Source organism: Anaerolactibacter massiliensis (genome assembly GCF_900290205.1).
Taxonomy (GTDB): domain Bacteria; phylum Bacillota_I; class Bacilli_A; order Erysipelotrichales; family Erysipelotrichaceae; genus Bulleidia; species Bulleidia intestinalis.
Window position 1 is genome coordinate 1,914,368 of sequence record NZ_OLMH01000002.1, and the last position, 115,343, is coordinate 2,029,710.

The following is a 115,343-nucleotide window of genomic DNA, read 5'->3' on the forward strand; positions in this document are numbered from 1 at the left end:
GGGCACCTTATATGGCACGATCAGTTTTACTTCCCCATGGATAATCATATTGTCCAGCGGATTTACGGCTGCTGCCATAATGCGTACAAGAATTTCGTCATCCTCCGGGACAGGCACCGGAATGTCTTGAATTTCCAGATCTGTGCCTTTTTTGTCATAATGAGTTAAAATTGCTGCTTTCACTGAATGGCCTCCTTGTTATTCTTTCTGATATATTCCTGCATGTTGCCAATACAGTCTGCGAGCGTCATACCCTGTAATCTTTTTTCCACACTTTTCTCCATATCCCGAAACATCCCTCCGAGAACCGGCCGGATATTATGACCGACAATACAAGCATCATTCGGGTTCTGATGGAGATCAAACAGATGCACGCTATCTGTCTCCATGACGGCTTTATAGATATCAAGCAAAGAAATATCTTCCGGCTTCATGCCAAGCCGGAAACCGCTGACCCCTCGGCGCCCCTCGATCATTCCGGCTTTACTTAGCCTCGTAGTGAGTTTCCGAATATAGCTTGCGTTTGTACCGACGCTTTCCGCGATCTGATCGGAATTCATTGGAGTCTCTGATTCAGAAATCAGAATCAGCGTATGGATAGCCGAAGAAAATTTAGTATCCACAATTATCCCTCCAGTCTATATGTCGCAATATACTCTGTGTCTTCTGCTGTCATGATACCGGGATCCGACTGGATAAATCTGCCCTTCAATCCACTTTCTTCAGCAGCGATTTCAAAATGGCAGAGTGCAATTCCCAGATCTACCTTTTGAATATCACCAGTAGCTTCTTTGGCATACCCCTTCGTCTTCCTTTCATAAAAATGGACCTGATCCTTTTCTGCAGCAACTCTCCATGGCTGCTTGTTCGTAGCAGAAGGAGCGAGACGAACCATTTCAAGTGGCATTTTCCATATACCTGCATCGTTCTCATTCAAGGGATTCTGAAAATTGTCATGGAAAAACAATTCTTCAAATGGAATCCGGCTGTCCGATTTCATTCCTTTTCGCATCATACTCTCTCGTATGGAATGTTTTTCAGCCGCATATCCTATTGGGGTGACTGCCGGCATCACCTCATCTTCCTTTAACTGAACAGCCTTTTCGAATGCTTTACGGTCAATCGTCGCTGCCAGCCATACTGTCCCAAGTCCAAGCGAAGTAGCATAAAGGATAAACTTTTCAAAAGCATACCCGAATGAAATTTCAGCATTCTTCTGCTTCTTGTATTTTCCAGCTACATAGGTATCCGCGCCAAGAATCACAGGACTGCTGACCCTAGTTTCTCGTGCATTGAGAACGAAAAAGGCAACTGGGACATTAAACAATCCTGTGTCATGCTCCAGATAATCTCTCACCCGATTCAGAGTCTCTTCCGGAATTGGCTGTTCTTTATATGTCCGTACGCTCTTTCTATTTCTAACAATTTCTGTGTACATTCTTTCCTCATTTCTTATATTGTATTTGTATCTGGTACTGATACATTAATGTGCATAGTTCTATCTGTCAAGGTTTTTTCGGCAAGAATAAAGAAGCAACCTTTCTCAGATTGATTCTGAAGAGTAAAAAGTGTTAGGCACCAACATATCTTTACGATAAACGGAACCTGGTACGTCCTGATTTTCTGCTTGATCATTTATCTGAACTTTGCACCAGTCCTGGCTGAATGCGGTACCCCTAACATGCTTTTAAAACCTTAACACGCGCAAACTCCTGGCTGCAGCAAGCTATTCATCGCTGCAATAGACGTATGAGCCAGGGGCTAAGGATCTGCCATATTCCTTACCGTGAACCCAGCCACGCAAAGTCAAAAAGAGGCACCTTCCTAGAATCTATTCTAGGAAAATGCCACGCACTACACAAATCAGGATCTTTTTAGTACAGCTTTGCACCGGCCGGGATGTGGTTGTCCACCATCAGAAGATGGAGCTCTTCTTCTCCATTGCGATCATTCACTGCGCTCAGAAGCATGCCGCAGGAATCGATGCCCATCATGGACCTCGGCGGCAGGTTCACAATTGCGATCAGGGTCTTGCCAACCAGCTCTTCCGGCTCATAATACGCGTGAATACCGCTTAAAATCACGCGATCCGTGCCCGTACCGTCATCCAGGACGAACTTCAAGAGTTTCTTTGACTTAGGAACTGCTGAGCATTCCTTGACTTTCACTGCCCGGAAATCAGACTTGCTGAACGTATCGAAATCCACCTAATCTGCAAACAGCGGTTCAATCTTCACTCCGGTAAAATCAATCTTATCATTCGGGGCAAAGAAGCTCTGATCCTGAGACTCCTCTGGCTCAGTCTTTTCTTCAGATGGTCTGCTGTCTCCTTCTCTTGGCTTCATCGTCGGGAGTCGTACAACAATGAAACCATAAATTGGTAAGAATGTTTATAGCTGGTTATTTGGCAAGATTCATCATTTATAACCCTCCGTCTACCAAACTATTTGTCGTAAGAATTTGGTACGTTTGTGGTAAGCTTCTGAAGTTCCTTTTGGCTAAAGGAGGCTTGGATGTGAGTGTAAATATTGTCTGTAATTTCTAAAGACTTATGACCAAGTACAGTCCGTCTTACAAGATCATCCACACCAGCTTCCTTCATTCGAGTTGACATCGTATGTCGGAGAGAGTGGCAGGAAAAATTTGGCAATAGGATCAACCCTTCTGTAACACCACCTGCTTTATCAATCTCAGCCAGATTACAATCGCGGACAATTCTTCTGATAGCTTTATTAACGGTTCCCTGATGCTGCGCATCTCCATACCGATTAACAAAAATGAAGTTTGTATATGAACCTATAATCTGTCTGCACTCGATCCCAGCATCGATTTGATACTGTTTTTCCATGTATAACGCTTCTTTAACTATTGGCAGCATTGGTATCAATCTCTTGCCGGCTTCTGTTTTAGGAGTGTTTGCTCCCCATTTCTGATGGCCATGCTTCGCCCTTTCATCCCTGCTGCAGTAATAAACAATGTCATGGTTAATACTTATGAAATCATTCTCAAAATCAACGTCTTGCCACCGTAAACCCGCAACCTCACCAATTCGCATACCTGTATATATCATTGTCACCAAAAGAGGATACCAATGATTATATTTGCTGCCAGGTTTCTTCAAATAATTCAATAGAAGATCTTGTTCTTCAACAGTGAGACTCTTTTTTGTTTCCTTTTCATACGCATAAGCGCGTTTAAGCTCCGATATCGCATTGTTCGATGGGTTGTTGTGCAAGTATTCATCCTCAACGCCTATTTCTAGGACTTGATGAAGAACGGTATGTACATTATCGATAGTATTAACTTTCAAACCACGTACATCATGCAAAGTATTGTAGAATCCTCTGATATCTGATTTTTTTAAGTTGTTAAGAGGAAGGCTTCCAATCATATCCCGCACAAACATTTCGTATAAATACTTGTAATTTTCGAATGTATTTGGCTTTAATCCTTTTTTTAGTAGCTTCCATTTCTCAAACAGATCATTAATAGTCAATGTATTAGCTTCTATTTTTAGCCCATTATACTGATCGCGTAAGAGATGCTGCTCCTTTTCACGCAATTCTGGCAGAGTATCAGCATAGATAGAATGTCTCTTTTTCATACTGTCAGTCCATCTATATTCATATTTATGATTTGCACGCTCATACTCGCCATTTTTTAAAACTCGATTTTTGCTGTCTTTTCTTCTTATGGTCCCCATTTTTTCAAAGAAAGGATTATTGCAAACGATTTACTTGTTTAGATGTATTAAATGGAATACTGCTTTGCTATATATTCATCAAACTGCTTTCTTTTTATTAGGCGTTTACTTCCAACCCACAAAACAAATTTACAGTTCTCATCGTCACTGATCATCCGGAGCTTGTTTCTCCCAATGCCAGAATATATAGCAGCCTCTTCTAGTGTTAGATTTGATTTTTGCCAAAGTGGAACAAAATCATCTCCTTTTAATGCAGCTATCAAATAATCTATCTGATGGCTTAGATCCTTTGCCGTTCCCTTCTTTCCTCCTTTTTGCTCCATTAAACTGTCTTGATAATACGTATTCATATATTCATTTCCTTTCCAGCATTATTCCAATCACATAAGTTTGTTTTCGAAGAATAATAATCATATATACTGCCATTCAAAGCATCTATACTCTCAATCTCATGGTCCGTGGTATTTCATAGCGGCGTCCTTCCTATATACCTTTTATTTCTCTGTAGATTGGTTCTATGAACACATATGAATACTTACAGCAAAATCGTATTTTAATTACAGATATTGCAACGGCCATTAAAAGCAACCTATTACATGTAGATAACATGACTATTATTCATGTCATATTCATCATCCCGGTATTTTGAATATGCTTCATCACCAATAAGAATGTAATCTGTTGTCACTCCCAATCTTTCCGCAATCGCTTCTAGCAAATCTATTGATAAACCTCTATCGCCTCTTTCAATATGGCTTAAGTGTTCTTTTGAGCAGAACACATCATCGGCCAATCTTGATAAAGATAAATTGTTTTCTAACCTGGCCTCCCGGATCCGTCTTCCAATATCATCATTCGACAGCATTACACTCTCTCCGGTCAGAATCTTTTATGTCTTCAATGATTTCATTTAAAAGCTTTGAGGCATTTATAAGTTTCTCTCTGTATATCTTTGTTTTTATTTCTGAATCATCATTGATCGGGCAATTGGTCAAATAATTCATAGACACGCCAAGAGTCAGAGAAATAGAAAAAATCAGATCTATCGACATACCTCGTGATCCCTGTTCAGTTTTATACAAATGATCTGGAGAACATGCCAAAAGAGCAGCCAGTTCTTGTACAGAAAGGCCTCGTATTTCTCTTGCGTATCGTATCCTTTTACCTGTTTCTTTAAAACTGAACTCCATAACTATCCTTACACGATAATTGTAGGTTTATGTAGCTTTTCTGAATTTGGCGCAGTTTGCCGATAATGGGCGAGTTTAGACCATTGCTGCAACTTCAGGATACATAAAGACCTGTCATCGTATGGTGACAGGTTCCGATCATACGAAACTACCCCAGTTATGGGGGATTCCTCAACTTACGGGTGCCCTTTTACGATATTTATGAAGGAATACCCGATGATTACTTACGACAGACTATGGGAAACTCTTAAAGCTAAAAATCTGTCTGTCAATCAGCTGAACAAGCAGCTTGGCGTCAGCAAAGGACAGATTTCACGCTTAAAAAACAATATGAATGTCAGCACCAATACGCTTAACCGATTATGTGCTCTCCTTCATTGTGACCTTCCGGACATTATGGAATATCACTATGATCCATCCGACTTATCCAACATCCAAAGAAAAAAATAAATTCGAATCACAACACGAAAATCGCGAGTAAAGACTGTGTTTTGCCTAAACTCGCGCTTTTTTGTTTTTCATCTCACATTTTGAGGAGGATTTGATGATGGAAAAAGGTATTGGATTAATTACCATTCTCCAGACTCTTGCCACTCAATCAGACAAGAGTCACCCAATTAAGCGCACCGATATTATCAAAAGAATGGAAGAGGATCATGAAGTCACGATGGAACGAAGATCTTTCTACAAGGCAAGGTGTCTTCTGGATTGCATCGGTTTCTCATCACGATATGATGATTCTAAAAAAGGTTATTATCTGGATCCACCCATTCTTGAGCGTAGCGAAGAATTGATGCTCTGGAATGCCATTCATAGTGCCCGGTTTCTTTCAAAATCGGAGTCCGAAAGGCTATTCCAGAAAGTAAATAGATTCTGTTCACAGCCTCATTATCAAGAATTCCTGGAAGAAGTATATATGCCCAATCCTAAGAAGACCACAAATAGCGAAACTATGCATAATATTGAAATTGCAGAGCAGGCTATCTTACATAAGATAAAAATGTCATTCAACTATCTCCATTTCAACGACGATCTAAAGCTTGTAAATAAAGATGATGATATCCGAATCATCGAACCCCGTTACATTGTTTATGCTGATGCTCGTCCTTATTTAATCGCTACTGGCAGAAAGGATCAACAATTCACTCATTATCGCCTTGACCGAATAAGTAAGGCCCGCCTCTTGAATGAGCCTTCAAATCCAGATTTCAAAATGGATGACGCTTACGTTTATGCAAACAACAAATTATTCATGTTCAGCGGAGAAATGATTAAAGCAACAATCAAATGCGAAAGGCGGATCCTGGACTCCATGGTTGATATCTTTGGGACGGATCTTATTCTACGTACACCTGATCCCGATCATTACGAATTTTCCGTTAAAGTCAATCGAAACGGTATACTCTTTCTCGGTCAACAATTCCTAGATGCCATCGAAATCATGTATCCCGATGATATACGGAAGGAACTGCATAAGCGTTTGGAAATTGCAGTACAGAATTATACATAAAGTTTGGGGCAATTTGCCCCAAGTGCTAATCCATGGTTTTCTTTATCAGTTTTGCATATTCTTCAACACCTAGAATTACCATCTCCTGCTTACCCTTGTTCTTTAAAAATACCGGTTCTCCAAGTTTTGTGAATTGCCAGATGTCCATGGAGTATCTTTCAAAATCGTTTATCTCGATCTGCACGCCATTATTCATTACACCGGGAGTTATACCCAATAAAGTGTTAAGTATTGTATCTAAAGAATAATCAATCAGTTCATAAAGCTCATCATCAAAACCGTCAATACTAACAATGGCGTCGGTCAGCACCTCTGACAATTGAGCGATAAATGCTGAGGATTCAAATTCCTGCTTCAGGTCTGATTTCAGGTTTCGTATTTGGAGCAACTTATGAAACTGTTTCTCATTCAGCTCCATTTTAAAAGCTACCGGAATCGAATAAAATGTTTCCCCATTTCGTACCGCAAACGGCGGGTTTGCGGACGCGGAGCGTCGGCACTTTTGGAACCGCCTCGACGGAGACCGCGACGGTACCAAAGCGGCGTGGCTGAAAATTCAATGGGTAATCTAGTGAGAAGTTGTATGAAAGAGCAATGATCCGGCTTTCCATTCATGAAAAGGTAGTATCAAGTGTCGAAGGTGCCAGAAATAGGATGAAAGATTCTGAAGGCTTCACGGTACATTGAGAAAGGACAACTGCCGCAGGGAAAAAATCGCTGCAGCTGAGTATATCTCAAAGAACTACGTATCCCTCACCGTAAGAAATATCCAAAGACGGATTAGGGACTGAAAGAAGAACACATGAGTCAGAGATACAGCACTAGGAAAGATCCCCGAGCCTGACAGACAGCACCATCAACAGACTGTTTTAAAAAGCTCAAGACATAGAAATACAGGGAAACGTCATGCAACTGATGGACTTTACTGCCGGACTCAAATCGCATGTGCAACCAGTGCAATAAAATTGATAAGCTTATTCTTTTCTTCTGGTTCCAAACCGCCGTCGCTCCGGTACCAATTTCCCGCCGGAGTGGTTCCACTGAGTTCCGTCGAAGTCTCCCCAAATGTCCGCTGTTTGCGCGTACTGCTTTCTCCGTTTTTTGATTGACTTTCATGGCAATTCTCCACAATCTGCGTTTCCAAAAATCATGTCTCTATAAACTGTACGATCCCACCTACTCATCTTTCTATAAAGCTTGTGTAGCAAATGGTTCTTTTGATCAGTATTGATGTCACCCGCCAGATTAATTAGTCGACTTATAAACAGTATTTCCTCAACAGTCAGGTCACCATTTTCAAGATAATATCCCTTGCCTGGAACATAGTGCGATATACAGCCTATATATTGAAGTTTTTCAAAAGTGGCATACAGTGTCGGTCGACTAATAGACATGCCATATTTTTCATGTAGCAATTCTCGCAGTTTACCAGACGACAGAGGATGTTTCTGGTTTGCGTATTCCTTCAATAGTGCAGCAACCATGTACAGGCATAAATTCTTTTGCATATCTTGTCCTTGCAAATCCTCACACAAAAAATAGCAGATACCGTTCTGTTTTAGTATCCGCTCTAAATACCTGTGGTTTCTGAAGGAAAAGTATAACTACTTTAGCAAACCATCATGCCTGCCCATAGCCCTTTGAGATCTCCTTTACAGGCAGACTTGTCGTTTCTTCTCTGGCAGGGAAGGAAATATCAACAACTTTGGTCAATAATACTGTTTCGACAAACAGCCCATTCACTAGAGTAACTTGAACTTCTTCAGTTGTAGCTTCTTTAATTTCCTTTGTGTTAGAAATATAACCGGAATGATTAGATCCATCGTTCAAAGTAACAGTTATAAATCGATTCAGATGTGGTAGTATATCTTCTTTTTTCATTTCCTATAGTTAGTGTTATGAGCCTTGCACCATATTCTTATAAAACACCTTTTGGAAGAATTCTTCCTTTTTAAGCAGTAATGGTACAGAGTCTATAAGTACACTTAGCAGGTCGTGGGAATATCCAGCATATCTTCTATACTTATCCGGATTTCCACTTAAATCGGATTCCCCAGAGTATATAGTTGCTATTTCTTTTTTTAATTTTTCTAACTCTGTTTTTAAATTCCCGTATACTCTGCTATCCTTTTGATCTGCAAATAGTATTTCAAAACAATCCTCAAATTCCTCTATAAGTCCAAACTGATTGTTTACTTTAATCAAAGGAATCATTCTGTGATTCGAATAAGCAAAATCCTTCTGATATATTTCTTCATAATCACCCAGGATATGAACGTAATAAAGCAAACGAGAAAACGCAATACATTTATCTGCATATCCAAAAAACAGTTTACCGGACAAAAGTCCAAAATCAAAAGTCTGATTAACCGTAGTCAGCAATATCTTTTTTCTTAAATCAAAATTCGACTTTTTTACAAGATCATCATCCAGATATCGATCTTCAGTGTACTTATAATCCCATCCTTGATGCGTATACCATCTATGGCTTGTTGAGTTTGCAGTAAAATCAAACTCTGAAACTGTTTTGGGTAATCCGGTGATTTTGAAAGTGTCTCGTAATTCTGTAAGATAATTATCTCCCGATTTATTAAACTGATCTACTGACAATGCTACAGCATCATTCAATGCATCAAAAGCATCTGTATTGGAAACATATCCAGTTTCTCCAAACAGAATTCGCCTTGTAATATCATTATGACCACCTTTTTCTCCGGCATTATATGCAAACACTGAAAAGCTAAAACTTTGCCCTAAGAGAAATATACAGATTAATGTATACAGTAGTTTTCTAAATTTCATTATTTCACCAAATTAAATTTAATATCATCAAGTACTTTTAATTTTTTGGTTACAGCCACGTTATATTTGATAGTAAACGGCTCTGCATTGCTTCCTGGGACGGAGTCAATAATCACTTCCACAACATCATTATTTTTAAACTTGTATTTTTTATATGTTGAACTTACAAACTCCACTTCAAATTCTTGAATACTCACTTTCTTTTTTCGATCAACTTTCTTTACTGTCCAATCCTCAAAAGTCGAAGTAGTACCATCAGCGGAATGTATCACAATTTTGATCGTAGTAGCATTAGACACAAGATTTGCAGGAACAGTAAGGGACTCTGTATCTAGAGTGCAAACGTAATCTATCTCTACTTCATTTGTTTTATTGAACCAATAGCAATTATCTAAAATGGCATCTAAGAATAATGCTTCTCCCTTTGCTCCATGAAGAATCTTATCCACTTTACTCTTTTCAACGGATGAAAGATTCAATATGTCAGCAAGTGAAAACAGAAGATCACAATTTAAATATAACGGTTCATATACAGGAGGCAATTCAATCTTTCTGGCTTCTTGCAGAAGTTTATTGTAATTATTGATATCCTTCTTTTCTTCTTTCGTTGCATCTTTAGGAACATCAACTTTTTTGACATCTTGCATATATGCTGTGTTCATGCTCTTTTGCTCTTTTATTAAATATGTCACATTATTTAGAACAAGATCATAGGCTTTTCTTAAATCATCCTTGTCATTATTAACAGAATATAAATACACGTATGTCTGAGCGGCAAAGTATCTTAATGCCCAATCGTCCGTATCAATATTGTTATCCAAATCTTCTAAATACCCTCTAACTGTTTTTTCTAAAGTATTCTTGTTTTTAATTGTTTCTTTTGCAGAATAAATTGCCAGAGGTAAAACATTGGCGTAATCATGATCTTTTCTGAAGATACGAGTTTGGACTGTCACATACTTATCCACCGCTTCTAAGCATTTTGTATAATTTTCGTTTTCATAATAGCTTTGTGCCAAAAGAATCCAATATCCACCGAAATGTTCATATTTTGCTTTGTTTGATTCGAGGGACTGTATCCTCAAAGTCGGATTAGTTTCATTTCGATATTCAACAAAGTCATTTACGCTTTTTTCACTAAGTGTATAATCACCTGGAAGATTGTTTTCTTGAACAATATCAACCATGTAATCAAAGAGTTGTTTTCTGCTTTGATGTAAAGCTGCAGATGCAGCATCATCAAGCGCCCAGTTATCCTGAAGATACTGCATATCCGCTTGAGCCATTGCTGAATCGTAACTCGCTTTAGAATCTATGGCCATATATACTACAGAAGCTATTACCCTTTTCCAGTCGAAAGACATTGTAGCGCTCAATAAACCAACCGGATTAGGAATTGCAGACCGCAAAGCTTGAGCTTTATTCTGGTCATAAATATACTGAAGTCTTTCTCTTTTCACATCGATCATTCGATAATCTTCAATGGTATCAAGCATATAGTCTAATTGGATCTGTGTTCGATTATCGATTGCTGATGGAAACGTATTACTTATCAAAGAATCATATGCTTCTTCCAAGAAAAGTCGACTGTTTTTTGACGCATTGATTTCCTGATTCAGTACAGTCAAATAATTAAGCATTGCTATTGAGTTTAACTGTTTATCACTCAATGAGTCTTCTTTGTTGTCACTCACTTTAGTCTCATCTTGCGACTCTCCATCTTCAGCAAATACCGTAGGGCACAAACAAGTAAATCCAATGAGAAATGCAGCAAATATTTGAACTAATAACTGTTATGTAATGGCCGATGTCAAGTGATAAATTAAGGTGCTCTGAAAAAACTTCTGTTGGTATGCTTGATCATCAACGATCCTCTTCTGTTAATTCTTCTTTTGCGGCTGGAGTGATAATCAACCGGATCAAGGGCACGGGGAAAGAGCTCCGAATGTAACAGTTCGCGGTACTTAGCCATTCTGTTATACGTGTATCAGGGATCAGCTGCTCATCCCACCCCACAGGCCAATGGTTTCGCCGCCAGCTCTGCTGTCTTAAATCGTGGTTCACAAGGAGTATCTGTGCCGTAAAAGTTAGATCGCAGATAGCTGAACCGTCCAGTTGCTCCGGCGGCTCTTTCCCGATACCCTCGATGCCCGTCTGTATCTGGTTATTTCCTGTTCCTGAAATCAATATACTGTGCTTCTCAAATCCTTATCCATGCAGGCAGGTAATCATGCGAGTGCTGTGTGAATGTTCCCGGTCATCATTCCCCAGATAAAACACGCAAGTTCCCGCGCTACCGCAGTGACTGCCTTATTGTGAGATTTCTTATTGGTGAGGACAAGCTTGTAATATCTCTTTCTCAGCCGCTCGTTGGCTTTATCTGCGTAGGCAATCACGGCTTCTTCACATCCTTCCTGGCGTTTCTTCAGTGCTGCGGATTTGCTTTGCCGTGCCCTTGAGAATGATTGCGACGCTTCGACCAGAAGCCGCCGCAGAAAGGTATTTCCCTGCCTGGTGATCAGAAGAGCAGTGTTGTGATCGCCACTGTCCAGCCGGCCGGAAACCAGTCCAAGGAATGACGCAAATCCCTTTGCTTTAATGAATCTGCTGAAGTCTCCAATCTCAACGATCAGCGCCAGTGCCGTGATTTCTTTGATCCCTTTGAAGCAGATGAGCTTATGTACTTTCTCGCGGTACTTATCTGTTTCTGCAATTTCGACGATCCTCGCATCCAGCTGGGTAAGCTTTTCTACAGCGTGCTCATAAGACAGCAGATATTCATCCAGCGTCTCCTTCAGCACGCCTGTGAGCGGCAGCGAATTCAGCCAATTCAGATGTTTCTGCGTCCAGTAATTTCTGCCTTCCGTATAGTGATATCCATGCCTGTGGCAGAGGGCACAGATCTGCTGCTTGATTCTCTTCAATGCCTGTTTGTGATCTGTTCTCATGCGGATGAAATCACGGACGGCTTCATCCTCTTCATCAGGAACGTATACTGCTTTGTATTGATTGTTCTTAAGGCTCTCAGCGATCGCAATGGCGTCACGCTTATCCGTCTTTACTTTCCTGCGGCGATTGACCTCGGTACCTACAATTGTTGAAGGAGCCATGACTACACACTCGATCCCACGATCCTTCAGCTGCCTGTAGAGTTGGAATCCCAGGCATCCGGCTTCATATCCAACAATGATTTTGGCATCATCCCCATGCTGTTTAGTGATCGCATTGCAGTATTTGATGATGCTTTCAACGGATGGGGAATAAGTGTTAACGTTAGTGGCCCGGAGATCATCCTTCCCCCAGGTAGCCAGTGTGAAATTGGTGGTGTGTGCGTCGATTCCTACGTTGTATACTGTCATTGTAATGGCCTTCCTTTCTTGTATGAGTGCAACTTCCCTCTGCTTTGTAGACCAACATAAGTATATTGGGATGATCCTCGGTGCTACAAGTTGAGGGAGGCCATTACATATTGTCTTAACTTTACGATTCATATAAATAACCTCGCTCACAAACTATGATTGCTGGGTAACATTAGGAAATAATGCCTTCAAGAATTCAGATAAGGTCACTTTTCCATCAGATTCTTTAGAGATTTTTTCAAGAATTTCGATTGTCTTAGGCAAGTATTGCTTAAACAGTTTTGCAATTTCGCTTTCCCAATCAATTCCGTCAATCTGAATATCACCAGTGTACATTCTTTCGAATACAGCAACCGATATTTCACCTGCGGCAAAAGTAATTGATCCAGCTACAAATGCATTTAAAACGGTGGCAGCAACATTTAATCCAGGCACCGCTTTAATAGCATTTAGTAAAGCTTTACCTGCTATTGTAGTTCCTCCAACTTTTAATATTTGATTGATTACCTCATTAGTATCCGATTTATCTGATACTCCATATGTCTTCGCAATTGAAGTCATCATTCCAGTTTGAAGAGGAACTAATATGGTTGCATCCGGAATAGGAATCGGCACAGCACCGACGGTTGTTGCTGCAACAGTAGATCCTGCAACAACTGAATTTGCCATATCTCTTTTTAACTTAAGATCCAAATTCTTAATTGTATCTTCCGCAAGCTTTTTAGCTTCTGGTGCCAATTCGTTGGTACGCTTAACAAGAACATCTAATCCTTTTTGCGGAACACTGACTTCTGAATTGATTTGATACGTTTTTGCAACAACCGGAATAATATCTCTTACATCTAGTTTCTTCCTATGTTTTATGTTGTATTCACTAATCGCTTCTTTTGCCATTGCAATATTGTCATTGATTTCAACATCTGAATATGACTTAGTAAACACCACTATTATCGGCACATTTTTCCAGTCATTCGTCACACTCTTTATATATTCTAGGACAACATGATCAATTCTTTTTACTGTGCCATCTACACAAAACCAGATCATGTGAATGAGCTTATCTACTTCACTCTTCTTTACCCCTTGTTTGCAGAATTTTGCCAAATCGCCTTTTATACGATTCTGCCTAAAAAACCCGTATTCATAACCCACAGAATCAATCATTCGGAATGGCAGTTCATCCTTTTGATATACAGAGATATTTTTCGTTACCGCATGGCCATTTCCTGTTTTTGCAACTTCCTCATCAAAGATTGCATTTATCAAAGTGCTTTTTCCGCATCCGGAAGTTCCTAAAATCAGCACATTGATTTTGTTATCATCCATATCAATAATCTGCTGATACCTCGGCTGTTTTTTGCTTCCCGCTTTTGCATTTGCCATTTTTTATCACTCCCCCATCAATTATTGGACTGTTCCCCATGGGAACGGTCAATCAATCCATTTCTCCGACGGTTTCTCTCCACTCAGATAAATTCATATTTGTCTGCTTCTGAATCCATCTGGAGAGATCGTCCTTTGCAATCAAGTTATACTTCCCGACTTTGGAATAAGGGAGATTGTCCTGATGCAAATATGTATGTACAGTTCTGGTTGTTACCCGCAGGATCTTAGCTACTTCAGCCACTGTGTAATATCCTGAAGGTGTTTTCTGACGGTGAACTATCATTTTCTTCATTCTTCTTTTCACCCACCCCTGTTTTTCTATTCCTGGTTCTTAGTCCGATCTTTTAAAATCAGAAAGTATATCAGACGCTATGCCATAGTCTTTCATCAGTTTTTTCTTGATACGCGAATATTCATTCTCAGCGATCTGTTTTTCAGACAGCAACGTTTTAAGATATGCCAACTGCATCGAATATCTAACCAGTCTGTCATCTGCCGTCGAATTGATGACAGTAGCTTTCTACTCATCCGGCTGCTGTTTCGCTTTTTCAGCGTCATCAAGTTCTTTCAGCCGGCGAATCCACTTCGCAAAGCTTCCGTTTTCCAGAAACTGTTTATATGTCCCATCAGAGAAACGCTCAGCTCGGATAATTCCAACCATAAGGGCAAGCACACCTTGGCCATCCCAATCAGACGCATCGGCTGCTTCCATCTCTTTACCGTTCCAGTCCACACCGCGTTCCTTCAGGACGTCATAGTAATGATTAAGATTTAGTTCAGGATGCTCTTGAACGATTCTGTATATTTCTTCCTCCAGTTCCCGAGCCACCCTTCCGTACACAACAAACGGTAATACATATGGATGTTCTTCAGATCCATCTGCCTCCGGATCCGAATGCCAAAGACCTGACTGGACCTTACCGCTTTCCAGTTCGGGCAGAAAAGAAATCAGTTTTTCATACATGATCTCATCCTCCAGTTTCATTATCACTGCCGGAGATGACATTTTTCATGACACCGGCGGAGAAAGTGCTGAAAGTATTCTACAAACATTATATTTCAACGATGATTTCAATGATAGTTTCAATCATCTTCAAGCGATGGTTTCCTTTGTGAAATCAATCCTGGAATGAAGAAAACCGCTTCCCTATCGCAGGAAGCGGCATTTCAGACCGGTATTCGGCGTATAACTGACGTTATGCGAAGTAGCAACAAATCACAAAGTGATTAATCCTTTTCTATCTCTGTGGTTCTCATATATATATGCTTTTTACATATCCGCAAACATAAATAGGGTATAATAACTTAAAAATCCTCATTTGCACCAGGGTGGTGGAAGAACGGGTTACAGTGCTGATCCAAGGCTATAATGATCGTGTCCTGGAAAGGGGACAGATCAGGAAGTCTCCAGGAGTTGATTAGCGCTGACTTGGCGGTTTCGTTAGTCAACTCCTGGAAACTTCAAACCGCCAAACAAATGAATAATTACAAGAAGAACCGTCACTTCTGGGGACGGTCCTTGAGAAAGCTTGAATGGGACAAGTACCATGACCTTTCAGATTCTCAAAAGCTCATTTCTCATACCATTCACGAATGGTATGATGCCAAACACCCAGAGTTTTCGGCAGATGAAATCAAATTTCTGAATAACAGAAATATTGAATCCTGCGCGCATTGCGGCAGCACGAATTTCATCAAGTATGGTTTTTATAAGAATGGCATGCACTGTTACCTCTGCCATGATTGTGGGCATAAGTTTTCACCTATTACCAACACAATATTTGATGATCGGAAGATTCCTATCTCCGAATGGATTGAGTATCTTCTGTATCTGCTTGAATTTCATTCTATTAATTCATCTGCCAGGGATAATCGAAACGCCGAAAGCACAGGCAGATACTGGCTGAAAAAGGTATTTTTCGTTCTGAATGGAATTCAGGATAACATTGTGCTCAAAGGGAAAATATACCTTGATGAAATGTTCTTCCCTGTCATAAAGAGAAGAACGATTACGAAAGACGGAAAGAAACTTCGCGGCATATCAAAGAATAAGATTTGTGTTGTCGCAGCACACGACGAGCACGGGACAAACCTCATCATAGTTGAACATGTCTCCAAGCCCTCCCGTAAAAGCACATGGGCAGCGCTCGGGAATCATATACAGCCAGGCTCTAAACTGATCCACGATGGTGACAATTCGCATTCTGTTCTGATCGAGAAACTGGGTTTGTCAGAAGAGATCCATCTCACAAAAGAAACGAAGGGGTTGCCTGACGAAAAGAATCCGTTAGACAAGATCAACAGCCTTCATGCTCTGGTAAAGCAATACATGCGCATGCATGGAGGATACAACAGAGAAGATTTACAAGACTGGATGAATCTAATCTGGTTCATTCTTTCCAAGCCGGACAACAGGTATGAAAAGATCGATTTATTTCTCAACATGGCACTAAACGCACCAGGAAAAGTGCGATATCGGGACCGGATGGTTAAAAACGTCAATAAATAAGCCTATGACTACCACCCTGGTGCAAATGAGGATTTTTAACTTAATTTAATTATAATACTCTTCAAGTCATCTTTTTTGGAATCGTGGAAATGGTCAATTTTATTAAAATACAGCAATAGCTTTTCCACAAAACTATCATAGATTGGGTAGTCCAACGGATAATGATGACTACAGTATTTCGTGGCAAAGGAATAGAAGTATTTTTGCTTTCCGCTGATCACAACATTGGCAATGTCATCCACTAATAGCGTATCTCCAGATTTCAACCTATCATCAATATCCAATGACAAAATATGCTTTGCTACCGGAAATACAGAAAAGATGTTTGTACTGTAAAAATCATTTAATGTACTGACCTTAATGAGAATATCGCTAATGTCCTTGTTTTCGGGGCATATCTTGAAAAACAATTTGTCCAGTGCATCTTCCTGTAATCTATAGTTTTCCAAATTATCCCAATATTCCAAGTACTTTAACACTTCTTCTCTACACGGTTTTGGTACATTCACTCTTTCATTTCTCATTTTTCTCTAATACCGCAGATTGATTTTTCTTTTGGTATTCATTAATGCCGGTGCAAATGAATCTTTCAACCGCTACAGTTTTTGATAGTCCTGTATCCTGACAATACTTTTCCAACTTTTCGACTATTTCATTTTGGAGATAAAACGTTGCGTTTCTACCATCTTTTTTTGGCTTTGGCATATTCATTACCTCTTACTGTAAGGCAACTGAGTTTTCATTACGGAATGATCTATATATCTCACTAGCAAATACACCCAGCACCTCTTTTTTAATCTCGTCGTTGTTCAGTAATAATGTGAAGAAATCTTGATTCTGCGACAGTCCTTCAACAAGTGCATCATCAATGTTGTCGAAATATGTAAATTCGAAGTTGTTCTGATCATTTACAAGTGCAGAAGCTTTCAATTCTTCTGAATCCATCAGGATATCTTTGATCTGCAGCATTGCTTTGACGGCTACATCAGTATTCAGATTCTTTCCTGCCCGGGCATTAATATCAGCAATAATATCGGAAAGCCTTCTTTCTTCATCTTCAGTCAGATTGATCTCTGCCATAGGAAGACGAACATCCGGCTTGGATTCAACCTTCTTTTTATGAGTACCTGTATTCTTTTGTACAAAGCCATCAGCCTTAATCTTATCGTCAAGATTAAATCCGTTGCCATCACTCTTCACTCTCAGATAAGACACAAGATAATTTACATAGTTGTACTTTTTATGCAGGTCTACATCTTCAAAGCTGGAAATCAACAGCAGGAATTCATAGAAGCGAACAAACTTTCTTAAGGTCAGATAGCATTCACGCTGCTTGATCTCATCAAATTGATCAAACAGCTTTTTACTCTTCAGAAGATATGCATTTACCTTTGCTTTGATATCCGTTGTTTTCTCTCCTGAATAAAGAACATCATTAAAGATAATCACATCATCCGGATCAATGATGTTATAGTCATCAACCTTATTCTCAAGATCATAAACTGTAGCAGGAGTAACTGTGTTACAAAGCATTGTCGTGGTGTAATACGGTTCAAAAGCTTTGATTATATCTTCGTATTCGTTTATGAAATCCAATATGAATACTTTTTTATCATATGGATCACATGTGCGGTTCAGACGACTAAGTGTCTGTACCGCATTCACTCCTCGAAGCTTTTTAAGGACATACATTGCGCACAATTTGGGCTGATCAAAACCAGTTTGATATTTATTGGCAACAATTAAGACCTGATAGTCGCCACTATCAAATACTTTTGCAGTTTTATCCTCGCTGAAGCCATTTATAGATCCTTCGGAGAATTCGGCACCTTCAAACGATTTGTCGACACTCTTTCCAGCGACCTTGCCAGAGAATGCTACAAGTGCGTGAATATCCTTATATCCTTTTCGATTAACATAGTCCTCAAATGCCTGGCGGTACTTAACGGCTTCTGCCCGGGATGATGTAACGACCATGGCTTTAGCCTGACCGCCAAGTTCGTTCATCACATTGAGGCGGAAGTGTTCAATTATTATTTCAATCCGCTGAGAAATATTCGTCTCGTGTAAGGCAATAAAACGGGCAATCTTCTTTTTTGCTGCGTTATTCTTGTATTTCGGGTCGTCCTCAATTGCTTTGTTGATTTGGAAGAAAGTCTTATATGTTGTATACGACTGCAACACGTCCAAAATGAAGCCTTCTTCAATCGCCTGTTTCATGGAATACACATGGAATGCTTCTCTTTTGCCGTATTTATTGGCACGTCCAAACAACTGCAATGTAGTAGCTTTTGGCGTTGCAGTGAACGCAAACATTGAAACATTCTCCTGTTTGCCGGTTTTAGAAATCTCATCCATGATGAGGTCTTCTGTATCCATATTGAACTCATCGGATTCATAATCGATATTGTTACCCAGTGCTTTAGTTACAGCAGCCATGTCTTTGCCGGAAGTTGAAGAATGTGCCTCATCGATGATTACCGCAAAATGCTTGGCAGATAGTTTTTTGACTTGGTCCGTAATATATGGGAATTTTTGAATTGTCGTAACAATAATTTTAGCTTAATTAGCGACTTGGTGATTTTCTTGAGCACTGTACCTGATGAGGTACAGTGATTATGGGATATCAGCTTAGACTACCTGTATAAAGAGGTAGAAAACCATGTCAGATATCGAAGATCTTCAGAAAATTACCAGTATGTTTTCCAGTCTGTACCAGTATCAGAAGGATAAGCTCCTGTCTGATCTGGAGAATTGTGCCATCCTGAATAAGACTTCTCAGAGTTACTGCATCAAGGTATGCCCTAAGTGCGGTTCTGAGACTCCGAACTGGACCAGAGGAGGCAGAGCCAACTCTGGAAAGCAGATGCTTCTATGTCATTCCTGCAATCACAGAACTGTGGTCGACTATGGACAGCTTACCTACTATTCCCAGCAAGATCGTTCCAAATGGGATCAGCTGATCAAGGATACTCTTCAGCAGGTTCCGATTCATACGACCGCTCAGAATCTTGGCATCAGTACCTATACTGTCTGGAGAATGCGGATGAAGTTCTTGCACGCTCTGGAATCTATTGCCAGCGAAACTGTGGTTTCAAACGAGATAGAGATGGACGAGAAGTATATTCTGAACAGCCATAAGGGCGAGAAACGAGAAGATGTTAAGCCGCGCCACAGAGGAGAGAAAGCCTCAAAGCGTGGCCTTTCCGATGAACAGGTATGCCTCGTCACTGCAGTCCAGAGAGAAGGAGACGCAGTACTGAGAGCTACCAACATGGCTACTCCGAAAGCAGAGGACATTGCTAAGATTGGTCCGAACTTTGCAGAGCATAGCTTTGTATGGATTGATGGCAAGACTGCCTATCAGAAAGTCCTTGCTTGGAAGAACTGCGAATTCCGAGTTCTCGGTGATCACAAGTCCTATACTTCCATCGACCACCTGAACAATGTTAACTCCTTCCATTCCAAGATTGATGAATGGAACCGTGGGTACAGAGGAGTGGCAACGAAGTACATCAACAGATATGCTGCACTGCTGGTAATGGTAAGAAAGTATGCAGGAATGCATGCCGATGAGGTACTGCTGAAGGTCAAAACAGTGCTCAACGGCGTTTCAGACTTCTTCAGGATCTGCGATATGAAGGCTACTGACCTATTTGCCTATTAGGCTAGATCACCAACCTGCAAATTAAGCCATAATTTTTGTATTGCCGTTTAAAGCCCTGGCCAGATCGGCAGAAGAACATTTATCATCCATTACTTTAATCAGTCCAGGCTGGTGATCCAGCTTACGAATAGCATCTTGCAACTGCCTGTCAACAACAATACGGTCAGTAACGATGATGATATTATCAAAAATGTTCTCATTGTCATCTGTATGCAATGATGACAAACGGTGTGCCAACCAGGCAATCTCGTTTGTTTTACCGGATCCGGCACTATGCTGGATTAAATAATTCTGTGTTGTCTTGTTCTCTTTAACATCTTCCAACAACCGGCGTACACAATCTAACTGATGATACCTGGGGAATATAATCGTTTCTTTCCTGTCCTTTTTACCTGTTAAAGGATTCTCTTTTTCACTTATCTCAATGAAGATGAACTTGCTAATCAGTTCCAGGATCATATCCTTCTTCAGGATATCTTCCCACATATAGTAAACAGAAAACTTATCTTCAAATACAGGATTACCTTTTCCCTGATTGATCCCGGTACCGTTACCCATATTGAACGGAAGGAAATATGTACCCATTCCGTTTAATCTGGTCGTCATGTATACCTCATTCAAATCCATGGCAAAATTTACCAAGGTTCCAGCCTTAAACAGGAATAAACGGTTCTTAGGGTCTCGATCGGTACGATATTGGGTTATTGCATTGCTATAATCTTGTCCGGCCATATTGCATTTCAATTCAAAAGACATGATCGCAAGGCCATTCAGAAATAGCACAACATCAATCCGTTCTTTATCTGAGATCCAAACTTCTTCCATTGCGGAGAATATGTTTTTCTCATATTTCTGCATCAATTCTTTATTGAAAGAAGTTGCCGGCTTTGTATACATCAGTTCCAACCGTACATTAGACAGTTCAATTCCATGCTTCAAAGTATTGATTAAAGAACCGTTCTTTTGAGTAACAGCTGTATTAATGCAGGCTATGATCGTATCCTCAGTATCTGCTTTATAGATCTTCCTTAACTTTTCCATCTGTTTTGGCTGTGTTTCATCCAGGAACTGTATCAGGAGATCCTTATCTACAGCATGTAACCGATCATAATTTCTAGCATCCCGTATCAAATACCCATTTTCATTTTTCAATTTGTTTAGAAGAAAAGTCTGGTACTCTTTCTCCGATAATATAGTATTCATCGTGCTACGCCTCTCTATCTGAACATCTCATCGTTCCATACCAACTGTTATGTAATGGCCGATGTCAAGTGATAAATTAAGGTGCTCTGAAAAAACTTCTGTTGGTATGCTTGATCATCAACGATCCTCTTCTGTTAATTCTTCTTTTGCGGCTGGAGTGATAATCAACCGGATCAAGGGCACGGGGAAAGAGCTCCGAATGTAACAGTTCGCGGTACTTAGCCATTCTGTTATACGTGTATCAGGGATCAGCTGCTCATCCCACCCCACAGGCCAATGGTTTCGCCGCCAGCTCTGCTGTCTTAAATCGTGGTTCACAAGGAGTATCTGTGCCGTAAAAGTTAGATCGCAGATAGCTGAACCGTCCAGTTGCTCCGGCGGCTCTTTCCCGATACCCTCGATGCCCGTCTGTATCTGGTTATTTCCTGTTCCTGAAATCAATATACTGTGCTTCTCAAATCCTTATCCATGCAGGCAGGTAATCATGCGAGTGCTGTGTGAATGTTCCCGGTCATCATTCCCCAGATAAAACACGCAAGTTCCCGCGCTACCGCAGTGACTGCCTTATTGTGAGATTTCTTATTGGTGAGGACAAGCTTGTAATATCTCTTTCTCAGCCGCTCGTTGGCTTTATCTGCGTAGGCAATCACGGCTTCTTCACATCCTTCCTGGCGTTTCTTCAGTGCTGCGGATTTGCTTTGCCGTGCCCTTGAGAATGATTGCGACGCTTCGACCAGAAGCCGCCGCAGAAAGGTATTTCCCTGCCTGGTGATCGGAAGAGCAGTGTTGTGATCGCCACTGTCCAGCCGGCCGGAAACCAGTCCAAGGAATGACGCAAATCCCTTTGCTTTAATGAATCTGCTGAAGTCTCCAATCTCAACGATCAGCGCCAGTGCCGTGATTTCTTTGATCCCTTTGAAGCAGATGAGCTTATGTACTTTCTCGCGGTACTTATCTGTTTCTGCAATTTCGACGATCCTCGCATCCAGCTGGGTAAGCTTTTCTACAGCGTGCTCATAAGACAGCAGATATTCATCCAGCGTCTCCTTCAGCACGCCTGTGAGCGGCAGCGAATTCAGCCAATTCAGATGTTTCTGCGTCCAGTAATTTCTGCCTTCCGTATAGTGATATCCATGCCTGTGGCAGAGGGCACAGATCTGCTGCTTGATTCTCTTCAATGCCTGTTTGTGATCTGTTCTCATGCGGATGAAATCACGGACGGCTTCATCCTCTTCATCAGGAACGTATACTGCTTTGTATTGATTGTTCTTAAGGCTCTCAGCGATCGCAATGGCGTCACGCTTATCCGTCTTTACTTTCCTGCGGCGATTGACCTCGGTACCTACAATTGTTGAAGGAGCCATGACTACACACTCGATCCCACGATCCTTCAGCTGCCTGTAGAGTTGGAATCCCAGGCATCCGGCTTCATATCCAACAATGATTTTGGCATCATCCCCATGCTGTTTAGTGATCGCATTGCAGTATTTGATGATGCTTTCAACGGATGGGGAATAAGTGTTAACGTTAGTGGCCCGGAGATCATCCTTCCCCCAGGTAGCCAGTGTGAAATTGGTGGTGTGTGCGTCGATTCCTACGTTGTATACTGTCATTGTAATGGCCTTCCTTTCTTGTATGAGTGCAACTTCCCTCTGCTTTGTAGACCAACATAAGTATATTGGGATGATCCTCGGTGCTACAAGTTGAGGGAGGCCATTACATATTGTCTTAATTAATGTTGATATCAGCTTGTTTCTCTCTGCTATTTCTTTTTTTCCAAATGTTTCATATGGCTTGAAATCAAGATGATTGTTATTGATGAATTTAATGAATTGTGGATTATTGATATATGCTGCCGGCCCTAACGATTCAGTAAAGATATTTCCTTCAGTAGAACAATACTTCTGAAGCTTATAACCATATCGTTCATCACTCAGGCTGGAATTAATACTTTTACGGAGAAGTAATAACGCACCAATATCATTTCTCCAACGACGGAAATCCAATTGATCGGTATATTCGTCAGTGAACCATTCATAATGATTCGTGATAATATGTTCAACCTCAAAAGGATTCCGGGTTTTTGTATCCATGTAATTGATATAGTTTGAAGAAACACCTGTTTGTTCTTCAATGTATCCGGTTATTCTGGCAATAATGTTCTTGATATATTTTTTTGTGAAATTGTTCAAGCCAAATGAAGGGATTACTTCATCAGGGTTATAATTCAGTTTCGAATTGAGTTCTAACAACTTACTCTTTAGTTCAGATACATCCAGGTTCCTTAGTTCTTTAACATAATTGAAAACTGCATTTTTGATAGTACTGTAATCTACAGACCAATACCGTGTTACACGAGAGGTAATATAAAGATCAATAAACCTTGCTGTGAGATTGATCTTTTCTTTGATAATGTCCAACTTATCCTCGTATTTGATTGGCGCAAGTAAAAGCATCGGCTGCAATGTAAAATTCAGCTGCGCATTATAGAATACATATTTCAATTCTTCCGTATAAGTGTTTTCAGCATTTTTGATAAGTGTATATACTTCAGCAAACTTAGAAAACTCATCGATGAAATGTTCATAATCCTCAGAGTTATTTAATCTAAGTTTACTTCTCTCGTCACGAACCCATTTATGGAAAGGACCACCGATAATATCAAAATCCTGGTTTACCGCGCCGGCTTTTGTTTCACGAATAGTTATTGCATATTTGGCACGCAACCAAGCTTTGATGAATGTGTCGTCCCCTTGATCATCATCTTTTCTAAGCATCAGGACTTTTTCTTTCCACAGATTATTCTTGTTTTCCCTGTTAGTATCATTACTAATTTCAGAAAGAATATATCCTTTCAGCATTTCGGTAGGAGTCAAACTAAGTCCGCGGTCATTCATTGTCACAAAAACTTTATGGGCATCTTGTTCAGTATTTGCAACGATTTCAATGAAGAAAACTTTATCGCAAAGCCAGTCACAGAAATGCTGCAAGTTATCATTTGTAATAACTTCTCCCAAGGATGATTCCAGTAATTCGGTATATCTGTCATAAAGATTCTTTACTGATTCGCCATAGTTTGTCGGATCAAAATCTTTCCCCTCAAATAAAGCCTTAATACACTCTTCTCGATCTTCAACGGATATATTAAATGAAGCTGTTCCGTGTGACTCGGAATAGATCATACCTTCGATTGTTGTATTCTTTTCCCCTATTGCTTTTAACCGGTTATTCAGATATATCAGAAGCAATGTTAAGGACGAGAGACGCTGCTGGCCATCGATTATTGCATTTTCTCGGCCAGCAAGAACAATGGATCCCATGAAATAAACACCATAATCATCTACGTCATGTCTTGTGTGATCGGGTCTATAAAAATCTAAGAATTCTGATGTTAAATCATCGATCAATTCTTCCATATGCTTCTTTTGCCACATATATTCACGCTGATAATAATGAATTGAATACTTTGTGTTCAGAAGAAGCTGTTTTAAACTCTTCGGGGATCCATCTATTTTCTTCATTTTCTTCTCCTTACAATATCTTTCCAAATATCACGCCAATGATTGCGCTAATTACTCCTACAATCAGCGTTCTCCAGAACTCACGTTTTTTTTCAGTTCGCTTATCATTTTCTTGCTTTTTGATATCTGCCCCATACGCCCAACCATTGTTCAGGATCTGCATTTCAGCAGGAACATTATCTGCCCAGAAAACTGTAATCATTCGTCGATCTTTGAGTTCTTGAAACTGACTTCTAATAACAGCATCAACATCAGGACTCATGTTTTCAAACCGTGTTCTCCAGTAATTGGTATCCGGATTATTATTCTCATTTCGATGGGAAATGATCTCGTCCAACAAATTTTCAGCACCTATTGATAATTTTTCCATTAGCTATCCTTATAAACTGTAGACATTTATTTTTTCCATTTGCCTGTATTCAGGTCAATAAACTGTTCAAGTTTTATTTCTGCGGTAAAACCACCGCCATATTCTCCGGCACGGGTCTGATCATCATACTTGAAGCCGATGTTATAGAGTTTTCCGGTCTTTGTTCTGCGGATAAGATCGTTATCCAGAAAGAACCGGATCACTCTCTTATGATTTGCTGTATCGTCGCCGTTCAGATAGAAACAGGCAACGCCTTCGTCAGCATCGGAATGCTTGCATTCATAGACGATTCCATCCTCAATGGCTTTCTGGCAGATACCTTCCACAAACTCACGGTTTCCGAAGAAATACATCCACTTACCGCACTTATGACGGTCAAGCAGTTCTTCCTTGCCGCTGAGGTAAAAGACCCAGCCACCATAATTAAGCGTCTGCATTCTTGTCTTCGTCCTTTAGAAAATCGCTTAGGCTTCCTTTATAATTTTCTGTCACACCCTTGACGATGATCAGCTTGTCTTCCGGAATTGCAGCCCTCATACGCTTTTGTAACTGACCGGTCACAAGAGAGTATCGGCTGTTATTCAGAATGTATTTATCTCCATAGCGTTCAAGGATCGGTGTCCAGTAATGGATATACTGATTGTTACGGACGTGTCCGTTACCTGCATTACCTTCCTGAAGATCTTCTTCCAGAAACTGCCGCAACAATTCAATTTGTGTCATCTGCGCCATTACGCCACCTCTTTCTTGCCGGTCACATACTCATAGATCAGAGATTTCTTGTATTCTTCAATCACTTCTAACTGGCTTTTCTTTGCATCAATAGAAGCAGTTATCCGCGAAGTTTTGTCGTCTAAATAATCAGCAATCTTCTGCTGTTCATTCTTCGGTGGATATGGAATATACGTGTTTCCAAAATCAGCAAACGCTATATTCTTACCATCACGCAAACTCATCGTGTAGGAATTCATCTTATCGATGAATATCTGCGTTTTGAAGAAGTATTTATAATATCGATCATCAATACTGATGACTGGATAGAACACTTGGTAGGCTGGAGATACGACACCCTCATACTCGCTGTATTCAAATCCACCTTGAAAACTTCTCAAACTAATAACGTATGCACCTTTGTGAACAGTTTTCAGTTGATTGAAGTCAGTTTTGTCATTTAGCTTCACGGCATTGAATCCAGAGAGTTCCTCATATAAACTTTGTGGGATTACACCGTAATTCTGTGTTGGCGACAGAAGCTGTAAATTGATAGTATTGCCTCTATCATTCTTCTGAACAAACAGATATTTTCCTTTTTGCAGCGCCCACTGAACAGGCATTATTCCTAACCATTCGTATCCGCTATCCTTCATCTCAACATTCGGATCCAATCCCTTTGTCACAGCTTCCGTGATAACAGACTTCTTGTATTCTTCCAACGTATCGATCTCTTCCTGGATCTTCTTGGAAATCTCATCAATCTGAGAACACTTGCTGTCGAGGAAATCGGCGATGCGATGCTGTTCGGAGAGAGGAGGGATCAAAACAAAGCTTTCTCTCAACCAAGGCACGAAAATATTCCGTTGGATTGTTCCGACACCACGAGATGACAGTTCGTACTGCTGAACCATCGACTTATCTCGAAGCAAATACCCCATATAAGACGGATCACAATCCTTGCCCATTGTATAAATCACATACGCCGGACTAATAATTCCGTCATATTTCGATACTCCAACGGAACCTCTCCAAGCCTGTTGGTTGTTCAGTACAAAATCGCCGTTATTTACAACTTGGTAATTTGAAAGATCTTGACTTGGCTTATGCACCTGCATACCTGTTGAATCAGAATAAGAAATGACACCTCTATCAAGATAAACAGATAACAGTTCGCCAACACCACCTGATTTCACACTTTTTAAAGTGAAGACACTCTTTATTTTCTTTACATCCCAGTTGCTTGGTATTGCACCAAAACAAGCATATTCACTATTCATTTCTCTACTCATCCCAGCAACTCCTTGATCTTCTGATCTACTTCCTTGTCAAGTTCAATGAACCTTGCAAGCAGTTCTTCACTCGGAGTCGGCTGCTGATACTTGTAGAAATACCTTGTGAACGGGATCTCCGCGCCGATCTTTACAGTCTTCTGGCCTCTGTCATCCATAAAGGACGCTTTTTCATCTTTGCCTTCAAAGAACCACTTTGCATCCGGAACGTGCGGCAGGACTTCCTTTGCCATATAATCATCGATATTCTGCTTCCAAGGAACGATCTCTGTATCCTTGGTTTCTTTGTCGTAAATGATGCCTTTCTTATCCCTCTGGATCTCGGCGTTCTTGTCCATTACAGACAGTCCATCAACGACTTTTTTGATCAGCTTCTTATCGATTACACCCGTCAGGAGATCCTCCAGGACGGCCTCAAAATCGCTGACATTCAGCCAAATCTTGTCGGAGGCATTGTTCCTCAATATGCCAAGAACATCCTCGTAAACGTCTTTATTCACGTTGTAGGCATCGAGTTTCTTCTGTTCTTTATCCGTCAACGCTTCTTCCTTGTTTTCGAGTTCGTATACCTTGGATTCGTCATAGAGAGAGGACAGTGATCCCTTGGAAATCATTGCTTCAATGCGTTCTTCGTTGACCGCATAGGACCTCTGTAGTGGCTGCATAACCATATATTCACGGTAAATGAAGTCTGTGTTGTCATAGATCTTGGACAGTTCATTCTCCTCAAACGCGGTATAGAGGTTGGTGATCTTCACGCGATCATCCGGAGACAGTTCATTCTTCTTATTACCGACAGCCTTACGCAGCTTATGGCAGATACCAGAAGCGTCAATCAGCTGAACCTTTCCTTTGCGTTCCGGGCGCTTGTTCTTAGAGATGATCCAGATATATGTTGCAATGCCCGTGTTATAGAAAAGATCTGTCGGCAGCGCGATGATTGCTTCGATTAAGTCACTCTCCAGCATCCAACGCCGTATCTGTGACTCACCGGATGCTGTACCTCCGGTAAACAACGGGGAACCGTTCTCGATAATGGCAAGACGTCCGTTATCCGCCAGCTTTGCAATGGCAGATTGCATAAACAGCAGCTGGCCATCTCCGCCACTGGGAAGACCTGCGCCCCAACGACCATTCATGCCCTTCAGATACTCTTTACGTACAGCCTCTTCCTGTCCTTCTTTCGCATCTGCACCTGACCAAGGTGTCCCGAACGGCGGATTTTCAAATCCAAGGCGCATTTTGATACCCTCAAAGCAATCTTCCTTGAACGTGTCTGCCTGGCGGAAGTTTTCGCCAGTCTGATCCTTTATCAACATTTCAGCAAGTCCGATAGCATGTGTTACAGGGTTGTATTCCTGTCCGAACAAACGAACATTGCAGTTCGGATTGTAATGTTTCAGATAAGAGTAGGCTGTCGTAAGCATGCCTCCGGTCCCGCAAGCCTGATCAAATACGGTAATTTCCTTACCTTCTTCAAAAATGTCATCACAGCCTTCGGAAATCAGAATGGATACCATTGTCTTGATGATGTCACGACCGGTGTAGAACTGTCCGGCTTCGATATTCTGGAAGAAACGTCCGATCAGGTTTTCAAAGATGTATCCCATTTTGATGGAATCATATGTCTTCGGTGACAGATCCAGTTCAGAGAAAGCTTTAACTGTAGAGTAAAGGCAGCCACCTTTGGCCATTTTGTCGATTTGTGCATTAAATTCCAGTTCAGAGAAAATGTCTCTTACATTTGCGGAGAAGCCGTCGATATACGCCTTCAGATTTGCTGCAATATGATCTGCATCGTTACACAGTTCCTTCAGATCATAATGACTGGTGTTATAAAACTGATATCCGGAAACACGATACATTGCCTTTGCCGGATATGCCGGATTCGTTTCGAACGTTTCTATAACTTTCTGCTTTGTAGGTTCAAGAGTGCATTCAAAACGACGAAGTACTGTCATCGGAATGATGACATCTCCGTATTTGTCCGGCATAAAGGTGCCGCGAAGTTTGTTGGCAATTGACCAAATGAAATTAGCTTCACTAGTTATATCAACTGGATTATCATCCCATAGAATATCAAATTTATTCATATTCCCTCCGTTATTCTGTTTTCAATAATATTGCATAACTCTTAGTACAAAAAACATTCCTGTAACAATTATACATTTTACATTTTTGCATTTAAATAACATTGAATAATATTATGTGATATTAATTATCGACTGTTTTGGCGCATAATACTTCATCTACACAAAACCAGGCCAAATTTGACTTGATCATATGGATTATCGTGATCTTTCTTGAGTATCAGCTTCATTCCAACCCGTAAACTGTTTGCTAACATATAATCATTCAAATGATTAATCGTCATGTATTTACTATCGTCCATATTACATCTCCAGTCGCTTGTATTTCTTTCCGATGAAATAATACTCCGCAAGCCATGGCAAAAAACGTGCCATGGAAAAACAAAAAATGGGCATATCACCAAACGATGACATGCCCTATCACATTTTCGGGGCAATTTGCCCCAAGACTATTCATTTGTCTTTTTGACAAGTGTGTTTTCCAGGTTCAGATATCCTGTTGACACTATTTCCTGATCAGTCTCTTTTTCTTTCTGATGCTGATCTGATTTCTTTGAAAAACTGCTGGTAGATGATGCTGATTGTTGCTTGTTTTCTCTGGAATTGTATGCCTGCTTCAGATCGAAATACGGTACATGCCTCAACTGCTGACGGATTTCGATATCCCCTTTAGGCATCTTGTCATAAAAGCAGTATTCCCGGTATCCAAGCAGCCTGGTCAGTACAGGATTCTTCCGCAGCTGAATAATCAGCGCCTCGCCCATGGAGAGCTTTGACAGCCGCTCTGTGGAGACAACTGCACGCTCATCATAATGCCCCTGTTCTTCATTCCAGATCAACCGTTTTCCTGCCTTCTCTGAGACAGTTTTGAGTGTTTCCGGATCTCCGCCCATTAGATAGGCAAAGTTCTGCATGTTATTCATCAGAGTATGCGCAACTTCTTTGCCGTATCTGCGTTCCAACTGTGATGTATCCTGGACCGCAAGAGTTAGTCGAAACCCAGCAGATGCACCAAAACTGACCATGTTATCAATACTCTTAAGTGAAGGCATAATACCTGCTTCATCAAAAATACAGTTTACCGGATATGGCATTCGTCCATGGTTTTCTCTTGCCACAACCATTACCTCCTCATACATCTGTTCGATAAACATTGAGACAAATGGATAGTAAGTCGATTTATCGCCGTGGACGATGATGAATACAGCAGCTTTCTTCCTGGCGATATCCTTTAAATCAAAACTGGATCGAGAAGTCATTCGCATTACCGATTCACTCATGGTCATCATCCTGCTCTTATCAGAGAATACAGAGTCAATAGATCCCTTTGTTGGTCCAGGCGCCACGGCATACTGGGCCAGACTCGTAACTGATTTATCCGTACTGTTCCGGTATTTCTTCAGATAGTCACTTAGCAGCGTTGTCCCTCTTTTGTCGATTGCTTCAGCGCCAGCCATAGCAACCTGCTTAATTGACTTGAAATGGATTAGGTCATCTGACAGAGGAATCTGTTCACCTGTTTCTGGATCCACTGTTGTTTCCTCCAGAAGCAAATTCGCATATCCCACAATCAGTTCTCCTGCCTGTGAGTTCCAGAACCGGCCATTCGTATCCTTTTCATCAAACGTCATGATATTTGCGATATCTTGCAACGCTTCCTGAGCAGCTGAGGTATCCAGTTGTGGCGCATCATTCAGGATCTCATTGATCCTTTCAATGATCATGTTTCTCTCTGATTCATCTTCCGTATTCTCAAGTTGCCTGTTCAGATCTTTCAGAACCGGGTCAAACTCATCGAAATACAACTGTTTATCCTTTTTCTCTTTCTGCTGTGCTTCACGGTACTTCTGTATAGCAATACCCAATGGATTCCAGCAGTCACCTCTTTTCGGTTCAATGAAATCCAGAAAATAGACATCGTAACCATCATCGATCAGTTTCTGTACCTGAGTATCCCGCAGTTCTCCCTTCGGATCATTGATCACCATCGATTCTCCATTCATCCGGAGAAGATCAATCATGATGCTGATAATACTGTATGATTTGCCGGCACGCGTTGTCGCAACGATCATGCTGTGACAGTTTGCAGCGTTCACATATACCCGATTCCGGTATGTAAGAACAGGGAATCCTCCGCGTCTTGTTACCTGTTTCCCGCCTATCCGATAGTTTTGCTTGGTATTCATCTTGTGCACATCAGACAGTTTCAGTTTTGCAATCAGCTTGTTCCAGTACTGTTTTGGCGCATCAAATACATCGTCACAATAATCGCGAAGATGCAGCTTCATAAGCCGATCCACCATCGTTCTGGAATCAAACTGCGTCCAGTCCTGATGCAGCAATGCAAACACATACCCGCAAAGCACAAACAATCCTGCGGATAGAAGGATACTCATGGCAGTCTTCCCGGAAACCGCCAAATACATATTACTTTGTGTGCCTGCGGCCCCATTCTCTATATAAGCCGTAACCGCTGACTTGGCTGCCAGAAACAAATGATGAATTACCCGGATAGTCTGACGGAGTATATACAGAGAGATAATCTGACCAATCAGTATTTCAGGCTTGGCATAGTCAATGTTGCAGAGGTGCCCGCTTGCATCAAACTCCAGCCTCGTCAGTCCTTTCTTTGCCTCATGCAGATGCGCAAGATGCTTGTAATTATTCCTCTCATAGCGTGTCAGTCCACGCTTCCGATTTTTACCTTTTTTGCTTCTTCGGATGAACTGGTTGTAGAAGATATCCAGAATGAAATACAGAGCTATTCCATTCAGAAGAAGGAAGTAATCCCATTTCCCCGTAAAAAAAAGAAGGCCTGTATCGAAACTGATTGCCAGTGTCCGATACAGGTATAAATATGCCACTTCTATTCCCAGCCAGTACACTACTGCAAGCACAGACAGTGACAATAGCACAAACACAATCAACTTTTTCATGAAGCTGTCACCTCACTCTTCTTGCCGGTGTTTTCTGATTGTTAAGATATGCTTCGATCTCGGTTTCAATTCGATCCTGAAGATGGTGAACTCTGTCATCATTATGAAGATACCCGGAGACTTCATTCCCGACTGACCGGCTGTGGAAATGACCCCAAACGGTATTGTTCAGCCTTCCCTGCATGGATTCATTAAATCCTTTGGGGTGATGCTCGCGTAAATAATCTATTGCCGGTGAGAAACCTCTCATCGCCGCAGAAACCATATACTGATATCCCGAGTCACGGTCCTTATCGATCTTCTTTCCTCTCAGCATTTCTATGGCAAGCAGATATTCTGAGACCGCATCATCATGCAGACAGCCGTTATAAAGGGAGTTCATGCCGGCACTGATTTCCTGGCGGGCAAAACAGATCTTCGCCATCAGTCCATACGAATGATTGGATCCCTCTGTCATGGCCTTCATACAATGCATCTTGGCGAGATTCAGATTCCTGGGAACACCTTCTCCATAGAATTCCATCTGTGCCATTCTGTGCTGGATAGAGCCCGCTATAAGGCCTCTCTCATTGCTGACCAGTAAATCCTCATACCGCTTATAGATTTCTTTCAGATCAGCCTGATTTGGGCTTCTGCGGCCATTCAGCAGTTCCTTATGCCTCTCAACAGTCATCCGGTATTCTTCAGCCCGTGAGTCTGTCAGACCATCCAGCTCCGTTGCTTCTTCATCGCCCATCCAGCTGATCAGTTCTTCCTTTGAGACTGTCGCTTTAAACGGTCTCTGATTCGAGAACTGCTTAATCTCCTGCAGGATAATATTCCCGATTTCCTTGTACAGTTTCTTCAGCTCAGTGGTTTTGATCGTGCTGTCTCCGGCATCATTTTTCATTGCCTGATCCAACGGTTCCAGAGCTTTCAGGTATTCTTCATATAACGGACTCAGCCGGTCTGTCTTAAGCAGATCATCGGTTATGCGATCGATCGTATCGCGATACGGAATCATAGCGGATGACCCATACTGAAGCCGGCCTATTTTCGGAAGAATTCCGGCAAGGGCCTGTATGCTGTCGATCTTCGACATATCCACTTCATGCAGCACTTCCATTATTTCCGCTTTTTCCTGATCCTTCAGATTAAACTGCGTTTCATAATCGTTCCCTGTCAGATCACGAATCGTCTGCCTCACTGTCATTTCCTTGGCGATGATCTGTTTCAAGGACTTCATCTGCTTTTCCGTGAAGGCTCCGCGATCTCTTGTATGAACCTTTTCCATGAAGATCACATGCATATGAGGATGCTGTTTGTTATTGTGATAATCCATCCACCAAAGCATATTCTTCGGGTCAAACCCGACCTTCTTAAAGAACTGCGGCAGTATCTTTTCGATCACCGCCGCATAATCTGCCGCATGGTACAGAAGGTTCTTATGCGCCTCATCATAGGACTCCAGGGAAATCACCATATCCCAGATCAGATCACCCGGTTTACTGAAGGCTTCGGTCCCCTGCCGGCGGAGTTCTTTTCTTTTTTCCGCTGTCAGCACCCCGAGAGAGGAAACCGTTGCGCCAGTCGAAGCCTCCTCCCTGGATGTATATCCGAGAAAGCCATCATCAAAGAATGTCAGCTGATCTCTCACATTCTCCTCTACGGCATCCTTTCTTCCGGTATAGTCCATATAGCCATTTGAACCGAAGATCATTTTCGCATTCATGGTTCCCTTAAAGCGCGAGTTCTTTGGCGCAGGTTTCCCCCATTCAAAAAAGCGGACGGTATCAATGATCTTCGGCATTGCCGGTATCCTTTTCCCCCGTTCCGCTGATCGCCCGGTTCAGCTCATTTTCCAGTGCACTCATTCTTCTTTCAAAATCCTCTTCCAGCTTTACCGCCTGGCGCAGGCTTCTCTCCATAATCAGGCGCTGTTTCTTCAGAGAATCCAGTTCCTGCCTATCTAGGTCGATTTCCGCAGTCAGTTCCTGTTCCCTTTGCCGGATCCTGTCCAGATTCTTTCTGATCTCGCTGCTGTTCATAAGCACCACCCTTCATAACTGAGTTCATTTTCATCCAGATACTCTATTTCCACCGGCTGTTTCTCACCCAGCTGCATCGGCACCAGTTCTTTTAACAGATCTTTCCGGATATACGAGTCCACTCTGTCCAGAAATCCTCCGGTAAATGATTTTGCAATCATATTGTCCAGACCATCTGTTATGACCGTGTCATGTTGTCGGTTGATCATAATGAAAGAGGCGATGTTCTCCATCGTCCCCTCAAAGTACTGTCCGCCGGTATGATAACCCTTATTATCAAACACATATCCGATTACTGTTTCTGCCATTTTCATCCTCCCATAACATACGCATTCCTGCCTGCAACATAGTCTTCCACACAGTGCCTCATCGCCTCATCCAGCTGTGGATAGTCTTTCCGGTAATCTTCCATCCATTCTGCAATCAGTTCATAATCACTGCCGTCAAGCAGATAATCATATTCCAGTTCTTCTGCTTTCTTCTGAAGTCCCAGGATCAGATTCACTTCTTCCTGCGGCTGATCTGCAGACTGTGCTTCCTCTTTGGGGCAATTTGCCCCAAGCATCTCCTGGATGCTGTGGAAATGCTGTTTCTTCTTTTCCTGAACCAGTCCCATCCATCGCTCCAGAAACTCATTCTGCTTCTTATCCGTTACCGGCTGATTGAAAGCCAGGAACTTCTGACGGATCCGGTCACATTCCGGATTGATCTCCACTGTGATCAGGGATCTGTTCGGGCGAGCTGTCTCACGCATGACATAGATCAGGGACTGATGATTGATGATTCTCTGTCCGTAAGAGCCTACACAGTTTCGCTGCTGTTTGGCTTCATCGATCAGATCCGAATGATTCCGGATCCCGCGGATAAAGAAAACATCTTCCGAATAATCATTCTCCGAAAGATATTCACAGGCATTCTCCATTTTCTTCTCCAGAATCTCATCACGCTTTTCCCGTATTGTCCTGGCTGTCACGTCGTGCTCCCGTTTCAGACTGTCCGAGTCGATCCGGGGTTGGATCTCCAACTGCTCGCACATGCTCAGGTAATCGTTCAGCAGAGGGAATGCTTCTCTTGCGCTGATTGCCTGGAAGGTATCCAGCCGCTGCAGATAGTTCATCAGCGTATGCCAGGTAAATACCGGCTTACCGCTGTGCCTGCGGTTCAGGATGGAATTGACGGTCTTCAGATCATCCGCGTCAAAATGCATCCAGTATGCCTGTTCTATGGTTTCCTTCGTAAGCTTCCCGGTCTTTGCCATCTTCCGATACACATCCCAGATCTCGAGGTCTGTTTCACCGCGGAGCGTAGTATAGACATCCTTGGAAGTCTTGAATATGTTTTTGAGTTTCGTCCCCGGCTGCGTCAGCCGGTTGAATGCATCGATCTCTTTTGTCTGCCGCCAGAATCCCCGGATCCCGTTCTCTACGAAGTCATATCCTGCTTTGATCAGCTGTTCCAGCTGCGGACACGTAAAGAACAGAAGCGGATTCGTACAGTCATACTGTCTTGCCGTTTCCATCCCATATGGATTGGTTCTCTCCAGAATATCCCACAGATCAAGTTCACTGTTCAGCAGCATATAACTACCCGGCTCCGGGTATTTGGCAAACACTTTCCATTTGCTGAACTCCATCTTTTCCAGCATGACGGGATGTTCGAAATCTACAGATCGGCCATCCGCATAATCTCTGGCCGACTGGTAAGAAATATACAGCGGCTTGTTGAAGTACATTGTTATCCTGTTTGACCACGGAACACCGTTCTGATCCACATAGATCAATGTCGTATTCAGATCCTTCTGGGAAGATGGCAGTTCCAGGCAGCTTGCTGAATTCCGCGGTCGCCGGTCAGAAACAATCAGGCGATTCCGTACTGCAGCAGCATACACATTTGATCTCCAGCCGGCAGGTATTCGAAACAACGGCTCTTCATCCTTTATTCCTTTTAGCTTTGCGGCAGACACTATGAACTGTTCCAATGTGCCTGTACCGCTTAATTCCATCAGCACATCTGGCGGATTTACATTACCGACTTCAACCACGCCTTTCACGACGCTCTTTCCAAGCTTATTGGTTACTACCGGCATCTCGTCCAGGATATCGAACAATGTCATTTGCCTGTTTATTTCAGTCATTCACTCACCATAAAAGGGAATGCACATTCATATCACTGAAGTACATTCCCTTCCCTTTGGTCATCATTGCAGATCATCCTTCCTGTCTCAGACGGTTTCATCCATCTCCGACCGGCACCTGCAACCATGCCATCTTATTCCCCGGGGCAATTTGCCCCAAGGCTACATCAGTTCTTCATCTTCAGCTTCCGGATTCTTCACCCGCATCTCTCTTGCCACCTTCTCTGGTATCAGGATGTCCCACGGCAGCGTCATGTACAGCAGCCGCTCAACACCATCCTTTGCCCGGTCGATATTCAGTCCCTTGCACAGAAGCCTCATATATTCCTTTGATTCTCGCGCAAGGATATTCGTTGCGTTGAGTGACCGGATGAAACCGGACATATACTTCCTGAAGACTCTTTCAAATACGATCTCCAGTCTCTGCATATACGGATCATTGCAGTTATCCGCAAGTACGGAAAGATAATAGCTTTCGATTGCATCCGTTATGATCTCGGATTTCCCTTTCGGTTTGCGGTTCAGCTTTACTGCTGTTTCCTGATCAAGCTGCATCAGATGGGTCAGTTTACTCTGTATTTCATCAGAGACCCGGAATGTCATCACTTCTTTTGTCACAAATATACCGTTCCTCCCGGGGCAATTTGCCCCAAAAACATGTAATACGCCCGTATCACAGCACCAGTGCATTCTGTATCACGGCAGTAATACCTGCGTAATACGTCATTATCCGCTTTGTTATCACCAAACTGCCCGTTGGGCTGTTCTGCTCAGGAGGATTTTGTAATACAAAATCCCTTATCCTGCTATATATATAAAATCTACCTTTTCACGCCTGTATGACGGCAGCAGATGAGCTGCCATAGACTGCTTCAGTTCAGACTCTTTCTTCGCAGCTGGGCAAACGTGAGGAAGGTATTCATCTGACTTTTCAGGATCAGCGCCGGCAGTTTCTGTTCCGGATTCAGCGCGATCCCGAAGCAGTCTTCATCCTGAAAGACCATTTTGTTCAGTTCAAATACGGAGATGCGGACGGTCCGGATGCCTTCAGGAACCATCTCCGGATCCGAATAAGCCACGTAATATCGGTTGCCTTTCTCATCATTCACACAAAGGATCCGGTCCTCATCCGGCTCAAGCGCTGCCAGGATCTCCTCCTCATCTTCGTTCATATCCATGAAACGCACGAAGACCCTGGCAAAAGATTTCCTTGAAGGATAGGCATAAAAGTGCTGAAGCAGAAGATGTAGTTCATCCATTGTTGTTTTCCTCTTTCGTTCCACCGATCATAAATCAGGAATTCCAGAATGAAAACAGGCTGTGGATAAACTCCATGAATCATGGAGAAACCGGTTGAACACGGCAACCGGTATGGCATGATCCATGGAGTTACGGACCATACATTCCTTCGAGAACCGCACCGTACGAATTCAGAAACGCCTGGAAACTACTGAACTTTCTGACCCGGAAGCCATAGGAATTGGCCGTCGTCGCGTTGCATTCGCTGATCAGAACCGAGCCATCCGCCCCTACGCCTTCAATGAAAACAGCGTGCCGAACCGAGCCAAAGCGGATCGAAGCTATGGACTGCGGGATCGGACTGTTCGGATCCCTGGAGTACGTTCCCGGTCCGGGAGAGACATGGTCGATGGCCACGAGCTGGTTCCAGTTGTTCGGCAGCGGGAAGTTTCCGTCGTGATTGTTCACATCCCAGAAGCGTCCGGCAGCGTAACTTGAGCAGATCATCTTGTTCCATCTGCCGGTGATCGAGGCGGTCAGACAGCGGTCATACGGCCAGGCGATGTGGTTGTTGGCATCGCAGACACATGGATTGCCATGGATCCCGTCCGGATCGAAGCAGTAATACTTGCTGTCGAAGTCGATCACAACGCCTTCCATCTCCATGATTCCGCCCGGCTGGATATCTCCGGGATCCTGTCCCTCTTCACCGCCACCATGAGGATGGTCGTATGTATCGACATATTTCCAGGGCTGTGAAGCCGCAAACAGAAGCATCGGATTGAAGTACCGTTCGGTACCTTCATCAAGGAAATATGTCTTCACTGAAACTTCATCAGAGAAGCCGAGGATCTCATTCTGTTCCAGTTCATCACCTATACCGGCCGCGGAATCATAAACTCCGACATACTTTGCGTATAATTCCGTGCCGTTGTTTTCGATCCTCTGCGTGATATACGGAACGCCAAATGATTCACCGGCATCTACGATCTCACCTGTCGATACAGCAAGAACATAACCGGAGTAATACTGCTCCTTTGTGTTCAGCTCGATACTGACATTGGAGTCCTCGTTGATCAGTTTATATCCATAGCGCTCGGAAGGCTCTCCGGCTGCTGGAGGGATGTATGGAAATGTCCAGAATCCTTCTCTTGTCTTGCGGCATTTCACCGACGGTTCGAACGCTGTACAGGCATCTTTATAGATTTCTTCTTCGGTGTAATCAAAGACCCACTCGTATTGGGGATTGCCTTCTTCATCGGTTTCTGGTTCACCGGTTTCTTCATTGATCACTTCCTCCCGTCTGTAATGATCTCTTTCATAAAGTGTCGGGATCCAGATATCTTCGTAAGCTGCATCAGGGATCGTGCCCTGAAACTCATCGATATCCGAGCTGTACAAAAGAAAAGATCCCGAAGGATCTGTGTCAATTTCATCATCGAAGGTGCCGTCCGGGTTAACGTGGGCAATGCAGCCTTTGATGTTATGGGTATATTTCTCGTCCATACTGCAGGCAAGCATCTCAGAATATTTGAAGCCAATGTGATAGTCTTCAGCCAGTTTATCGAGGTCTTCCCTGTAATCTATGATCTTTTCCTCCCAACCCGGATCCACATCTTCTATCTCATCAATACGTCCCAGCATATTTGCCAGCCACATGATCGGCAGAAGTACCGTAAATACGAGGATGAAACCGACCATGAGCAGTACAACACCTGAAAATATCAGCGAGACGGCCTTTCGAAACAGAGCATTCAAACCCGCCTGATCATGCAATTGGATCACCTCTTTTCATTTGTTTATGATTCTTTCTGCGACAAATATACGGGCTCATGTAGCTAATCTTTCTTCATTCCCATATCTATCAGTTCGTTATCTCTTGCCAGTACAGTGATTGGTATCCTCCTGTTTCCGCAGACAAATAACGCATTACCCTGCGTAAAACGCTGGATCAGTTCTGTTTCATTGGTGTTCAACCGGACAAGTTTACTTATATCGGAAATGTCATCCTTATCCAGATGCATGATCATCTTATACACCGCATTGTTAAAAATAGCCTTGCCATGAGTGATGACTTTCTCATCCGCAAAGTCTCCCGGCTGCTGTGTTCCGGCAATCATGACTGTATGATACTTGCGAGCACGGCGATAGAACTGTGCAACCATCTCTGCAGTTTTTCCTTCCAGGATCAGCATATGCGCTTCATCGATGATAAATGCGGATTCCTGCTCGTTATCCAGACAAAGATCCCAGGAGAACTTGAACATCATGTGATTCAGTGCTGTTCTCAGGTTTACCGGCGCATTGAACAGCATCTTTGTCCCAAAGGAAATGATCTGTCCTTCACCATGATTCAGTTTTACAGTCGTATGACCGTTAAAATAGATCCCCCACTCATTAATGATCCGCTTCGTCTTGATAGAAAGATCCATCAGAAGATCAAGTTCTTTCCGTTCGGATGGATCGTTCTTGATCTCCAAGATCCTCTCCTGAAGACACTCATTGAATGTGGAGAATGTCGGCATGTCTTCATATGTCAGATCACGGAATGACGGATAGGAGCCATTCTCATCTTTTCTGATTCCCACCTTCTCATAAGCCCGAATAACGATATCGCCGGTAACAGTCAGAGTATCCTCAGAGATTCCGGGATAGAGATACTGTAGTACTTGGTTGACATCTGATGTGACATTGTTTATCGCCAGTTCGGTATCGTACATGATGTTTTCATCATCTTCGTCCTCATCTGTACTGATCTTCTTGAGATCGAAGACATTAATTACATTGTTTGGTCTTCCCCAGACAATGTACGTACCGCCATAATTCCGGGTCAGGACCTGATTCTTGTTTTCCGGATCAATCCATACGATCCGTGTTCTGTTCATGATCATGGATCGGATGATCAGGTTCATCGTGGTCGATTTACCGGATCCGGATTTGCCGACAACAATCACATTGCCATTCAAACGCTGCATCTGAACTGCCTCTTCATGATTGTGCAGCCAGTAGAATGGATCAAAGCAGATGATCCCGCCGTTGTAGTATTCATGGCCAAGAAGGAACCCAGATGGATCCTTCATTGTTTCAAAAACAAACGGATATAACCCTGCGACTCCTCTGGATGGAAGAAGAACACCGACGTTGGTTTCCGGTTCGCTTGGCATATCCCCTGCACCGATAAACAGCGGACTTGTGTATTTGAAAACCATGTCCTGCATCAGTTTGACATCAGCTGTCATAAACATGTGAGTTGACAGCGATGACTTCAGATTCTTCTTGATCCGCAGCATCTCTTCCTTTGTCTCCGCATAGATACTGAAGACAATCGCCACATTGAATGTCAGATCATTATCTCGGATCAGCTGATTGATATATGTCTTATCTGATTCAAGATCCGCCTGCAGACGGGATCTCCTGAACGCATCACGGCTGGTCTCCATCTCCTGTTCTTTTGCCAGGAATTCCTTGCGGACAGCCTTTGCGATTTCAATACTGCTCTTCTCTGTCGTCAGAAACACCTTGATCTTAGGATCATTGATATGTTCCAGAAGAACACCAAGCTCATAAACACTCGGCAACTGCGTAACCAAAAGATTGGTCACATAGTAATCCCCCAGGATGTAATAACTGTCCCTGAGAGAAAACCCTGTTGGCGCAAGTCTTGATCGTAATGCCAGGTTCTCATTCTGACGCGGATTTGGAACATATACGCCATAATCCTCAAAGGTTTCCGTTCGGTCCACAACATCGTATGTATCATTGTCTGCGGAATACTCGATAGACCTGTTCAGCGGTGAGAATGCCCCTCGGGAGAACAGAAAATTATTTGCCAGCGGATTTTCAAACACATAGGCAATCAGATTGTAGTAGTCATATTTGTCCAGTGTCCTCGGCAGGAATCCGGCATAGGCAAATTCCCGCTTCATCTCCTCGAAGTTTTTATACAGTTTCTCCTCGGAAGACTCCTGGATCATGACAAAGAACTCCAGTTCACTGAAGGCATATTTGAAGTAGAACAGCTTTTCAAAATCAGCTTCAATCATCCGCTTCAGCACACGGTCTGTTTCCGCCCTGTTCTTTTCCCGCAGATAGGTCTCATACTCATCCGCGTTTACCGGGGAATAAACAAACTGGAAGTACATTTTGAACGGCATCTTGTTCAGCGCCATTCTCAGATTCTCTATGATCCGTTCCTGTTCTTCGGCATCATCAATAAAAATGTCATGAGGGCTGAGCTTTACCCCCATGACAGTAGCTCTGTATTTACCGTGTTTCAGGATAACTGAATTGTTGGTGATATCGTGGATGTGCATCCAGTCCAGGGTAGTTGCGACCTTTTTCTTCAGTTTCTCCGCTTTCTTCTTTTCTTTTCTGACTGTCTTCGCCAAATTGCGTTCTCCAGCAGTCATCTTTCTCTGTTTTCTGTTAGAATCCAATAATTCCATGATCCTCCTGCCGGGACAATCCATCCCTTCTGCTATCTTTCGCTGTCATCATAGTGGACACCCTCCCAGATGTATTTCTTCTGTTTCTTCTGATAGACCATATACAGTTTGATCATCTCAATCGGGTTGTGATAGATCTCAAACGGAATCAGAAGGCATACACCGATCAGTGCCGGTATGCAAAGCATCGCCAGAACAGCAATATGCTTGCCGTTCATCAGAAGAAGATAAATCATCTCTGAAGAAAGTGTCATAGCAATCGCGATGCCAGCAATCAAGAGATCGATAGGACGATATCGGTTGGCAATCAGCCGGCCCTTCTTGAAATTCTTCGGACTGTTAAACTGCATTGTTCGTATGACTCCTCTGCGGTTTAGATCCTCTCATATCTTTTGAAACCGCCCTACCGACTTCCCGTGCACCGTATACTACGGATCTTCCTTTCATAAACGCATTCCTTCTTTGAACAGTTCCTCCTCCCGGAGTTCTTTTTACGATTGGTCTTGAAAGGCTTTCTGCTGATCTTCTGTACAAACCAGAAATGCCTTTACTCATGATCTGACCAACATTACTTTCGTCCATTCTATCCGCAGCATATCTTGCGACTGTCATATGCTCAGCACCTGTCATTGGATTCTCCCACTTTTCCCGCGTTAATCGATCACCGGAATTTACACCGCCGGATCCAGCCGGCATTGTGCCGCCAGCTGCAACAGGACGTACAGAAGGCATTGACGCGCCAGTACCTCCTTGAGGAGCAGATCCTGAGTCGCCTCCCGGCGAGGAATTCTGACCTGTCGATCCGGATCCTCCGGAAAGAAGCGAACGTCCTCCCAATGATCTGCCCCCCAGATACATGCCTGCTGCACCGGCTGTCTGTAATGCCTGTCCTGCCATGGAAGCACCCTGTGACAGCATCATCAGTGACTGCATCTGCTGGAACGCCGTTCCGACTCCGACATCACCGCCGAGCAGCTGCGCCACACCTGCAGGTGCATTCATCACTGCAAGCAGAGCGCCTATAAAGAAGATGCATTTGGCAATCGCACCGACCGGAACCAGCGAAGCACTGGTCATTACGATCATCACCAGGACGATCTGGAAGAAATTCGTCAGGAAATCTGCCTCCACTAATCTTCTCCAGATGGAGAAGGTATTGTCTTCCGGATTGATCAGACCGGACAAAGCAAACGGAGCGATGACGATCTTCAAAAGCAGGCCGATCATCCTCTGTGCGATCTGAATGCCGATAAAAACAAACACCAGGCAGGCAATGATTGAAGTAAATGTCAGGAAGACGATATCCGAATTACTAGAAAACTGGATATAGTGTCCATCTTCCTTCTTGTTGATCTCGATTGTTTCATAGTCGAATGTGCTGATATCTCCGTTGTATCCGGCGGCCGCAACAATATGGGACGGTACAGTTTCCGCTTCATTGACCCCTGCCAGTGAGCTGATGGATCCTACCGCATTTGCGGACAGTCCGGCAAAACCGTTCAGCATAGTCGGCAGCATCACCAGAATGACCGAGATATACAGAATACGCTGTAGGAAATCCAGCGGTTCGATCTTCTGCAGCGTATCCTCTTCCATTGTGGCTTTCACAAAATAAATGAACATCCGGATCAGGATGAAGAAATACAGCAATGCGCTTACTCCCCTGAACCAGGACCAGATGAACTGGAAATCACCCAGGTTCAGAGTCGCCAGATCGTTGATGATCCCATAGCAGAGATCCATCAGCCACATGGCAAACTGGCAGAACAGCCATAAGACCGCACGAATACCATCCTGCAGTATGCTTGTTTCCGTCATGTGTTCAGACCGAAGATCCGGAAGATCGCACTTCCCAGTTCAACAAAGATAGCTGTAAATATGATCTTCTTGGCCGATTTCATAAACGGCCTCTGTTCCTTCTCGTCTTCATCTTTAGCAGACCACTTGATCCATGTATAGCCGAGGGCACCTAACGCAATAAACGGAACTGTCCACAAAATGAACCTGTTGATCGGTTCTGCCCACTGCTTGAAAAGTGCCATGGCTTCTCCTTCATTGAAGGCCGGATCATACCAGATGTGAGTGCCGCCGATCTTTTTCTTCAATCCCAGCAATAGTTTATTCATTTCTTCTCCCTTCTTTTTTTGGGGCAATTTGCCCCAAAGATATCTGATCCATCTTTACAGAGATGCCGCAAGGTCATCCTTTTGATTTACATCTTCCAAAGCAGAAAACATCTGGAAAAGATTTTCAGCAGCGACTTTCTTCATCTCAACTGCGTGATACTTACCGTTCTCCTCTTTCTCATACCGATACATGGAGATCTCCCAATCCGGATACATCCGGACCTGAAGCATTTCTCCGGAAGGATCATCCGTCACAAACTTCTTGGAAAACCATGTACTGTAGCCGCCGTATTCCATCTCATCCGGAATATGAAGCAGAATCTTTTTGTCATTTTCATAATCGATAAGTTCACGAGGGATGATAAAGGATTCGTATTTAGGCTTAGAAGCCACCGGCTGGATAAACGTACTCAGTTTTGAAAAGATGCCCTCCAATGCAGCGTTTGTTTTGTGAGTGCACTCTTTAAGGTCTCTTTTTACCTCATCAAGTTTCTTCTTATCATCCTCTGTAAGAAAGTCAGCGTATTTGTGAGCAACATCTGTAATCATCCAGTTCGCGCCGTCGATCACGGCAAGCATGTGAATACAGTCCAGGCATGCGTCTGATGTTCTGTCGAATTCTTTCTGTTTTTCCATTTCTATCTATTCCTCCTCCTAAATTGAAAAAACCTGTTCCATGACAGGTGTCTGTTCCAAGGTGAGATCCTCCATTCTTTGATTCTCACGGATCTTCTCCAGGGCAACCGGACCGTTCTTCAGGACATAATCCGAGATCTTCTCCGCGTCCTTTATTGCCTGAAATAAAATCAGCGGATCCTTCTCAAGATCCGCAATCCAGCTCTGTACATAAGCTTTGTGATTATCTAGCATCTGTGCCGTTGACGGTAACCGCAGATCCGTAAACAGCAATGATGAGGCGATTTCTGCCCGCAGTTCTTCCTTCGCATATGATTCGGAGCCAAAAATACCGCTCAGATCACGGTTTAGCCTTGAGGCGGCACCGGTAGAATGAGCGGTTTCATGTAAACGTGTCGCATAGTAATCTTCTGCCGTCCTGAATTTTGAGATATCTGGCAGATAGATCTTGTCTTCCGATGGTCTGTAATATGCCTGGTTTCCCTGATGTATCACTTCCACTCCGATATTCTGCAGCACTTCATCACAGAATGCCTGCAGATCCGGAATGGCAACTGTATTGGATACTTCCTGTTTCATCTCCGGTGTACCGGAGATATCCGAGTAATTGTACACATAGAACATCTGGGAATAGAGTGTGTAATTGGAAATCTGGTCCGGATCATTGCGGACGATCTTCTCATATTCCGTAAAATCGATCAGTTCCTTTGTGCCGACCTTTCGGATCTTCCAGAGTTCAACAGGAACACCCTTACTTCCAGCATTCAAATGCCATTTCTGACCAGGATGGTACTTGTTGTTTTTATCAGCAATCTGATTGAATGTTGCCCATCTGCCGTCTTCGATCCCTCTCATATCACTGATCATCCACAGCAGCATCCTGTTCACGCCATGATACTTCGTTCCGGATATTGGATTCAGCGGATTCATTTCCGCGCCACCCCGCCACGGCTTTTCCCATGGAAGTGTATCTTCTTTCAGAGAATTCATGAACATCTCATACAGCTGCTCCCTGGTTTTCGTAATGAATTTACTCTGTTCCTTCGGCATAAATTTCCACCTCTTCCGCAATATCTTCCGGATCCGGATCAGGGAACTCACTTTCAAAGACAATGGAATCAATTACTCTCAAAAGGTCACTTTTTGAAAGGACGATGTTTTCAGCCATTTTTCCTCCTTCGGGGCAAATTGCCCCATAAAAAACGCAGCAGTAGGTTTTGCTGCGCATTTACACGATGTTAGAAATCTTGATGTCTGTGTATGTTTCTACACCCCTACAAACGAGAATTTATATGAGAATATAACCTCTGAATCCGCGTACGGAATAGTACGAGTCAGCTCCGTTATGAAATGTGAACACCGTTCCATAACGTCTCTCACAGAAAAGCGCACCGCCCTTGCTGCGAATAGGTTCCGGCGTGGCAATCCAGCTTGAAGTCTTTAAATCATATTCACCGAGACTTTGCAAACGGCGATACAGCTCCTCGGTCATGATCGATATGCCAATCTCGTTTGCCTTTCGTTCGGCGCTGCCTGACGGCGGGTTTTTGGTACGCCCCTGTAATGCCTTTTCGTCATAACACAGGCTTCTGCGTCCGGAAGGAGATTCCTTTGAACAGTCGCAGAAAATAAGCTTTCCTGTCTTTTCGTCAATGCCAATGGTATCCGGCTCTCCGCCGCTTTCCTCCATCCTTCTCAATATCTCCAGGGATGCAGGATGTGCAAGCAAACGTTTCTCCACATCAGGCCAGTTCAGTTCCATATGAAGATTTTTGTTTTTCTGAAATCTCGCTTCTAATAATTTCAACATGTTTGTTCCCTCGGAAACTGGAAGTTGTCGGAATCATTGTTCCAAAAGCTTAGTTTCAATTCTCTTTTCAATAGCTTCGTCGGTTTTAAACAAACTGATAAAACTCATGAATTCTCGGCTTAATTCTTCCGGCGATTTATTGTACACCCGCTTCATTGCCGCTTCCATATCTTGCTCTCGATACATTTCCAAGAACTGTTTAATGCCATATACGGAAATCAACCACTCAGTAAAGGCCCCCATGATCGGATATGTGATAGAACTTTCCTGGGAGAAAAAGTATTCCTTATCAAGCAGTTGATTTACGGGAATATAGCGACCGGTTTTAATATAGAAACCGACCCAATCCATATTCTGAATTCCCCACCATTTCCGGTCGAAATACATTGCCAGTCCTTCGCGTATGGCCGGACAGTCAGGGCGGTTGATTGCATAACTGATCAGATGAGCATCTTCATGGAATCCGATGCATTGAATTTGTTCATTGTACACTGCAAAAACCTTATTTGGCGGAGCCGCAAATCCATTGCAAGGATCATTGTCTCCGTAAATTCGTCCCACTTCCTCCGGAGAATCACAAAGGTAGTATTCAATTTTGAACTCCGGGGTAACACCTAAAACAGCGCAGATATGTTGGAAACAACTCTCCTGATAATCGGCAATGGATTCTATATCCCGTTCTGCTTTTGTTGCTTCACCGAAATGAAATATATAATGTCTGCTTTCAAATTGGTTCATAGAATCTCCTATACAAACACCGATTTAACGATATCCCTACAAGCCTGAATTTAGCGGCCTGAAATCTTCTTTGCTTTGGTCAGCCACAGGGCATAAATCGCTTCCGCAACCAGCAGAACACCAAAGAGAATCAACTGTGGCGCGGATGACGAGGCGGGCTGCTCAACGAACAAGCTGTGTGTAAAATCGATCAGGAAGTGGGCGACAATGACCTGCAGGATGCTGTTGTTCTTAAGATAAACGGCAGCGAAAACCATGCCGACCACAAAAGAGTATGCCACCTGTACTGAAACGCTGACGACATCGAGGCCGACCAGATTGGTCAGGTGCGCTGCGGCGAACAAAGCAGCGGAAATGAACAAGCATGGAAGCGCGCCGGTTCCCTTTTTCTTCAGGTTATAGATCAGAATGCCCCGGAAAAGGACTTCCTCAAAGATGGCCGGCGCCGACGCAGTGATCAAAGCCTCGATTACGAAATTTCTTCCTCCGAACACCATCCCGGAACTGAAATTGTAAAAGAGATTCCACGCGGCAAACAGCAGCGCCGGAATGACCGCTGGAAGGTTCTTAAAAGGCCGGCCGCGTGTAAACGCTCTATTATAAATCACAAGCAGCGCCGCGCCGATCAGAACCCTGCCGACCGAGGAACTCAGCGCGGGGTGCACATTGAGAATCGCACCCACCAGCGAAAAAACCCCAGCGGCAAGGAATGCCGCAATGACCAGAACGATCTCAAACAAGACCGGGTGTCTTTCTCCAAACTGAAACATCGTACTTTCTCCTTCTCAGTAACCAAATCAGTGACAAATGAATTATATCAGTATTCCTCCCATGGTCCTACCCACTCACAGCTTTCTGTTGTGCTGCCGTTAGCGTAATGATGAATAATGCATGTTGTAGTGCCACCATTCTCTTCATATACCTTCGTTTCTTCGTATTCCTGCTGTACATGCTGTTCTGGCTGTGTAGTTGCTGAAGGCTGCTCCTGCTGAGGAACTTCTGTTGGAACCGTGTCTTTCTCTTCCGTCTCACCTTCTTCGCCTTCTTCAGCCGGATCTTCTGCAGGCAGGTTTTCATCTATGACAACCAGCAGATCTGCTTCAGACAGATTGCCGGAAGAATCCGTGATCGAATAGTGAATCTTCTGCTTTTCAAGATCACGGTCCAAACTACCAAAGGATACACTCTCAGCCAAATCACCGTCACAGTTGTCTGTCGCTGTGTCAATAAACTGGAGACCATCAAATGAATCATAATCATGCAGTGTCACTTTGCTGTATTTCAGCTTCAATACCGGAGGTTCTCTGTCCACAATATTGATAATCAGATTCCTGGATATCGTCTTCGCTCCATTCGTAAGTGAGTAGGTCACTGATTGGGATCCAAGTACAGATGTATCCACATCCTCCGGCAGGATCAGTTCAATAGAATTACCCTTCGTATAGGATTCGATGTAGTCTGCCGCATTAAACTGCTGCTGGAAATCCAGAGTAATCTCTTCTTCCTTCAGCACCAGTGACAGATCCTGCACAGAAAGCATCACCCTGTCTTTAAACATGAATATAATGCCGATCAGTATCGCAGTGATAAACACTACTCCTGCGGCCATAAGAAGTGAGGATGCACCTTTGATCAGTGTTTTTCGTTTCTCCGGAGAATTACCCTCTTGTTCTTTTTCCTTTTTCAGAGTACTCCGGATCTTTCGCATCTCTGCTACAGGTATGTCCGGATATGCATAATATGTGATCCGAAGCCCCTCTTCCAGACCAAGTTTGATCTGCTCCATCTGTTCCCAGTCAAACCGGTTGTCTTCATAAACAGATGTATCCAGCCCCTTTTCCTGGCCGTCCAAAATCTGGGTGATCTGCAGGCTGTTGAAATTCATCTGTCTATACTTTTCTCTAAGATTATCTGCCATTCTCATTCCCTTTCTTAATTCAATAGGGGAGCCTGCTGATCTCCCTACATATCACAAGCATCCGCTGTGATGGATCCCACTTCTTACATGTTTGCAACGTAAGCAGCCTGTCCTTCTCATTGACCTTCCCGGCAACAGGATCGATCAGATTCTTCATATTTATGTAAGAGATCCAATCCCTATATTCAAACTCTGTCATGTCCGGACAGGAATAGTCATAGTATTCTGCCTCTTCTTCGGTAATGAACAGAACGGAAGAGACAAGATATGTTCTGACTTCTCCTTCCAGGAAAAGAAAAACGGTCTGATTGTCCTCATAGCCTTCCTGATCCATCAGTTTTTCCAAAGGCGTGAATCTGGAATTGCTGTCGTAATAGACATAGTGCCCATACAAAGTCAGATTTTTTGAATCAAGCGATGCCCTGCTGTCCAGAAAGACTGTTCCGGCACCATCGTATTCACCATCAAACGCTTTATGCAGATAGTCTTCGTTATCAAATGACTGCACTACCGGCTCTTCGATTAGTCCTGATTGAAACATCAGGTACCCACGGAAATCCGTATTCTCATCATGAAGTGCCTGCCAGAATCTTTCGGAGAACGGATAACTTGTATCTTCTCTATTTGCTGCGATCACTGTGGTGACATGATTCTGGATCTCAGCGGATTTCATCTGCGAGCGAACTTCGGGGACAGTTTTGTACAAACAGAACGCAATAATAGCTGCCAACACGGCGATTCCCGCATTAAGCAGCCATCTTCTTTTATTCGTCTTCCTCATCGTCGGAAATGTTCAGTTTCCTAATCACAAAATATGCTGCTACACCAATGCCTCCAGCAATTGCCAGAGCTCCTGGGACAGCCCAGTTAATTCCAGATTCTTCTGCTTCTTCCTTTACCATCTCAATCGGTTCTTCTGACTGCTGAGGAGTTGGTGTTTCCTCTACACTCTTAGTCTCCTTTGATGAAGATGGTGCTTCAGATTCTTTTGCCTGTTCTGGTACCGGTGTCGCTGTCACAGTCGGACTTTCTGTCTCAGTAATTACAGGCGTATAAGTCACGATCACATGATCATTACGAACCTGATCAGGATGCCAATAGAGGTCCACATCAGGAATCATCTGAATATCCGCAGTATAACCCTCTACATATGGGGTTGATACACTTTCCCATCCGCACTCACCGTTGTTGCCGATGTGATATTCAACAGCTCCGTTCTGGGCCGTAATCCATACTTCATTGCCGGTAGTCGTCTGATATACCGTATGATTTCGGCCACTGTCATCAGGGAAAACATACTCAATAGTCCTCGTCCATTCCTTCTGCTCTCCATAGCTGACCTTCTCACCGTTTTCATCTGTAAATGTAATCGGATCCTGAGCATAAACATTCTGTACATTCAACATTGCACAGGCAAGTAAGCCTGCCGGCAATATATATTTCCATTTCATACTTCACCAAAAAGGCAGCTGTTTATCTGCTTGAGACTCACAGCCGCCTTTACCCTTTCTTCAGTTATTTCTTATTCAGCTTCGATCTTTTCCTAAGCAGGATGATCAGTGCTGCACCGGCAGCTGCTCCAAGACCTCCGAAGATGATCATATTGGATCCGACTCCTGTCCGTACCCAACTGATTCTTCTTCTGCGGTATCTCGGGCTTCTGCTGATCAGAATTGCCTGATCCTCATCACTGATGTCCGCATGGCTTGTAATCAGAACACCGTCCTGATACAGATCTTCAAACACGACTGCTGTGTAACCATTCAGTGCGCTGGCGTTGAATGTGAACTGCAGTTCAACCGTTCCGTTTTCCGCCTGCGGTGTGAATACCGTATAAGCCGTTACCGGGCTACCATTAGACAGAAGCTCTCCCATATCCCAACCATCAGGATGTCTCCGATGCAGAATGCCCCTGACTTCATATTCCTTGCCCGGTGTCAGGTTACTGTAATAAACAATATCCTTGATTGTCACAGACTCATCCGGACCGACATAGTCGTAACCATCCTTTGCGGAGTATGCCATTGTATGGATTCCCGGCTGTTTTGTATCCGGAGTCGGGGTTGGAGTAGGAGTTGGCGTTGGTGTTGGTGGAGTTTTCTTGTCTTTTACTTCCACTGTCTGCCCTTTGTCATTGATATCGTTATGTGCTGCGATTTCTGTTTCTCCAAGATACAGATATTCAAAAACAACAAGTTTCTGATTATTCAGCTGAGTGGTATCCAGTTCAAATGTTACAGTGACATATCCGTCTGCAGTTGTCGGTGTGAACTCCACTGTAACAGGATCCAATCCATCGATTGGCTTCCCTGTTCCCTGATTCATCAGTACACCTGTCAATTTATATTCTTTGCCCGGAGTAAGATTGCTGTATTCAACCCTATCAGTGATAACAGTATGTTCGGATGGCTTAACGATATGATCTCCGTCCTCCTGATCGGTTGCCGTTGTATGAATCTCAGGTTCCTTGAATTCCACTGTCTGATTCTTATCATTGATATCCGCATGCACAGCGATTTCGATTCCATCCTGTGTGCAGCTTTCGAACGCAACAACAGTGGTGTTCCCCTTCAGAAGATCCGATGAAACCTCAAAAATGACATTCACAGAGCCATCTGACGTTTCAGGGGTGAATTCCACTGTAACAGGATCTACACCTTCAAGCGGCTTTCCGGTCTTCTTGTTCATCAGTGTGCCGGTCATCTCATATGTTTTTCCAACGATCAGTCCACTGTACTTAACCGTATCTGTCAGGATCACTGTTCCGGATTCCTCTTCTGTCGGCGTTGTATCCGCAAGTGTTGTCTGGATTCCCGCAAAAGATACCGTCTGATTTGTATCAAGCAGATCCGTATGCCCGGAGACTCGGTTTCCTTCCATATCATAGAGCTCTTCAAAGAAGACTACGCTCCTGCCAGCCATCTGTGTAGAGTCAAACGTCACAGTAACATCAATCGTCCCGGCCTGCTTTGTCAGAGAGACTGTTGTCTCCTTCGTAACTTCTTTCCCATTGCTGTCCAACACTGGTTCTCCTGTATCGGTGTAGACAAGGCTTGTCTTCAGTACATAGGTTCCATAATCCATTACACCGTTGTACTTCACTGTATCGATCAGTTGCGTATTGGTACTAGGAGCTCCGGTCTGTGTTCCGGATCCTGCATCCTTTGCCGTAGTGGACAACGTAATGCCATAGTCAGTGACTGTTCCAAGATGGACCAGTTTCTGATCTCTGGTGATATAGAAGCTGAAGTTCTGCAGTTCCATGCCGTCATTAGAAGGTGTCCGTACTTCATGCAACGTGTACTGGCCATACGGCAAGGAATTCAGTTCATCATTGACCGCGGCCATATCGCCATCTTCACCAAGTCCGAACCACAGACCGTGATATTCGGTGATGCTGCCGTCTGCCAGTCCTGCGTCCAGATTAATCATGGTTTCGTAGTTGTCTCCGATCTGATCCAGCAGGAAGTCGTTCGCATTTGTATTGTCAGAATGATCGAACTCCGCGGAATGATATTCACCGTTCGGGTCTGTTACCAGAACATGCTTCTCATTGCTGGTGGCATTCTCCAAAACCCAGAGGCTCTGAATCCGTTCCGTTGTGTATCCCTGGATCTTAACGAATTCAAATTCGCCGCGCTTGATCTGGTTCCGGAAAATCATGCGCTCACCTTCCACAGATTTATGATGAGTCTGCTTATCTGTTGTGACGATCTCTCCGTCTGTTTCGATCTCAAAAGTACGCGGTGTACCATCTGTCAGAAGATAAGCATTGTTTGTCTTTGTCTCCTGAATCGTATATGTACCGTATGGCAGTGCCTTATCTTTCGTTTCTGCAATGTAAGCACCAACTTCATCGTTGTAATAAGTCTTGATCACGGTGACCATCTCACCTGGCTGGAACTCTTGCAATGTTCCGGCATCAGAAAGAACAGACAGTGTAGATACATTGGTAATCGTGAACTCGATGTTATTTAGATGAGCTGTCCTCAGTGCATTGTGTGCCTTGCCACCAATTGCCTGGGAAGGATTGACTTCTCCATCCTGATGAGCAGCTTCGCCGCCCTTGTATCCGCCGTCCAGATAATTGCTTCTGTCCACACCGTTCAGTTCTGCCAGCTCCAGATCTTCTTTGAACACTCTGACATCGCCGCGGATCACCTGCTGCAATAACAGGTTCTCGTTATTACTGTCGGTGAAATCAAGAATCTTTCCATCTTCGCGGATCTCAAAGATAACACGCCAGTCGGTATTGAGAGTGTAGCCTCTGGAAGGCTTTGTCTCGACTGCGATATAAGTTCCATACGGCAGCGCTTCTTTTCCAAGTCCTGCACGGCCTTCTGCATCTGTCGTGAGTACAGCGACCAGTTCTGCTCCTTCAAAAGAGCGCGGATCTTCAATGCCATGGAGAATATCAACATGGCCATTACCAGCGGTTACTTCCTCTCCTGTTTCTACCCAATGGAATCCGGATGTTTCCTGATCCTCCGTCGCATACACATAATGCTCAGAGATGTTATAGATCCGAATCTCTGCACCATCCAGTGCTGCATCACCCTGGGCTTCATACTTCTTTCGTTCAAGATCCACTTTCTGGAAACGGACGCCACCTCGGATGATGTCATCAAACAACTTTTCGGCTGTGACAATTTCGCTGTGTGTATGGACTGTAACGATTTCCGCAATACCAGTCACTGAAGGATTTGCATCATTTTCAATCAGATATCCTGTCGGGGCTTTTGTCTCCAGAACAAGGTATGTTCCATATGGAAGCACATCAGTCCCTGTAGCGGCTTCACCATTCTCATCCGTGATGAGTGTCATTACCAGGTTGTCTTCACCATAGGTTACGCTTACCCCATTAACAGAAATGGAAGAGTCTCCCTGGTGACCGATCCGATTGCCATCTACAATGATGTCTTCCTTTGAAATGTTATAGATAGAATATTCTGTTCCTTTCAGGGTTCCATCACCCTGCGGCTTCTGTTCCTTATTGTCAGAATCATGCTTGATGACCTTGATTCCGCCACGCCATACTTCATCAATGATTTTCCCTTCATCACTGTGGGAGAAGTCAGAATACATATGCCCGTTTTCTCTGACATCAAAACTGTCGATCCATTCCTCATTCAGATAATACCCTTCCGGCGCTTTGGTCTCTTTCACTTCATAATCGCCCCATTTCAGGCCGTTTGAGCCTGTTGTAGCGTGTCCTTCCGCGTCAGTGGTAATGGTCTTCACCTTCCTGCCATTGCGGCGGTTATACAGTGTAAATTCGGCTCCAGCGAGTGTTGCATCACCCTGTCCCGGTGTGTCCATGCGATCCGCATCGATTTTGAACACTTCATATCCGCCATGGATCCCAAGTTTGAGCGTTACTTTCACGGAGTCATATGTTTTGCCCGGTGTACCATCGACTCTGCCTGCATACAGCATTCCCTGAGAGTCCACTTCCGATGTGAAATATGCACTGTCACAAGTAAAAGATCCCGGTTCATCCGGCAGATCCGTATCTACAGTAATCGTTACTGTCTCCGGCATTTCATTTGCCTGCTCACTCACTGTCACATAGAGATTGTTTCCAGAGATCCTTGCAGAAACGTCACTTGTCTTGATATCATCGCCACCTGATACAGATACATTAGTCACATAGTACCCATATTCGCTGACATCACTGTTACCACGGAATACAACTTCCTGTCCGGGAATATAATTCTTTGAACTTGCATCAAAAGAAGGCTGGGCATGTACTGCCGTTCCTCCGGATATGGAAGCAGCCCAAGCATATGCATCAGCCAGTGCTGCTTCCCTGTCCTGTCCCCAGATTGCTCTCTGTGCACGCTCAAAATTAGTCCCTGGACCGTCACCTGTTGCATAACCCCATGCAGCAAGAATTCCATCGTCAGATGAAGCCGGACCGGCATAGTGATATCTGCTGGCAACAAATGCATGCCCTCTTTCATAGCACATGAAGGTTCCATCTACTGCAGATATGTGTGTTAGATATACTCCTAAATCCGCAAGCCACCAGTCATGTGCCGCAGAAAGATAACAACCTTCTTCATCCCAGCAGCCTGCGATCTTCATCCGCTTATATTCGTCGGAATTGATATCCATATAATCTTCCGGACGGATTTCAGTTTCCGGCATGATCCACCGGAAAACATCTTCTCTGTCTGTATTTCCAGTCACCAGATAGCCAGTCATTCTCGCAGCCGCAAAAGATGTGGAGAGTGCTGTAACGTAGTAATCGACGCAGCTGCCGAAATTGGAATTGATCACTACCTGTCCTTTATTGGTTGCTGCACCGACAGTAATCACGTTACCCATATTTGCAGGAAAATAGCCACTGGCATCAGTACCTCTGTTTCCAGCCGCGACAACAACTGTAATTCCTTTATCAGTTGCCTCTGTCAGAATCTCTTTAACTGCCCTGGTGTTTTCAGAGTCTGGCATTGCTGCGGAAATATTGATGATATCCACATCCGCTTCGATCGCATATCTGACTGCCGCATAGATATTGGACAATGATGCTGTACCATCATCATTGAACGCCTTGATTGAAAGAATCTTTGCCCTTCCATCTGATGCATTCAGAATCGTTTCAGCCATCATTGTTCCATGACCATTGTTGTCACCATCCGGATCACTGGTCAGATTGATGGAATCCACGTTATATCCATTAACACCTGTATCGATCAGTGCCACATATGATCCGGTTTCACTGATATTCTGCAGATGCTGTAGTCTTTGGTTTTCTGTATAATGACCAGCCTGAATCAGAAGATCATCAGCACACAGTTCCATCCGCTCATCTCTGACTGGAGATGCATCTGTCAGTGAAGAAATTGTCACCATTGCATCATCGACATTTCCGGCATCTTCCAGACTGATAATGTAAGATCCTTCGTAATAGACCGCTGTTCCTTCAACATCAAGTATTTCACTCAGATCATCCTCAGTATTTGCCACAAGACGCCGACTGTCATCATCACTCAGGCCAGCCACTGCAGATGCCATATCCGCGGCGTCTTTCGCTTCATAAACAAAAAGTGGAGACTCATCCACTTCCTCGGTTTCTTCAACAGTTTCCTCCTGGATCTCTTCAATGGAATCTGTATTTTCTGACTCGATCTCCTCTATCGGCAGTTCCAATTCTTCCGCTTCTGTGTTCTCTTCCTGTGTTACCACCGGTTCCGGAGAAACTTCTTCTTCCGGCGCCACAGTTTCCACTGCTTCCGATGATTCCTTCTCATCCGGAACTGGCTCCTCCGGTTCTGCTGTTTCTGTGACTTCTGGTTCGATTGCTTCCTCAGGATTTGCCGTTTCTTCCAAGACAGACTGTTCGGTAGTCTCCTGGGTCTCTTCAGTATTATTCTCTTCGTCTTCCGCAAATACTGAATGATTCACCGATGAGAATGTTACCAGTAAAGCCAGAGATACCGTTCCAAGCCTTCTCAAAAGATCCGGTCTTCTTTTTCTTTCCTTCATGTAGCCTCCTTCTTCTCTTCTATATCCAATCAGGCTGCCGGCCTGACACTTGCCATAATTAAAATGCAGAGACCTGATAAATGATCTCTGCATACATGCGTATTCCATTTACTGTTTCATAGTTCCAGTTCCGGCAATGCTTCGCGCAGTAACTTACGGATCAACTCCTTTGCATGAGTTTCTTCCTCTGGAGTCATTTCTATCTTTTCCCTTTTTTTATCTTCTTCCTCCATCTGCTTATACATAAGCTTTCTGTTATGCGCTCTTGCTTTTTCCTTCTCCGGTTCGGTCATTTCATCTGTAACGGTAATAATGTCAGCCATGTTCATTACCTCCTTGCACAGGAATACTAGCAAGGCCCGAAGCACATAACAAATGTCTATATTTGCTGGTGTTGAAAATAATGCACAAATTTCATTGAACTATATTTGTCAGTTTTGAAACTCGTGCGCAAATTCAGTCATTGTTTTCCACAATCTTGTGTTGATAACTCTACATGCATAAGGATTCAATGTATTCTCTTGCCCGGATATAACCGGCTTCCCACCGGATAGCTTCTTCTACCGTCTGAAACATCTGTCTGTCACACCCGTCGTAAATATCTGCTGTCTCCAAATACCCATCATTTCGGATACGGAGACTTCTGCCATTGACATCACAGAGGTCCTGCAGGAACTGCCCCTGCTCATTCTTCAAATCGATCATATTGATACTCCTGGGGCAATTTGCCCCAAACATCGTCACGCAGCCATTACTGCAGAAAGCTGATTCTCATTCTGCAGTCGGTATGCGTAATCTTCTGCCAACTCAAATGTCTTATCAGTGCTGTCATAATGGTAAATATGATCTGAAAGTTGTTCTTCAACAGCGACCATTGCTGAATTCACTTCCTGCAGCATCGATTCAAGATGCTGATATGAGACCTGTGTTGATTCCGGTATAACAAGGCATTCATGGATGCTCGATGGAATGACATAAAAATCACCATCGATCATATCCGCAATCTTCTCCATTGCCTCTGGATAAAACAACGCAGCAGCACCATTGATTGTCTGATCATTTGTGACTACAAGCATATTATTCTTATTGTTTTTCGGAGCCTCCAGCCCTTCTTCAGAAGCCATATCAAAGATCATTGCTTCGAGTGACTGTATTCTTATCGGGAACAGTTTCTGACTGTTATCAATAGCATCCTTGAATAATCTATCCTCTGTAATGCCATATGCTTTCATCAGATTGTCATTCACTACGGTACTGGCGATGCCACGATCCTTGGAGACCAGTACGTGACAGGTCATGACAAGATCCTCTTTGATCTTATGTGGTACAGTCTCAAGCATCTGTTCATTTCGTGCAGCGTTACTGACACGAATGAAGAGTTTATCCTTTGCCTTCTCATAATCTGTAATCCATTCATAATCTGTCCCCAAAGAATGCGTCATGATAACCTGTGCCATTTCACGCATAAGAAATTTTGCTTCACTGCCTTTCACAAATTCTTTGTAGTACTGTTCCAGGTTAATTGTTGGAGTGGCTCTCATTTCCGGCACACGTACTGTTAAGCCCGTATAGCTACTGCCCAGTTTCCTGACCGGCTCAACTGCAACAATACCGTCCTGATACTCTGAAGGAAGATATCCTTTAATCGTTTCTGACACATACTTTGTAAACTCATTGAAGTTCATCGCCGGCATTATGCTCTTCCTCCTTCTCGGTTTTTTCCAGATCAGTTAATTGCGACTGATAGTACTTCAACCGTTTGTACAGCATTTCTTCATCCATTTTCTGAATTTCCATCTTTCTTTCCTCTCTTCTTCCACAAAAGAAAAGATCCTGCACGTGGGGAATTAATGCAGGATCCCGTTCCTGATGCCTGAGCATCTATTAACCGTTTGCACCTTCAAGTCAAGTGTGGGGGAGTGACTGAAGATTGTACCTATGAATGATGGGTTCACCATTCATTCTGATACGATAGCATTATATTCTCGAAAACTAGGCAATGTTTGCCATCTTTTCTCATCCAAATTTGGCAAAAAGTGTAAGAGTTTTTGCCAACATATTTATAAACGTTAGTTTACAAACTCTTTTTATTGAAGAATCGGGCATCCATACACATCGTATAGATTCAAAGAAAACGCATCTATCATTTTCTTCTTTGCTGAGCTTAATAGCCGATAATAGCTTCTGACTGAAAAGGAACACTTCCGACTTATTTTTGAGTAGTTCTCATGATAGAAATATCTCCTGACAATCACAGCTCTTTCTTCCCTGTTCAATTCCTTATTGAATATTTCTGCCCACGATTTTATGCGGTCAAAGTTAACATCATCTTCATTGATCATTTCCGTTATGCTGCTTAGTTTCATTGTCACAGTATCCGATTGCGGGACTTTAATGATTGATGCCGTATTTACCGGAAAATAACTACGCTGGTATTTACCATTGGGCACCGCGCAATAGTTATCGGTAGTAAAGGACATAATCGGAACTGAATCATATACACTCATGATATCTGCCCACAACTCCAGGAAGTCTTCCAGCCGTTCTTCCCCTGTTCCTGGCTGACTGATGATTTCATTCCATGTCCTCATACCGTCGCCTCTTTCTTTATCACTGCAGACATTGCAGAAGATATTTCCTGATCTGTAAACATTTGATGTTTTGCTCGCCATTCAAAATCCTCTTCACCAATTACCGGTTTGATCTTTTCAAGAAACAGCTCATCTTTCTGTCTCAGCAATTCATAAAACAGCATTCGTTCTATATACATGGCATTGCGCTGCATTGTTTCATATTGCAGCAGACTGGTTTTATAGTCATCAGCCATTTTAAGAAGGCGAAAATTTTCCCTCTTAAGATTAGTAATGATCGCCGGGTTATTATCAATTTCTATTGTCAAAGCATATTCATTGATCTTTTCTGCCGCCGAAAGTAGTTCATCGTATAAAGTCATAGTCTTCTCCTACTTTGGGGCAAATTGCCCCAAACAGCACTCATTCAGGATCGCACATATATCAGTGCCTCCAATGTATCCTGAACCTCTCGCAAAAGTTCATTTAAGTTCTGACGTTCATAATCAGTCAGCACCGTCAGATCTACGTTGGTCAGGTATTTGTTGACGTTTTTCAGTTTCTTGGTAACAACTTCATTTACATCCTTTTCCTTTTCTGATTTCCAAAGAAATCTCTTATCCTCACCATTTAGGATCTTTTCGTCAGAATTGAAATAGGCAAGGATCCCCTTTACAGTCCCATCAGAGATTCCTGTCATCTCCGTGATCCACTCGCGTTCTCGACCGGCAGGTTTCTTCCCTTCCTGGATCAGTTTTTGATAGTACTGGTGAAGTTGCCACACCTTCTCCCGCCGCTCTTCTTTGGTGTCCGGATGATGAGCATTGCTGCAGATGGCGATCAATCCGAATTCATCTTCATCCAACGACTCATCCAGATACTGACAGGGCACAAGTCCTTTGAGTCTCCGGCCAAGATACATATAATCTCCACCCTCTCTGGTGATCTGCTCAATTGCCAGGTATCTCTTGTGGCCTGTATTCAGCAGATAGCCGTTCTGCGTCTTTTTGACCAGCAGTGGCTGTAAAAGACCAACCTCTTCAATGCTCTGTCTTTTGATCCGGATCTCTTCATCGTTGACAGTCCAGATATTTTCCGGATTGAGGCGAATGTCTTCAAGATCCAGATAGACGATCTTTCCTTTCCTGGCTTCCTCAATACTATCCTGATTCAGTAATCCTTTTTCACGGTCTGTAAGCAGTCCCATCTTTATGCCTCCCCCATGACTTCTTCAATGAAGTCTCTGTAATCCTGTGCAACGTTTGCCTTCTGATTATCAATCAATATCCCACTCTGGAATCCGGCATCCTTGACCGGCTTTGACTGAAATCTGATCTGTGATCTGAACACATGATTATCCCCATAGGCTTCACGTATTCTTTCGCAGTACTGCCTGTCGGTATTATTTCTCTGAAGCATTGTGATCAGGATCCTGTAATTGAAATCAACCCCATCGATCTGTTCGAGGATCTCCTTACAGTGGTCAAGCGTCAGAACAATACCATCTTCTGATCCCTTATCCGCAACTGTCGGAATGATCACTTCATCACAGGCACATAACGCATTTGTGCTGCACATGTTCAGTGAAGGATTGTTATCAATCACGATCTCTTCATATTCCTTCAGATCTCTCAGTGCCCTCCTCAGTTTGAACTGCTGGATTCCTGCTGTCTCCTGCAACATTCTCCTCTCAATTGCAAACAGGTAGATGCTGGATGGAACGATATCCAGATTCCGAACTCTGGTCGGATAGATACAATCCCGGATATTAGCTTCCCCTGCCATTACATCGGTGATTGTCTTCTCCGGCGTGATATCCGGAAGTAAAATGTTCGACAGGTTTGCCTGACCATCGAAATCGATCAGCAGTGTCTTTCTGCCAGCATAAGCGAATCCGGCGGCCAGATTCATTGCGGTCGTTGTTTTCCCCACACCACCTTTTACGGTTAATATTGCTCTTATCATCATTCCTCACCTTTCCTGGTTATTACCATTTCTTCCACCATGGACCATGCCCATACCACTCATCAGCCCATGGATCAAATTGAACATCATCCCGGAGATTCATTTCGTATTCTGATTCCTCATTTTCGACTTCAACGTCATCAAACAGACCCAGAAAGAATCCTCCGGCGATCATGATCAGTGCGACTAATACGACCATTCCTCAACACCTCTTTTCCTGCAATTCATTCCCTCATTTTCAGGAGCCGCATACGATTGTCGATTTCCTCAAAACCGTTTGGGCCAAGCTGAACAAACATCCTAAACGATTTCGGATCATATGCCTGATATATTTCCGCTGATCTGACAGCTTCGATCAGTTCCGAGTCGGAGTACAGCGGTGCATAATACCTGCACAGTTTCTCCAACTCGTTTTGTTTGTCCGGATCGTCAACTCCCTGCCGGATAAGCTGTATCACGCTGTCGATATCCCGTACCGGATCCACAACTTCTCTGTCCGGAAGATCATCAAAGCCATTCAGGCCGCTTTCAAAACACCTCTGCAGACAGGCAGTTGTATATGCCAGATTCTCGCCATGATATTTTCTGGTCGTTTTGAGATTATGCAGCAATAAGCTGTAGTCCGTTGTTTTCAGCAGTTCGATCAGCAGAGACAGTTCTGAAGTGGATGGTTCCTGATCAAAACCCACACGATACAGTTCATTCAGCCTTTGACGGTTTTGGACGGTCTCCTTAATATACTCCTGTATATTCTTATTCTCTTTACTCTCAAAAAGAGGATGGTTATCATCAAAGCTTTCACTCGGTTTTCGTTTGATAAAACCGTCTAATTCGCATTGTTTATGCGGGTTTTCTGCACCTTCCTTAGACGGTTCATAGACGGTCTTAGACGGTTCCTTAGACGGTAAATAGATAGTCTTAGATGGTGAATGATAACCGTCTAAACCGTCTAAGTGATAAGTGTCTAAACCATCTATCCGCAGTGCTTCTATGATTTCAGGGGTGATGTTTTTTCCGGTGATTTTGCATATCAAAAATCTGGAAATGCTTTCCGGAACCATCTTCTTCTGGCCCATTGTAACAATATGACTTTCCCACCCTAACCGCTTTATATGATTGATGACTGTCTGCTTAATGCAGCCTGCTTTCTTAGCAATGTCCGCATATGACATCATTGGCTTTTCTGGCGCAGGTAGCTGCAACTTTTTATCACCTTCCTTTAACTGCTTTCTGCGCTCTCTTTGATAAACAGCACTCTTCGTATCATTTCCTATACTCAGCGGTCGAACAACGTCAGTATTGCTGTTCTGCTTATGAAGCGTAGGTTCCTTAGGATCTCCGGAGATCGTCAGTCCGGTAATCGCCATGAATCCATCCGAGTTGATATAGATCAATGATCCCTGGATCAAGGTCGCTACGCCATCTTTGATAGAGACATCCGTAAAGCCGCCCTTCATCTCCGCTTCCAGATCATCAGCTGTTACAGGAAGTACCTGCTCACCGATTCGACGGCAAAGAACACCCCCATAGTTTGCGTATTTCAGAGCGAGCCGGATCCATAACCATAAATACTCCGGTCCGTGCTTCAGCCGTTCAATCGCTGCCACCTCTTCACAAGTATCAATTCCCAATTCGACTTTCAGGAAATAAAATGTATCGTTTTTCCCCATAGATTTCTCTCCTTCCCTGTTCAAAATCCGATAATTTTACGAGGGTTTCATTGTTGCGCTTCATAGTTTTTCACCAAAAAAAGTGAGCCGGAAAAATCGACTCACTTATGGATATTTATGGTGAATATTTTTATGCAAAAATGCTCAAAACTGAGAAACCTTTTTTTCCACTAAATCTCCATAACTGGCCATATGTGGTAAAAATTTGTGGTACGATTTGTGGTACGGTCTCAAAAATGGCTTATTTATGCGCTAATCTTCACGTGGTTTCATTGTCGGGAACAGAAGAACATCTCTGATTGAATCGCATCCTGTCAGCAGCATCACGAATCGATCAATGCCGAACCCGATGCCGCCAGTCGGAGGCAGGCCATATTCCAGTGCTTCGACATAGTCTTCATCCATCTCAGAAGCTTCTTCATCTCCAAGCTTCTTCGCTTCGAGCTGTGCTTCGAACCGCTTCTTCTGGTCAATCGGATCATTGAGCTCTGTGAAGGCATTATCCATTTCAATGCCGCAGATCTCCAGTTCAAAGCGCTGGGTAAAGCGAGGATCATCAGGATTCTTCTTCGCCAGCGGAGAAATCTCGATCGGATGCCCCCAGATGAAGGTCGGCTGAACGATCTTGTCTTCGCAGAACTGATCAAAGAACAGACTGATGATATTGCCGACCGTGCGCTGATGAGGTTCGACTTCAACATTATGCTCTTTCGCTAGCTTCAGTGCATCTTCCACACTCATCGGCTGCCAGAAGTCGACACCGGTCACTTCCTTGACGGCATCTACCATGTTCCATCTCTTGAACGGAGCCTTCAGAGAAATCTGCTGACCCATGAATTCAAAGTCTGTCTTTCCGAACACTTCCATGGCGACAGATTCATAGAGATTCTCATTGAGTTCCATCATTCCGGAAAGATCAGAATAAGCACAATACGCTTCCATCGTCGTGAATTCCGGATTATGCTTCAGATCCATGCCCTCATTCCGGAATACCCGGCCGATTTCATAGACCTTCTCGAGATCGCCGACAATCAGACGCTTCAATGGGAGCTCCGTGGCAATGCGCAGATAGAAATCCTTGTCCAGCGCATTATGATGCGTGATGAACGGCTTTGCATTTGCTCCCCCGAGAATCGGCTGCAGAATCGGGGTTTCAACCTCAATATATCCCTGGCTGTCCATATAGTGACGGATCGCCGAAATGATCCGCGGGCGCAGAATCGCGATCCTGCGGCTGTCATCATTCATGATCAGATCCAGATATCTTCTGCGATAGCGCTCTTCCTTGTCAGTCAGTCCATGATACTTCTCCGGCAGCGGGCGCAATGCCTTGCTGAGATGGGTATACTCATGCACCTCGATGGAAAGCTCGCCGGTCTGCGTTTTGATGACTCTGCCCTTGACGCCGATGATATCGCCGAGATCAGCCATCTTGAACAGATTGTAGATATCTTCTCCGACAATGCGTTCATTCACGACTGCCTGAATCCTGCCATCGCGGTCCAGCAGATGCATGAATCCGAGCTTGCCCATGCGGCGCTTGGACATGATGCGCCCGGCAATGGATACTTCGGCATTCTTCTCATTCAGCTCTTCGGCAGTCATGCCGCCATACTGAGCAAAGATTTCAGAAGACTCATGCGTACGCTTGTAAGCATGTCCGAAAGGATCAATGCCCATCTTCCGCAGTTCTTCCATCTTCTCTCTTCTGGAAGCCTCCTGGTCGGTCAGCGAAAGCTCTTCAGCATTCTCCGCCAGCTTTGCAATCTTATCTTTGACTTTATTCTTCTTTTCTTCTGCCTCCTTGCGTTTTGCAGCAAGTTCCGGATGGGCAGCTTCAAATGCCTTGCGGCGCTCTTCCTTGAGTCTGGCCTTTTCTTCTTTTGTCATTTCTTCAGACATATCCAATCCCTCCATGTATAAAAGACTCTCATCGTCAGGGACGAGAGTCATTCGTGGTACCACCCTGCTTCGCATCATGCGGATCATGATGCCTCATTGTGCCATAACGCCGGTCTGCGGTATGCTCCGGAGTTCTTTCCCTGATCTCTGTCCTGTCTTCCTTTCACCAGACGGAAGCTCTCTGCTTCAGAACCAATTGAAATCAGGCCTTCTCCTTCATTGCGCCGGATTCATTCTAACATGGTTTCCTTCCATTTCAACGGAAAGAAAAAAGACTGCGACAGTGCACAGTCTTCTTTCAATAGGAGGAAATAATACTATTCCTTGACACCGCCGGCAGCCACGCCGCCGACAATGTTCTTGGACAGAAACAGATAAACAAGGATAACCGGGAAGATCGAGAACGAGATCATCATGTACACCTGGCCCATATCGAACTTCAGGAAGTCTGCAGAGCGCAGCTGAGCAATCAGAATCGGCAGGGTCTTCATCGTATCCTTATGCAGGATCAGTGCCGGCGTGAAGTAGTTGTTCCAGGAAGAAACAAACGTGAAGATTGCCTGGACTGCAATTGCCGGCTTCATCAGCGGAAGCACAATCTGGTTGAACGTCATAAACTCACTTGCCCCGTCAATTCTCGCCGCCTCAATCAGAGAAAGCGACAGGTTCGAATCCATGTACTGCTTCAGGTAGAAGAAGACAGCCGGAGCCGCAATGCTCGGAATGATCAGCGGAACGAAGTTATCCATCAGGCCCATCTTATTGACAAGATTGATGAATCCCAATGCCGTGACCTGTGTCGGAATCGTCATGATCGCGAGGATGAACGTGAAGATCGCTTTCTTGCCTTTGAAGTTATAGGCATGAATCGCATACGCAGTCATCGTCGAGAAATAAGTACACAGCAATGCACTGCATCCTGCGATGATCACGGAATTGCGCATACCGGACCATACCGGCTGAGTGCTGTGCATCAGGTTGTACCAGTTCTCGAACAGATGGGAACTCGGCACTGCCGAGAAGCCGCGGCTTAATTCAGAGTTGCTGCGGGTTGCGTTGATGAACAGGATATAGAACCAGATCAGGCAGAGAAACGACAGCAGGATCAGCACGATATATGCAACGGCTCTTCTGCCATGAACGGAATTCTTTTCAGGCTTGCTATTGTCAGTCATATTCATGCCTCCTTATCTGGACTTCTTCACATTGTCCGCATAGGAAATCCGATAGACAATGAGACTCAGGATACCCGTGATGATGAACAGGATCACAGACAGCGCTCCGGCCATACCATAGTTCTTGCTGTAGAGATGCTTGTTCAGATACATGATCAGCGTCATCGAAGTTCTCGCCGGATCGCCGCTGCCATTGGTCAATATCTGCGGCACATCGAACATCTGCAGGCCGCCGATCAGAGAAGTGATCAGCACATACACCAGAATCGGTCTCAGAATCGGAAGCGTGATTTTCCAGAAAATCTGGTTTGCGGTTGCGCCATCGATCTCCGCTGCCTCAAACAGCGACTGGTCAATGCCCATCATGCCTGCCATCAGAAGGATCGTCGTATTCCCGAACCACATGACGAAGTTCATGAACGCAACCAGTGTTCTGACCGCGCCGACACTATTCATAAATGAGAACGGCTTGCTCAGGACCCCCATCTGAACCAGAATGCTGTTGATCGGTCCGGTATCTGCAAACAGCGTGAAGAACAGCATGGAGAATGCGGATGCCATGATCAGATTCGGCAGGTAGATAACCGTCTTGAAGAATCTCTGTGCCTTGAGCTTCAAAGACGGATCCGTGAACCACGCTGCTAATAACAGCGAGAAGAAGATCTGCGGAATGAAGCCGCCGATCCACATGATCATCGTATTGCCCGAATACTTCAGCAGATCCTGATTGGCAAACAGAGTCTGATAGTTAGCAAATCCGATGAAATTCGGACCGATCTGCTTCAGACCAGACCGATAGTTCTCAAAGAAACTGTTATAGATGGTAGTGACTAACGGAATCAGCTGAAATACCACATAAGTCACCGCAAACGGAATCAGGAAGATGTATCCCCAGCGATTGACATCCTTCTTCTTTTTCGCAATGGTCTTTTCCATAGTCTTATTCCCCTCACTTCGAATGCTTCTTAAAGTCAGATCGAATCAGAGATTCAGTCTGGCTTTAAGAAATCAGAGCCCGTCCGCCAGGGCAGGCTCTGATTCATGATTCGTCAATTACTTCAGATTGTCCGTCTTGAGATCCGGATACTTCTCGCTGATTGCAGTAGCGAATGCTGCAAGTGCATCTTCATAGGTCTTATAGTTGCCATCGAAGTAGCCCTTCATAGCCGTCTGGAACTCTTCAGTGCAGCCCTGATCATAATCGGAGATGTTGCTCATATCGACCTTCTCAGCGCCTTCTTCAAGCATCTGATACGGGTTCTGTCCGCCGAGCAGTGCGAGGTTGCCTTCATCCGAACCAGCAAGTTCCGTCAGAACAGACTTGGAGTTGACACAGTCAGAATCCTTCTGAGCGATTTCCTTCAGAACATCCTTGTCGGTGGTCATCGTCAGAATGACATCCTTGACGAGCGTCGGGTTATCGGTTCCAGTAGCTGCTGCGATCCAGGTGCCGCCCCAGTAGAAGGACTGCGGACCAACGACATAGCCCCAGCCGCCCTTGGCAGCGATGGACTCTGCATCATCCTGAGCCAGGCAGAAGTTGAAGAACCATGCCGGTCCGAAGTAGCAGAAGATCTTACCGGAAGCGTACTTGCCTTTTGCCCAGTCATCGCCCCAGAGATCGTAGGTATTCTCTTCTCCCGCATCAGCCAGTTCCTTGGAATCATCAACCCAGGCCTTGATGTTGTCATCGACCTGAACCTGATTATCATCGCTGACCCACTTCTCGGATACATTGTTGGAATATACACGGTACGTATCGTTGACAGAGCACATTACATAGCCAGCGTCCTTAGCCTTGGCAGCAGTTTCCTTGTATGCATCCCAGCTGCTGACAGCCTTCTGGACTTCTTCCGGATCATCTGTTCCGAGGATTTCCTTAGCTGCTTCACGGTTATAAATCAGACCAGCAGAGCAAGCCTGCCAGGAAGCACCCTTCAGAGCACCCGTGGAATCCGTGACGATATCCTTGGTGTACTGGAACTGATCAGAGAGATCGGAATCACTGATTCCCAGATCGCTCAGCGGCATCGTGACATCGCTGTTGACATACTTCAGCGCATAGTCAGCTTCCATCAGGAAGATATCAACCTTGTCATCTGCGGAAGCATCTGCGTTACCAGGAAGGATCGAGTCCAGATTATTCTGATAAGCATTGTCATCAGACGGAGTGATGATGAAGTTTACGGTCACATCACCGATCTTGCCGCCCTTGGTCACATCATCCTTGTCATTTGCGACGAAGCCAGGATAATGATCTGCGAGTCTGGAAGCAAATTCTGTATTCCAGCACTGAATGTTGAGAACCTTGCCCTCATCGGACGCTGCCGCTGCGGTTTCAGCCGCCGCTGCAGAAGTTGCTGCTGCAGCTGCGGATGTTGCTGCAGCTGCTGCTCCGTCAGACGATCCGCCGCAAGCTGCGAGACTTGCTGCCATCGTTGCGGAGAGTAAAACACTGACTACCTTTTTCATTCTTGGTTCTTCCTCCCTTTATAGCCTTGTGTTTATATCAGGCGGTGCCAGTACCGCCATGATAACCCTCACGAATCACTCCTTGCTCTGCAATAGTGTTGAAATTTCAGCATTTCGAGTTTCCGATTGCTTTATTTTTCAACGCTTTTTGTTTCGACACTGTCAATGTAACCCCTATCATTCTGATTTGCAATGATTTTTTCCAACTTTTTTAAAAAATTCTATTGACATCAAATATTTTTTCGATTATCGTAAACGTTTCAATTCGCATCATATCGCGCGTTTTCATTGTTTTCATAAAAATTACGTCAAATTTCGCCATCTTGTTTTCTGAATTATTCTCTCTACAATCATGTATGTATTATCTGCTTTGTGTCCTGTTCTGCAGGGAATTCCCTGAGGTTTCGACAAACGCCAGGAAACGGAGGACACGCATATCAAATACGGTTATTTTGATGATGAGAACCGGGAGTATGTGATCACGACTCCGAAGACCCCGCTGCCCTGGATCAATTACCTTGGCAATAAGGACTTCTTCAGTCTGATCTCCAATACCTGCGGCGGCTACTCATTCTATAAAGATGCGAAACTGCTTCGCATCACTCGCTATCGCTACAATAATGTTCCCTATGACAATAACGGTCATTACCTGTATATCCGCGATGGCAGCACGATCTGGAATCCCGGATGGCAGCCGATGCGGACCGATCTGGATTTCTATGAATGCCGGCATGGCCTCGGATACAGCCGGTTCACCGGAAGTCTGAATCAAGTCAAGGCGTCCGTTCTCAGCTTCGTTCCGATGAACGATGCCTGCGAGATCCAGCACGTCACCATCACCAATGAAGCTAACGAGGATAAGCACCTGCAGCTGTATTCCTATGTGGAATGGTGCCTCTGGAATGCAGATGATGACGAACGGAACTTCCAGCGCAATCTCAGTACCGGCGAAGTCGAAGTCGTCGATTCGACGATTTTCCACAAGACGGAATACCGCGAACGCCGCAATCACTTTGCCTTCTATTCCGTCAACACGAAAGTCGACGGCTTCGACACTGCCAGAGATCAGTTCCTTGGTTTCTATAACGGAGCCGATCAGCCTCAGGCAGTCATCGAAGGAAAGTGCCATAACAGCATCGCTTCAGGCTGGTCGCCGATTGCTGCACATCAGATCAGCCTCGATCTGAAACCAGGAGAAACCAGAACCTTTGTCTTCGTGCTCGGTTATATCGAGAATCCGGAAGACGAGAAATGGGAATCCAAGGGCGTCATCAACAAGACACGTGCCTGGACAATGATTGATCGCTACAAGAATGATGAGCAGGTACAGAACGCCTTCCGGGAACTGAAAGACTACTGGACTGATCTGCTTTCGGTCTACCATGCCGAAACAAAGAACGACAAAGTGAACCGCATGGTGAACATCTGGAATCAGTACCAGTGCATGGTCACATTCAACATGTCCCGCTCGGCTTCTTACTATGAATCCGGCATCGGCAGAGGCATGGGCTTCCGTGATTCCAACCAGGACCTGCTCGGCTTCGTGCACCTGATTCCTGATCGGGCAAGACAGCGGATCATCGATATCGCCTCCACCCAGTTTGAGAATGGTTCTGCTTATCACCAGTATCAGCCTCTGACCAAGAAAGGTAATTCGGATATCGGCAGCGGCTTCAATGATGATCCGCTCTGGCTCATTGCCGGAACAAGCGCCTATGTCAGAGAAACCGGAGATGTCTCGATTCTGAAAGAATCTGTTCCGTTTGATAACGATGTCTCCAAGGCACAGCCGCTCATGGAACACCTGAAGAGATCCTTTGATTTCACGGTTGCTCATAAAGGGCCGCATGGTCTCCCGCAGATCGGCCGTGCAGACTGGAATGACTGTCTGAACCTCAACTGCTTCAGCAAGCATCCGGGTGAGTCTTTCCAGACCTACGGTCCTTCGGAAGGACCAGTTGCTGAATCTGTCTTCATTGCCGGCATGTTTGTCAAATACGGAAAAGAATATGCAGATCTTGCCCGTCTCTTAGGGGATTTGAAAGAAGCCAGGAGGGCCGAAAAAGAAGTATCTGTCATGTACCAGGCAATCCTGGATTATGGCTGGGATGGCGAATGGTTCTTAAGAGCCTATGATGCTGAGGGCAATAAAGTCGGTTCTCATGAATGCGAAGAAGGACAGATCTTCATTGAACCGCAGGGATTCTGCGTGCTGGCAGGCGTCGGCATCAAAGAAGGCCTTGCCGCGAAAGCCCTGAAGTCGGTTCAGGAAAAGCTTGATACCAAGTACGGCATCATGATCCTGCAGCCTGCCTATACGGTCTATCACCTCGAACTCGGCGAAATCAGCTCCTACCCGCCTGGATACAAAGAAAATGGCGGCATCTTCTGCCATAACAACCCATGGGTTTCGATTGCAGAAACCGCAATCGGAGACGGCAACCGGGCCTTCGAGATCTACCGCAGAACATGTCCTGCCTATACCGAGGAAATCTCTGAAATCCACGCAGCAGAACCATATGTCTACTGCCAGATGGTAGCAGGGAAAGACGCAAAGTTCTTCGGCCAGGGAAAGAACTCCTGGCTCACAGGAACCGCCGCATGGACCTTCGCTGATATCTCCCAGTATATTCTCGGTGTCTATCCGACCTTGTACGGTCTGTCCATCAATCCTTGCGTGCCGGAAGGATTCGGCGACTTCACTGTAACGAGAAAATACCGCGGAACTACTTATCATATCCATGTTGCAAATCCGAACAATGTCCAGAAAGGCATCGCCTCAATCACCATGGACGGAAAAGAGATCGAAGGCCATGTGCTTCCGATCAGCACAGCGAAAGAAGCTGAAGTAGAAGTTGTCATGGGATAATCCATGCATGCAGGAAGACAGAATCGGATTTCATCTGTATGCTGATTCCTGCAAGGAGCATTCTATGGAACAGATCTATTCATACATTTCTGATCAGCTGATTCACCTCACTTCCATTGCCAGTCCTACCGGCTATACGCATCAGGTCACTGACTATCTTCTCTCACACCTTTCAGAGCTTGGGTATCAGCCCGAGCGATCCCGCAAGGGGAACGTTTCCGTCACGCTTGGCGGTGACGGAAATCCCCTGGTATTGGCAGCTCATGTGGATACGCTCGGCGCGATGGTACGGTCCATCAAGACGAACGGCAGACTGCGGCCGACGACCCTCGGCGGCCATCAGTGGAGAACCGCGGATGGAGAAAACTGCACCGTCTTCACGAGAGATGGCAGAAGCTATTCGGGCATGGTTCTGAATACCGAGCCATCTGCGCATGTAGCTGATATGCCTGTTGAGATCAAGGAAGAGAACATGGAGATTCTTCTGGATGAAAATGTCCATGACAAGGCTGGTGCAGAAGCACTAGGCATCCAGACTGGCGATATCATTGCCATGGATCCCAAGACCGTCATTACGCCTTCCGGTCTGATCAAGAGCAGGTTTCTGGATGACAAGCTTTCTTCCGCGATCCTGCTGGGTCTTGCAGAAGAAATAGCTGAGAAGAAGATTGTCCTGAAGCGGAAGGTCACGCTGCTGTTTACGGTCTATGAAGAAGTCGGACATGGCGGCTGCGTGGTTCCGGAAGATACGGAAGACATGATTTCTGTCGATATGGGCTGCGTCGGCGCAGACCTCAACTGCACAGAGAGGATGGTATCAATCTGTGTGAAGGACAGCGGCGGTCCATACAACTATGAGCTGACGAGCGAATTAGCTCTGCTTGCTAAGAAACATCATCTGCAGTATGCCCTGGATATCTACCCTCATTACGGGTCAGATGTCGAAGCAACATTGAGGGCAGGCTATGATGTCCGTCATGCGCTGATCGGTCCTGGCGTATATGCATCGCACAATTATGAGCGTTCTCATATCGATGCAGTAAAGAATACGTTCGGTCTTCTGAATGCATATCTAGGCATTCAGGAATGATCTCATCAAGGGAGTCTGGCTGGATGATGTCCAGCCTGGACTTCCTTTTTTCATAGCAATGATTGCAGGCGTATTTCCAAGGCGGCATATGTGCCACTTCAGCTGCTGGCTCATAATCTTTCAGGCAGACTGCTTTCTTGTTTCCGGATTTCAGAATTGGTTCATAATGAACGTATGAAGAATGTGCGCAGAGGCTTCAGCCCGGAAGATGAGAAGCTGTTTTCAGAAGAAGAACTCAGAAAGATCTCTCTTTGTGCTTACGAGACTGCTTTTCTTCTGGAGCGAGGTTATCCGCTGAAATCAGCAGTTACTTATACTTCCAATCATCGGCTGCTGGCAGAACGTCAGCGCAATGCGCTTGCCCGCATGACCGCATGCCCCTATCGGCTGAAGCTCAGACAGCAGAAGCAGCTGGACCATCTCGACCCTGGCTGCACAGTAAACATCGATGCATTCAATGCAGTCGTGATCATGGAAACTGCCCTTTCTCACAGCATTCTCCTTCGCTGCATGGATGGATGTATCCGCGACCTTTCCGGCCTTTCCGGAACCTATTCCATCATTTCTGCAACAGATGAAGCAATTGCCCGGATCCTGAATAAGCTGAAGAAAGAGCAGGCCGCTTCTGCAGTGTTCTGGATTGATGAACCCGTTTCCAACAGCGGCAGACTCAGGGAGCACCTTGCGGCGGGTGCAGAAGCACTCTCTTTTCCGGCTGAATTCCGGATGGTCCATGACGCAGATTATGCTCTGAAGAAACTGGATCATGTGATCTCCGGAGATTCCCAGGTAATCGAAGAATGCATCAGCTGGTACAATCTGTACCAGGATCTCATCGCAGACATGCCTGATCCTTGGATCGCTGAATTGTCCCCGCGGTAGTTCTGCCGCTCGCCCGCGGCTACTTACCTCCTAGGATAATGGAAGGGCTCATCTCAGCAGGAGAACGTTTCTGATCATTCCCGTTCGGATCTTTGATGCAGGCAGCTCCAAAGGCCTGCAGGGATTCTGCGGAAAACCCGAAGAAAAAGTCCCCGCAATAGGACCAGCACCTCATCATGCTGTCCTTTCTGCAGGGACCAATGGAATATGAATGAAATCAGGCAGCCTTCTTCTCTCTGGAAGCACGCAGCTTCGCAGCGGAACGAATGCTCATGATGACTAATCCGATCAGAACGCTCAGATACGGAATCGTATTGATCAGTTCTGATGGCAGATTTTCCAGGAGGAGCAGATTGACCAGACCGCTGGCAACCGAGAACAGCAGCGTCGCCCACATGACTTTCGGCAGATCTCTGCCTCCGACTGCAGCAGCCGCAACACCGATCCAGCCTCTGGAAGCAGTCATGTTGCTGGAGTAGATCGAGAGATAGCCCATGGAAAGATAAGCGCCTCCCATTGCCGCAAGAATTCCGGAAATGATCACTGCGATCATACGGACCTTCGGAACCTTGATGCCGACAGATTCTGCTGCATTCGCATCCAGACCACATGCCTGCATGCGAAGTCCGAAAGACGTCTTGTATACCAGAATATAGAGCAGAATCATCATGGCGATGCAGATATACGTCAGGAAGTAATGTCCGCTGATGATTTCTCCAAGAATCGGAATATTCTCGATGAACGGGATATTCACGGACGGAAGTGTCTTTGAAGGCAATGATGCAGTCGTTCCCTTGGACCCTGTCCATAGCAGCAGCAGGAAGATCGCAAAGTCAGCCGAGAACAGGTTCAAGGCAATACCAATCATGATCGGATCTGCCTTCATCTTCATCGTGAAGAAGCCCATCAATAGTCCGCATCCGATCCCGATCGCAATTGCACCGAGCAGACCGAGCCATGCACTGCCGGTGATCGCTGAGAAGTAGACCCCGAACAATGCACCGAAGTTCATGATTCCTTCAATCGCGATATTCGGGATACCGGCAAGCGAAGCAATATAGGAAGATAGAGATGCATACATCAGCGGTGTTCCGACCCGGATGATGATGAAGAGGAAACTTGCGCTGAATAACTGAGACCAGATGCTAGTCTGCATGTTTCTCTGCCTCCTTTTCCTGTTTCAGAAGCTGTCTAGACCGCCATCTCTGCAGGAAGAACTGGCTGGAGATGAGCAGCGTCAGAATGACTTCGACAATCGAGATCATCTTGATATCGATATAAGGCGTGCTGTTGGCAAGCAGCTGAGCACTTGCCCTGAGATAGCTGATGCCGAAGGATGCGACCAGAACTCCGATCGGATCATTCTTGCCAAGCATCGTGATCATTGCACCAGAGAAGCCAAGACCAGGAAGCGTGCTCCACGTGAATGCCTTGTACATGCCAAGCAGTTCTACCGCAGAGCCTACCCCGCCGATAGCACCGGCAATGAAATGCACCAGCATGAACGTGCCGAAGGCACCCATGCCGGAATACATGGCAAACTTCGGATTGATGCCCGAAATCCGGATCGAATAGCCAAGCTTCGTTTTATATAGCAGCACCCAGACGAACACCACCATGGCAAGGGCGATGATGAGACCGCTGTGGACCTGGGTCTTCGGAATAATGGTTTCCAGTCTTGCCGAAGACGTGAATGGAGCAGAACTTGTACCAGTCGTTCCGGAGATTGCAAGGAACGTTTTCACGATCCAGAAGCCCACACCATACAGGATGTTGTTCAGCATGAGCGAGATTACCATCTCATCGGTCTTGAACTTCGCATTGAGATATCCGGGCAGCAGCGACAGCAGTCCGCCGGCAATGCCCGCCATCACAATCGGGACAAGCGAATCGATGAATCCATTCCCGGTCGTGAATGCAGCATTCGTTGCAAAATAGGTTGCCACGACCCCGGAGAAGTAGAAGACACCTTCCGTGCCGAGATTGAAGAGCCCCATGCGGAAATACAGCAACGTCGCAAGTCCGGCAAATGTCAGCGGAATCACCTTGACGAGCACATAGCCGAAGTAATTCGCCTTCGTCAGCGGCAGAATCAATAGCTGAACGAAATCATGCAGCGGCTGATCGGAAACGAAGCAGAGAACGATAAATGTCACGATCAGTGCTACGGCAATGGAAGCCAGGATGCGCAGTGCCTCAAAAGGCTTTTCATCCGTCAGATGCCAGGAATTTTTCTTCTTTGTCTCTGTCATTCTGCTGCCCTCCGTATTTCTTCTTCGCTCTGTTTTCTGGTGCCGAGCATATAGAGTCCGAGCTCATTCTCGCTGATGCCATGCAGATCAGGGAAATAGGCAACGATTTCTCCTTCGAATAAGATAATCAGAGAATCGCTGACCGACATGACTTCATTGAGATCTGCACTGACCAGCAGCACTGCTGCGCCTTCATTGCGCATCTCGATCAGCTGATGATGAATATAATCTGCTGATCCGATATCGATTCCTCTGGTCGGCTGTTCCGCAATCATGCACCGGGGAGCGGTCTTCCATTCTCTTGCCACGACGACTTTCTGAATATTGCCGCCGGACATCTGGCTGACCTTTTCCTTCTCATTCTTAGCCTTGATCGCAAACTGCTTCATCAGTTCCTGAGCAGTTGCCCGGATTGCATTCTCATGCAGGAACACCTTCCCGGAATACTCCGGTTTCTCATAATACGTCGAGATCAGATTGTCCTGGATGCTTGCACTAGCCGCAACCCCGTCAGACATGCGGTCCTCCGGAATATAGGAGAGACCAGCAAGGCGCTTATCATGAATGCTCAGATCATCAATCGGCTTTCCGCAGAGATCAATCGTACCGCCTTCCTTGACGCCCATGCCGGTGATCGCATCAATCAGCTCTTCCTGTCCATTGCCTTCAACTCCGGCAACCCCGAGAATCTGGCCTGCATGCACGCAGAAGCTGATGTCATTGACCTTGGTTACCCCATTCTCCACGCAGGAGACATGCTGCACATCGAGGATGCAGTCATGGGTTCCGGCATCCTTGCGCAGATGATCATAGGAGCTTTCCAGCTTTCTGCCGATAATGAGCTGAGTCAGCTTATCAATCGTGATGCTGTCGTCATTGACGAAAGTTCCCTTGGTCTCGCCATTACGGATGACCGTGATGCGGTCGGAGATATCCTTGACCTCATTGAGCTTATGAGAAATGAAGATGATCGTGTGCCCATGTTCGCGGAAGCTTCTCAGCTGATCAAACAGCTGAACCGTTTCCTGCGGCGTCAGCACTGCCGTCGGCTCATCGAGAATGATGACCTCTGCTTTGCGGTACAGCGTCTTCAGGATTTCGACTTTCTGACGCGCACTGACCGTCAGATCAGCAACCAGATCAGTCGCCTTGATCTCATCGAAATGATATTCATGCGCAAGTGCCTCCGTCTCTTCATTGGCCTTCTGCATGTCGATGAAACCCTTGGACTTTTCCGGTTCTGCCCCGAGAACGATGTTCTGTGCAACCGTGAAGCTCGGAATCAGCATGAAGTGCTGATGCACCATGCCGATTCCATTCGCGATCGCTTCCATCGAAGACTGGAAGTTCACTTCTTTTCCTTTGTAGAAGATATGTCCTTCCGATTGTTTCTCGATGCCGAAGATGATCTTCATGAGCGTGCTCTTGCCCGCACCATTCTCACCTACGATCGAATGGATCTCACCCTTGTTGAACGAAATGTTGATATTCCGGTTGGCAACCGTCCCGTTGGGATAGATCTTGGAAATATTCTCCAGTTTCAGGATCTCAGTTTCACTCATTGCCCGCCCCTTTCTTTATCGAAAAAGATGCTCCGGAACATATATTTCGGAGCATCCTTATGAAACCTGAAAGAAACCAATCAGTTCAGGCCTGTTTTTGCAAGCCAGGTATCGTAAGAAGTATTATCGACCAGCTGATCGTTGACGGTGACTTCACCGCTGACAACCTTGTCGATCTGAGCCTGGATTGCAGCCCGCTGTTCATCCGTCGTGTTAGCCATGTAGTTCTCGTTTTCTGCAAGGCCGATGCCGCCATCCTTGATGCCGAGGGTCTTCTGCGTGCCATAAGCAGCAGTGCCATCAATCATTTCCGTAACTGCGGAAAGGATACCTTCATCGCACTTCTTCTCAGAGGAAGTCAGGATATGAGCAGCCAGATCTGGCTGGTTGTCTTTGAATGCCATGTACTGATCGGAGTCAACACCGATTGCCCAGAAGTCTTCTTCTGCAGCAGCTTCAAACAGACCGTTGCCTGCGCCGCCAGCTGCGTGGTAAATCACATCAGCACCCTGGCTGTGCATGTTGCTGGCAATTTCCTTTGCCTTAGCAGTGTCCTGGAAGTCGCCGACAAAGCTGCTGACAACCTTGATATCCGGGTTGACATCATAAGCACCCTGCATATAGCCAGCAAGGAACTGCTTGATCCCATCTGTTTCCATGCCGCCGATGCAGCCAACGATGCCAGAAGTGGAAACGGTAGCCGCAACAACACCAGCCGCATAGCCAGCTTCGTTTGCTGCATAGGTAATTGCATAGACATTGTCTAGAGAGTTTGCTGCTGCATCTGAATAGTCGAAGTTCAGGAACTTGACATCCGGATACTCTTTTGCGACTTCAAGCATATACGGCTCATACTCGAAGTTTCCGGAAATGATGATGTCATAGTCGGAATCTGCAGCCTGGCGATATGCGGTGTCCCATCCTCCTGCATCCGTGCCCATCTCGATCAGGTTGGTCTCGACTGCACTTCCGTACTTATCCGTCAGAAGAGAAAGTCCGTTGTAAGCAGTATCGAAATAGGACTGGTCGCCGATATACGGCAGAACCAGCGCAATCCGAGTGACTTCACCAGATGCAGTGCCTTCTGCAGCAGCGGTTGCTGCGGAATCAGATGCGGCAGCGGTTGCCGCTGCGGTGGATGAGCTGCTGCTGCCGCAGCCTGCCAGTGACATAGCCATTGCTGCGCTCAGAAACAAAGCGAACTTCTTCATATTTTCCTCCTCTTTTAAATGTGAAAGACGTTCTGTAAAACAGAGACATTGTAAAACAAAAGTTCTTCCGTTCAAGTCTTTTTTCAGCAATCCCGAACATTTTCATCAATTGTCTTCCGGGAATGATTCATCAGTCACTTCCGGAAAGAGCGCAGCCACCTGTTCATACGCAAAGAACCATGAATCCGCGTGTACTTTTCCTGCTTCCAGATGCAATGATACTTTCTCTGCATTTCCGGTTTCTATAGCCCGATTAAAGAACTGAACCGACTGCAGATACGGCAGCAGCGGATCTGCCAGCCCATGTTCCAGAATCACCTGCGGCATCTTCTTAGAGATCCAGGTTACCGGAGAAGCAGCCTTTCTCTGTGCTTCATTCCTATAATGAGATCCCATCATGATCGCCACCATCGAATCATCTCCTGCGCAGCTTGCATTCTGCAATCCGAGCAGCTTTGACTGTGCCTCGATGGTATCAAGATCCGTCAGCGGATAATAGGCAACGATCTTATGCACTGCAGTATCTCCATCGATTCCGAAATATGCATCATCTGCCATCCCGGCAAGCAGTGCCAGATGGCCCCCTGCAGACTCTCCCCAGAGCGTGATATCCCCGGCATCGAGATGATACAGATCCGCATTCTGCTTCAGAAACAGGATGCACTGCTTCAGATCAATCACCTGTCTTGGCCATACATCATCCAGGGCCAGCGTATAATCCGGAATCGCGACCGCATAGCCAAGCTTCAGAGGCTCCAGCATCAGCTCTGCATACTTATCTTCCTTGAAACCTGATACCCATCCACCGCCGAAGATGGAAATTACCAGCGGATATTTTTCCTTCTGCCCTCTTGGATAATACAGATCCAGCTTCAGGCCTTCCGCATATTCAATATCCGGATGTCTGTTCGGATACTTCGAAACATTCATGTGTCCGAGATCAAAGTTCAGAAAGTCTTTCAATACCGATGTCATCTCAATATCTGTGCGCTTCATCATTTCTCCTGCTGATCCAGCTGTTCAATGCAGGTACGTATCTCATTGCGGAAAGCAAGCGGATCCGTATGTTCCAGCACTCTCACCCGATCACCATCGGCAAAGATCGTCTGTCCTCTCGTTTCTGCTCCCTCGGTCACGATTTCCATTGCATGCATGGATGATGTGAACCGTTCCGGATACAGCAGAAAATATGGAACTCCTAGATCGAATACAGTATATGCATGCATATCATGATGACGGCCGTATTCCGCAAAGAAATCCATCAGAGCGCCTGCCATCTGTGCGATCTTTCCTCTGCTGCTCTTCCAGCCTCTGATCTCCTCTTCCGTGATCGTGCAGTCAGCACATACCTCCAGCGGAAGAATCGTGATCGGAATTCTGCTCTCTGACACTTCTTTCAATGCATGCGGATCTGCATACACATTGAACTCTGCGTACTTCAGAATATTGCCGCCATGAACCGATCCGCCCATCATCACAATCTCTTTAATTCGCTCTGCATCTTCCGGATACTTTCTTAACAGCAATGCCAGGTTGGTCAATGGAGCTAATGCCATGATCGTCACCGGAGTCTCGCTCTGATTCAGCTGTTCATGAATCCACTCCGGCGCATTCATCGATACCGGAGCGATTGAAGCAGCCGGAAACTCAAATCCTTCAAGACCGTTATAACCATGAGCTGCCTGCGGTTCCGGATCATAGACCAGCGGCTTCAGTGCTCCTCTGGCTACCGGAATATCTGTTCTTCCGATCCATTCGAGCACGTGCAGGGCATTCTCTGTCACACGCTCGCAGAGGTTGTTTCCGCAAACCGTTGTGATCCCGAGCAGTTCAAAGGTCTCCGGATGAGCAATGGTTTCGAGAATTGCCATCACATCATCATGTCCCGGATCGCAGTCGATGATTACTTTACGCATGATCTTCCTCCTCATTGATGCCGCATGCAAGCACCTTCAGAATTCCGGAATGATTCCAGATTCCGAACGGCCCATGTTTTGTCCTGATAGTTTCTTCTTTCCGGAATGCGTTTCCTTCGGAAACAACTGCGATCTCTCCATCAGAAATTCTGAGGTATCCAGAGTGAATCTCTGCCTGGATCAGCTCCGTTTCCTGAATGGAATCATCGTGCTGGGTGAACAAAGAAACACCATGTTCTGTGATATGTACTCCTTCTTTTCTCAGCATCCCTTCCCAGTGCGTGCAGAAGATAAAATCCGGATGTTCTGCTTCCCATTTCAGGGTAAGGGAAAACGCATTGGAAGAGTCATTGCTGAAGTTCACTTCACTGCCCGCTTCCATCAGAAGACCATGTTCATAGAAGGCTTCTCCTCTGGTCAGCATCAGATTCTCGAGCGTGATCCATCTGCCGCCTCCGAACTGAGGTCCCCGGTCTTCATTCTGAAGCATTCCGAAATCCAGCACATAAGAAGGATGCTTTGAGACGATGACATGATTCACATAGAAACAGTCTCCTCGGACCGGCTTCAGCGCCCGGATCAGCAGTCCGGTTTCCAGAATCGGCGCACAGGCTGCAGAAGTCTGGTCGGAAGCAAAGATTCTATTATTGCGGTCTTTTATATAAGGGATGACCTGAATCGGAACCTGATTGCGTTCCAGGTCATAATGAACCTGATCGCCTGGCTCCAGAATCGCAGTAAACTGCGGCTGATAGCGGCAGTCATACACATCCTCAGGTCTCATATAAGTCTTCGTGCGGACCATGACCGTTGAATTCTCCGGAAGATCCGTAAGCGTGATGCGCAGTCTTCCATGATCCGTGCTGCAAAGCACGGCAGGATTCTCACACGAATATCCGAGTGTTCCATACGGAAGCGAGAAGTTCTCTGCGTGTTCTGGTTGTTTTCCATGCAGAGATAATGCCAGATCGGCAAGCCTGGATGCTTCGGCAGAAAGATGGCTCAGGTTATGACTCCCCAGAGAACTGCTGCAGAGAATCATATCCTCAAATGGCGTGATCCAGCATGGATCCATGCCATCCAGCCCAAGCATCATTCCGATAATCGATCCCGCATTGCCAAGATTGCAGTCCGTATCACAGCCTGCTTCTGCAATCAGCCGCATCGTCCCATTGAAGTCTCCATCTCCGTATAGCAGCCCATACAGCAGAATTGCCGTATTCGGAAGAATATGGCAGGCCCCAGGGTAATGGTCATACCCTTTTGTTTCTTCAATCCACTTCAGGCAGTCTTCCGGATTCTGATGAGCCTTATGAAACTCCGAGACTTCCCGGACCATTGCCGCATAGCCACTGCCCGGATCCAGCATCGAATAAGCTTTTTCAATCACTTCTCTGATCGAGCTGCTGTTCCATGCAGCAGCCACTGCAGAAGCCACGAAGATTCCGCCCTGAATCCCATCGCCATCATGCGTCACACTGCTCATCTTCCTGGCCAGTTCCGCAGCTTCCTCAATATTTCCGAGACTCATCCACCCCCAGCAGTCGCTGAAGATCTGGCCCCCGATCTGCTCAGCCAGGACATTGCCATTGGTTTCCCGACTTCCGGAGGCAGGTGCCTTGATTCCTTTCTTCAGATTGGTATAAGCGCGATGCTCGGTCGCAATGTCTTCTCCTCCCCACCAGAAGAAACCTGTCCCATCAGAGATGATATTCCGCATCCAGTCACCCATTTCTTCTGCTGTCACTTCTGCAATCGGGTGATCCTTCAGAACCCATGGAAAAAAGAGAGGGCCGTTGATATCATCATCAGCCGCAAACTGACCATAATCGAGCAGGTAGCTTCTGACTGGTGCATATCCCTTTCTGACCAATGGTCCGCTCATTCCTTCAATCGGAGCACCAAGCCGTACCCCGATGCATTTGCCTAAGAGAGAGGCATAGATTTTCTCTGTTACTGTATGATTTCTGTTCATGCTGTGACTATAGCATAGGCTGACTGTCCTGGTGCAATCTCTTCTTTTTTTCTGCAGTCAGATTTCTGGGGCGCTGAGTTATACTATGATATAGTTTCCCTGGAAAAATGGAGGAGATAGACATGACCGAACAGGCAAGCCCGATTGTTCAGATCCTTGCGGATCCTACTCTGACATACAATCAGCAGCTTATTGCGCTGGCAAGATATGCCGAGAATACAGACCATACCATTCCTTTAAGCAAGGAATACCTCAAAGCAAAAGAAGAACGGATTCTCTGCGACCTCGGAGAAGGCGCAGCCCCATACCGTCCTCGCTACATCTGCCCGGATTATTCGATCCTGATGAACAAAGGATCTGAATTCCTGCAGCTGGATGCTCCGAAGACCCTCGGAGAAGCACTGAACTCTCTGCTGATCATGTATCACTACGTTCCATCCGTCACCACGTTCCCGGTATACCTGGGCGACTGGGACGATCTGCTGGAACCATTCGTTCAGGCAGCTGGCTATGAACAGGCAAAGAAAGAGCTGAAACTGTTCCTTCTGAACATCGACCGTACTCTGAATGACTCTTTCGTTCACGCTAACCTCGGACCGCAGGACTCCATGACCGGAAGAATCGTTCTGGAACTCACCCAGGAAATGCAGCTGGCCGTTCCGAATCTCACAATCAAATACGACCCGGATGTCACTCCCAAAGAATTCGTAAAGCTTGCCGTTGAGTGCATGATGAAGACTGCAAAGCCTTCTTTTGCCAATGATCGCATGTTCCGCAAGGAATGGGGTGACAACTATGCCATCGCTTCCTGCTACAACGGCCTGAAGGTAGGCGGCGGAGGATTCACATTACCGCGTCTGCGCATGTACGAGTGCTCTCTGAAAGCAGAGAATACCGAAGACTTCCTGAACCGCGTACTTCCGTACTATGCAGGACTGATGCTGCAGAACATGGACGACCGCATTGACTTCCTGGTAAACCAGACGAACTTCTTCAAGTCCAATTTCCTTGTGAAGGAAGGCTTTGTCTCCCTGGACAACTTCACCGGCATGTTCGGTGTCGTCGGTCTCGCTGAAGCAGTCAATCACCTGCTCGGCATCACAGATCCGAAGAAAGGCTTCGGCAATAATCCGGAAGCCGATGAACTCGGCATCCGAATCATGGACCGTCTCACGGAAATCGTGAATGGACATGAAACCAAGTATGCAGCAGCCTTCGGGCACCGGTATCGTCTCCATGCCCAGGTCGGCATCGATTCTGATGGCCGCGAAGATTCTCCGGGTGCTCGTATTCCGATCGGCGCAGAACCAGTCATGCCGAAGCAGATCATCGAGAATACGAAGTTCCAGAAATACTTCCCGACTGGTGCAGGCGATATCTTCAAGTTCGAAGAAACCTGGGCAAATACTCCAGATGCCCTCGTGGAAATCGTGGAAGGCAGTATCCGCGGCGGCCTGAGATATTTCTCCGGCTACCTCGAGAACAATGATGTTGTCAGAGTCACCGGCTATCTGGTCAAGAAGAGCGAGCTTGCAAAGCTGGACCGCGGTGAACAGTCCATGAACAACTGCTCTGTATTCGGTCAGGGAGCACGCAATACTGCAGACGCTCTGGATCGCAGGATCGTACATGAAGAGGACTGCACCCGTTAACCGGATCATCGAGTTCTCCAATGTGGACGGCCCGGGAAACCGGACCTCCATTTTTGTTCAGAGCTGTCCGTTCCGCTGTCTTTACTGTCATAATCCGGAAACCATCACCATGTGCATCAGCTGCGGAGAATGCGTCACCACCTGCCCTCCGACTCCGAAAGCACTGTCCATGCAGGACCATAAAGTCGTATGGAACCAGGATGCCTGTGTCATGTGCGACACCTGCATCCATACCTGCAGACATCTCTCTTCTCCGAAGATCACCTGGATGACACCGGATAATGTTGCAGAAAGACTTCAGCTGACCCTCCCGTTCATCGAAGGCATCACGGTATCCGGAGGAGAATGCACTACCTATCCTGAATTCCTGACGGAACTCTTCAAGAAGGTTCACGCCATGAATAAAACCTGTTTCCTGGATTCCAATGGTGCCTGGCTCTATTCTGAGATGCCGGAGCTCATGGAACAGACGGATGCAGTCATGCTTGATGTCAAAGCATGGAATCCGGAATGGCATATGGAACTATGTTCCTACCCCAATGACAACGTCATTGCCAACCTGGCCTGGCTTCAGGAACACCATAAGCTCTATGAAGTCCGGACCGTATGTCTCCCGGAAGAACCGGAGCATAACGAAGATACGGTCCGCAATGTTGCAGAACACCTTGATCCCTCGATTCGCTACAAGCTGATCAAGTACCGCCCCTTCGGAGTCCGTGAAGAAGGCCTGAAACGCCTTGGCCATTCCATCACCAGCGAGGAAGAAATCCAGCGTCTGAAGAAGATTGCAGAAGACGCCGGAGCCCGAAATATCATTGTCGTATAAACAAAGAGCAGAGGGAATGCTGGAAACCCTATACAGTATAGGTTCTTCAGCATTCCCTCTTTTCTTATCGCTTTTCTGTCTGATTCCGGATTCCGAAATACTATTCTTCTTCAATCATTTATACCGGTCCCTTCCAGAACAGCAGGACGATTGCTGCATAACTTAAACCAAATGAGACCGCAACCGCTTCTCTTCCATCATCCTAGAAAGATCAGAAAACCATTGCAGGGATCAGAGAAATCATACCGCCCAGAAACGCAAGTGAATGCGGTGCATTTCTGTTTTTGCGGTATGTTTTTTCACATTCCAGTCAACAGATGGGCATTCACCTTTCCTGCAAGGAGTGATTTTTCCGAACCATGAGGACTTAGATCATGATTCTCGTCCAATCCCCTTTTCTGAATCTGCTCATCAGCAGCAAATATCTGGAAAGCTGATCAGAAAGCACACCGAACCAGATTCCTGCTAAGCCCAGCGGAATGATGCTCGTCAGCAGCCAAGTCACAGCGGTTCGTATAATCGTCACACTGAGCAGAGAAACCCTCAGGCAGTACTTCACATCTCCCGCTCCTCTCAGACACCCTCCATAGATCACCTGGGAGATCTGGAAGATCACTATCACCATGGTGAATCTCGCAATCAGCACTCCCATATCCAGAAGCTCAGGTCCCTGGAAGAACAGCTGGAACAGTTCCTTTCCGAAGAAGAACAGAAGCGCAGCCAGCACAATGGAAATACATAACCCTACTTTCTGACAGATTCCTCCGAAGATCTTTGCTTTCTCCGGCTGTTTCTCACCCAGAGATCTTCCGATCAGAGCTACAGCAGCAACCTGCATGCCATCTCCGAATGAGAACCCCAGACTCAGATAATTCATGCCGACCTGATGCACTGCAAATGCATCTGTGCCAAGTCTTGCTGCAATGACAGCAGTTGCCATGAACCCGACTCTCATCGCAAAATTCTCAATCAGAAGATTGGAAGCCAAGGCCCAGATCGATTTCATGGATGCTCCTGATGGCTTCAGTTTCTCTTTCAGAAGATAAGGAATTGATACATAGCTGTTCTTCCTGAATAAGGAACGAAGAGCCAGAAAAAAGGAAGCGACTGTGCCAAGCACCGTAGCCACTGCAGCTCCGAACAAGCCCCATGCCGGGAACCCGAAGTTGCCTCCGATCAGCAGATAATTAAAACAGATATTGACCAGAGAAGAAACGACGTTCGTCGTCATGGCAATCCTCGTGTTTCCTGCGCCTCTCTGGGCGGCATTGATCACCATCGTCAGCACATTGAAGATCATTCCTCCCTGGATTACCTGGAAATAAGTAATTGCAGGTTCATGAGTATCTGCTGAAGACCCGCATAGACGGATGATGGGATCTGCTGCTGCCACTGAAACCACAGACAGTGCAATTGCCGCAAGAATCGTGAATGCCAAGGCTGTCAGCAGTACCTCATTGGCATTCTTGCGATCCTGCTGTCCCCTTCTTCTAGCTACTAATGCGCTTACCGCAACATTCGTAGAATAGAACACAGCAAGGGTGATGAACTTCGGCTGAATGGTCAGGCCGACTGCCGCAACTGCGTAGGTCCCAAGGGATGAAACCATCATGGTATCTATCATTCCGGCGAGTGCCACAAAAAACGACTCCAGAACCGCCGGCCAGGCAATTCGGATCGTCTCCTGAAGCATTGCCTTCCTGTCGCAATTCATACCATACCGCCTCTCTTTCTCAGATGAAGATCCATTGATGAAACAGTTTTAATATTGCTTTGTATTCTAGCACACTCACTGCATCAGAAGGCAGTGCGATCAGGCAATGCTGAAAGGAAATGGCATCATGACCCTTGCTGAACCAGGGATTGCTCTTCTGGAAGATCCAGAAATCAGATATGCAGTACATTCTGATCCTGAAGCCTTCAGAAGCTGGCCTCTGCTTTTCTGACCCAGCACCATTCCTGCAAGGCAAGGCAAGGCTATGCCGGACTTCTGATCGAGGAAATAATTTTCCAGGTTTCTGAAGAACATCAAAATAGAAGATTTGTGGCATGCAAGAAAGAGACAATTTCTCTCTATTCTTCGTCTGGTGTTCAGAATCAAGGAATCTGTGCCTTTGTATATGAAATACCAGATGGTATCGGATACGTCTCTCCTTCTGGAACATTTCTATGCCGAGATCCCTAAAGTAAGGTAAACTAGTTCCGGGAGAAATATCAGAGACAATGGCAAAACTGTACTTCTATTATGGTGCAATGGGCAGTTCCAAGACCGCCAACGCACTGATGGCCGCATTTAATTATGAAGAGCGTGGTCAGAAAGTGCTGATCGCAAAAAGCGGAGTAGATACCAGAGATGGTGAACGCATCATCCGTTCCAGAATGGGCCTCAGCCGCCCCTGTGTCCTCCTGGAAGATATCTGCAGAATGCCCGAGGAAGAGCTGCATACCTATGATGTCGTGATTGTAGACGAAGCCCAGTTCGCCACCCCGGAACAGATTGATTTCCTAGCTCACATCGTAGACGACCTGAACGTTCCGGTCATGTGCTATGGTCTGCGCGCAGATTTCCAGAACAAGTTGTTCCCGGGCAGTGAAAGACTGCTCACGATCTGCGACGAGATTCATGAAGTAAAAACCATGTGCTGGTGCGGCCGCAAAGCAATCTGCAACGCCCGCTACAACAAGCATGGCATTGTCAGAGAAGGTGCCCAGGTCATGCTTGGCGCCAATGACGAATATATCGCTCTTTGCCGCAAGCATTTCAATGAAGGCAAGCTCTCCGCAGATGATCCAGGAGATCACCCGGCAAAGAAATAGAACGGACCGGGCAGAGGGAAACCCTCTGCCTTTTGTCTGTTCTTGATAGCATATTATCATGCGTTATTGTGCAATTATTTAGATATATATTTATATTTTATTGTGATAATTTCTGATATCATGCAAGCAGAGGAAGGAATTATATCATATGAAATTAGTATATGCTTCCCGTACCGGGAATGTTGAAAAACTTGTAAACAGACTGAATGCTGATCATGTACTGAAGATCACAACCGGAGAAGAAACCGTTGACGAACCGGTTCTCCTGATCACCTATACCGACGGGGTCGGACAGTTGCCTGCGATTGTTGCAGCATTTGTTGAAAAGAATCGTCCGTATGTCAAAGCGGCTGCAGTCTCCGGAAACAAAGAACGTCATCCGGACACCTTCGGATTTGCCGCAAATGTTCTGAAGGATACCTATCAGGTTCCGGTTCTCACAGTCTTCAATAAAGATGGAGACGAAGAAACGGATGCTGTCATCCGCAATGCACTGAATGCATAAAATTCAGTAAGGTTCCGGATATTATTTCCGGAATCTTATTCTTTCCAAAAACGAAGGAAGCACTTTCGCTTCCTTCGTTTTTATTTATCCCTGATTGTCTTCTCCCGAAGCAATCACATCGCTGAGAATCCGATGAAGATGAATCGCCAGATACATCTGTTCCTGGCTGGAAAGCTTCTGGCGGAACTTCTCCTCGACATAGACTCTGATCCGGTCTACGCACATGAATTCTTTCCGGCAAGTCTGCTGCAGCTGTTCATACAGCATGTGATCCGGTTCTTCCGGAAGAAGCGTCCCGGTAACCAGCCTTTCAGCAAACAGCTGCACATGCGTCAGATACCTGGACCATGCTATGGTGTCTTTGCGGTACGTGATCCCGAACGTATACCTGACAATATTCAGAATATCTTCAGTAGTTGCCGCAATTGCCACACGATTGATGCTGTCATGACTCCCGGTTTCTGCATTGATGAAATGCCAGGCAATGTTTCCTGCCTCAGCTGACGGTATCTCGATGCGCTCTTTGTCCTGGTGCAGAGGTCTGATGAAAAAGATTCCGAGAAGCACTGGAACCGGATCCGCGAAATCATGGATAAAACAAAAGAACGTGTCAGCTGACACGTTCTTCTGTTTCCTGATCACAGGTTTTCCTTGATTTCCTTGTATACTCCCTCGGCATCCAGGCCGTACTTCTTCATCAGTCCTGCTGCCGGTCCGCTTTCTGCATACCGGTCCTTTACTCCGATCCGGTGAATCGGCTTCGGGCACTTCTCGCCAGCCACTTCAGCAATCATGCCTCCCAGTCCGCCGATGATGTTATGCTCTTCTGCTGTGAAGATCCTGTCGTGGCTCTTCAGAATCTCCACGATTCCTGCCTCATCTGCCGGCTTGATCGCACAGACATCAACTACCGTCAGATCAATTCCATCTGCTTTCAGCATCTCGGCTGCGCCTAATGCCGACTGCACCATCACTCCGCAGGCAAACACTGCGACTTTCTCTCCCTTGCGGACTACATTCACCTTGCTGAAATCAAACTTCGTTTCTGCCGGATATACATTCTCCACGGCTGCTCTGCCAAGTCTCACATAGCAAGGAGTCTTCGTCTCTGCAACATGATCGATGACTGCCTTCGTCTCTGCTTCATCGCAAGGCACATAGACTTCCATGCCCGGGATCACTCTCATCAGCGCAATATCTTCAGTTGCCTGATGGGATACGCCGTCTTCTCCGACTGTGATGCCTGCATGCGTTGCACACACTTTGACATTCAGATGCGGATACGCAACACTGTTGCGGATCTGCTCCCACGCTCTCCCTGCTGCGAACATCGCAAACGTCGATGCGAACGGAATATATCCGCTTGCCGCTAGTCCTGCCGCATGCCCGATCATATCTGCTTCGGCAATGCCCATATCAAAGAACCGTTCCGGGCATGCTTTCTTAGCCATCGCTGTCTTCGTCGCTCCGGCCAGATCGGCATCCAGTACCACGATCTTCGGATTTTCCACTACGAGCTTTGCAAGCTCTTCTCCATATGCTTCACGCGTTGCCTTTGCCATCTTATTCTGCCTCCAGATCTTTCAGTGCCTGTGCAAGCTGTTCTGCATTCGGTGCCTTGCCATGCCAGCCTGCCTGGTTCTCCATGTACGATACGCCCTTGCCCTTGATCGTATGCGCAATAATCGCCGTCGGCACTCCCTTCGTCTCTCTGGCAATCTTAAATGCCGCTCTCAGCTCATCGAAGTCATGTCCGTTCACTTCCACCACATGCCATCCGAAGGCCCGGAACTTATCCGTCAGCGGGTTCGGTCCGATGACGTCATCCGTTGAACCATCAATCTGCAGGTTATTCACATCAATCACTGCGCAGAGATTGTCGCTCTTGTAGTGATGGGCTGCCATCGCTGCTTCCCAGATCTCTCCTTCTTCGCTTTCGCCATCTCCGACCAGTGCATACACTCTGTGGCTGTTTCCGCTGAGCTTATTCGCAATGGCCATGCCATCTGCCGCTGCTAATCCCTGTCCTAAGGAACCGGTGCTCATATCAACACCCTTCACATAATTCATGTTCGGATGTCCCTGGAGCTTCGAATCCAGCTTCCGGAAAGTCATCAGCTCTTCCATCGGGATGATGCCCTTCTCAGCAAGGGCTGCATACAGAAGCGGTGAAGTATGTCCCTTGGACAGCACGAACCGATCTCGATCGATCGTTCCTGCATTCTCTGGCGTGATGTCCATTTCTTCAAAATACAGATACGTCACGATATCTGCTGCTCCGAGAGATCCTCCCGGATGTCCGGACTGTGCATTCGCAATTTCCTTCACGATATTCTTCCGGATATTGCGTGCGTGCTGCTTCAGTTCTTCATTGTTCATGCTTATTTCTCAACCTCATAGAATGCGATCTGATTGATCTCGCGGTTGGTGGAAACCAGACGGATTCCTCCCTTGCAGTCAAACGGATAGATATTTGCCGAGCCGACATCATGCATCAGCACATTTGTCTTGTATTCACCATCTTCATAATAGAATTCGATCAGATCTCTGTTTCCCTTGCGATGGCCGATGATCGCTTCTTCTCTGCCGAAGAAATCTCTTGCCCAGATCGAGTGACCCATTTCCGTCAGGAACGGGCACTCCCATACCTTTGCATACTTTCCGGAGTCATCCAGGTGATAAATCGCAATATGATCACCATGGAACGGACAGATCACGATCATCTCCTTCTTCCCGTCTCCATCAAAATCGCAGAGCACCATATCAGAAGTCGGATCTTCCGTCAGCTGCTCGCAGGTCCAGCTTCCATTCTTCTCGCTCGGCGGAACACAGCGGAATACGCCATTCTCCGTTCCGACTAATGCATATTCACCATTCTCATCTTTTTCCGTTGCATAGCCATGGTTCTTGAACAGACCATCCTTCAGCACGGTCCAGGAAATCTCATGGCCATCCTTGTAGTTCTCGATATCTGCCGGCAGGTCAGCAACATAGACCGCACCCGGGAACCTCCAGTCATCCTTGTACTCCATATTGCTTTTGATCGTGCAGGCAATCAGGTAATAGGAACCATTCCGTTCCAGGATCGAGAATCTGTGGCAGAACGGAAGCGTTGCAATGGTCTGTACTTTCCAGCTCCCATTCTCCGGACGGACCAGAACGATATGTGCCTTGTCGCCGTCATTCGGGCTGTAGAACTGGTGCGTAGCCAGGAACCAGCCATCACTGCCCGGGACCTGGATCATGGACATCGTTCCGCCCGGTTCTTCCCAGATGGTTTCTTCCGGATTTCCATCCAGATCAAACAGAATGCATTTATTGACTTTCTCTGCCGCAACCAGGATATGGTCCTTTCCCTGATAATGCAGCGGAGCAATGGAATAGCAGCGGTCAAGCTCATAAGAATTCAAGAGATTCAGTTTCATAAGTATCAGCTCCTCTTCTTCACTTTAATGAAAGAAAGGAACATCACCCGGACAATCAGTCGGGAACGTTCCTTTCTCAGCATGCGGAAAGTATTACTTCAGATTCAGTCCGGTTGCGTTGATCTTCTCCGTCATCTCTTTCTGAGACATGACGTTCTTCAGACCGACAACCTTGACGCCTTTAGCCTCTGCATCCTTGAACATATTCGTGAAGTTCAGCGGGCAGAGAACGATATCATAATTGACCGCGGTATTCTTTCCTTCCGACAGGGAGCAGTGATGCGTCTTCGAGACTTTCCATCCCTCTGCCTTGATTGCCTTGTCCAGCGTCATTGCCATCATCAGAGAAGTACCAGAACCATTTGCACAGCAAGCAAGAATACTAACCATTGTGATTTTTCACTCCTTCCGGATTGCCAGCTCAGGCAATTCCTTTTTCTTTCTTATATTCTTCCCAGTCATCAACTTCCATGAAGTAATGCTCCGGGTCTTTGCGATACTGAATCTGCGGAATCATGATCAGGAAGATCACAACCAGAGCAAGACCGATCCAGCTGAGATACTTCATGACAATCGTGAAGATCGGCCACAGAACTGCCCAGTCCCACATTCCGAGATATCCGCCATACTGAGCAAGGCCAGTCCAGGTAGCGATGAATGCAGAACCGAATACCTGCAGCAGTCCGGAGATGAACGGGAAGATAACCGCAGCCTTCAGGCCGCCCTTGGAATTTGCAAACAGAGCGATGGTCGCATTGTCGAAGAACATCGGGATGAATCCAGCGACGACGATCGTCGGAGAATGCGTCAGAACCAGGATCAGCATAGCAACGATCTCACCAAGAGCACCGAACAGGAAGCCGATCGTGACTGCATTCGGAGAACCGAATGAATAGGAAACAGCGCAGTCAACACCAGGCACTGCACTCGGCAGCAGTTTGTCAGAGATACCCTTGAATGAAGTCGTGAGTTCAGCAACCATGGTGCGTACGCCAAGCTGCAGGATCGCCAGGTTTGCTGCAAACGAGAGCGCCGTGCTCAGCACATAGAAGAAGAAACTGTCCGTTTCCTTCATCAGACCAAGCTCTACGATATAAGCCTTGCCGACGACACAGAGAATAATACCAAAGAAGAACAGCATGATCAGCGCGGTGCATACCATATTATCGTTGAAGATCTGCATCCAGCCAGGGAGTTCGATATCTTCGAGACGTCTGCTCCAGAGCGCGGACTTCTTGCCGGTCTTCTTTTCTTTTTCTGCATCATGCTTTGCCATCTTCTCAGCAAGCTTCGTGCTGAGCGCGACACCGAACATCTGCTGATGAGCCAGAGAGAAGCCGGCACCATCGGTGAGTTCCTGTGTATAGCGTACTAAGAGATTGGAACCAACTGCCCAGTAGAGACCGAGGACAACTGCCATGACAATCAGCGTCACGGTCGGCTGCGAACGAAGAGCAGGAAGTGCAAACAGAATCAGCCAGAATGCAGTAGAAGCCTGCTGAATCTGAACGTTGCCGGTGGTGAATACAGCTCTCAGCTTAGTCCACTTGTTCAGACGGACCAGAACGATGTTTGCGACAAAGGCAATTGCCATCAGCAGCATGACCTGGCCGAATGCCTGGCCGCCGATGACTGCATCTCCTGCATCTGCTGCCGCCTGAACTGCATTCTGTCCATTATAAGGGTCAATGATGATTGCCTGTAATCCGAAGCGTCCGCCCAGTCCATAGAGGATCGGTTTCAGCGTATTGATCATTCCGGAAGAACCGGTAGAAAGAATCATGTAGCCGACGATTGCCTTGATCGTACCGGAGACGGTGTCATACCAGGGCTTTCTCAGCAGCAGGTAGCCGATCAGCACGATCAGACCGACCATGTACTGCGGCTTGGTAAGAATGTTGTTGACGAAAAATGTCCAGATTGCCATAATTTCCCTTTCTCTTCCCCTTTTCAGAGATTGTATTTTTCACCCAAGGCTTCCAGGTCCGCCTCGGAAGTGACCTTGTGAAGATCCTCTACCACCGCATCATCTGTAAGCAGGGCAGCCAGCTGCTGCATTTCTTCCAGATGCTTTTCTGCATTCTCAGAAGCAATGGTGAAGAACAGATCCGCATACTTCTCAGGATCCTGATCATCGAAGCTGACCGGCTTCGCCAGCTTCATGAATGAAATACATGTCTTATGAACCAGTGCACCGCCCTCCGTGGAATGCGGCATCGCAACTCCAGGAATCAGAATGATATAAGGTCCGTACTTCTCGACACAGCGCACAATCTCATCTGCATACTCCGGTTCCACCGTTCCATCGGCAATAATCGGTTCACAAGCCTTATGAATTGCGTCCTTCCAGTCAGACGCAGAATCATAGAACACGCAATGCTTCTCCTGCACAAACTCCTTCAGCATGTCGTTTCCCCTTCTTACAGCACGGAACGGAACGGAACGTTCGGTTCGTAATCGAAGCAGTCCTCGAAGCCGCGGTCATGATGATAAGCAACCCGATCCTTGTCTCTCGGATACATGTATCTGCCGCCCACTTCCCAGCTGAACGGATGGAACTTGTAATCCAGACGGTCTTTTCTCATCCACCAGAGCACATTGATCTCGTTGAGATCAGCCTGGAAATTCGTCCAGACATCCCAGTGAATCGGAATGACAACCTTGCACTTCAGAGCCTCCGCCATACGCAGCACATCGGTAGCCTCCATCTTGTCCTGGATTCCTACGGGGTTGCAGCCATAAGACGCAAACGCAACGTCTACTCCGCCATACTTCTTCTCGATATCCTTGCCATGCTTTGCAAAGTAGATCGAATAATGCGAATCACCGGAATGATAAATATTTCCGCCCGGTGTACGGATCAGGTAGTTGACTGCCTTCTCATCCATATCCATCGGGCACTTTCCCCAGAGGTCTTCACGATCCGGTCCGGTCGAATCCGTCGTCGTGATGCAGGTACGATCGAAGGAATCCAGAACGACAATCTCCAGATCCTTGAACTTGATCACGTCACCCGGTTTCACCGTGATGCAGCGATCTTCCGGAACACCCCAGCCGACCCAGGTCTCAACCGACTTCTTCGGTCCGATGAACGGAACCGGAATCTCTTTTCCGGAATCATCCGTAGTCGTCATGCCGCTCTGCAGAACATGAGCCGCAAACTCTGCGGACATATGATCCTGATGATAATGCGTCGCGAGCACTGCATCAACATGCTTTACCGCAAATGGATCAATCACGAACGGGATGTTGCGGAGATTCGGCTGCATCTTTCTGACGCCAGCCATATTCGCCATCTGGTGACCTACCTTCATCTTACCGTCGCCATGCGTGCGCTTCCCGTTTCCTGCCCAGAGATCAATCGTGATGTTCGTATTGCCCGGGGTCTTGATCCAGATGCCCGTGCATCCGAGCCACCACATGCCTACATTTCCTTCCGGAATCTCGGTTCCCTCAATTTCCTCATTGAGCCAGGTACCCCATTCCGGGAAAGTAGACATGATCCATTTGTCGCGCGTCATTTCCGAAACTTTGCTCATAAACCAATTCTCCTTTTCCTTTTACGTATGTTCAGGGATTGTTTCAGACGTTAACTCTGAATCTTTCCCGTCTGCACCTCTAACATATCCACTTTTATTTACGTATTCAATCGTGTTTAACGATCATTATATGATTTATACGATCATTTATAAAAATGTAAACGCAACCATCTTGAATCTTTGATCGTTAATCGTACATTAATATTGTCTTACGATCGTTTTTACTTATATTTATGCACAAGGAGGATCACTTTATGCCCATTGAATCCCTGTTCCTGGTCCTGATCGGCGTGCTTCTTCTGGCTGCCGGAATCAGCTCCCTGGATTCTGTGCTCCGCTTCCGGAAACCAGACTCTTCTTATGAAGGAACGGTGCTGGCTTCCACGCTCAGAACGCAGATAGACGAGAAAGAACGTCTCATCCAGCGCTACTACAGCCTGGATACCAATTACACAGATGAGAAAGGAGCCCGGAAGACTGCAGGCATCCGCAGCACAGAGCAGTACTACCCAGGCGACCCGATCCGTCTGATGCGTCAGAACAATGTGCTTTATCCCTATATCCGTTCCGGAACCGATACGCTCTCGAGCATCTTCCTGATTCTTTCAGGCGTCATGATGGTCATCACGGAGCTTCTCTACGTGCATGTATCAATGAAAGCAGCTTCGCTCGGACTGGCCGGCGTCTTTGCGTGTCTGGCCGTCTCCTTATTCCGCTCCTGGTACCGGGACAGCAGGCTGCATCTGATTCCGGAAGAAGGAACCATCTCCGAACTGCTCTGCTACCGCGAAGAAAAGCAGGAACGCACGATCTTCCGAACGAACACCTGGTATCCGGTCATCACCTATGAACGGGACGGAAGATCTTATTCCTTCCTGAGCCGCAATGGCGAGAAGTCTTCCACCAGCTTCAAGGTCGGAAAGAAAGTCTCCTTCTTCTTTGATCCGGAAGCCCATTGCGTACTCGAGAAGAAAGCAGGCCCCGGCACCATCGCTGCAGCCGGCGTGATGGCAGCGATTGCTGCATATGGATTGATCGCAACCCTGATCGGCTGAGAAAGGAAAAAGAAATGAACTATTCACTGGCACTCTACGAAAAAGCAATTCCGGCAGGAAAACCATTCGAGGAACTCTTCGACATCACGAAGCGCTGTGGCTTCGATCGCCTTGAAATCAGCATCGATGAGTCCGACTGGCGCCTCGAGCGTCTGGACTGGCCGACGGAGAAAGTCGTCGCGCTTGGCGCAGAAGCACGCAATGCCGGAACTCCGATCACGACCCTCTGCCTCAGCGGCCATCGCAAGTATCCGTTCGGTTCTCACGATCCGGCAGTACGGAAGAAGTCGCTGGAAATCATGTACAAAGCCGTCGACTTCGCCGCTGGCCTCGGCGTGCGCATCATCCAGCTGGCCGGTTATGACGTCTACTACGAAACCGGCGATGAACAGACCCGGGCATGGTTCCTCGAGAACCTGAAGAAAGGTGTTTCCTATGCCGCATCCTGCGGCATCATCCTGGCCTTCGAAACGATGGAAACGCCATTCATGGATACGGTTGAGAAATCTATGGCCTATGTCACCGCAGTGAACAGCCCGTGGCTTGGCGTCTATCCGGACATCGGCAACCTGAAGAATGCCGCCGTTCTCTATCACGGCGATGTCGTCGAAGATCTGAAGAAAGGCGAAGGCCATCTCTTCGCCATGCACCTGAAAGAGACGAAGCCAGGCCTCTACCGCGACATGAACTTCGGCGACCCGAGCGGACATACCGAATACGTTCCATGCATTCAAGAAGCCCTCCGTCAGGGCATCCGGATGTTCACCGGCGAATTCTGGTACCACGACGGACAGGATTACGAAAAGATCATCACCGATTCGGCAGCGTTCCTGCGTGCAAAGATCGAGCAGGCGGCTGCGGAATCCGGAATTGAAGAATAAGAGGAGAGAAGAAAACATGCTTGAAGAACTGAAACAGGAAGTCTGTGCTGCCAATCTGCTGCTGCCCGCGTATCATCTGGTTACATTCACCTGGGGAAATGTATCAGGAATCGATCGGGAAAAAGGCCTGATGGTCATCAAGCCGAGCGGAGTTCCGTATGAAGAGCTGACTCCGGAGAAGATGGTCGTCACGGACCTTGAAGGAAATGTCGTCGAAGGAGATCTGAATCCTTCTTCGGATACGAAGACCCACGTAGAACTTTACAAAGCATTTCCGGAACTCGGCGGCATCGTCCATACTCACAGCCCGAACGCAACCAGCTGGGCGCAGGCCGGCCGCGATATTCCGTGCTATGGAACGACTCATGCCGATTACTTCTACGGACCGATTCCGTGCCTCAGAGTTCTGACTGCTGAAGAAATCGAAGCAGACTATGAACGCAATACCGGTTTATTGATCGTGAATGAATTCCGCCGCATGAACCGCAAGATGCTTGAAGTTCCGGGATGCCTCTGCACGAACCACGGCCCATTCAGCTGGGGAAAGAATCCGAAGGAAGCGGTTCACAACGCAGTCGTCATGGAAGTATGCGCAGAAATGGCAACGAAGACGGAACTCATCAATCCGAAAGTGCAGCCTGCTCCGCAGTGCCTGCAGGACAAGCACTACATGCGCAAGCATGGACCGAATGCCTACTATGGACAGAAAAAACAGTAAGATCCTGTTTCTCGATCTCGACGATACGCTGCTGAATCATAACAAGGAAATCACTGAAGGAAACCGCACCGCAATCCAGGAAGCAGTAAAAGCCGGGCATCGCATCGTGCTCGCTTCCGGAAGACCGCTCTTAGCAGTGCTGCCGATTGCTGCGGAGCTGAAGCTGCAAGGGGAAGGAACGTATGTCCTTGCCTATAACGGTGCTGAGATTTATGACTGCTTCAGAAAGAAAGTGCTGTACCGAAATCCGGTCACGACCGCCACGGCAGCCGAACTGTTTCAGGAAGCACACCGGTACGGCATCCATGTGCAGACCTATAACCATGACGATATCTTCTTAGCAGAAGCAGAAGATGAAGCAACCCTCTATTATGCAAAGCGCATCCGCATTCCTTATCAGATCGTCGAAGACCTTGAGCATCATCTGCCCGAAAATCCGGTCAAGGTGCTGCTGATCGATCTGCATGATCATGAGAAACTCGAGCAGTTCCGCCTGGACCATCAGGAATCTCTTGCCAGCCGCTGCTGCATGTTCTATTCCAATCCGATGTTTCTCGAATGCGTCGCACCGGACTGCTCCAAAGGAGCAGCGATTCATCAGGTAGCAGAATTATTCGATCTCCCGATGGAGAATACAATCGCAGCCGGAGACTCCGAGAATGATCTTTCGATGATCCGGGAAGCCGGCATCGGCTGTGCAATGGCCAACGGAACAAAGACCTGCAAAGAAGCTGCAGACTATGTGACGAAGGCCGATTGCGACCATGACGGCATCGCCGAAATCATTCATAAATTCCTGCTGAATTAAGTCATTTATGCATAAAAATGATGTATGAACCCCGCCTTCGAGCTAATATAATCATATTATGAAAGTAAAATATGAAATCGTTCAGAAGCGCAGAGACGACATCATGCTGCTGATCCAGAAACTTGGTACCGTCTCCGTGGAACAGCTCTCCAAGGAGTTCAGCACCTCAGATGTCACCATCCGCCGCGACCTGCAGTACTGGGAAAGCAAAGGCGCCATTCAGCGCACCCGGGGCGGAGCAAGACTGATCCAGCGCATGGTCAATGTGCCGGACGTGAACTACAACAACGACCGCTACCTGCACGCGATCGCAAAGTATGCTGCCCTGTTTGTAGAAGACGGAGACACCATCTTCATCAACACCAGCTATACAGCTCTGCTGATGATTCACTATATCCGCTACAAGTCCTGCACCGTCATCACCAATAACGCTGCTGCCACGCAGATCCAGCACGATGACCACGTTAAAATCGTCCTCACCGGAGGAGAGCTCAATACTCCGAAGAAGTCGATGGTAGGAGATTTTGCCCTCAGCAACATCCGCAAAGTACTTGCCAACAAGTGCTTCTTAGGATGCTCCGGTATCACCGCAGAAGATGGAATCACGACAGCAATCATGGCAGAGACGACCATCAACGAGATGATGCTGCAGCAGACCACCGGCAAACGCTGCGTCGTCTGCGATCATACCAAAGTCGGTCTGAAGCACAGCTTCATCACCGGCTCGCTTGCCAATGTCGATACCGTCATCACCGATATCGCTGCAGATAAGACAGAAATCTCCAAGATCGAATCCAAGAATGTCGAAGTCGTCTGTCTCGAGCCTCTGCTGGTGGTTCCGCAGGAAGATACGAATATCTTCTGCTGAACAATCACTATTAAAGATGGAGCAGCATCCGCTGCTCCGTCTTTGCTTATTCTGCCGCTTTCAGCAGGTCCTGTTTCAGGGCCTGCAGTTTTTCTTCTGCATCTGCATCATTCTTTCCGCATACTCCGAAGTAGAACTTGATCTTCGGTTCTGTTCCGGAAGGACGTGCGCAGCACCATGCATGATCCGCCAGTTCATAATAGAGCACATCTGATTCCGGAAGCGTCAGTGCACTGATGGTTCCGGTTCTGCAGTCTGTCCGGACTCTCTTCTTGTAGTCTCTGACCGCAAGCACTTCACTGCCGCCCAGGTTCTTCTCCGGGTTGCTGCGCATGCGCTCCATGAGTGCATGGATCTTCTGTGCTCCGGTGATGCCATTCATCTCAATGGATACAAGTCCTTCTCTGTAATAGCCATACTTCTCATACAGATCATGCATGGCATCGCAGAGCGTCTTTCCTTCATGTTTATAGAACGCTGCCAGCTCGCACAGCATCATGACGGCAGCCGGCGCATCCTTGTCTCTTGCATAGGTTCCCGGCAGGCATCCGTAGGACTCTTCAAAGCCGAAGACATAGTGATACATATGATTCTGCTCAAACAGATGGATCTGCTCGCCGATATACTTGAAGCCTGTCAGTGTTTCAATATGCTTCACGCCATACTCTTCACACAGCGGTTCTGCCATATCGGTCGTCACGATCGTATCTACTAATGCAGGATTCTCAGGCATCGTATGATTCTTCGTGCGTTCCCGGAGAATATACTCTGCAATCAGCATTCCCGACATATTGCCGTTAAACGACTCGAACTTCCCGGTCTTCGCATTCTTCGCATAGACACCGAGCCGATCCGCATCCGGATCAGTTGCGAGGATGATATCCGCATTCTCCTTTTCTGCCTGAGCAAGCGGAATCTTCCATACTTCCGGATTCTCCGGATTCGGCGAAGGAATCGTCGAGAAATCAGGATCCGGTGCTTCATGTTCCGGAACGACAGATACATGCACGAAGCCAAGTTCCGACAGCAGTCTTCTCACCGGCAGATTGCCCGTTCCATGCAGCGGCGAATAGACAATCCGGATGTTCTCTGCTTCTTCCCGGATCACTTCCGGATGGATGGACAGCGCTTTGACTTCCGCAATATATGCATCATCAATCTCTTTTCCGATCACATGATACAGACCAGCTTTCACAGCCTCTTCTTTCGGCATGGTCTTCACCTGGGAGAACTCCGTGACCTTCGCCACTTCCTTCATGATGTTTCCATCATGAGGCGGCGTGATCTGAGCTCCGTCTTCCCAGTAGACTTTATAGCCATTGTAGATGGCAGGATTATGACTAGCCGTGATGACAATGCCCGCCTTGCAATGCAGCTGTCTCACCGCAAACGACAGCTCCGGAGTCGGCCTCAATGTCTCAAACCGGTACGTCCGGATGCCATTGGCATTCAGCACCAGCGCCGCTGCTTCAGAAAACTCCGGCGACATGTGCCGGCTGTCAAACGCAATCGCACAGCCCTGCTCGGCCCCATGCTGAGCCAGAATATAGTCTGCCAGTCCCTGCGTTGCCTGACGCACCGTATAGATATTCATGCGGTTGGTACCAGCCCCGATCACTCCGCGCAGCCCGCCGGTCCCGAACTTCAGATTCCGATAGAACCGATCTTCGATCTCTGCTTCATTTCCAGCCAGATCTCTTAATTCCTGCTTTGTCTCCTCATCGACATAGCTGCTTGTCAGCCATTCCTGATAGCGTGCTTCTGCCTGTTCATTCATGTTCATAACCCTCCGGGAAAATGATACTCCATACCATCCGATTCTGTGCGGCATGAAAACATGGCCCTGCAGATTCCGCGCAGGACCATGTGCCACACTCTGAAGCTGATTTCCTTACTGAACCTTCTGAACCATTTCCAGCACTGCATCGCGGATCTCATGATTCACGCTCACTGCATGTTCATGCGTATCCTGGCAGGAATAGAAATAGAACTTGATCTTCGGTTCTGTTCCGGAAGGACGGATTGCAAACCAGCTGTCATTATCCAGATAGAACCTGAGGACATTGGAAGCAGGGATGTCTTCATAGCCATTCTGGTAGTCAATGACCTTCACAACCTTATGACCGGCAACCTCAGAAGGCTGATGGCCGCGTACATATACCATCATGCGGCTGATGCGCTCAGAACCCTCAATGCCCTTGAGCACAAGATTCGGTTCATCTTCTGCAAATGCGCCATACTTCTGATAGATATCCTGGAGGACATCATACAGCGTCTTGCCCTCTTTCCGGTAATACGCAGCAGCCTCGGCCACCAGCATACCCGCACTGATGCCATCCTTGTCACGGATCTCATCGCAAGCCGAATAGCCGACCGACTCTTCATAGCCGAACAGATACGTATAGCCATGCTCCTGCAGATACGGAATGCGTCCGCAGATATTCTTGAACCCGGTCAGGGACTCAAACATCTTCACGCCATACGCCTCGCAGATTCTTGTCGAAAGCGTGGAAGTGACAATGGACTTCACCATCGCTCCCTTAGCCGGCAATGTGCCCGCAGACTTTCTTCCTTCCAGAATATAGTTGACCAATAGATATCCCGTCTGGTTTCCATTCAGCGGAACATACGTTCCATCCTTTGCCAGCAGCTCAATCGCAAACCGGTCAGAATCCGGGTCCGTTGCCATCAGCAGCTCAGCACCCGTTTCATGTCCGAGCTTCTCAGCCAGTCTGAACGCCTTCGGATCCTCCGGGTTCGGATAGCCTACCGTAGAGAAATCCGGATCCGGATTCTCCTGCTCCGGAACAATATGCCAGTTCGTGAACCCGCGGTCCTTCAGCATCGTCCGGAACGGAATCGAACCCGCACCATTGAGCGGCGTATAGACCAGCGGAATGCTCAGATCCAGCTCATCCCCGGAATGAATCGCCAGACCCTCAATCATATCCAGATACATGCGGTCATATTCCGGACCAAGCACTTCAATCAATCCCTGAGCCAGAGCTGCTTCATAGTCCATCTTCTTCACGCCTGACCAGATGTCGACCTTCTCGATCTTCTCGGTCATGCCATCTGCCACATCCGAAGAAACCTGGCAGCCATCTTCCCAGTAAGCCTTGTATCCGTTGTATTCCGGCGGATTATGAGAAGCTGTGATATTGATTCCTGAAATCGTATGCAGACGGCGGATCATGCAGGCAAGTTCCGGCGTCGGCCTCAGATCCGGGAACACATATACATGAATTCCGTTCGCAGCCAGAATCGAAGCAGTCAGCTGCGAGAATTCCTTCGAGAAATGACGCGGATCATGCGCGATGACCACGCCTTTCTTCTTCGCTTCCTCGCCATGTTCCGCGATATAATCTGCAATTCCCTGGGTAGCTTTTCCTACCGTATAAAAATTCATCCGGTTCGTTCCGGCACCGACCACTCCGCGAAGACCAGCCGTTCCGAACTTCAGATCCTGATAGAAGCTCTCTTCGATCTCCTTCTGGTTTCCTGACATTCCCTTCAGCTGTTCATACAGAGGGTCGCTCTCCGGCACATTCCGGAGCCACTCCTCGTATCGTTCCTGTGCATTCATTGATTATTTCCTCCTGGTTTTTTTCTGCACTCTGATGATACATCATTCCAGGCAGAAATGCGACGCATCCAGCTCATCAGAATCTCAATCCTGTATACCTGTTTCTCTCATAAAAAGAGCCTCCCGCTATGAGAAAGGAAGCTCTTCGTGAGGACATGTGCAGCTTTCATAAGTTCAGCCGATTCAGAAGGATCCGTTGATTATGCCAGGCATCATCACCATGAGGGGTTAGTGATGAAGCCATTGCAGACGGAGGTCATACGCCGCACATGCATGCAGCCAGGAACTGTTTTCTTCCTGTCTTTTCTGCCTTCTCATTGTATTTTCAGGAAACCCGATTCTCCAGCCCCTCTTCCGTCCACTTTCTTTCAAATGTCCGAACCAGGTATTCAGAAAGACAGATCCGTCTGATGAGACAATGCCGTGATCGAAGCCGGAATCGAACCTTTCATCATCGCATAGCACTGTCTGACGATCTTTTCCGGATCCTTCTTCATGCCCTGTTCCACATACCGGTACAGCAGTCCTGAGAATACGCCATAGTAATAATCCACCATGAAATTCTCATTGTCCGGATCCAATTTCGTATGCATGCTCTCGCAGTTCTGGTTCACCGCATCTTCCAGCACCATGCGCCCGTATCGCTCCACTTCCCGCTTGAAGTCGCTGTGATACCTCGAGAAATAGATATTCATGATCTCTTCGCGATGTTCCTGGAAATACTTCAGAATCAGATAATACGCTTTCGTCCAGCTCTGATAGTTCCGGACGCCCTTCGTCAGTTCATCAATCTCCGTCCGGATGCAGTCAAACACCAGATCCTCCAGGTCATGATAATTATAATAGAACCCGCTCTTGCTGACATGAGACACCTTCAGCACATCCCTGCATGTGATCTGATCCATTCTTCTGGTCCTGAGCATCGGAAACACGCAGCTTCTCAGCTGTGCAACCGCATCCGTCACGGACCTTTCCACAATTCCTGCCGTCATATTCAAACCCTTTCTGCGGAAGAAAAAACACCCTTGGTGAAACCTATGATTGTAATGGGTTCTTCCGGAATCCTGCTCTCCCATTCTAACGCGCAGGCATTCCTCATGCAACGTGCAGAAAAGAGACCGCATCTCTGCAGTCTCTCATAATCCTCAGGCTCTTGTGCTCTGATTGATATAACCGATGATATTTGACGCATTGGCATACGTCTCAGCCATGCCATCATGCACTCTCACCAGCGTCGGTGCCTGCATGATGCCGTACTTCTTCACGAGATCCGCATGCTCATCCGCATCGATGATCTGATAGCTGAAATTGCTGCGATTCAGAAGCTCCTTCACCATTCTGCAGTTCGGACACGTCTTCGTCGTGAACAGCAGCAGAGAATCCCCTGCCGAAGCTGGCTGAACAGGAGCAGCAGCCTGCGCTTCTTCCTTGAAATCCGCCAGCGGTCTGGATACCAGTCCTTCGACTTTATATGTCTTGCGATCCTTGAACTCCTGTGTCTTGCCGGCATTCCAGTTCTTCACCGGACGATAGTATCCGGTAATGCGGGAATAGACCTCGGTCTCTGCACCGCACTTCGGGCACTTCCATACCTCGCCGGAAATATAGCCATCATTCGGGCATACCGAATAGGTCGGGCTGATCGTATAATACGGAAGCTTGTAATTCTGAGCGATCTTCCTGACTAACAGTGCCGCCGACTTCCAGTCGGACAGGCGCTCGCCGAGGAATGCATGGAACACGGTACCTGACGTATAGAGCGTCTGGAACTGATCTTCAATATCAAGCGCACTGAAGATATCATCCGTATATCCCACCGGCAGATGGCTGCTGTTGGTATAGTACGGCGTACCATTCATATTCGCTGTGATGATATCCGGATAGCGCTCCTTATCATGCTTGGCAAGACGGTAAGTCGTGCTCTCGGCAGGAGTTGCTTCCAGGTTGTACAGATCTCCATACTTCTCCTGGTAATCTGACAGTCTCTCCCGCATATGATTCAGCACTTCCACCGTGAACTTCTGTGCCTCTTCATGCGTCAGATCTTCCCGGATCCACTTCGCATTCAGACACGTCTCATTCATGCCGATCAGACCGATCGTGCTGAAATGATTGTTGAATGTTCCAAGATACCGCTTCGTATACGGATACAATCCCGCATCCAGCAGCTTCGTGATAACATCACGCTTCGTCTTCAGAGAACGTGCGGAGAGATCCATGATATGATCCAGTCTTGCATAGAACTCCTTTTCATCCTTGGACAGATAAGCAATTCTAGGCATATTGATGGTGACAACTCCGATCGAGCCCGTGCTTTCACCAGAGCCGAAATAACCACCGGACTTCTTGCGCAGCTCTCTCAGATCCAGTCTCAGCCGGCAGCACATCGAACGCACATCGCTCGGCTTCATATCTGAATTGACATAGTTGGAGAAATACGGAGTTCCGTACTTCGCCGTCATCTCAAACAGCAGGCGGTTATTCTCGGTATCGCTCCAGTCAAAATCCTTCGTGATCGAATACGTCGGAATCGGATACTGGAAGCCTCTGCCATTGGCATCACCTTCGATCATCGTCTCGATGAATGCCTTGTTGACCATATCCATTTCCGGCTTGCAGTCCTTGTACTTGAACGGCATCTCCTTGCCGCCGACAATCGCCGGCAGTTCCGCCAGATCATCCGGAACCGTCCAGTCCAGCGTGATATTCGTAAACGGCGCCTGCGTCCCCCATCTGGACGGCGTATTCACACCATAGATGAACGACTGGATATCCTGCTTCACTTCCTTGTAATCCAGATGATCTGCCTTCACGAATGGAGCCAGATACGTATCAAAGCTCGAGAACGCCTGGGCACCAGCCCACTCATTCTGCATGATGCCTAAGAAGTTGACCATCTGATTGCACAGCGTGCTCAGATGCTTAGCTGGCGAAGAAGTGATCTTTCCGGTCACTCCTCCGAGTCCTTCCTGAATCAGCTGCTTCAGCGACCATCCGGCGCAATACCCCGTTAACATGCTCAGATCATGAATATGAATATCGCCGCTCCGGTGCGCATTGGCAATTTCTTCATCATAGACTTCCGACAGCCAGTAGTTCGCCGTGATCGCTCCGGAGTTGGACAGAATCAGGCCTCCTACCGAATACGTAACCGTAGAATTCTCCTTCACCCGCCAGTCCAGCGCCTTCAGATAATTATCCACGAGCTTCTTGTAGTCCAGTGTCGTGGCTGTAATATTGCGCACATTCTCCCGCTGCTTCCGGTACAGAATATAAGCCTTGGCCACATCCGAATACCCGGACTCCGAAAGCATCTTCTCCACGCTGTCCTGGATACCCTCCACGCCGATCAGACCATCCTGAATCTTCGGTTCGAAATCACTGGTAGCTCTTAATGCAATCAGATCCAGAATGCTGTCATTGTACTCTCTGCCGCATGCCTCAAATGCTTTCCGGATTGCTGCACTGATTTTCTTGACATCAAAGTCAGCAATCTTTCCATCCCGTTTCAATACCCTGTACATATCACTTCACTCCTCTTAATTCCGCATCCGGAACAAATTCTTTTACAGCAGCAAGCAAGCCTGCCATTTCATCAGCATCATAAGCGGTCCATCCAGGCTGGATCACCGATCCGCTGTCCTGATACTGCTGCAGATAATAATGCCTTGCACCCTGGATCCGCTTTGCCATCGCCTGCAGATCTTCCTTCGTATGCAGCTCCCTGACCACCGTCGTGCGGAACTCATACTCCACATTCCCATGCATCAGGAACTCAATGCTTTTCTCAATCCGATCGATCTGGAATACTTCCGGATTCAGACCAGCCGTCTCCGCGTACTTCTCAGACGTATTCTTCAGATCCATTGCAACATAATCCACCAGTCCGGCATGGACAATCTCTTCAAGTTTCTCCGGGTAATACCCATTGGTATCCAGCTTCACGAGATACCCCATCTCCCGGATCGCTTCAATAAACTCTTCAAGTCCATCCTGGATCAGCGGTTCCCCTCCGGAAATGCACACTCCATCCAGCAAGCCCCTGCGCTTCTCCAGATACTCCAGAACCCGCTCCGCCGGAAAGAACTCATAATTATCCGGCAGAAACACCAGTTCCTTGTTATGACAGAACGGGCACTTGAAATTACAGCCCCCGGTAAATACCGCCGCCGCTGCCTTTCCCGGGTAATCCAGCAGGGTCACCTTCTGCAGGCCGCCGATCTTGATTCCCTGATATCTCGGCTCAGGATTCAGATTTCTCGAGTTCTCGCATACCTGATTCAGTGCTTCCTCAAACGACTCCATCTCCACTCCGCGTGCCATCAGGCTGCGGTATTCATTGCGCAGATCATACAGCTCATTCATGACCTCTGCCGCCCGCTGAGTCGTGTACAGACGCTTCACCCGGCGATCATTCTCATCGGTTCGTACCTGCACATAATCCTGTTCAATCAGCTTCTGAATACTCTTGGTCGTAGTTCCCTTATCCACTTCCCCGATCCGGGAAACCTCCTGCATCGTGATGCCCTCATTTTCATTGATAAAGAACAGAAACATCAGCTGGCCGGACCCAATTCCATACTTTGCAAGCGCCTTATCAAAAAACTTCATCGTATTCCGATAAAGCACTGAAAGACTGATCAGAAAATTCCCATCCTGTGCCATTTCTGCCTCCTTATCAAAAAACAGAAATCCAGCAATTAGTTGGATTTCCAATTAATTCGGACAATTATCAGTTTACGCTGAATCTGATAAACTTCAACATCCTTTCCTGAACCAGGCAATCTTTTCTCACCTCAGTACCCCAGCACATCAATCATTCTTTCATTCACAGATGAACTGCAAGTTCAGCAATCACCAAACCATTTTCCCAGTCCGGAATCAGAAAGAGTACTTTGACATTTTCCTTACTTCCTTTCAGAATAACAGCTATGAGAAAACTGAAACAATTCTATCAAAGCAATCCGATGCGCTTCATGATCATTGCTTATGGACTCTATATCATCTGTTTCTTTCTGCTTGATAACTGGGACAGGTCTTCCTACACCTATCTGCACAGCTCTATCGATGATCTGATCCCATTTGCTACCCAGGCAGTCTATTTCTATATTTCCTGGTTTCCGCTCATGGTCGTGCCGATTCTCACCTTCTGGCACCGGAAATCCTATGAAGAACTCTGGGACTTCATCATGCCGATGCTCATGGCAATGTTCCTGTCTTTACTGATCTACCTCTTCTGGCCGAACGCCCTGCGGCTAAGACCGGCAGAAGTAACCGGAAACTCTCTCAGCGCATGGATTACCAGAGCAATCCAGTCCGCTGACAGTCCGACCAATGTCTGCCCTTCCATCCATGTCTCTACCACAATTCTGATTGACTGCTCTCTGCATCGCAGTCCGCAATTCAGAAAAAAAGGCATCGCTGCCTCTGCTCTTCTGCACCTGCTGGTCATCGCCATCTGCATCTCTGTCATGATGCTGAAACAGCACAGCATCATCGATGTAGTCGCCGGAGCAGTCTTTGCCTTCGTTCTCAATTACCTCTGGGTTCATAAGCTGAATCCAGGACCAGAAACTGAAATGCATTAATTCTCCATTTTGTAACCCTCAGATCAGGATATTCTTTCATCCCCGAAATAGTCAGTCATATATTGCTCTAAAGGTTAATACGTTCTTAATGTCCATCCTCCCGATGCTAATCAAGATCGCAGCAGAAAGCAAATATACCTGGTCGTTTCCCAGGAAATATGAAATACTGAACTCAAGGGGAACTCCATGAAACAATATCCGATCTGTATCATTGACGATTCTGAGGAAGATCAGAAGCGTCTTCTGAATATTGCAGGCAAGGTGTTTCCTGAGGCAGTATGTTCCGTCTTTTCTTCCTGCTCTGAATTCCTGGCGAGCAGCAGTTATTACCTGCTTGTGCTTCTGGATATCCAGGTTGCAGAAGAAGATGGGATCCGCTGCTCTCAGGAGATTTCCATGCATGCATCATTCATTGCATATGTTACGTCCTACAATGAACGGGTTATGGATGCCTTCGCACCGAAGGTTGCTGGATTTCTGACCAAAAGCATGACGGATGAAGAATTATCAGCCGGGCTTCAGAAAATCAGAAACAGATATTTTGTGCCGTCAATGCAGATCAGAACCAGAACAGGGGTGATCTCTTTTCATCCTTCCATGGTGCAGTATATTTCAAAAAGAGGCAGAACCATCTATATCAGTTTCGGGAAAGAAATGGAATATCAGCTTGTGGCGGAAACCATCCAGCATTGCCAGGAGATCCTCCCGGACCTATGCAGGATCAATCAGTCTGAACTTGTGAATCTGGATTATGTCCGAAGCATAACTCCGGAAGAACTGGAATTATATGACGGAACACGTCTGTTTCCGAGCAGGAGAGAACGCAGACATGTTCAGGAAGTATTTCTGAGGAGAATCCAATGACGGAACTTTGCACTTTATCTGAAATGTTCCTCGGAGTGATTTTCGCTATTGCTCCGTTTGCTCATAAAGACACTATCAGAAAAACGGATCTGTATCTGTATCTTGTGATTTCCTGGCTGATCACGGGCTTCTCGATGATTCTTCAGGACCGTATTCTTCCTCCGCTTATATCGGGCATGCAGAATATGCTTCCTTCGTTTCTGATCTGGATTCCATTCAGATTCTGCGCGTACTTTATCCTGTTTTACGGAGGGCTGGAGGATAACCGGAAAGAATCCACAGTACTGACAGCGATCACGATTCTTTTTGATGTCTGTGCCCTGGTTCTGGAACAAGTTGTTCTGGAATACTCTTCTTCCCTTCATGGCTTTGCACCGGAATATACAGATCTGTATTACAGCTGGGGAGTGAGTCCGCTGTATCTGATTCTCCGCTGTTCCTATGCAGTATTTCTGCGCTTATATTTCGGATACCATGATTTTGAACAGATTGAAGATTCCAGAAATGCTGTGATTGCGGCTGGATTTTCGATTCTGATGATTGCAGCAATCCGAGGAAAGGCACAGCCCCTGGCAATCATCCCTGCATTTATCTATCCGCTGGTCTTTGTTTTCTTCATTGATCGGACCATTCTCAATGAGAAGCGCCAGCAGCAGGCGGAGGCGATTACGGTGAATATGAATCAGAGCAGGACCGCAATGCAGATTCAGAGGGACCAGGCAATTAAAACACTGAAGGAACACCATCGGCAGAGGAAAGAGACTCTGAAGATCATCGGGCTTCTGAAAGAAAACAGAATAGATGAAGCATCTGCTCTCCTGACAGAAAGCCTTCGGCAGTCATCTGAAGTGAAGGGGCTGGAGAATGAATATCTGGATGCTGCACTTCGCTATCTTCAAGCTGAATATCCTGATTTATGTTTTCGGATGATTGATCAGCTCAGCGGCACGGAACAGATTGATTTCTCTGATCTGGCAATTCTCATCACTGTCATGATTCAGGTGCTCTATCCTCATAGAACTGAAGCCTCCGGATCCGCAGAGATCACGATCACAGGTCAGGGAACGATGATACTGCTTCATATCAGAACCCTTCCTGCAAAGTCAGAAAGAAATAACTATGAATTCAATCAGGAAGAACTGGCGATGATCAGACACCTGATCAGAAAATATGACGGCTTTTCCAATGATGGATATCGTTCAGGAAATATCCGTGCAGTTCTGAATCAGAGAGCCAGATAAACCAGAATCAGACCAGATAGACTCAGAATGTTCCTGAAGGAGTCTGAATATGCAATGATGGGCACAGCAAAGGAGGATTGACCCTATGAAAAAGTCGTCTAGAAATCTGCTGATCGCTCTTCTGATTCTGCTTCTCGGATTGGCAATGGCTTATCTGAAACTTTCCAATGAGGTTGTCAACGTCAGATATTCTGATACAGGAGGAACTTATTTCTACTCTGATGGAACCACTGAAGAAGCTCCCAATGTTTATGTCTATAAAGAGTTCGATAATTATTTCGCGGCTTACACCGGCAAGCAGATCACTCATTTCGAAGTAGGAACATTTGATGATCACAGCAGGTATATCACGATCCAGACGACAAAATGGAATCTTCTGTTTGGCAGGAACATCTATAAATCAATTCCGATTACTTATACATACACGCAGGTTCCTATGATCGAGCACATCTATTACTACAACGGTGACATGGCTCCTGAGAAACTTAGGACAGCCTCCCCCAGCAGATATCAGGAAGACATGGTATTGCTTGAAATGTTTCAGGATACAACTCTCCAGAATGAATAGAAACACATGTCTGCTCTGCTCCGAAAAGCTGCCGAATGAGCAATAATCAGACCAGATAAGCAATACTTATAGAATTCTGATGAGACGATGGATCATACTGTTTCTGAGGATCCTCCGCACAGCTGAATGAAAGGGACTCATGAAATGAAAACTCACTCTGACTTTACCTGCCCGGATTGCGGAACAATGCTGGAAGCCGATGAGAGAAAATCATTTTTCTCCCGTGATACTTACACGTGTCCTGAATGTCACAGAACATTCACTGTGAAGTACAATGTGCTTCTTTCATTTGCTGAACTGTATCTATTGCTCAAACTGCTGGAGGCTGTATCAGGCTTCATCGTTGGAAAAATGACCTTCGTCAATGATAAAGAACCGGTTATCTTTCTGGTGGAAATCGTACTGGCTTTCATCATTTCCCGCTTCAGGCCAGGTATCCTGCAGAAGCTGAAAATTGCAAAGCTTGCAGAAATACAGGAGACCAGAAATCAATGACATGGATGGTTTAATGAAAATGTCCCATCTTGTTATGAATTGAATGTGTCTCACAATCATCTAACTTCTGAGCTTAGAGAAGAATTGAACAATTTTCTGAAAGGCATATGATGAATGCAGAGCCCGACAGGCTCAGGAGGTAATTGCAATGCTCTGGATTATTCGGATTCTGATTGTCGGCCTGATTGCAGGCTGGCTTGCAAACAAGGTCATGCATCAGGATAGCTCTGATATGGGAAAGAACCTGGCTCTTGGCGTGGTCGGTTCGATTGTCGGTTCTCTGGTAGGAGCTCTGATCGGACTGCAGTCCACCAACCTGATCGGATCCATCATCCTTGCAGTGATCGGCGCATGTCTTGCAGAATGGATCTACAGCAGATATCTGGCAAAGCACTGATCATTCTCAGATTTTCAGCATTACATGCATACATGCAGAACAGGAGGCAGCTTGATTTGCTGTCTCCTGTTTTCATCTCCAGGACTCAGAAGATGTGATCAGTCCTGTGTTATTCAGAAGACATCTGACATGAGAAACACATCCAGGCAGACTGATCGTGATCATCAATCAGAAACCTGGAGGTTAATTTCATGAAAGGATAGCAGCACAATCACTTCACCCAGAAGAAAGATTATCAGCCTCGCTTCATTGCCTGATTGCAATCCATTCTGAACTGCGAGGTGAATTCAACAGGATATTTCGTTTCTCTCATGCTTTCAGATTTTCAAACAGTTCGTCAAGATCAGAATAGCCCTTGACTGTCTGGTCCTTTGCAATCCGATCTGCTTCCATCAGAGCAGCAAGCGTTTCGCCATCTGGCTGATTCAGGGAAATTTCGAAAGGGATCTTTCCCTCCCGGAGAGACTGGCGGACAAAGATGCTGAACGCAGTCGAAATGTTCATGCCCAGCTCGTTAAAGAGTGCGTCTGCCTGTGCTTTCAGATCAGAATCCATGCGAATCCTGATAGTAGTTTTTTTACTCATACGTCCATCTCCCTTCTATCTGCAGTCAGATTGTTGTATCAAGTACTGTGACTTCATCAGAAAAATAAATTTCATCAACAATATCAATAAAGGTATCAGATGACCCGGAATGATTTGAGTGAATAAAGGGAATCAGATTAACCGCACACCACACCGCAAGGATGATCATCCACACTTTTGTTTTCTTCTTCATCCCGATACCTCCTCCATTATTCTTGCACAATTGGAAGAAATTGAATTAATGGCGGCGCATTCCCCGTCTATAGCGTCATAGACGTTCAGGCGTGGTCAGCCGCCTTTCTTCTGCCTGTCGGACGATGGAAGCCGTCATTATCACGTTTCCCCTGTTCCTGGATATAAATGCGGACTGCTTCTTCCGTGGTTTCAGATACCGTGCTCAGAAAATAGCTGTCTGACCAGAATAATGGCTTCCCGTAATACTTACTCAATGCAGAAGAAAATTCTTTCCGAAGCAGACGAGAGGTTACAGTCTTGTAATTATTGACCAGCTTGGAAAGCTGAGTCTGAGGAGATGCCTCAAACAGAATATGCACATGGTCCTGGTCAGTATTGATCTCCAGAATCCGGCAGTTCCAGTCTTCCTCTATCACTTCGTGACTGATCTGTTCCAGACGTTCCGCAATGTCTCCTGTTAACACCGGATGCCGGAATTTTGTTACAGCAACTAAATGGTACTGTAGTTTGCAGATAGAGTGACGATTCCTGCGGTATTCATTGTATAAATCCGTATAGTTTCCTCCTCCTGCAGGAGGATACCACTGAATGTGCTGCAATCTCAGAAAACGGAGAATTTATGCAGGTTGTAACCAGCTACGGAATTCATATCAGAGATCATTATGACGCCCTTAAGAGAACGGCAGAGATTTTTTCTGATGCAGTGACTTATCTGACTGGTGTGGCTTTCAGAAACTGGGAAAATCTGTCTCTGACAGATAGTTCTTATACTCGTCTGAGAATGATGGAGTGCCTGATCCATTCTGGAAACGGGAATGTTTCATCCGATTCTTTTGACAAGAAATTCCATAAATTTCCTTCTTATTACAGAAGATCCGCAATTATGCAGGCGATCGGCATTGTTTCTGCATATCAGGCGGCGCTCAAGACATGGGAAGAAAGCGGCCGTAAAGGCGCTGAGCCGAAAATGGATTCCGGCGTTCATCATATGCCTGCGCTGTATCGGGGCAATACGTACAAGCCTGTCACTGATCCGGACACCGGAGAAGTCCTGCCATACGTGGCAAAGATTAAAGTGTTCCGGAACAGCGACTGGGTATGGGAAACCGTACGGCTTTCGAAAACAGATGCGGACTACCTCGAGAAAAGAGGCAGAAACGGTGAGATCTCAGCTCCGGTTCTGGAGAAGAAACACGGATGCTGGAAGCTGAGATTTGCAGTCACTGAAACAGTAAAACTGTCCGATAAGCCTGTCCGTGAGCAGAAGATCTGTGCAGTTGATCTTGGCGTCAATACAGATGCAGTATGCAGTGTCATGAATTCCATGGGTACTGTCCTGGCACGCAGATTCATTACGTGCGGAAGAGAAAAAGACTCAGTGAAGAATGCCCTGCATCGAGTATCTGTATGCCAGTCTGTACAGGGATCTCATGACTCCGGAAGACTCTGGAATCTTGCAAAGCGGAGAAATACAAATCTTGCTCACCAGACAGCTCGGCAGATCGTGAACTTTGCAGTGGAAAACGAATGCGATGTCATTGTGATGGAGCATCTGGATCCCAAAGGCAGAAAGCATGGCAGTAAGAAACAGAAACTTGCCATGTGGAAACATGCGGATATCCAGAACACGGCAGAAACACTTGCCCATCATTATGGCATTCGCATTTCCCATGTCAATGCATGGGGAACGAGCCGTCTGGCCTACGATGGCAGCGGGCGTGTGAAAAGAGGAAGAGAAGTATCCGAAGACACGCCGTATGACGTCTGCCGTTTCAAAAACGGAAAGATCTGCAACTGCGACCTTTCCGCCAGTTACAACATCGGTGCCCGTTATTTGATCCGCGGCCTGTTTATGGAATCACCCGATCTTATGGCAGAAGTCCCTGAGGTCGGGAGTGGAACCACAAGGACTCTTTCTGACCTATGGAAAATCAGCAGAGTGCTTTATCCTCTGTCTCCGGCGGCTTGATTGAGTCTGCATAAGTCTGCAGGCATTTAGTTCAGATGGGTCTGGAAGCGTATGTTTCCTCGCTGTGCTGATGCCGTATATGCCTTGCAGACGGAAGTCTGAGGGAACACAAGCCCCTGGAAGCCCTGCCTATAGCGTTAGCTTAGGCGGGGAGGTTCACAAAAGATAGAGAAAATCATTGGCAAGAAACTGGAACTCGATCCAGAAAAGATTGCTGAAGAGGGAATATCTGCAGCTCAGCAGAGAACTGATCCGGATCACGAAATCAGAATTTGATACCAGGCCAATCTATGTAAGAACGAATGATCACAATGATGCGCACTTCACCATACGCTTCACATCCCTCGTACTGATCCCACTGCTTTAGATGAGACTGAAAAAAGTATCCGATCGAACAGATATTGAAAGTCCTCAGGAAATATGCTTCATTTCAGCGA

General features: G+C 46.1%; 112 protein-coding genes (1 of these 112 cut by a window edge). 23 read left to right on the forward strand and 89 right to left on the reverse strand.

All coding sequences use genetic code 11. The annotated features are described in order from the left end of the window. The 9 genes from C7E00_RS12615 to C7E00_RS12650 all read right to left on the reverse strand — a co-directional run. Positions 1-183 carry the 5' end (the start) of an NADP-dependent oxidoreductase gene (locus tag C7E00_RS12615; protein WP_105304595.1) on the reverse strand. It extends 834 nt beyond the left edge of the window, so only the first 183 of its 1,017 coding nucleotides appear in the window; the start codon lies at positions 181-183; its stop codon lies beyond the left edge, outside the window. Next, entirely contained in the window at positions 180-623 is a 444-nt protein-coding gene (locus C7E00_RS12620; protein ID WP_105304596.1) for an Rrf2 family transcriptional regulator, read from the reverse strand. Before C7E00_RS12620 ends, C7E00_RS12615 begins: the two co-directional genes overlap by 4 nt. Before the next feature lie 2 nt (positions 624-625). Beyond that, a complete protein-coding gene (locus C7E00_RS12625; RefSeq protein WP_105304597.1) occupies positions 626-1,438 on the reverse strand; it encodes a nitroreductase family protein in 813 nt (270 codons plus the stop codon). 436 nt (positions 1,439-1,874) lie between these two features. Next, positions 1,875-2,207 carry a methionine--tRNA ligase subunit beta gene (locus C7E00_RS12630; RefSeq protein ID WP_338022639.1) on the reverse strand — a complete coding sequence of 111 codons (333 nt, stop codon included), beginning with the start codon at positions 2,205-2,207 and terminating at the stop codon, positions 1,875-1,877. Further along, complete coding sequence (locus C7E00_RS16690) at positions 2,208-2,345, reverse strand: hypothetical protein (RefSeq protein ID WP_338022640.1); 138 nt, start codon at positions 2,343-2,345, stop codon at positions 2,208-2,210. Between the two features lie 98 nt (positions 2,346-2,443). Further along, entirely contained in the window at positions 2,444-3,703 is a 1,260-nt protein-coding gene (locus C7E00_RS12635) for a tyrosine-type recombinase/integrase (protein WP_105304598.1), read from the reverse strand. 47 nt (positions 3,704-3,750) lie between these two features. Next, complete coding sequence (locus C7E00_RS12640; RefSeq protein ID WP_420808611.1) at positions 3,751-4,053, reverse strand: excisionase; 303 nt, start codon at positions 4,051-4,053, stop codon at positions 3,751-3,753. Positions 4,054-4,295: 242 nt separating this feature from the next. Continuing rightward, entirely contained in the window at positions 4,296-4,568 is a 273-nt protein-coding gene (locus C7E00_RS12645) for a helix-turn-helix domain-containing protein (protein WP_105304599.1), read from the reverse strand. After that, on the reverse strand, positions 4,555-4,893 hold the full coding sequence (locus tag C7E00_RS12650) for a helix-turn-helix domain-containing protein (RefSeq protein ID WP_105304600.1): 339 nt from the start codon (positions 4,891-4,893) through the stop codon (positions 4,555-4,557). Before C7E00_RS12650 ends, C7E00_RS12645 begins: the two co-directional genes overlap by 14 nt. A 216-nt stretch (positions 4,894-5,109) precedes the next feature. On the opposite strand from C7E00_RS12650, the gene C7E00_RS12655 reads away from it, so the two are divergent. Continuing rightward, the gene (locus tag C7E00_RS12655; protein WP_105304601.1) at positions 5,110-5,343 is read left to right on the forward strand and encodes a helix-turn-helix domain-containing protein; all 234 of its coding nucleotides are present in this window, start codon (positions 5,110-5,112) and stop codon (positions 5,341-5,343) included. Between the two features lie 94 nt (positions 5,344-5,437). Beyond that, entirely contained in the window at positions 5,438-6,403 is a 966-nt protein-coding gene (locus C7E00_RS12660; RefSeq protein ID WP_105304602.1) for a helix-turn-helix transcriptional regulator, read from the forward strand. A 25-nt stretch (positions 6,404-6,428) separates the two neighbouring features. Here the strand turns inward: C7E00_RS12660 and C7E00_RS12665 are convergent, their stop codons facing one another. From C7E00_RS12665 to C7E00_RS12720, 10 genes are all read right to left on the reverse strand, one after another. Further along, entirely contained in the window at positions 6,429-6,821 is a 393-nt protein-coding gene (locus tag C7E00_RS12665; protein ID WP_105304603.1) for a hypothetical protein, read from the reverse strand. Between the two features lie 694 nt (positions 6,822-7,515). Then, on the reverse strand, positions 7,516-7,911 hold the full coding sequence (locus tag C7E00_RS12675; protein WP_105304605.1) for a hypothetical protein: 396 nt from the start codon (positions 7,909-7,911) through the stop codon (positions 7,516-7,518). Positions 7,912-8,023: 112 nt separating this feature from the next. Next, entirely contained in the window at positions 8,024-8,284 is a 261-nt protein-coding gene (locus C7E00_RS12680) for a hypothetical protein (RefSeq protein WP_105304606.1), read from the reverse strand. 15 nt (positions 8,285-8,299) lie between these two features. After that, positions 8,300-9,205, reverse strand: a complete 906-nt coding sequence (locus tag C7E00_RS12685) for a hypothetical protein (protein WP_105304607.1) — start codon at positions 9,203-9,205, stop codon at positions 8,300-8,302. After that, complete coding sequence (locus C7E00_RS12690) at positions 9,205-10,899, reverse strand: hypothetical protein (RefSeq protein WP_135358227.1); 1,695 nt, start codon at positions 10,897-10,899, stop codon at positions 9,205-9,207. The genes C7E00_RS12685 and C7E00_RS12690 overlap by 1 nt, the downstream gene beginning before the upstream one ends. Positions 10,900-11,433: 534 nt before the next feature. After that, positions 11,434-12,564: an IS110 family RNA-guided transposase gene (locus tag C7E00_RS12700; protein WP_105304609.1), complete on the reverse strand. Its 1,131-nt coding sequence runs from the start codon at positions 12,562-12,564 to the stop codon at positions 11,434-11,436. A 153-nt stretch (positions 12,565-12,717) separates the two neighbouring features. Beyond that, complete coding sequence (locus tag C7E00_RS12705) at positions 12,718-13,947, reverse strand: GTPase (RefSeq protein ID WP_105304610.1); 1,230 nt, start codon at positions 13,945-13,947, stop codon at positions 12,718-12,720. 52 nt (positions 13,948-13,999) lie between these two features. Next, entirely contained in the window at positions 14,000-14,242 is a 243-nt protein-coding gene (locus C7E00_RS12710) for a helix-turn-helix domain-containing protein (protein ID WP_105304611.1), read from the reverse strand. Between the two features lie 39 nt (positions 14,243-14,281). Beyond that, positions 14,282-14,458 (reverse strand): SHOCT domain-containing protein, encoded by a 177-nt coding sequence (locus C7E00_RS16695; protein WP_338022645.1) that lies wholly within the window; start codon positions 14,456-14,458, stop codon positions 14,282-14,284. A gap of 12 nt (positions 14,459-14,470) precedes the next feature. Beyond that, positions 14,471-14,914 carry a DUF6508 domain-containing protein gene (locus C7E00_RS12720; RefSeq protein ID WP_105304613.1) on the reverse strand — a complete coding sequence of 148 codons (444 nt, stop codon included), beginning with the start codon at positions 14,912-14,914 and terminating at the stop codon, positions 14,471-14,473. 450 nt (positions 14,915-15,364) lie between these two features. Between C7E00_RS12720 and C7E00_RS12725 the strand changes: the two genes are divergently transcribed. Further along, a complete protein-coding gene (locus C7E00_RS12725; protein WP_167836597.1) occupies positions 15,365-16,459 on the forward strand; it encodes an IS1/IS1595 family N-terminal zinc-binding domain-containing protein in 1,095 nt (364 codons plus the stop codon). A 35-nt stretch (positions 16,460-16,494) separates the two neighbouring features. Here C7E00_RS12725 and C7E00_RS12730 read toward each other — a convergent pair whose 3' ends face one another. Genes C7E00_RS12730 through C7E00_RS12740 form a run of 3 tightly spaced genes read right to left on the reverse strand, consistent with a single transcriptional unit; the run spans position 16,495 to position 19,015 of the window. Next, complete coding sequence (locus tag C7E00_RS12730) at positions 16,495-16,968, reverse strand: hypothetical protein (RefSeq protein ID WP_204378628.1); 474 nt, start codon at positions 16,966-16,968, stop codon at positions 16,495-16,497. 4 nt (positions 16,969-16,972) lie between these two features. Next, entirely contained in the window at positions 16,973-17,164 is a 192-nt protein-coding gene (locus tag C7E00_RS12735; RefSeq protein ID WP_105304615.1) for a hypothetical protein, read from the reverse strand. A gap of 12 nt (positions 17,165-17,176) precedes the next feature. Continuing rightward, a complete protein-coding gene (locus C7E00_RS12740; protein ID WP_167836619.1) occupies positions 17,177-19,015 on the reverse strand; it encodes a type I restriction endonuclease subunit R in 1,839 nt (612 codons plus the stop codon). A 106-nt stretch (positions 19,016-19,121) separates the two neighbouring features. Between C7E00_RS12740 and C7E00_RS12745 the strand changes: the two genes are divergently transcribed. Continuing rightward, positions 19,122-20,126, forward strand: a complete 1,005-nt coding sequence (locus tag C7E00_RS12745; protein WP_105304617.1) for an IS1595 family transposase — start codon at positions 19,122-19,124, stop codon at positions 20,124-20,126. A gap of 21 nt (positions 20,127-20,147) precedes the next feature. On the opposite strand, the gene C7E00_RS12750 is transcribed toward C7E00_RS12745, so the two are convergent. The 43 genes from C7E00_RS12750 to C7E00_RS12960 all read right to left on the reverse strand — a co-directional run bounded on the left by C7E00_RS12750 (position 20,148) and on the right by C7E00_RS12960 (position 68,567). Then, the gene (locus C7E00_RS12750) at positions 20,148-21,329 is read right to left on the reverse strand and encodes a type I restriction endonuclease (RefSeq protein ID WP_105304618.1); all 1,182 of its coding nucleotides are present in this window, start codon (positions 21,327-21,329) and stop codon (positions 20,148-20,150) included. Positions 21,330-21,811: 482 nt separating this feature from the next. Beyond that, positions 21,812-24,850, reverse strand: coding sequence for an IS110 family RNA-guided transposase (locus C7E00_RS16395; protein WP_204378629.1), 3,039 nt, complete (start codon positions 24,848-24,850; stop codon positions 21,812-21,814). 10 nt (positions 24,851-24,860) lie between these two features. Then, positions 24,861-25,220 (reverse strand): hypothetical protein, encoded by a 360-nt coding sequence (locus C7E00_RS12770; RefSeq protein ID WP_105304619.1) that lies wholly within the window; start codon positions 25,218-25,220, stop codon positions 24,861-24,863. A gap of 26 nt (positions 25,221-25,246) precedes the next feature. Continuing rightward, positions 25,247-25,657, reverse strand: a complete 411-nt coding sequence (locus C7E00_RS12775; RefSeq protein WP_105304620.1) for a hypothetical protein — start codon at positions 25,655-25,657, stop codon at positions 25,247-25,249. Continuing rightward, positions 25,644-25,952 (reverse strand): hypothetical protein, encoded by a 309-nt coding sequence (locus tag C7E00_RS12780; protein WP_105304621.1) that lies wholly within the window; start codon positions 25,950-25,952, stop codon positions 25,644-25,646. The genes C7E00_RS12775 and C7E00_RS12780 overlap by 14 nt, the downstream gene beginning before the upstream one ends. Next, complete coding sequence (locus C7E00_RS12785) at positions 25,952-27,223, reverse strand: restriction endonuclease subunit S (protein ID WP_105304622.1); 1,272 nt, start codon at positions 27,221-27,223, stop codon at positions 25,952-25,954. Before C7E00_RS12785 ends, C7E00_RS12780 begins: the two co-directional genes overlap by 1 nt. Then, the gene (locus C7E00_RS12790) at positions 27,220-29,316 is read right to left on the reverse strand and encodes a type I restriction-modification system subunit M (RefSeq protein WP_105304623.1); all 2,097 of its coding nucleotides are present in this window, start codon (positions 29,314-29,316) and stop codon (positions 27,220-27,222) included. Before C7E00_RS12790 ends, C7E00_RS12785 begins: the two co-directional genes overlap by 4 nt. A 446-nt stretch (positions 29,317-29,762) precedes the next feature. Next, complete coding sequence (locus C7E00_RS12795; protein WP_105304624.1) at positions 29,763-32,249, reverse strand: type IV secretory system conjugative DNA transfer family protein; 2,487 nt, start codon at positions 32,247-32,249, stop codon at positions 29,763-29,765. Positions 32,250-32,256: 7 nt separating this feature from the next. Continuing rightward, positions 32,257-34,038 (reverse strand): relaxase MobL, encoded by a 1,782-nt coding sequence (mobL, locus tag C7E00_RS12800; protein WP_105304625.1) that lies wholly within the window; start codon positions 34,036-34,038, stop codon positions 32,257-32,259. Beyond that, entirely contained in the window at positions 34,022-34,276 is a 255-nt protein-coding gene (locus tag C7E00_RS12805) for a hypothetical protein (protein ID WP_105304626.1), read from the reverse strand. Before C7E00_RS12805 ends, mobL begins: the two co-directional genes overlap by 17 nt. After that, the gene (locus C7E00_RS12810; RefSeq protein ID WP_105304627.1) at positions 34,273-34,584 is read right to left on the reverse strand and encodes a resolvase; all 312 of its coding nucleotides are present in this window, start codon (positions 34,582-34,584) and stop codon (positions 34,273-34,275) included. Before C7E00_RS12810 ends, C7E00_RS12805 begins: the two co-directional genes overlap by 4 nt. A gap of 2 nt (positions 34,585-34,586) precedes the next feature. After that, complete coding sequence (locus C7E00_RS12815) at positions 34,587-36,389, reverse strand: PcfJ domain-containing protein (protein ID WP_167836598.1); 1,803 nt, start codon at positions 36,387-36,389, stop codon at positions 34,587-34,589. A gap of 183 nt (positions 36,390-36,572) precedes the next feature. Continuing rightward, positions 36,573-37,028 (reverse strand): hypothetical protein, encoded by a 456-nt coding sequence (locus C7E00_RS12820; protein ID WP_105304629.1) that lies wholly within the window; start codon positions 37,026-37,028, stop codon positions 36,573-36,575. 254 nt (positions 37,029-37,282) lie between these two features. Further along, the gene (locus tag C7E00_RS12825; protein ID WP_105304630.1) at positions 37,283-37,669 is read right to left on the reverse strand and encodes a hypothetical protein; all 387 of its coding nucleotides are present in this window, start codon (positions 37,667-37,669) and stop codon (positions 37,283-37,285) included. Between the two features lie 130 nt (positions 37,670-37,799). Next, the gene (locus C7E00_RS12830; protein ID WP_105304631.1) at positions 37,800-39,350 is read right to left on the reverse strand and encodes a hypothetical protein; all 1,551 of its coding nucleotides are present in this window, start codon (positions 39,348-39,350) and stop codon (positions 37,800-37,802) included. A gap of 137 nt (positions 39,351-39,487) precedes the next feature. Next, positions 39,488-42,094: a VirB4 family type IV secretion system protein gene (locus tag C7E00_RS12835; RefSeq protein ID WP_105304632.1), complete on the reverse strand. Its 2,607-nt coding sequence runs from the start codon at positions 42,092-42,094 to the stop codon at positions 39,488-39,490. Between the two features lie 32 nt (positions 42,095-42,126). Beyond that, entirely contained in the window at positions 42,127-42,444 is a 318-nt protein-coding gene (locus C7E00_RS12840; protein ID WP_105304633.1) for a hypothetical protein, read from the reverse strand. Next, positions 42,434-43,912, reverse strand: coding sequence for a hypothetical protein (locus tag C7E00_RS12845; RefSeq protein WP_105304634.1), 1,479 nt, complete (start codon positions 43,910-43,912; stop codon positions 42,434-42,436). Before C7E00_RS12845 ends, C7E00_RS12840 begins: the two co-directional genes overlap by 11 nt. Then, positions 43,909-44,220, reverse strand: coding sequence for a hypothetical protein (locus C7E00_RS12850; protein ID WP_105304635.1), 312 nt, complete (start codon positions 44,218-44,220; stop codon positions 43,909-43,911). The genes C7E00_RS12845 and C7E00_RS12850 overlap by 4 nt, the downstream gene beginning before the upstream one ends. Positions 44,221-44,274: 54 nt before the next feature. Further along, positions 44,275-44,856 (reverse strand): hypothetical protein, encoded by a 582-nt coding sequence (locus C7E00_RS12855; RefSeq protein WP_105304636.1) that lies wholly within the window; start codon positions 44,854-44,856, stop codon positions 44,275-44,277. A gap of 18 nt (positions 44,857-44,874) precedes the next feature. Then, the gene (locus C7E00_RS12860; RefSeq protein ID WP_105304637.1) at positions 44,875-45,906 is read right to left on the reverse strand and encodes an ArdC family protein; all 1,032 of its coding nucleotides are present in this window, start codon (positions 45,904-45,906) and stop codon (positions 44,875-44,877) included. Next, positions 45,887-46,024, reverse strand: coding sequence for a hypothetical protein (locus C7E00_RS16250; RefSeq protein ID WP_167836599.1), 138 nt, complete (start codon positions 46,022-46,024; stop codon positions 45,887-45,889). The genes C7E00_RS12860 and C7E00_RS16250 overlap by 20 nt, the downstream gene beginning before the upstream one ends. 120 nt (positions 46,025-46,144) lie before the next feature. Continuing rightward, positions 46,145-46,666: a DUF4256 domain-containing protein gene (locus C7E00_RS12865; protein WP_105304638.1), complete on the reverse strand. Its 522-nt coding sequence runs from the start codon at positions 46,664-46,666 to the stop codon at positions 46,145-46,147. 33 nt (positions 46,667-46,699) lie between these two features. Next, positions 46,700-47,404: a hypothetical protein gene (locus C7E00_RS12870; RefSeq protein WP_105304639.1), complete on the reverse strand. Its 705-nt coding sequence runs from the start codon at positions 47,402-47,404 to the stop codon at positions 46,700-46,702. A 50-nt stretch (positions 47,405-47,454) separates the two neighbouring features. After that, a complete protein-coding gene (locus tag C7E00_RS12875; protein ID WP_105304640.1) occupies positions 47,455-48,174 on the reverse strand; it encodes a CPBP family intramembrane glutamic endopeptidase in 720 nt (239 codons plus the stop codon). 47 nt (positions 48,175-48,221) lie between these two features. Continuing rightward, the gene (locus C7E00_RS12880) at positions 48,222-49,322 is read right to left on the reverse strand and encodes a hypothetical protein (protein ID WP_105304641.1); all 1,101 of its coding nucleotides are present in this window, start codon (positions 49,320-49,322) and stop codon (positions 48,222-48,224) included. Positions 49,323-49,341: 19 nt separating this feature from the next. Then, positions 49,342-49,995 carry a class B sortase gene (locus tag C7E00_RS12885; protein WP_167836600.1) on the reverse strand — a complete coding sequence of 218 codons (654 nt, stop codon included), beginning with the start codon at positions 49,993-49,995 and terminating at the stop codon, positions 49,342-49,344. A gap of 91 nt (positions 49,996-50,086) precedes the next feature. Next, entirely contained in the window at positions 50,087-50,773 is a 687-nt protein-coding gene (locus C7E00_RS12890) for a mucin-binding protein (RefSeq protein ID WP_135358229.1), read from the reverse strand. 64 nt (positions 50,774-50,837) lie between these two features. Next, positions 50,838-56,813: a VaFE repeat-containing surface-anchored protein gene (locus tag C7E00_RS12895; protein WP_167836601.1), complete on the reverse strand. Its 5,976-nt coding sequence runs from the start codon at positions 56,811-56,813 to the stop codon at positions 50,838-50,840. Positions 56,814-56,929: 116 nt separating this feature from the next. Next, positions 56,930-57,136 (reverse strand): hypothetical protein, encoded by a 207-nt coding sequence (locus C7E00_RS12900; protein WP_105304645.1) that lies wholly within the window; start codon positions 57,134-57,136, stop codon positions 56,930-56,932. A 169-nt stretch (positions 57,137-57,305) separates the two neighbouring features. Beyond that, positions 57,306-57,518: a hypothetical protein gene (locus C7E00_RS12905; protein ID WP_105304646.1), complete on the reverse strand. Its 213-nt coding sequence runs from the start codon at positions 57,516-57,518 to the stop codon at positions 57,306-57,308. 35 nt (positions 57,519-57,553) lie between these two features. Beyond that, positions 57,554-58,507 carry a DUF5688 family protein gene (locus C7E00_RS12910; protein ID WP_105304647.1) on the reverse strand — a complete coding sequence of 318 codons (954 nt, stop codon included), beginning with the start codon at positions 58,505-58,507 and terminating at the stop codon, positions 57,554-57,556. Beyond that, complete coding sequence (locus C7E00_RS16645; protein WP_275656065.1) at positions 58,485-58,610, reverse strand: hypothetical protein; 126 nt, start codon at positions 58,608-58,610, stop codon at positions 58,485-58,487. Before C7E00_RS16645 ends, C7E00_RS12910 begins: the two co-directional genes overlap by 23 nt. Before the next feature lie 290 nt (positions 58,611-58,900). Further along, positions 58,901-59,404 (reverse strand): RNA polymerase sigma factor sigma-70 region 4 domain-containing protein, encoded by a 504-nt coding sequence (locus tag C7E00_RS12920; RefSeq protein ID WP_105304649.1) that lies wholly within the window; start codon positions 59,402-59,404, stop codon positions 58,901-58,903. Continuing rightward, positions 59,401-59,766 carry a hypothetical protein gene (locus C7E00_RS12925; protein ID WP_105304650.1) on the reverse strand — a complete coding sequence of 122 codons (366 nt, stop codon included), beginning with the start codon at positions 59,764-59,766 and terminating at the stop codon, positions 59,401-59,403. Before C7E00_RS12925 ends, C7E00_RS12920 begins: the two co-directional genes overlap by 4 nt. A 44-nt stretch (positions 59,767-59,810) precedes the next feature. Continuing rightward, positions 59,811-60,590, reverse strand: coding sequence for a ParB/RepB/Spo0J family partition protein (locus C7E00_RS12930; RefSeq protein WP_105304651.1), 780 nt, complete (start codon positions 60,588-60,590; stop codon positions 59,811-59,813). 2 nt (positions 60,591-60,592) lie between these two features. Further along, the gene (locus tag C7E00_RS12935; RefSeq protein WP_105304652.1) at positions 60,593-61,351 is read right to left on the reverse strand and encodes an AAA family ATPase; all 759 of its coding nucleotides are present in this window, start codon (positions 61,349-61,351) and stop codon (positions 60,593-60,595) included. A gap of 19 nt (positions 61,352-61,370) precedes the next feature. Next, complete coding sequence (locus tag C7E00_RS16255; protein ID WP_167836603.1) at positions 61,371-61,547, reverse strand: hypothetical protein; 177 nt, start codon at positions 61,545-61,547, stop codon at positions 61,371-61,373. A 25-nt stretch (positions 61,548-61,572) separates the two neighbouring features. After that, positions 61,573-63,018 carry a hypothetical protein gene (locus C7E00_RS12940; protein ID WP_105304653.1) on the reverse strand — a complete coding sequence of 482 codons (1,446 nt, stop codon included), beginning with the start codon at positions 63,016-63,018 and terminating at the stop codon, positions 61,573-61,575. Positions 63,019-63,270: 252 nt separating this feature from the next. Next, positions 63,271-64,920, reverse strand: coding sequence for a lysine--tRNA ligase (lysS, locus tag C7E00_RS12945; RefSeq protein WP_275656066.1), 1,650 nt, complete (start codon positions 64,918-64,920; stop codon positions 63,271-63,273). 317 nt (positions 64,921-65,237) lie between these two features. Beyond that, positions 65,238-66,095: a carbohydrate ABC transporter permease gene (locus C7E00_RS12950; protein WP_204378630.1), complete on the reverse strand. Its 858-nt coding sequence runs from the start codon at positions 66,093-66,095 to the stop codon at positions 65,238-65,240. 12 nt (positions 66,096-66,107) lie between these two features. Continuing rightward, positions 66,108-67,031: a carbohydrate ABC transporter permease gene (locus tag C7E00_RS12955; protein ID WP_105304655.1), complete on the reverse strand. Its 924-nt coding sequence runs from the start codon at positions 67,029-67,031 to the stop codon at positions 66,108-66,110. A 117-nt stretch (positions 67,032-67,148) separates the two neighbouring features. Further along, positions 67,149-68,567 (reverse strand): type 2 periplasmic-binding domain-containing protein, encoded by a 1,419-nt coding sequence (locus C7E00_RS12960; RefSeq protein ID WP_105304656.1) that lies wholly within the window; start codon positions 68,565-68,567, stop codon positions 67,149-67,151. Between the two features lie 475 nt (positions 68,568-69,042). Here C7E00_RS12960 and C7E00_RS12965 point away from each other — a divergent pair, with 475 nt between their 5' ends. The 3 genes from C7E00_RS12965 (at position 69,043) to C7E00_RS12975 (ending at position 73,408) form a co-directional block, all read left to right on the forward strand. After that, complete coding sequence (locus C7E00_RS12965) at positions 69,043-71,436, forward strand: glycoside hydrolase family 94 protein (RefSeq protein ID WP_204378631.1); 2,394 nt, start codon at positions 69,043-69,045, stop codon at positions 71,434-71,436. 64 nt (positions 71,437-71,500) lie between these two features. Next, positions 71,501-72,526: a M42 family metallopeptidase gene (locus C7E00_RS12970; protein WP_105304965.1), complete on the forward strand. Its 1,026-nt coding sequence runs from the start codon at positions 71,501-71,503 to the stop codon at positions 72,524-72,526. A 90-nt stretch (positions 72,527-72,616) separates the two neighbouring features. Continuing rightward, complete coding sequence (locus C7E00_RS12975) at positions 72,617-73,408, forward strand: DUF434 domain-containing protein (RefSeq protein ID WP_135358230.1); 792 nt, start codon at positions 72,617-72,619, stop codon at positions 73,406-73,408. A 217-nt stretch (positions 73,409-73,625) separates the two neighbouring features. Here the strand turns inward: C7E00_RS12975 and C7E00_RS12980 are convergent, their stop codons facing one another. From C7E00_RS12980 to C7E00_RS13010, 7 genes are all read right to left on the reverse strand, one after another. Next, entirely contained in the window at positions 73,626-74,564 is a 939-nt protein-coding gene (locus C7E00_RS12980) for an ABC transporter permease (RefSeq protein WP_105304659.1), read from the reverse strand. Continuing rightward, entirely contained in the window at positions 74,554-75,660 is a 1,107-nt protein-coding gene (locus C7E00_RS12985) for an ABC transporter permease (RefSeq protein ID WP_105304660.1), read from the reverse strand. Before C7E00_RS12985 ends, C7E00_RS12980 begins: the two co-directional genes overlap by 11 nt. Then, positions 75,657-77,222 (reverse strand): ABC transporter ATP-binding protein, encoded by a 1,566-nt coding sequence (locus C7E00_RS12990; protein WP_105304661.1) that lies wholly within the window; start codon positions 77,220-77,222, stop codon positions 75,657-75,659. The genes C7E00_RS12985 and C7E00_RS12990 overlap by 4 nt, the downstream gene beginning before the upstream one ends. Before the next feature lie 80 nt (positions 77,223-77,302). Then, positions 77,303-78,433, reverse strand: a complete 1,131-nt coding sequence (locus C7E00_RS12995) for a BMP family lipoprotein (RefSeq protein WP_105304662.1) — start codon at positions 78,431-78,433, stop codon at positions 77,303-77,305. A 105-nt stretch (positions 78,434-78,538) separates the two neighbouring features. After that, positions 78,539-79,432: an alpha/beta hydrolase gene (locus C7E00_RS13000; RefSeq protein ID WP_105304663.1), complete on the reverse strand. Its 894-nt coding sequence runs from the start codon at positions 79,430-79,432 to the stop codon at positions 78,539-78,541. Continuing rightward, on the reverse strand, positions 79,429-80,349 hold the full coding sequence (locus C7E00_RS13005) for a nucleoside hydrolase (RefSeq protein ID WP_167836604.1): 921 nt from the start codon (positions 80,347-80,349) through the stop codon (positions 79,429-79,431). Before C7E00_RS13005 ends, C7E00_RS13000 begins: the two co-directional genes overlap by 4 nt. Next, a complete protein-coding gene (locus tag C7E00_RS13010) occupies positions 80,342-82,324 on the reverse strand; it encodes an ADP-ribosylglycohydrolase family protein (RefSeq protein WP_105304665.1) in 1,983 nt (660 codons plus the stop codon). The genes C7E00_RS13005 and C7E00_RS13010 overlap by 8 nt, the downstream gene beginning before the upstream one ends. A 122-nt stretch (positions 82,325-82,446) precedes the next feature. On the opposite strand from C7E00_RS13010, the gene C7E00_RS13015 reads away from it, so the two are divergent. Together C7E00_RS13015 and C7E00_RS13020 are read left to right on the forward strand one after the other, a co-directional pair. Continuing rightward, a complete protein-coding gene (locus tag C7E00_RS13015; RefSeq protein ID WP_105304666.1) occupies positions 82,447-83,976 on the forward strand; it encodes a YjjI family glycine radical enzyme in 1,530 nt (509 codons plus the stop codon). Continuing rightward, on the forward strand, positions 83,954-84,802 hold the full coding sequence (locus tag C7E00_RS13020) for a YjjW family glycine radical enzyme activase (RefSeq protein ID WP_105304667.1): 849 nt from the start codon (positions 83,954-83,956) through the stop codon (positions 84,800-84,802). Before C7E00_RS13015 ends, C7E00_RS13020 begins: the two co-directional genes overlap by 23 nt. 367 nt (positions 84,803-85,169) lie before the next feature. Here the strand turns inward: C7E00_RS13020 and C7E00_RS13025 are convergent, their stop codons facing one another. Beyond that, positions 85,170-86,516, reverse strand: coding sequence for an MATE family efflux transporter (locus C7E00_RS13025; RefSeq protein ID WP_204378632.1), 1,347 nt, complete (start codon positions 86,514-86,516; stop codon positions 85,170-85,172). A 509-nt stretch (positions 86,517-87,025) separates the two neighbouring features. Between C7E00_RS13025 and C7E00_RS13030 the strand changes: the two genes are divergently transcribed. Together C7E00_RS13030 and C7E00_RS13035 are read left to right on the forward strand one after the other, a co-directional pair. Then, positions 87,026-87,619 (forward strand): thymidine kinase, encoded by a 594-nt coding sequence (locus C7E00_RS13030; protein WP_105304669.1) that lies wholly within the window; start codon positions 87,026-87,028, stop codon positions 87,617-87,619. A gap of 148 nt (positions 87,620-87,767) precedes the next feature. Beyond that, entirely contained in the window at positions 87,768-88,124 is a 357-nt protein-coding gene (locus C7E00_RS13035) for a class Ib ribonucleoside-diphosphate reductase assembly flavoprotein NrdI (RefSeq protein WP_105304670.1), read from the forward strand. 84 nt (positions 88,125-88,208) lie between these two features. On the opposite strand, the gene C7E00_RS13040 is transcribed toward C7E00_RS13035, so the two are convergent. The 8 genes from C7E00_RS13040 to ulaG all read right to left on the reverse strand — a co-directional run bounded on the left by C7E00_RS13040 (position 88,209) and on the right by ulaG (position 95,088). Continuing rightward, positions 88,209-88,766 (reverse strand): PRD domain-containing protein, encoded by a 558-nt coding sequence (locus C7E00_RS13040; protein WP_167836605.1) that lies wholly within the window; start codon positions 88,764-88,766, stop codon positions 88,209-88,211. Further along, positions 88,763-89,686 (reverse strand): transketolase family protein, encoded by a 924-nt coding sequence (locus C7E00_RS13045; RefSeq protein WP_105304672.1) that lies wholly within the window; start codon positions 89,684-89,686, stop codon positions 88,763-88,765. The genes C7E00_RS13040 and C7E00_RS13045 overlap by 4 nt, the downstream gene beginning before the upstream one ends. Before the next feature lies 1 nt (position 89,687). Further along, positions 89,688-90,503, reverse strand: coding sequence for a transketolase (locus C7E00_RS13050; protein ID WP_105304673.1), 816 nt, complete (start codon positions 90,501-90,503; stop codon positions 89,688-89,690). Positions 90,504-90,505: 2 nt separating this feature from the next. After that, complete coding sequence (locus C7E00_RS13055; protein WP_105304674.1) at positions 90,506-91,549, reverse strand: hypothetical protein; 1,044 nt, start codon at positions 91,547-91,549, stop codon at positions 90,506-90,508. 93 nt (positions 91,550-91,642) lie between these two features. Beyond that, a complete protein-coding gene (locus C7E00_RS13060; RefSeq protein WP_105304675.1) occupies positions 91,643-91,939 on the reverse strand; it encodes a PTS sugar transporter subunit IIB in 297 nt (98 codons plus the stop codon). Between the two features lie 31 nt (positions 91,940-91,970). Continuing rightward, a complete protein-coding gene (locus C7E00_RS13065) occupies positions 91,971-93,476 on the reverse strand; it encodes a PTS ascorbate transporter subunit IIC (RefSeq protein WP_105304676.1) in 1,506 nt (501 codons plus the stop codon). Between the two features lie 23 nt (positions 93,477-93,499). Continuing rightward, positions 93,500-93,955, reverse strand: coding sequence for a PTS sugar transporter subunit IIA (locus tag C7E00_RS13070; RefSeq protein ID WP_105304677.1), 456 nt, complete (start codon positions 93,953-93,955; stop codon positions 93,500-93,502). A gap of 14 nt (positions 93,956-93,969) precedes the next feature. Further along, the gene (ulaG, locus tag C7E00_RS13075) at positions 93,970-95,088 is read right to left on the reverse strand and encodes an L-ascorbate 6-phosphate lactonase (protein ID WP_105304678.1); all 1,119 of its coding nucleotides are present in this window, start codon (positions 95,086-95,088) and stop codon (positions 93,970-93,972) included. Positions 95,089-95,342: 254 nt separating this feature from the next. On the opposite strand from ulaG, the gene C7E00_RS13080 reads away from it, so the two are divergent. From C7E00_RS13080 to C7E00_RS13100, 5 genes are read left to right on the forward strand one after another with little or no spacing between them, the layout of a single operon-like run. Beyond that, positions 95,343-96,143: a hypothetical protein gene (locus C7E00_RS13080; RefSeq protein WP_105304679.1), complete on the forward strand. Its 801-nt coding sequence runs from the start codon at positions 95,343-95,345 to the stop codon at positions 96,141-96,143. A gap of 14 nt (positions 96,144-96,157) precedes the next feature. After that, positions 96,158-97,024, forward strand: a complete 867-nt coding sequence (locus C7E00_RS13085; RefSeq protein ID WP_105304680.1) for an L-ribulose-5-phosphate 3-epimerase — start codon at positions 96,158-96,160, stop codon at positions 97,022-97,024. Positions 97,025-97,040: 16 nt separating this feature from the next. Then, positions 97,041-97,742 (forward strand): L-ribulose-5-phosphate 4-epimerase, encoded by a 702-nt coding sequence (locus tag C7E00_RS13090; protein WP_105304681.1) that lies wholly within the window; start codon positions 97,041-97,043, stop codon positions 97,740-97,742. Beyond that, on the forward strand, positions 97,723-98,550 hold the full coding sequence (locus C7E00_RS13095) for a Cof-type HAD-IIB family hydrolase (protein WP_167836606.1): 828 nt from the start codon (positions 97,723-97,725) through the stop codon (positions 98,548-98,550). Before C7E00_RS13090 ends, C7E00_RS13095 begins: the two co-directional genes overlap by 20 nt. A 58-nt stretch (positions 98,551-98,608) precedes the next feature. Further along, a complete protein-coding gene (locus tag C7E00_RS13100; RefSeq protein WP_105304683.1) occupies positions 98,609-99,418 on the forward strand; it encodes a DeoR/GlpR family DNA-binding transcription regulator in 810 nt (269 codons plus the stop codon). Positions 99,419-99,464: 46 nt separating this feature from the next. Here C7E00_RS13100 and C7E00_RS13105 read toward each other — a convergent pair whose 3' ends face one another. The 5 genes from C7E00_RS13105 to C7E00_RS13125 all read right to left on the reverse strand — a co-directional run bounded on the left by C7E00_RS13105 (position 99,465) and on the right by C7E00_RS13125 (position 107,669). Beyond that, positions 99,465-101,195 (reverse strand): phospho-sugar mutase, encoded by a 1,731-nt coding sequence (locus tag C7E00_RS13105; protein WP_105304966.1) that lies wholly within the window; start codon positions 101,193-101,195, stop codon positions 99,465-99,467. A gap of 114 nt (positions 101,196-101,309) precedes the next feature. Continuing rightward, a complete protein-coding gene (locus C7E00_RS13110; RefSeq protein WP_105304684.1) occupies positions 101,310-103,004 on the reverse strand; it encodes a phospho-sugar mutase in 1,695 nt (564 codons plus the stop codon). A gap of 389 nt (positions 103,005-103,393) precedes the next feature. Further along, on the reverse strand, positions 103,394-103,996 hold the full coding sequence (locus C7E00_RS13115) for a TetR/AcrR family transcriptional regulator (protein WP_105304685.1): 603 nt from the start codon (positions 103,994-103,996) through the stop codon (positions 103,394-103,396). A 153-nt stretch (positions 103,997-104,149) separates the two neighbouring features. Then, the gene (locus C7E00_RS13120; protein WP_105304686.1) at positions 104,150-106,528 is read right to left on the reverse strand and encodes a ribonucleoside triphosphate reductase; all 2,379 of its coding nucleotides are present in this window, start codon (positions 106,526-106,528) and stop codon (positions 104,150-104,152) included. 1 nt (position 106,529) lies between these two features. Next, positions 106,530-107,669: an anaerobic ribonucleoside-triphosphate reductase activating protein gene (locus C7E00_RS13125; protein WP_105304687.1), complete on the reverse strand. Its 1,140-nt coding sequence runs from the start codon at positions 107,667-107,669 to the stop codon at positions 106,530-106,532. 266 nt (positions 107,670-107,935) lie between these two features. Here C7E00_RS13125 and C7E00_RS13130 point away from each other — a divergent pair, with 266 nt between their 5' ends. The 6 genes from C7E00_RS13130 to C7E00_RS13155 all read left to right on the forward strand — a co-directional run bounded on the left by C7E00_RS13130 (position 107,936) and on the right by C7E00_RS13155 (position 112,157). After that, on the forward strand, positions 107,936-108,592 hold the full coding sequence (locus C7E00_RS13130; RefSeq protein ID WP_105304688.1) for a phosphatase PAP2 family protein: 657 nt from the start codon (positions 107,936-107,938) through the stop codon (positions 108,590-108,592). Between the two features lie 186 nt (positions 108,593-108,778). Then, positions 108,779-109,456: a LytR/AlgR family response regulator transcription factor gene (locus tag C7E00_RS13135; RefSeq protein WP_105304689.1), complete on the forward strand. Its 678-nt coding sequence runs from the start codon at positions 108,779-108,781 to the stop codon at positions 109,454-109,456. Then, the gene (locus C7E00_RS13140) at positions 109,453-110,697 is read left to right on the forward strand and encodes a hypothetical protein (RefSeq protein ID WP_105304690.1); all 1,245 of its coding nucleotides are present in this window, start codon (positions 109,453-109,455) and stop codon (positions 110,695-110,697) included. Before C7E00_RS13135 ends, C7E00_RS13140 begins: the two co-directional genes overlap by 4 nt. Before the next feature lie 85 nt (positions 110,698-110,782). Further along, entirely contained in the window at positions 110,783-111,265 is a 483-nt protein-coding gene (locus C7E00_RS13145) for a hypothetical protein (RefSeq protein WP_105304691.1), read from the forward strand. Between the two features lie 144 nt (positions 111,266-111,409). Continuing rightward, positions 111,410-111,760, forward strand: coding sequence for a hypothetical protein (locus C7E00_RS13150; RefSeq protein ID WP_135358231.1), 351 nt, complete (start codon positions 111,410-111,412; stop codon positions 111,758-111,760). 148 nt (positions 111,761-111,908) lie between these two features. Continuing rightward, positions 111,909-112,157, forward strand: a complete 249-nt coding sequence (locus C7E00_RS13155; RefSeq protein ID WP_105304693.1) for a GlsB/YeaQ/YmgE family stress response membrane protein — start codon at positions 111,909-111,911, stop codon at positions 112,155-112,157. 309 nt (positions 112,158-112,466) lie between these two features. On the opposite strand, the gene C7E00_RS13160 is transcribed toward C7E00_RS13155, so the two are convergent. The 3 genes from C7E00_RS13160 to tnpA all read right to left on the reverse strand — a co-directional run bounded on the left by C7E00_RS13160 (position 112,467) and on the right by tnpA (position 113,536). Beyond that, positions 112,467-112,742 (reverse strand): type II toxin-antitoxin system RelB/DinJ family antitoxin, encoded by a 276-nt coding sequence (locus tag C7E00_RS13160; protein ID WP_105304694.1) that lies wholly within the window; start codon positions 112,740-112,742, stop codon positions 112,467-112,469. Positions 112,743-112,767: 25 nt separating this feature from the next. Beyond that, positions 112,768-112,935 carry a hypothetical protein gene (locus tag C7E00_RS16260; RefSeq protein ID WP_154505988.1) on the reverse strand — a complete coding sequence of 56 codons (168 nt, stop codon included), beginning with the start codon at positions 112,933-112,935 and terminating at the stop codon, positions 112,768-112,770. A gap of 85 nt (positions 112,936-113,020) precedes the next feature. Next, positions 113,021-113,536, reverse strand: a complete 516-nt coding sequence (gene tnpA / locus C7E00_RS13165; RefSeq protein WP_154505987.1) for an IS200/IS605 family transposase — start codon at positions 113,534-113,536, stop codon at positions 113,021-113,023. Between the two features lie 20 nt (positions 113,537-113,556). Between tnpA and C7E00_RS13170 the strand changes: the two genes are divergently transcribed. Next, entirely contained in the window at positions 113,557-114,906 is a 1,350-nt protein-coding gene (locus tag C7E00_RS13170; RefSeq protein ID WP_105304695.1) for an IS200/IS605 family accessory protein TnpB-related protein, read from the forward strand. Positions 114,907-115,343 lie beyond the last annotated feature (437 nt).

Bases quoted from the DNA above. Each gene is read 5' to 3' on its own strand.
- C7E00_RS12655 (WP_105304601.1), top strand. From the start codon at position 5,110: ATGATTACTTACGACAGACTATGGGAAACTCTTAAAGCTAAAAATCTG.
- C7E00_RS12855 (WP_105304636.1), bottom strand. From the start codon at position 44,856: ATGGAAAAACAGAAAGAATTCGACAGAACATCAGACGCATGCCTGGAC.
- C7E00_RS13135 (WP_105304689.1), top strand. From the start codon at position 108,779: ATGAAACAATATCCGATCTGTATCATTGACGATTCTGAGGAAGATCAG.
- C7E00_RS12845 (WP_105304634.1), bottom strand. From the start codon at position 43,912: ATGACGGAAACAAGCATACTGCAGGATGGTATTCGTGCGGTCTTATGG.
- C7E00_RS13105 (WP_105304966.1), bottom strand. From the start codon at position 101,195: ATGAATGAACAGGCAGAAGCACGCTATCAGGAATGGCTGACAAGCAGC.
- C7E00_RS13085 (WP_105304680.1), top strand. From the start codon at position 96,158: ATGAACTATTCACTGGCACTCTACGAAAAAGCAATTCCGGCAGGAAAA.
- C7E00_RS12700 (WP_105304609.1), bottom strand. From the start codon at position 12,564: ATGACAGTATACAACGTAGGAATCGACGCACACACCACCAATTTCACA.
- mobL (WP_105304625.1), bottom strand. From the start codon at position 34,038: ATGCCGAAGATCATTGATACCGTCCGCTTTTTTGAATGGGGGAAACCT.
- C7E00_RS13145 (WP_105304691.1), top strand. From the start codon at position 110,783: ATGAAAAAGTCGTCTAGAAATCTGCTGATCGCTCTTCTGATTCTGCTT.
- C7E00_RS12745 (WP_105304617.1), top strand. From the start codon at position 19,122: ATGTCAGATATCGAAGATCTTCAGAAAATTACCAGTATGTTTTCCAGT.
- C7E00_RS12880 (WP_105304641.1), bottom strand. From the start codon at position 49,322: ATGGCAGATAATCTTAGAGAAAAGTATAGACAGATGAATTTCAACAGC.
- C7E00_RS12640 (WP_420808611.1), bottom strand. From the start codon at position 4,053: ATGAATACGTATTATCAAGACAGTTTAATGGAGCAAAAAGGAGGAAAG.
- C7E00_RS12850 (WP_105304635.1), bottom strand. From the start codon at position 44,220: ATGAATAAACTATTGCTGGGATTGAAGAAAAAGATCGGCGGCACTCAC.
- C7E00_RS13125 (WP_105304687.1), bottom strand. From the start codon at position 107,669: ATGGCACAGGATGGGAATTTTCTGATCAGTCTTTCAGTGCTTTATCGG.
- C7E00_RS12735 (WP_105304615.1), bottom strand. From the start codon at position 17,164: ATGCCAAAGCCAAAAAAAGATGGTAGAAACGCAACGTTTTATCTCCAA.
- C7E00_RS12950 (WP_204378630.1), bottom strand. From the start codon at position 66,095: ATGACTGACAATAGCAAGCCTGAAAAGAATTCCGTTCATGGCAGAAGA.
- C7E00_RS12835 (WP_105304632.1), bottom strand. From the start codon at position 42,094: ATGGAATTATTGGATTCTAACAGAAAACAGAGAAAGATGACTGCTGGA.
- C7E00_RS12995 (WP_105304662.1), bottom strand. From the start codon at position 78,433: ATGAAGAAGTTCGCTTTGTTTCTGAGCGCAGCAATGGCTATGTCACTG.
- C7E00_RS13015 (WP_105304666.1), top strand. From the start codon at position 82,447: ATGACCGAACAGGCAAGCCCGATTGTTCAGATCCTTGCGGATCCTACT.
- C7E00_RS13005 (WP_167836604.1), bottom strand. From the start codon at position 80,349: ATGCGTAAAGTAATCATCGACTGCGATCCGGGACATGATGATGTGATG.
- C7E00_RS13115 (WP_105304685.1), bottom strand. From the start codon at position 103,996: ATGACGGCAGGAATTGTGGAAAGGTCCGTGACGGATGCGGTTGCACAG.
- C7E00_RS13150 (WP_135358231.1), top strand. From the start codon at position 111,410: ATGAAAACTCACTCTGACTTTACCTGCCCGGATTGCGGAACAATGCTG.
- C7E00_RS12675 (WP_105304605.1), bottom strand. From the start codon at position 7,911: ATGCAAAAGAATTTATGCCTGTACATGGTTGCTGCACTATTGAAGGAA.
- C7E00_RS12685 (WP_105304607.1), bottom strand. From the start codon at position 9,205: ATGAAATTTAGAAAACTACTGTATACATTAATCTGTATATTTCTCTTA.
- C7E00_RS13045 (WP_105304672.1), bottom strand. From the start codon at position 89,686: ATGGCAAAGGCAACGCGTGAAGCATATGGAGAAGAGCTTGCAAAGCTC.
- C7E00_RS13010 (WP_105304665.1), bottom strand. From the start codon at position 82,324: ATGAACAGAAATCATACAGTAACAGAGAAAATCTATGCCTCTCTCTTA.
- C7E00_RS13095 (WP_167836606.1), top strand. From the start codon at position 97,723: ATGGACAGAAAAAACAGTAAGATCCTGTTTCTCGATCTCGACGATACG.
- C7E00_RS12815 (WP_167836598.1), bottom strand. From the start codon at position 36,389: ATGACATTGTTCGATATCCTGGACGAGATGCCGGTAGTAACCAATAAG.
- C7E00_RS12790 (WP_105304623.1), bottom strand. From the start codon at position 29,316: ATGAATAAATTTGATATTCTATGGGATGATAATCCAGTTGATATAACT.
- C7E00_RS13000 (WP_105304663.1), bottom strand. From the start codon at position 79,432: ATGATGAAGCGCACAGATATTGAGATGACATCGGTATTGAAAGACTTT.
- C7E00_RS12930 (WP_105304651.1), bottom strand. From the start codon at position 60,590: ATGGGACTGCTTACAGACCGTGAAAAAGGATTACTGAATCAGGATAGT.
- C7E00_RS12970 (WP_105304965.1), top strand. From the start codon at position 71,501: ATGGAACAGATCTATTCATACATTTCTGATCAGCTGATTCACCTCACT.
- C7E00_RS12870 (WP_105304639.1), bottom strand. From the start codon at position 47,404: ATGAACCAATTTGAAAGCAGACATTATATATTTCATTTCGGTGAAGCA.
- C7E00_RS12810 (WP_105304627.1), bottom strand. From the start codon at position 34,584: ATGGCAGAAACAGTAATCGGATATGTGTTTGATAATAAGGGTTATCAT.
- C7E00_RS16645 (WP_275656065.1), bottom strand. From the start codon at position 58,610: ATGGAAATTCAGAAAATGGATGAAGAAATGCTGTACAAACGGTTGAAG.
- C7E00_RS12875 (WP_105304640.1), bottom strand. From the start codon at position 48,174: ATGTTTCAGTTTGGAGAAAGACACCCGGTCTTGTTTGAGATCGTTCTG.
- C7E00_RS12625 (WP_105304597.1), bottom strand. From the start codon at position 1,438: ATGTACACAGAAATTGTTAGAAATAGAAAGAGCGTACGGACATATAAA.
- C7E00_RS13025 (WP_204378632.1), bottom strand. From the start codon at position 86,516: ATGAATTGCGACAGGAAGGCAATGCTTCAGGAGACGATCCGAATTGCC.
- C7E00_RS13065 (WP_105304676.1), bottom strand. From the start codon at position 93,476: ATGGCAATCTGGACATTTTTCGTCAACAACATTCTTACCAAGCCGCAG.
- C7E00_RS12990 (WP_105304661.1), bottom strand. From the start codon at position 77,222: ATGAGTGAAACTGAGATCCTGAAACTGGAGAATATTTCCAAGATCTAT.
- C7E00_RS12925 (WP_105304650.1), bottom strand. From the start codon at position 59,766: ATGACTTTATACGATGAACTACTTTCGGCGGCAGAAAAGATCAATGAA.
- C7E00_RS12980 (WP_105304659.1), bottom strand. From the start codon at position 74,564: ATGCAGACTAGCATCTGGTCTCAGTTATTCAGCGCAAGTTTCCTCTTC.
- C7E00_RS12830 (WP_105304631.1), bottom strand. From the start codon at position 39,350: ATGGTCGGTTTCATCCTCGTATTTACGGTACTTCTGCCGATCATGTGG.
- C7E00_RS12645 (WP_105304599.1), bottom strand. From the start codon at position 4,568: ATGCTGTCGAATGATGATATTGGAAGACGGATCCGGGAGGCCAGGTTA.
- C7E00_RS16395 (WP_204378629.1), bottom strand. From the start codon at position 24,850: ATGAAGAAAATAGATGGATCCCCGAAGAGTTTAAAACAGCTTCTTCTG.
- C7E00_RS12720 (WP_105304613.1), bottom strand. From the start codon at position 14,914: ATGTATGAAAAACTGATTTCTTTTCTGCCCGAACTGGAAAGCGGTAAG.
- C7E00_RS12860 (WP_105304637.1), bottom strand. From the start codon at position 45,906: ATGCCGAAGGAACAGAGTAAATTCATTACGAAAACCAGGGAGCAGCTG.
- C7E00_RS12785 (WP_105304622.1), bottom strand. From the start codon at position 27,223: ATGAGTAGAGAAATGAATAGTGAATATGCTTGTTTTGGTGCAATACCA.
- C7E00_RS12865 (WP_105304638.1), bottom strand. From the start codon at position 46,666: ATGTTGAAATTATTAGAAGCGAGATTTCAGAAAAACAAAAATCTTCAT.
- C7E00_RS13120 (WP_105304686.1), bottom strand. From the start codon at position 106,528: ATGTACAGGGTATTGAAACGGGATGGAAAGATTGCTGACTTTGATGTC.
- C7E00_RS13035 (WP_105304670.1), top strand. From the start codon at position 87,768: ATGAAATTAGTATATGCTTCCCGTACCGGGAATGTTGAAAAACTTGTA.
- C7E00_RS12770 (WP_105304619.1), bottom strand. From the start codon at position 25,220: ATGGAAAAATTATCAATAGGTGCTGAAAATTTGTTGGACGAGATCATT.
- C7E00_RS12660 (WP_105304602.1), top strand. From the start codon at position 5,438: ATGATGGAAAAAGGTATTGGATTAATTACCATTCTCCAGACTCTTGCC.
- C7E00_RS12840 (WP_105304633.1), bottom strand. From the start codon at position 42,444: ATGCAGTTTAACAGTCCGAAGAATTTCAAGAAGGGCCGGCTGATTGCC.
- C7E00_RS12710 (WP_105304611.1), bottom strand. From the start codon at position 14,242: ATGAAGAAAATGATAGTTCACCGTCAGAAAACACCTTCAGGATATTAC.
- C7E00_RS13050 (WP_105304673.1), bottom strand. From the start codon at position 90,503: ATGAACAATGAAGAACTGAAGCAGCACGCACGCAATATCCGGAAGAAT.
- C7E00_RS12650 (WP_105304600.1), bottom strand. From the start codon at position 4,893: ATGGAGTTCAGTTTTAAAGAAACAGGTAAAAGGATACGATACGCAAGA.
- C7E00_RS16690 (WP_338022640.1), bottom strand. From the start codon at position 2,345: ATGAAGCCAAGAGAAGGAGACAGCAGACCATCTGAAGAAAAGACTGAG.
- C7E00_RS12825 (WP_105304630.1), bottom strand. From the start codon at position 37,669: ATGGATGAACTACATCTTCTGCTTCAGCACTTTTATGCCTATCCTTCA.
- C7E00_RS13160 (WP_105304694.1), bottom strand. From the start codon at position 112,742: ATGAGTAAAAAAACTACTATCAGGATTCGCATGGATTCTGATCTGAAA.
- lysS (WP_275656066.1), bottom strand. From the start codon at position 64,920: ATGTCTGAAGAAATGACAAAAGAAGAAAAGGCCAGACTCAAGGAAGAG.
- C7E00_RS13130 (WP_105304688.1), top strand. From the start codon at position 107,936: ATGAGAAAACTGAAACAATTCTATCAAAGCAATCCGATGCGCTTCATG.
- C7E00_RS12955 (WP_105304655.1), bottom strand. From the start codon at position 67,031: ATGGAAAAGACCATTGCGAAAAAGAAGAAGGATGTCAATCGCTGGGGA.
- C7E00_RS12905 (WP_105304646.1), bottom strand. From the start codon at position 57,518: ATGATCGATTTGAAGAATGAGCAGGGGCAGTTCCTGCAGGACCTCTGT.
- C7E00_RS13090 (WP_105304681.1), top strand. From the start codon at position 97,041: ATGCTTGAAGAACTGAAACAGGAAGTCTGTGCTGCCAATCTGCTGCTG.
- C7E00_RS12775 (WP_105304620.1), bottom strand. From the start codon at position 25,657: ATGCAGACGCTTAATTATGGTGGCTGGGTCTTTTACCTCAGCGGCAAG.
- C7E00_RS13140 (WP_105304690.1), top strand. From the start codon at position 109,453: ATGACGGAACTTTGCACTTTATCTGAAATGTTCCTCGGAGTGATTTTC.
- C7E00_RS13070 (WP_105304677.1), bottom strand. From the start codon at position 93,955: ATGCTGAAGGAGTTTGTGCAGGAGAAGCATTGCGTGTTCTATGATTCT.
- C7E00_RS12985 (WP_105304660.1), bottom strand. From the start codon at position 75,660: ATGACAGAGACAAAGAAGAAAAATTCCTGGCATCTGACGGATGAAAAG.
- C7E00_RS12920 (WP_105304649.1), bottom strand. From the start codon at position 59,404: ATGAGGACATGGAATGAAATCATCAGTCAGCCAGGAACAGGGGAAGAA.
- C7E00_RS12935 (WP_105304652.1), bottom strand. From the start codon at position 61,351: ATGATGATAAGAGCAATATTAACCGTAAAAGGTGGTGTGGGGAAAACA.
- C7E00_RS12665 (WP_105304603.1), bottom strand. From the start codon at position 6,821: ATGGAGCTGAATGAGAAACAGTTTCATAAGTTGCTCCAAATACGAAAC.
- C7E00_RS13110 (WP_105304684.1), bottom strand. From the start codon at position 103,004: ATGAATGCACAGGAACGATACGAGGAGTGGCTCCGGAATGTGCCGGAG.
- C7E00_RS12635 (WP_105304598.1), bottom strand. From the start codon at position 3,703: ATGGGGACCATAAGAAGAAAAGACAGCAAAAATCGAGTTTTAAAAAAT.
- ulaG (WP_105304678.1), bottom strand. From the start codon at position 95,088: ATGAGCAAAGTTTCGGAAATGACGCGCGACAAATGGATCATGTCTACT.
- C7E00_RS16250 (WP_167836599.1), bottom strand. From the start codon at position 46,024: ATGGCTGAAAACATCGTCCTTTCAAAAAGTGACCTTTTGAGAGTAATT.
- C7E00_RS12680 (WP_105304606.1), bottom strand. From the start codon at position 8,284: ATGAAAAAAGAAGATATACTACCACATCTGAATCGATTTATAACTGTT.
- C7E00_RS13055 (WP_105304674.1), bottom strand. From the start codon at position 91,549: ATGAAACTGAATCTCTTGAATTCTTATGAGCTTGACCGCTGCTATTCC.
- C7E00_RS16255 (WP_167836603.1), bottom strand. From the start codon at position 61,547: ATGGTCGTATTAGTCGCACTGATCATGATCGCCGGAGGATTCTTTCTG.
- C7E00_RS16260 (WP_154505988.1), bottom strand. From the start codon at position 112,935: ATGAAGAAGAAAACAAAAGTGTGGATGATCATCCTTGCGGTGTGGTGT.
- C7E00_RS12895 (WP_167836601.1), bottom strand. From the start codon at position 56,813: ATGAAGGAAAGAAAAAGAAGACCGGATCTTTTGAGAAGGCTTGGAACG.
- C7E00_RS12940 (WP_105304653.1), bottom strand. From the start codon at position 63,018: ATGGGGAAAAACGATACATTTTATTTCCTGAAAGTCGAATTGGGAATT.
- C7E00_RS13100 (WP_105304683.1), top strand. From the start codon at position 98,609: ATGAAAGTAAAATATGAAATCGTTCAGAAGCGCAGAGACGACATCATG.
- C7E00_RS13080 (WP_105304679.1), top strand. From the start codon at position 95,343: ATGCCCATTGAATCCCTGTTCCTGGTCCTGATCGGCGTGCTTCTTCTG.
- C7E00_RS13060 (WP_105304675.1), bottom strand. From the start codon at position 91,939: ATGGTTAGTATTCTTGCTTGCTGTGCAAATGGTTCTGGTACTTCTCTG.
- C7E00_RS12890 (WP_135358229.1), bottom strand. From the start codon at position 50,773: ATGAAATGGAAATATATATTGCCGGCAGGCTTACTTGCCTGTGCAATG.
- C7E00_RS12750 (WP_105304618.1), bottom strand. From the start codon at position 21,329: ATGAATACTATATTATCGGAGAAAGAGTACCAGACTTTTCTTCTAAAC.
- C7E00_RS13155 (WP_105304693.1), top strand. From the start codon at position 111,909: ATGCTCTGGATTATTCGGATTCTGATTGTCGGCCTGATTGCAGGCTGG.
- C7E00_RS12910 (WP_105304647.1), bottom strand. From the start codon at position 58,507: ATGCCGGCGATGAACTTCAATGAGTTTACAAAGTATGTGTCAGAAACG.
- C7E00_RS13020 (WP_105304667.1), top strand. From the start codon at position 83,954: ATGAAGAGGACTGCACCCGTTAACCGGATCATCGAGTTCTCCAATGTG.
- C7E00_RS12960 (WP_105304656.1), bottom strand. From the start codon at position 68,567: ATGAAAAAGGTAGTCAGTGTTTTACTCTCCGCAACGATGGCAGCAAGT.
- C7E00_RS12795 (WP_105304624.1), bottom strand. From the start codon at position 32,249: ATGAAAAAGTTGATTGTGTTTGTGCTATTGTCACTGTCTGTGCTTGCA.
- C7E00_RS12780 (WP_105304621.1), bottom strand. From the start codon at position 25,952: ATGGCGCAGATGACACAAATTGAATTGTTGCGGCAGTTTCTGGAAGAA.
- C7E00_RS12900 (WP_105304645.1), bottom strand. From the start codon at position 57,136: ATGGCTGACATTATTACCGTTACAGATGAAATGACCGAACCGGAGAAG.
- C7E00_RS13030 (WP_105304669.1), top strand. From the start codon at position 87,026: ATGGCAAAACTGTACTTCTATTATGGTGCAATGGGCAGTTCCAAGACC.
- C7E00_RS12885 (WP_167836600.1), bottom strand. From the start codon at position 49,995: ATGAAATCCGCTGAGATCCAGAATCATGTCACCACAGTGATCGCAGCA.
- C7E00_RS12705 (WP_105304610.1), bottom strand. From the start codon at position 13,947: ATGGCAAATGCAAAAGCGGGAAGCAAAAAACAGCCGAGGTATCAGCAG.
- C7E00_RS12805 (WP_105304626.1), bottom strand. From the start codon at position 34,276: ATGAACAGCAGCGAGATCAGAAAGAATCTGGACAGGATCCGGCAAAGG.
- C7E00_RS13170 (WP_105304695.1), top strand. From the start codon at position 113,557: ATGCAGGTTGTAACCAGCTACGGAATTCATATCAGAGATCATTATGAC.